Source organism: Streptomyces griseosporeus (assembly GCF_014656055.1).
Classification (GTDB): Bacteria; Actinomycetota; Actinomycetes; order Streptomycetales; family Streptomycetaceae; genus Streptomyces; species Streptomyces griseosporeus.
Genome location: NZ_BNBR01000002.1, coordinates 991,640 through 1,102,484, shown reverse-complemented (window position 1 = coordinate 1,102,484; position 110,845 = coordinate 991,640). Strand labels below are relative to the sequence as shown.

The following is a 110,845-nucleotide window of genomic DNA, read 5'->3' as shown; positions in this document are numbered from 1 at the left end:
GACCGTGCCCGAGGTGCAGCGGTTCATCGGAGGTATCGAGCGGGACCGCCTGTATGCCCCGCTGCTGCTGTCCCTGATGGGCCTGCGGCCGGCCGAGGTGGTAGGCCTGCGCTGGTCGGATATCGACTTCAAGCTCGCCACGCTGGAGATGACCAACACCCGCACGATGATCGGCAACGTGAAGGTGCTGGAGAAGGACGCCAAGACCGCGGCCGGCGAGCGCGTTCTGCCGCTGCCGTCCCGGGCCTTGGACGCGCTGAAGAAGTTCAGGGCTCTCCAGGCCCGCGAGAAGCTGGCAGCTGGCGAGGGCTATACGGACTCGCCGTACGTCGTCGTGGATCAGCTTGGCATCCCACGGAACACCCGCCACCTGCGCGAGCACGCGTACCGGCTGATGCGGGAGCTTGAGATGCGGCAGGTTCGCCTGTACGACGCGCGGCACTCCTGCCTGACGTACCTCGCGAACGCGGGGGTGCCGGACCACATCCTCGCGGCTTGGGCCGGTCACACGAACGCGAGCTTCACGAAGCGGAAGTACGTCCGCCCGGACGTCGAGGATCTGAGGGCCGCGGCGACCGCGTGGGACAGCTTCCACGGCGGAGATCAAAAAGCCCCTGTGTGAGAAATTGTGAGACAGGGACTGTCGTCGACCATGCAATACGGCCACTGACCAGCACAAACGAGATTGGCAGTAGAACAGTGACCAGATTCTACTGGCGATTCGTGCAGGCCAGCGCCACGGCCCGGTTCGGCGGAAGCTACGAGACGGCCGTCACTCGGTGGTGTCCATGAGGTACGGCAGCAGCTCCGGGCGCTTGGCGGGGCGGCCGTCGCCCGAGGAGCGGCCGGTCAGCCGGCGGCCTATCCACGGCAGGAGGTGCTGGCGGGTGAAGCGGACGTCGGCGACGCGGCGGGCGACCCAGCCCGGCGGCAGCGCCGGGGGCGGCGCGACGTGCCAGTCGGGGTCCTCCGCCTCGTACCCGAGGGCCTGCCACACCGCCTCCGCGACCCGGCGGTGGCCCTCCGCGGTCAGGTGCAGCCGGTCGACGTCCCACAGCCGCGGGTCGCTGAGCGCGGGCGCGCCGTACAGGTCGACGACCAGGGCGTCGTGCCGGGCGGCCAGCTCCTCCACGCAGGCGAACAGCTCCTCCATGCGCGGCCGGAACCGCTCCAGGACCGGGCCCTGGCGGCCCGGGCTGCGCATCAGCACCAGCTGCTTGCACGCCGGCGCCAGCTGCTCCACGGCCTCCGTCAGCAGGCCCTTCACCCGGCCCATGTCGCACTTGGGCCGCAGGGTGTCGTTCAGGCCGCCGACCAGCGTGATCACGTCGGCGCCCATGGCGGCGGCCACGCCGACCTGCTCCTCCACGATCTGCCCGATGAGCTTGCCGCGCACGGCCAGGTTGGCGTACCGGAAGCCCGGGGTGCGGGCGGCCATCCGGGCCGCGAGGAGATCGGCCCAGCCGCGGTAGGAACCGTCGGGCAGCAGGTCCGACATGCCCTCGGTGAAGGAGTCACCGACGGCGACGAGGCTGGTGTGGGCGGGGTTCGTCTGCATGGCGCCCCCGATGCTATCCGACCCGCCATACCCAGCGGTCGGTCACCCCGGGACGCCCTTGCCGACCACCCCGGCCTCCGGTCCGCCGGGCGGCGATACGACGCCGCCCGGCCGGACGGCTACGGCCCCGGCCCGCTGGACGGCCGGGGCTCCGGCCTGCCGACCGGCACCGGCTCGCCGGACGGCCAAGGCCACGGCACCGCCGACCGGCATCGGCACCGACCCGCGCGACGGCCCTGGCACAGTCACGGCTCCGGCCCGGCCGACCGACTTTGGCACCGGCCCGCCGACCGGCATCGGCCCAGGCCCGCCGGACGGCCCTGGCCAGGTCACGGCCCGGGGCCCGCCGAACGCCCATGCCACCGGCCCGTCGGCCGACCACGGCACCGATCCGCCGGACAGCTCGGCCACGCCCAAGGGTCGGGCCCAGCCGGCCCTCCTACAACGCCGGCTGTCCGAACAGCTCCCGCAGGACGTCCTCCATTGTCACCAGCCCGGCCAGCCGTCCGTCCTCGCCCAGCACGGCCGCCACATGGGTGCGGCTGCCGCGCATCGCGGTGAGGACGTCGTCCAGGGGCGTCGTCTCCCTCACGCGTGCGATGGGGCGCATGTCCCGCAGCCGGAACGGCACGTCCCGCGGGGCGGCGTCCAGCGCGTCCTTCACGTGCAGGTAGCCGACGATCCGGCGGCCCTCGTCGACCACCGGGAAGCGGGAGAACCCGGAGTCGGCCGACAGCCCCTCCAGCTCCTCCGGCGTGACGCCCACACGCGCGTACACCACTCGCTCCAGCGGGAGCACGACGTCCCGCACGGGCCTGCTGCCCAGCTCCAGCGCGTCGTGCAGCCGCTCTCGGGCCCGCTCGTCGATGAGCCCCGCCTCGCCCGCGTCCTTGACGATCTGCGCCAGCTCGGCGTCCGAGAAGGTCGCCGTCACCTCGTCCTTGGTCTCGATCCGCATCAGCTTCAGCAGCGCGTTCGCGAACGCGTTGATCGCGAAGATCACCGGCTTCAGCGCCCGCGACAGCGTCACCAGCGGCGGACCCAGCAGCAGCGCGCTGCGCACCGGCTCGGCGAGGGCGATGTTCTTCGGCACCATCTCGCCCAGCAGCATGTGCAGATAGGTGGCGAGGGTCAGCGCGATCACGAAGGACACCGCGTGCCCGGCGCTCTCCGGCACGCCGACCGCGTGGAACACCGGTTCCAGCAGGTGGGCGATGGCCGGCTCGGCGACCACACCGAGGACCAGCGTGCACAGGGTGATGCCGAGCTGGGCGGCGGCCATCAGCGCGGAGACGTGCTCCAGCCCCCACAGCACGCTCCTGGCGCGCCGGTCGCCCGCCTCCGCGTGCGGCTCGATCTGCGAGCGCCGCACCGAGATCAGCGCGAACTCGGCGCCGACGAAGAAGGCGTTGACGACCAGGGTCGCCAGGCCGATCAGCAGCTGTACGGCGGTCATCGGCCGGCCTCCTTCATGTCCTCGCCCCGCTTCTCGTCGTCCAGCGGCGCGTGCAGCAGCACCCGGGCCGCCCGGCGCCCGGAGGCGTCGACGACGTCCATGCGCCAGCCGGCGACCTGCACGCGGTCACCGACGGCCGGTATACGGCCCAGCTCGGCGGCGACCAGGCCGGCCAGCGTCTCGTACGGCCCCTCGGGCGGCCTGAGGCCGACCCGGGCGAGCTGGTCGACGCGGGCGGCGCCGTCCGCGGAGAACACGGCGCGGCCGTCCTCGTCGGTGCCGGCCGGGGCGAGGTCGGGTGTCTCGTGCGGGTCGTGCTCGTCGCGGACCTCGCCGACGACCTCCTCGACGATGTCCTCCAGCGTGGCCACGCCCGCCGTGCCGCCGTACTCGTCGATGACGACGGCCATGGTGCGCCGGCCGGACAGCCGGTCCAGCAGCCGGTCGACCGTGAGGGACTCGGGGACGAGCAGCGGCTCGCGCATCAGCTCGCCGACCGGCACCCGCGGGCGCTGCTCGGCGGGCAGGGTGAGCACGTCCTTGATGTGCGCGGTGCCGACGACGGTGTCGAGGTTCCCGCGGTAGACCGGGAAGCGGGACAGCCCCGTCGCGCGCGTCGCGTTCGCCACGTCCTCACAGGTCGCCTGCTCGTCCAGGGCGATGACCTGCACGCGCGGGGTCATCACGTTCTCCGCGGTCAGGTCGGCGAGGTTGAGCGTCCGGACGAACAGCTCGGCGGTGTCCGCCTCCAGCGCGCCCTCCTTCGCGGAGTGCCGGGCGAGTGCCGCCAGCTCCTGCGGGCCGCGCGCGGAGGCCAGTTCCTCGGCGGGTTCGATGCCGAGACGCCGTACGAAACGGTTGGCGGTGTTGTTCAGGTGGGTGATGAACGGGCGGAAGACGGCGCTGAACCAGCGCTGGGCGTTGCCCACGGTCCGGGCCACCGCCAGCGGCGAGGAGATCGCCCAGTTCTTCGGCACCAGCTCGCCGACGACCATCAGGAACACCGTCGACAGCGCCGTGCCCAGCACCAGCGCCAGCGAGCTCGCGGTCGACCGGGAGATGCCCAGCGCCTCCAGGGGCCCGGCGATGAGCTTGGCGATCGACGGCTCGGCGAGCATGCCGACCACCAGGTTGGTCACCGTGATGCCGAGCTGGGCGCCGGAGAGCTGGAAGGTCAGGTTCCGTACGGCCTTCAGGGCGCCCGAGGCGCCGCGCTCGCCGCGCTCCGCGGCCCGTTCCAGCTCGCTTCGTTCGACCGTGGTCAGCGAGAACTCGGCGGCCACGAAGGCGCCGCAGGCGAGCGACAGCAGGATCGCCACCAGCAGGAGCAGCACTTCGGTCATGGGGTCACCTCCGTCCCATGATCGGGCAGGACAGAATGGACCGCGCGGTGTCGCGGACTGGGAGGCTCGCCCATGGGCGGACGCTCACAACCTTTCATCGGAGGGTCGAGTGTCCCTCCGATGGTAAAGGATCGGCAAAGAGATCGTGCAGGGGGGGTCGGCCGGTTCAGCCGAGCGGCTTCACCCAGCGCCGCCAATGCTCCTCGGGCGCGTACCCGGCCGCCCGCCAGGCGTGGTGCGCCCGCTCGTTGTCCACCAGCACCATCGCGTCCCCGCGCCGCCCGCCGAGCCGTACGAACCGCTCTTCGGCGGCGGCCAGCAGCGCCGTGCCGATGCCCCGGCGGCGGTGGTCCGGACGCACGGCCAGCCGGTAGAGGTGGCAGCGCCAGCCGTCGAAGCCCGCGATCACCGTGCCGAGAAGCTCCCCGTCCCGCTCGGCCAGGATCAGCGCCTCGGCGTCGCGCTCGACCAGCCGCTCCACCCCGGCCCGGTCGTCGCTGATGCTCGTGCCCTCGGCCGCGGTCCTCCAGAAGGCCAGCACGGTGTCGAGGTCGTCGGGCGTCGCGGCCCGTATCCGCAGATCAGACATGTAGTGATCACATCACCTCCGCCGGGCCGGGACGCCGAATTCCACGATCCGGACGGTCACCGTCCGCGCAGCGCGGCCATGACCGGGGCGAACGCCTCCATCGACGGCTCCAGCACCGTCAGATAGGTGAACCCGTAGCGCTTCCGCTGCGCCAGCACCTGCTCGACGATCTCCTCCTCGGTGCCGACCAGGAAGATCGGCAGCTCCAGCGCCTGCTCCAGGGTGAGATCCGGCTGCCGCTCCAGCAGCGGACGCAGCGCCGCCTCGCGGTCACCGGTCACCGTGACCTGCTGGACCAGCAGGTTCAGCTCCGCGGGCCGGGCGCGCCCGGCGGCCAGCTGCCGGTAGCGGGCCATGCGCTCCTCCAGCCGGTCGGCGGGGACCGGCGCCAGCTTTCCCGTCGTACTGCCCGGCACGGGATACGCCCCCGCGAACGCGGCGATGTCGGCGTGCTCGGCCGTCAGACGCAGCATCCGGTCACCGTTGCCGCCGATCAGCAGCGGCACCCGCGGCTGCTGGGCCGGACGCGGGCGGAACTCCGGCGAGCCCAGCAGCCGCTCCAGTTCCCCGACGGTGCGCCGCAGATGGTCGACGCGTTCGCCCGGCGAGCCGAACGGCAGCCCGGCGCTGTCGTGCTCGGCCCGCACGTACCCGGCGCCCAGGCCCAGTTCGAGGCGCCCGCCGGTCAGCGCGTCCGTCGTCGCCACCTCGCGGGCCAGCAGCGCCGGGTTCCAGAAGCCCGCGTTCAGGACGAAGGTGCCCAGCCGCGGGCGCTCGGTGACGGCCGCCGCCGCGACGAGCGCCGGGAACGGCGCGGCCATCCCCAGATGGTCGGGGACCAGGATCACGTCGTAGCCGAGCTCCTCGGCCCGGCGGCACTTGGCGCGCCACGCGTCACCGGGGGCGGGGTCGAGCAGGTTGACGCCGAAGCGGAACGGAAACGACACGAACTCTCCTCACAGCCAGGGGACTTCGCGATTCCATCACTCGTGCGCGATCGCCGCCAGCACGTTCATCCGGGACGCGCGCAACGCCGGCAGCAGCGCCGCCGCCACCCCGACCACCGCCGAGCCGATCACCACCGCGACGATCGTGCCCCACGGGACCGCCAGCGCCTTCATGCCCTGCAGCGCCAGCACCTGCTGGGTGCACACCCCCCACACCAGGCCCAGCGCAAGGCCCAGCACCGCGCCGAACACCGCGATCACCACCGACTCCAGCCGGATCATCCGGCGCAACTGCCGTCGCGCCAGCCCGATCGCGCGCAGCAGCCCGATCTCACGGGTGCGCTCGACGACCGACAGGGCGAGCGTGTTGACCACGCCGAGCACCGCGATGACGATCGCCAGCCCGAGCAGCGCGTACACGAGGTAGAGCAGGACCGCGATCTGGTCGTGCACCAGCTCCTTGTAGTCCGCGAGGTTCCGCACCTGCACCTGCGGATACGGCTCCAGGGTGCGCTCCAGCCGGGCCCGCAGCGGGTCGGCGCCGGTGCCGGGCGCGGCGTTGACGTACAGCGCGGAGTCCTGGCCGCCGGGGATGTACTTCTCCACGGTGGCGAGGCCCAGGAACATCCCTCCCCGCGTGCCGAACCCCTCGGCCTGGTCCTGGTCGGTGAGCGCGCCGACCGTCAGCCGCGCCGTCCGGCCGCCCGGGAACTCGACCGGGAGCACGCTGCCCGGCCGTACGCCGTGGTCGCGGGCGAACCCGGCGTCCATGGCCAGGTGCCCGGCGGCGAGCGCGGCGGCGGAGTCGCCCGCGGTGTAGGTGACATGGGCGACCTCGTCGAGCCGCGGGTCGTACCCGGTCGCGGTGGTCTCCAGGCGCTCGCCGTCGGGCAGCCGTACCGCCAGCGGCGCGAACCGCTGCCGTACGACAAGGCCGACGCCGTCCGTGCCGCGGACCCGGTCGGTGATCTCCTGGGAGAACGGCACGAAGTTGGCGTTCTGCACGACGAAGTCGGCGCCCAGCGTCCGGTCGATCTGCTGATCGAAGGACTCCGACATGGAGGCACTGGCCACCGACATGCCGCCGACCAGGGCGAGGCCCACCATCAGCGCGGCGGCCGTGGCGCCGGTGCGGCGCGGATTGCGCAGGGCGTTGCGCTGACTCATCCGCCCGACGGAGCCGAACAGGGCCGGGAAGGCCGCGCCCAGCACCCGGATCACGGGCCGCACCAGCAGCGGACCCGCGATCACCGTGGCGATCAGCGTCAGGACCACGCCCAGCCCGAGCAGCGAGGCCGCCGACGCCGTCCGGGTCGCGACGGCACAGCCCGCCAGCGCGGCCGCCCCCACCGCCCCCACGACGCCGCCCACCACCGCACGCGTCCGCAACGGCCGCCCCACGCCCGCGATCTCCGCGTCCTGGAGGGCCGCCATCGGCGACACCGCCGCCGCGCGCCGGGCGGGCAGGTACGCCGCGACGAAGGTGACGCCGACCCCGACGACATACGCCGTCACGGGCGTCCCCCAGCCGACGACCATCTCCGTGGTCTTCAGGTTCATCCCGAACACGCTCATCAGCCGGATCAGCCCGATCGCGAGCCCGATCCCGGCCGCGAGCCCCACCGTGGAGCCGACCACGCCCAGCAGCACCGCCTCGGTCAGCACCGACCGGCGCACCTGCCGCCGGTCGGCACCCAGGGCGCGCAGCAGCCCCAGTTCCCGGGTGCGCTGCGCGATGAGCATCGCGAAGGTGTTGACGATCAGGAACACGCCCACCAGCACGGCGATCCCGGCGAAGCCCAGCATCACGTACTTGATCACGTCGAGGAAGGTGCCGAGCTGCTCGGCGGCCGACTTGGCCCGTTCGCCGGCGGTCTTCAGCACGTGGTCGCCGTCGCCGAGCGCGGCCGCGATCCGGTGCTTCAGCTCGGTGTCGGTGACGCCCGGCTCGGCGGTCGCCGAGATGCTCGTCGCCCGTTCCGCGGCACCCAGCACCTTCCGCGCCGCGACCGAGGAGTCGAGGTAGACGAGCGCCGCGCCCGGGTTGGTGGTCCTGAAGGTGGCGATGCCGACGATCCGGACCCGGAAGGAGCCGGGCTGGGCCAGCACGGTGAGCGTGTCGCCGATCCCCAGGTGCTTCCGGCCGGCGGTGTCGGCGTCCAGCAGCGCCTCGCCGGGGCCGTGCGGGGCGTGGCCCGAGCTGAGCCGCACAGGGCTGCGGTCGGTGACGTGCCAGTCCCGGGCGATGGTGGGACCGCCGGTGGTCGAGCCGACCAGGCGGTTGCGGGCGTCGACGACCGTGATGTTGTCCACGGACACGTCCGCGTGCGCCGACGCGACCCCCTCGACGGACGCCACCCGCGCGGCCAGGGCGGCGGGCACCGTGCGCACCGCGCCCGACGGCAGCTGCGACTCCAGGTCGTCCTTCGGCTCGACCGTCACATCGGCGGCCGTGGAGGCGAAGAGCCGGTCGAAGGTGCGCGCGACCGTGTCGGAGAAGATCAGGCTGCCCGCGACGAACGCCACGGACAGGACGACGGCCAGCGCGGACAGCGCCAGCCGGCCCTTGTGGGCGAGGAAGCTGCGGAGGGTCGCCTTCAGCACCGGATCAGTCTTCCGCCACCTGGCCGCGTACGCCGTCCGCCGGGCCCCGTGCGCCGTCCTCCCGGCTCCGTAGATCGTCCTCCCGGATCTGTGCGTCGTCCTCCCGGATCTGTGCGTCGTCCACCTGGCCGCGGACGACGTCGAACCGTTTCATCCGCTCCAGCACCGCCTCCGCCGTCGGCCGCGGCATCTCGTCGACGATCCGGCCGTCGGCGAGGAAGAGCACCAGGTCGGAGTGGGCGGCGGCGCCCGGGTCATGGGTGACCATCACCACCGTCTGCCCCAGGTCGTCGACGGCCTCGCGCAGGAAGCCGAGCACCTCCAGACCCGCCCGGGAGTCGAGATTGCCGGTCGGCTCGTCGGCGAAGATCAGCTCGGGGCGGGAGGCCAGCGCCCGCGCGCAGGCGACGCGCTGCTGCTGACCGCCGGACAGCTGCGCGGGCCGGTGCGTGAGCCGGTCGCGCAGCCCCAGCGTGTCGATGACCTGCTCCAGCCACGCCGGGTCCGGCTTCCGGCCGGCGATGTCCATGGGCAGGGTGATGTTCTCCAGCGCGTTCAGCGTCGGGATGAGGTTGAACGACTGGAACATGAACCCGATCCGGTCCCGCCGCAGCCGGGTCAGCTCCCGCTCCCTCAGCCCCGTGATCTCCGTGTCGCCGAGCCACACCCGGCCGGCCGAGACCGAGTCCAGGCCCGCCAGGCAGTGCATCAGCGTGGACTTGCCGGAGCCCGACGGCCCCATCACCGCGGTGAACCGGCCGCGCGCGATGTCCACGTCCACCGCGTCCAGCGCCAGCACGGTCGTCTCGCCCTGGCCGTAGGCCTTGGTCAGGCCGCGGGCGCGGGCCGCGGTCCCGTCCGCCGGGGGCGGCACGGGGGCGGGCCGCACAGCAGGTGAGGACAAGGCTGCCTCCTCGCTCGGACGGACGTCGTGACCGTCGGGACTGCGTCTCCCGCCCGAGCGTAGTGTGACCGCGCCCACACCCGGTATCCGTCCCGGGGACGACACCCCGCACGGCCGCGCCGCGAGGCGTCCGTCTACGGCAGCGCCGAGGAGCCGCGCCGGTGGACCCTGTGCGTCACGCCTCGTCCGGGGGCCGCCAGGCCGTGCCCAGCACGCAGTAGGAGCTGGGCAGCGCCGGTCCCGTCTCCGGCATCATGACCCGCCGGTACGGGCCCAGCTCGAAACCGGCCGCGCGTACGGCGGCGACCGGGTCCCGGGCCACATGGCAGCCGCCGGTCAGCCGCGGCCACACGGTCGCGTCCAGCGCCTGCTGCGTGGCCCGCATCGCCCGGCCCCCGCCGCGGCCGTGCTCGAAGAACCGCACGACCCCGCCCGGCCGCAGCACCCTCCGCACCTCGGCCAGCGCCCGCGGCACGTCCCGCACGCTGCACAGCACCAGCGAGACCACCGCCGCGTCGAAGGCCTCGCTCTTGACCGGCAGCGCCTCCGCGGCGCCCGGGGCCACATCGACGGGCACGTCGGAGCGCAGAGCCGCCTCCACCGCCAACTGCCGCAGGTGCCGCTCGGGTTCGATCGCGACGACCTCCGAGACGGTGGGCGGGTAGTGGGCGAAGTTCAGCCCGTTGCCCGCGCCGATCTCGATCACCCGCCCGGCCAGCCCGGCGAGCAGCCGCTCGCGGATCCCGGCCATGCCCGCGCGGGTCTCGGCCTTCACGCTGACGCGGGCGTAGAAGCGAGCGAACAGCGGATGATGTACGGCATCCCGCGCCGCCTTACCGGAACCGGTGGACCGAATCGGCATGGGGACCTCCTCAGCGGGACGGGTCTTACGCCGATTCTCCCCCGGACGGGCCGCACGCACCCCCCCGCTGTCGCGGACCGGGCGGCCCACACCCGTCCCGCAGGCCGTCTCCGGTACCGAAGCCCCGTAGCGCAGGTCACTCCGGTACCGGAATCCCGTCCCTCAGCCCGTCTCCCGCGTCCGGAACGCCTCCGCGTCCCAGCTGCCGTCCAGGCGGGGCGAGAGCCAACCCGGTGCCGCCGTGCGGAAGGCGGCGGGGGCGAGGGCGCCGGCGCCGGACGGCAGGGCGCCCAGCAGGGGAGCGCCGGCCACCTCCGGCAGATCGGCGAGGTTGCAGCGGCAGGCCAGGTCCGGCTCGTCCGGCCAGCTGCCGATCACCACGCCCAGCAACTCCAGCTCCCGGCGCCGCAGTTCACGGGCGGTCAGCTCGGTGGTGTTGAGGGTGCCGAGGCCCGCCGTGGCCACGACCAGCACGGGCGCGCCGAGCAGCCGGGCCGCGTCGGCGAGCGTGCCGCCCGCCTCGTCGAAGCGGACCAGGAGCCCGCCCGCGCCCTCCACCAGCACCAGGTCGTGGTCGGTGGCCAGCTTGGCCGCGGCCTCGGCGACCTCCTGCGGGTGCACCGGCTTCATCCCGGCCCGCCGCGCGGCGGTGTTCGGCGCCAACGGCTCGGGGAACCGGGCCAGTTCGGCCGTCGTGACGGCCCCGGCCAGCCGCGCCACCTCGTCGGCGTCCCCGCGTTCGTCCGGCCGTACACCGGTCTGCGCGGCCTTCAGCACCGCCACCGAACGGCCCGCGGCCAGCGCGGCGGCGGCCACCGCGGCCGTCGTGACCGTCTTGCCGACCTCGGTGCCCGTGCCCGTGATCACCAGTACCGACATGTCATCCCTCCAGTGCCGCCGCGCACACCGCGCGCGCGATCCGCGCCACGTCCTCGTCGCCGGTGACGTACGGCGGCATCGTGTACACCAGGTCGCGGAACGGCCGCAGCCACACGCCCTCGCGCACGGCCGCCCGGGTCGCCGCCCGCATGTCCACGGGGTGGTCGAGCTGGACGACCCCGATCGCGCCGAGCACCCGGACGTCCTTCACGCCCGGCAGCGATGCCGCCTCCGCCAGCCCCGCCCGCAGGCCGGACTCGATGCGCGCCACCTCGCCCCGCCAGTCCTGGGCGAGCAGCAGCCCGATGGACGCGCAGGCCACCGACGCGGCGAGCGGGTTGCCCATGAAGGTCGGCCCGTGCGCCAGCACCGGCACCTCACCCTGCGAGATGCCGTCCGCCACCCGCGGGGTGCACAGCGTCGCCGCCATCGTCAGATAGCCGCCGGTGAGCGCCTTGCCCAGGCACATCACGTCCGGGGTGACGCCCGCGTGCCCGGCGGCGAACAGCTCGCCGGTGCGGCCGAAGCCGGTGGCGATCTCGTCGAACACCAGCAGTACGTCGTGCGCGTCGCACGCCTCGCGCAGCACCCGCAGATACGCGGGGGAGTGGAACCGCATCCCGCCCGCGCCCTGCACCACCGGCTCGACGATCACCGCGGCCAGCTCGTGCGCGTGCCGCGCCAGCGTGTCGCGCATGTGGCCGGCGTACGCCTCCTCGTACTCCGCGGGCGGCGCCTCGGCGAACACCTGCCGGGGCAGCACCCCGGACCACAGTTCGTGCATGCCGCCGTCGGGGTCGCACACCGCCATCGGCTGCCAGGTGTCGCCGTGGTAGCCGCCCCGCCACGTCATCATGCGGCGCTTCTCGGGGCGGCCCAGCGAACGCCAGTACTGCAGGCACATCTTGACCGCGACCTCGACCGACACCGAGCCGGAGTCGGCGAGGAAGACGTGCTCCAGGCCGTCGGGCGTGAGGTCGACGAGCAGTTTCGCCAGCCGCACGGCGGGCTCGTGGGTGAGCCCGCCGAACATCACGTGGCTCATCCGCCCGAGCTGGTCGGTCGCGGCCTCGTTCAGCACCGGGTGGTTGTAGCCGTGGATGGCCGACCACCACGAGGACATCCCGTCGACCAGCTCGCCCGAGCCGTCGGCGAGCCGCAGCCGCACCCCGCTCGCCGACTCCACGACGAGCGGTTCGGCCTGCCCGGGCATCGGGCCGTACGGGTGCCACACGTGCCGCCGGTCCAGCTCCAGCAGCTCGGACACGTCAAACTCAGGCATTGGGCGCGAGGTCGGTGCCGGCACCACGGCGGCGTACGGCGACCAGGTCGGTGCGCGGCTCGGCGGCCGACGGCGCGGCAGCGGCCGTACCGCAGATCCCGCCGCCCTCGTGCGAGCCGCAGCCCGCGCCCTCGTGGGAGCCGCAGCCGGCGCCCTCGTGCGCGCCGCACCCGGCGTCGGCGTGCGAGCCGCAGCCGCCGCCCGCGTGCGCCCGGTGCTCCGGCAGGGTCACCTCGCCGGCGCCCTCCACCTCGAACCCGGCGTCCGCGATCATCTCCAGGTCGGCCTTGCCGGCCTGGCCCTCGGAGGTCAGGTAGTCGCCGAGGAAGATGGAGTTGGCCAGGTGCAGCGCGAGCGGCTGCATCGAGCGCAGGTGCACCTCACGGCCGCCGGCGATCCGCACCTCCACGTCCGGGCAGACGAACCGGACCATCGCGAGGATGCGCAGGCAGCGCTGCGGGGTGAGGTTCCACTCCTTGGCCAGCGGCGTGCCCTCGAACGGGATGAGGAAGTTGACCGGGACGGAGTCCGGGTCCAGCTCGCGCAGCGAGAACACCACGTCGACCAGGTCCTCGTCGCTCTCGCCCATGCCGGCGATCAGCCCGGAGCACGCCGACAGACCGGCCGCGTGCGCCTTCTGCACGGTGTCGACGCGGTCGGCGTAGGTGTGGGTGGTGGTGATGTCCCCGTACGTCGACTCGGACGTGTTGAGGTTGTGGTTGTAGGCGTCCGCGCCGGCCTCGCGCAGCCGTTCGGCCTGGCCGTCGGAGAGCAGGCCGAGGCAGGCGCACACCTCGACGTCCTCATTCTGCTCCTTGATCGCCTTGATGGTCTCCGAGACGCGGTCCACGTCCCGGTCCGTCGGTCCGCGCCCGGACGCCACCAGGCACACCCGCTTGGCACCGCCGGCCAGCCCCGCGGCCGCGGCCTTGGAGGCCTCGTCGGGCTTGAGCCAGGTGTACTTGAGGATGTCGGCCTTGGAGCCCAGCCGCTGGGAGCAGTAGGAGCAGTCCTCGGGACACAGCCCGGACTTCAGGTTGACGAGGTAGTTGAGTTTCACCCGCCGGCCGAACCAGTGACGGCGCACCTTTCCGGCCGCGGCCACCACGTCGAGCAGTTCGTCGTCGGAGGTCGCGAGGACGGCGAGCGCCTCCTCACGGGTCGGCTGCTCGCGCCGCAGCCCTTTGTCCACCAGCGTGTTCAGCAGGTCCATGGGATCCGATCCTGTCCTACGCGAGGGCCCCCGGCCAAGGAGGGACCGGACAACTCTGCCCGGTTCGCCGTGTGGGTATTGCCACACGGTGGGTGGCTTGTCGGGCCGCTAGGGTCTGTGAGCTGCCTACAAAACAGACAGACGGAGGGGCTCATGGCGTTCGGCTGGATCGACGAGCAGGCGGCGCTGCGCCGGCGCGCCGGACTCGTACGGACCCTCAGGCCCCGTCCCGCCGACAGTCCGCTGCTCGATCTCGCGAGCAACGACTACCTGGGGCTGGCCCACCACCCGGAGGTCACCGAGGGCGCCGCGCGGGCCGCGCGGGAGTGGGGCGGCGGCGCCACCGGCTCCCGGCTCGTCACGGGCAGCACGGAGCTGCACGCGGAACTCGAACGCGAACTGGCCGATTTCTGCGGTGTCGAGGCGGCCCTGGTCTTCTCCTCCGGGTACGCGGCCAACCTCGCCGCGGTGACCGCGCTCGCCCCGCACGGCTCGCTGATCGTCTCCGACGCGGGCAACCACGCCTCCCTCATCGACGGTTGCCGGCTGGCCCGCGGCACCACGCAGGTGGTGGCCCACGCCGACCCGGAGGCCGTGCGCAAGGCGCTGACCACGCACGACGGACCGGCCGTCGCCGTCTCCGACACGGTGTTCTCCGTCGACGGGGACGCGGCCCCGCTGGCGGAGCTGGCCGCGGTGTGCCGCACGCGCGGCGCCGGGCTGGTGGTGGACGACGCGCACGGGTTCGGCGTCCTCGGCGCCGGCGGCCGCGGCGCCGCGCACGCGGCGGGCCTCGCGGGCGCCGACGACGTGGTGGTGACGCTCACGCTGTCCAAGTCGCTGGGCAGCCAGGGCGGAGCCGTACTCGGCCCGGCCCGGGTCATCGACCATCTGGTGAACGCGGCCCGGACGTTCATCTTCGACACGGGCCTCGCTCCCGCCGCGGTGGGCGCGGCCCTCGCCGCGCTGCGGCTGCTGCGCCGCGAGCCGGAGCGGGCGGCAAGGGCGCGCACGGTGGCGGGCGAACTGCACGCCCGCCTGACGGCCGAGGGCCACGAGGCGGTGCGCCCCGACGCCGCGGTCGTCTCCGTGCGCGCGCCGTCCCCGGAGCAGGCGGTGCGGTGGGCGGCGGACTGCCGCACCGCGGGACTGGCCGTCGGGTGTTTCCGGCCTCCTTCCGTTCCCGACGGCGTCTCCCGGCTGCGGCTGACCGCCCGCGCGGACCTCACCGAGGGTCAGATCGAACGCGCTGTACAGGTCATCGGCGAGACGCGGCCATGAGTCGGCGAACCACGGCCGAGCGTCGCCCGGCGGACAGGGGGGAAGGGGTCAGAGCCCGCGCACCGCGGCCGTGAACTCCGCCCAGCTCCCGGGGGAGAAGAGCAGCGCGGGCCCGGCCGGGTCCTTGGAGTCGCGTACGGCGAGCAGCCCGGCGTACGGCCCCGTTGCCGGCCGGCCCGTCTCGACGCAGTTGTTGGCTCCCGTGCTGTAGCTGCTGCGCAGCCAGCGCACGTCGGGCAGATCGATGCCGGAAGGTACGTTCCGAGGCATTGCGGTCATGGTGCCTCCTTACGCGCCGTCTTTTATCGCGGCGATGTAATCCAACGAGTCCTCGGGGGAAAGGGCGTGGATCCGGAGGGAGTCGAAGGCCTCCGTGTAGGCCTGGAGGTCTTCTTTCCGTTCCAGATAGAGGCTACTCGTCAAGTGGTCGAGAACAACCACGTCCAGATCAGAAGTGCTCGGAAATGAGAAAATAACGAAAGGCCCGGTGATGCCGATATGCGCCCCCGCGGAGAACGGCAGCACCTGGAGCCGGACCTGCGGCAGCCGCGCCGCCTCCACCAACCGCTCCAGCTGACGGGACATCACCTCCGGGCCACCCACCTCACGGCGCAGCACCGCCTCGTCCAGCACCGCGCTCAGCGTGAGCGGCGGATCCGAGCGCAACACGTCCTGCCTGGCCAGGCGCACCTCCACCAGCGTGTCCAGCCGCTCCTCGTCGACCGCCCCCACCGCGGCCCGGGTCACCGCGCGGGCGTACTCGGGGGTCTGGAGCAGCCCCGGCACCACGGAGGTCTCCAGCGTGCGCATCGCGCTGGCCTGGGACTCCAGACTGATGAAGTCCCGGTAGGTGGGCGGCAGAACACCCCGGTAGGCCTGCCACCAGTGGTCCCGGCCGCCGTCCCGGGCCCCGGACAGCACCAGCAGCAGTTCCCTGAGCTGCCGGTCCTCGACGCCGTAGGCGTCCAGGAGTAACCGCACATCGGACGGTTTCACGCCGCTCGTGCCCGTCTCGATTCGGCTGACCTTCGACTGGTGCCAGCCCACGAGCCGGGCGGCCTCGCCGCTGGTGAGCCCCGCGCCGGCGCGCAGGGCGCGTAGTTCGGCGCCCAGCTTCCGGCGACGCACCGCGGGACCGTGCTGCATGGGGCCTCCTTACTCTGTCCGAGCCGCCCGAATACGGTCCGCCGTGGCAGAGTTCACCGCTTCGAGCGACAGATATATGCATATCTTGGTGGATCCCCACCCGTGACCGGCCCGGTGATGGCAGTCTGGCGGGCGAAGCACCAGTCCGGGACCGTACTCGAACCAGCCGCCTCGTGCCGGACCGCGGTCCCGTGGGAAAGGGACGACGTCGCCATGGCAGACCACCTGGAAGCATCCGTCACTCTGCCGAGCGATCCCGCCTCGGTGTCCGCGGCCCGCGCCTTCGTGATCGGCACCCTCGGCGAGTGGGGCCTGCCGGCGGACACCGAGGTCGCCGACACCGTCCGGCTGATCGTCTCCGAACTCGCCACCAACTCCGTCCAGCACACCTTCGGGCAGTCCCCCACCTTCACGGTGGACATGGCGCTCGACCGCGACGAACAGCTGCGCATCGGGGTCACCGACAGCCACCCCCGTTTCCCCAAGCGGCTGCCCGCGGCCGTCCAGCAGGACAACGGCCGCGGCATGGTGATCATCCGCTGGCTGACCGCCGAGTGCGGCGGCAAGCTCAGCGTCCGCCGCACCCGTGAGGGCGGCAAGACGGTCTGCATCGTCCTGCCCTGGACGGTCCCGGCCGAGCCGGTGCCGACGGCGGCCCAGCAGCCGGAGCCGTGACCGTCAGGTCTGCCCGGCGCGTCCGAACGCGCCCCGCAGCAGAGCCCGGAAGGCGTCCGCGGCCGGCGCCGTCTCCTCCGCCCGGTACACCACCGCGATCGTGCGGCGCAGCTCTCCCGGCTCCAGACGCCGCATCCCCACGGGCGTCGCCGCGGTCCGCGCCACCATCTCCGGTACGACGGCCACCCCGAGGCCGGCGCTGACCAGCGCGCACACCAGGGCGTACCCGGGGGTCGGCACCCGCACCGACGGTGTCGCCCCGGCCCGCGCCAGCGCCGACTCCACGCCCCGCCGCGCGGGCAGGTGCGGCGCCATGCTGATCAGCGGCTGCCCGGCCAGCTCCGCCAGCGGCAGCCGGGCGGAGTCCCCGGCGAGGGCGTGCCCCGGCGCGGTCACCAGCACCAACTCCTCCACCAGCACCGGTTCGGCGCGCACCGACGAGGGCAGCGGCACCGGGTCGGCCGGCTGGTAACTGTGCGTCAGAGCGAGATCGACGTCCCCGGCGGCCACGGCGGCGACACCGGCCGGCGGCTCGTGGTCGGCGACGGTCAGCTCGACGTCCGGATGGGCCCGGCGGAACGCGCTGAGCACCGGCGGCAGCAGATGGATGCCGGCGGTCTGGAAGGTGCCGACGCGCAGGATCCCGCCGGACAGGCCGGTCAGCCGCGCCAGTTCGTGCCGGGCCTGCGCCAGCTCGTCCAGCACCCGGCGCGCCCGCGCCACCAGCAGTTCGCCCGCGCCGGTCAGCCGGGCCCCGCGGTGGTGCCGTACCAGCAGGGCGGTGCCCGCCTCGCGCTCCAGCTTGGCCAGCTGCTGGGAGAGCGCCGGGGTGGTGTAGCCGAGCCGCTCGGCCGCGCGCGTGATGGACCCCGCCTCCGCCACCGCGACCAGTGCGGCCAGACGCGTCGGGTCGTACACGGGAGCCTGCCTTAACGAATGCTTCAGTCGAACCCAGCATATTCGACATACCTGCTGAAGGCCGGGCCGCGGCAGGCTGGGCGCATGGACGGACAGCTCATCGCTTTCACCGGGGTGGCCGCGGGCATGGTCGCGCTGCCGGGGGCCGACTTCACCGTGGTCGTGCGCAGCGCGCTCGCCTCCCGGCGGGCCGGCCTGGCGTGCGCGCTCGGCGTCGCCTGCGGGCTGCTGCTGCACACCGCGCTGGCGGTGGCCGGCGTCGCCGCGGTGCTCGCCGCCGTACCCGCGCTGTTCCGGGCCGTGCAGCTGGCGGGCGGCGCCTATGTGCTGTACCTCGGGGTGCGCACCCTGCGCACCCTGCGGGCGCGGAGCGCCGGCGTGACCGACCGGGCCGAGGCCGCCCCGCGCCCGCTGCGGCAGGGCTTTCTGACCAACGCCCTCAACCCCAAGGCGCCCCTGACCTTCCTCAGCCTGCTGCCGCAGTTCGTCCCCGCGGGCAGCGCGGCGGTGCCGCGGACCCTGCTGCTCGCCTTGATCGTCGTCGCGCTCGCCCTGGTGTGGTTCCCGGCGGTGGCGCTGCTCGTGGACCGCCTCGGCCGGTGGCTGCGCCGGCCGAAGGCCGCACGGGCCGTCACGCTCGCCACCGGCACCGCCCTGACGCTCCTGGGGTCCGGGCTCCTCCTGGAGCCTCTGTGGGCCGCCTAGGGGGCGTCTCGCGGGAGTTTCAGGGCGGCCGTGCGGTCCCGGGGCGGTGACGGCACGTCAGGATGCCGTCACCGCCCCGAGAGGCTCAGCTCACGCGCCCGTACCAGACACTCTTGGTCCAGATCTTCTGCAGCCTGACCACGTCCCCGGTCTTCGGGGCGTGCCAGATCTTGCCCTTACCGGCGTAGATGCCCACGTGGTAGACGTTGCTCCCGGAGTGGAAGAACACCAGGTCACCGGCCTTGCGGTTCTTGGCGGAGATGTGCCGGGTGGTGTTGTACTGCTGGGCCGCGGTGCGCGGCAGCTTCTTGCCGGCCTTCTTGAACGAGTACAGCGTCAGCCCGGAGCAGTCGAACCTCCGCGGGCCGGTGGCGCCCCACTTGTACGGCGCACCCTTCTTCGAGGCGGCCACCTGCAGCGCCTTCGTCGCCGTCGTCGCGGCCGCGGCGTCGGAGGAGAGGCCGGGGACCACGATGGAGCCGCCCACGGCGGCGAGGGTCAGGGCCGAGGCGGTGCCGGCCCGGGCCATCAGGGACGGGACACGATTGAGCGCAGTCATGCGCAACCCTTCGTCAGCCGCCTGTGAAGGATGACCTGTCGGATTCGGGCTGGCGAAGTAGCCCGGCCGCGCGAACGCGGCTTCACCCCAAGGGCCGCTCGGAACTGACGTCCCGTCGACCCGCCTTGCCTGGGTCCTCCACTCCTGCCGATCCACTCCTGTCGACCGGTCATCCGGGCGGCGGCAGGACTCGGCGTCCGCCCGGACCGCCCCGCCGCTTGTGGCGGGGGCTTGTCGTCAGACAGGGATCTTCACTCACGTGTGTCCGAAAATCCCAACGGAACCGGGGATTTGTGTTGTTACTCACCACTCACCCGTTCGGGTGGACAGCCCTGTGTTCGATGGAGTGTCCAGCCGTCCGACGACCCCGCGACCAGCGACGGAACCGACCGCTCCGCCTCTCGGTCCCCCTGCGTGCGCAACCGCGGCACCTCGGAAAAAGGACCCGTCGCTACTCCGCAGGGGGGACCGTCGTTCGGCTCGTTTCGGCCCGGCTCCGGCGGGCGCGTGCGGACGGACCGGAGCGGGCGCGGCTGCCGGGACGTCAACTGTCGGAGCGCGACGGCACCGTGACACGCGCCGTGCGGCGCTCGCCGTCGAGCACTCTGAGCGCCCGTGCGAGCGTGGCCGCGTGCAGCTCCGTCTCGCCCCGCTGATGCATCAGCGCGAGCGCGTCGCGCAACGCGGCCGCCTTTCCCACCAGCGCCTGCGCCGCGCGCAGTCCGCTGTAGGTGTGCCCGTCGCGCGCCGGGTTGATCCGGCCCAGCAGGTCGACCACCTCCAGGTAACGGTCGATCAACTCGCCCTCGGCCCGTGTGAGCGCGGGCAGGGCCGGCAGTTCGGGAGGCAGCACCGGCCGCTCACCGCCCTGCCGGCGTGGCGGGCGTGCCCTTGCGGCTCGGGACGACGCGGTCGGCGAGGCCGTACGCCACCGCGGCCCGCGCGTCGAGGACCGTGTCCCGTTCGGCGTCCTCGCCGATCCGCTCCCGGCTCCGCCCGGTGTGCCGGGCCAGGATCTCCTCGACCACGCGCCGATGGCGGGTCAGTTCACCGGCCCGCACGGCGAGATCGCTCGCCCGCCCCTCGACCGGCCCGTCCGGCTCCGGCTGGCGGATCACCACGCGCGCGCCCGGCAGCACGGCCCGCTTGCCCGGCGTCCCCGCGGCGAGCAGGACCGCGGCGGTGGAACCGGCCTGGCCCAGGCAGACGGTCTCCACGTCGCAACCGACGTACCGCATCGTGTCGTAGATCGCCGTCATGGCGCTGAACGAGCCGCCGGGCGAGTTGATGTACAGCGCGATGTCCCGGTCCGGGGCCAGGTGCTCCAGGTACACGAAGCGCGCCGTCACGTCGTTGGCGACGGTGTCGTCGATCCGCGTGCCGAGGAGGACGATCCGTTCCTCCAGCAGCTTCGCGTACGGGTCCGTCGTCGATGGTTGGGTCATTGCCTACCCCTCTCGTCTGTAAAAAACGTACAGGACGTACAGGCGAGTGGGAGTGTGGATGAGCCCGTTCTCCGACAGGACAGGGAACATGTGCGCACATATCCTGATCTAGTAACGATCACATCCGGGCGGAGCCGGAGGTGGGGCGGGCCGCCCGTCGTCGGAGGGCTCGTATCGTGCGCAGGAACGCCAGAGCCGCAGTCGCCGGCGCCTCGGTCATCGCGATGGTCCTGGGCGGGACGGCCGCGCAGGCGGCCCCGGCGGACGACTCGCCTCAGGAAATCTTCGAGAACGCGGCGCCGGCGACCGTTCAGGTCATCGGGAAGAAGGGCGGTGGCAGCGGCTTCGTCTACGACGCCGACCAGGGGCTCATCGTCACGAACGCGCATGTCGTCGCCGGCGAGGACGCGCTGAAGGTGGCGATTCCGGACAAGGGCGAGGTGCCGGTCCAGGTCCTCGGCAGCGATCCGTGTGAGGACGTCGCTGTGCTCAAGCTCAGCACCCCCCAGGACGACCTCAAGGCGCTGGAGTTCGGCGACAGCGACGACGTCAAGGCCGGCGACGACGTCACGGCCCTCGGCTATCCGGCGTCCTTCGAGAGCGATGCGGAGAAGCAGAAGCCCGTCTACACCTCGGGTGCGGTCCAGTCCCCCAACGTGCCGGCGGACCCGTCGCCCACCGAGCCGCACTTCTCGTCCACCATCCAGCACTCGGCCACCCTCAATCCGGGCAACTCCGGAGGGCCGCTCCTCGACTCGGACAGCAAGGTCGTGGGCCTGAACACCCTCGTCAACCCAAAGGCGCAGGGGCAGTTCTACTCCCTCAGCAGCCGGCATGTCCGCTCGCTGCTGAAGCCCCTGGCCGCCGGGCAGAAGAAGAACGATCCCGGATGGCAGGTCGTGTCGCTGGAGGATCCGGACGCTGCCGCTCTCCTCCAGGATCCCGATGACCAGCAGACCGTGGCGGACATCCAGAAGCGCGTGACGGACGCGGGCAAGACGGGACTGTTGGTGTACAACGTCGTGACCGGCTCGCCGGCGGCCGAGGCTCAGGTGACGGTCGGCGACGTCATCATGGCGGTTAAGGACACTCCTGTGGCCACGATGGCGGACCTCTGCGACGTCCTGCAGTCCGCGCCCGCCGGATCCAAGCTCCCCGTGCATGGCATGTACACCGTTAACGAAGGCTCCACCGACGAGGCCGGCAACGTCGCCAAGTTCGGTGACGAGTGGGACAGCCAGCTCCAGCTGTCGAACAAGTAGGCCCCGCGGGACCGCCCCGTAAGCTGGACGCATGGCCTACGAGATTCCGGTGACGCAAGCCAGGGCCGAGCTGGCCGACCTGATCAACCGGGTGGTGTACGGCGGCGAGCGCGTCGTCGTCACCCGGCACGGCAAGCCCCTCGTCGCCCTCGTCTCCGCCGACGACCTGCGGCGGCTGGAGGAGCTGGACTCCTCCGCGGAGGAGCCGGTGATCCGCTCGGTCTCCGCCGTCCGCGAGACGGGCTCCGGCCCGGCCGCCCGTGAGCGTCACGGCTTCGGCATCGCCGCGGAGCACCGGGGGCACGGCCCCTCCTGATCCGGGCGGCCGGCCCGCGCGCGGTACTGCGTATGGGGGAGACCAGCAGCGGGTCATGAGGTGATCAAGGCCTGGTTAACGTCTTTGAAACTCCGGCGAACTAGCCTGCCCCTCCACGCCACCAGGGGTTTTTCTCTCCCGATCGGTCCCGATCGAGCCATTTGTCTGTGTGTTACACCTATCCCCGTCGCGGTGGCAGCGGCAACCGGACCCCGCACGGTCCGGAGCGAGGATGTGAGGTGGGACGTGCAACTGACCCCGCACGAGCAGGAGAGGCTGCTGATCCATGTGGCGGCCGACGTCGCCGAGAAGCGCCGGGCCCGCGGCCTGAAGCTGAACCATCCCGAGGCGGTCGCCCTGATCACCTCTCACATCCTCGAAGGCGCCCGCGACGGCCGCACCGTCTCCGAGCTGATGGCCTCCGGCCGCAAAGTGCTCACCCGGGACGACGTCATGGACGGCGTCCCCGAGATGATCCACGACGTCCAGGTCGAGGCGACCTTCCCCGACGGCACCAAGCTCGTCACCGTCCACGAGCCGATCGTCTGAGGGGCCCGCCGATGATCCCCGGAGAGATCCTCTTCGCCGACGGCCCGGTCCCCTTCAACGAGGGCCGCGAGGTCACCCGGCTCACCGTCCTCAACACCGCCGACCGGCCCGTCCAGGTCGGCTCCCATTACCACTTCGCCGAGGCCAACCCCGGCCTGGAGTTCGACCGCGCCGCGGCCCACGGCAAGCGGCTCAACGTCGCCGCCGGCACCGCCGTACGCTTCGAGCCCGGCCTCCCCGTCGACGTCGAACTCGTCCCCCTCACCGGCGCCCGGATCGTGCCCGGACTGCGCGGGCGGACCGGAGGTGCCCTCGATGCCTGAGATCTCCCGCGCCGCCTACGCCGACCTGTTCGGCCCGACCACCGGCGACCGCATCCGGCTCGCCGACACCGACCTGCTGATCGAGATCGAGGAGGACCGCTCCGGCGGGCCCGGCCGCGCCGGCGACGAGGCCGTCTTCGGCGGCGGCAAGGTCATCCGCGAGTCCATGGGCCAGTCCCGGGCCACGCGCGCCGAGGGCACCCCGGACACCGTGATCACCGGCGCCGTGATCGTCGACCACTGGGGTGTCGTCAAGGCCGACGTCGGCATCCGCGACGGCCGGATCACCGGCATCGGCAAGGCGGGCAACCCCGACACCATGGACGGCGTCCACCCCGAGCTGGTCATCGGCCCCGAGACCGAGGTCATCTCGGGCAACGGGCGGATCCTGACCGCCGGGGCCATCGACGCCCATGTCCACTTCATCTGCCCGCAGGTCGCCGACGAGGCGCTGGCCTCCGGGATCACGACCCTCGTCGGCGGCGGCACCGGCCCCGCCGAGGGGTCCAAGGCCACGACGGTCACGCCGGGTCCCTGGCACCTCGCCCGCATGTTCGAGGCGATGGAGCAGTACCCGGTCAACATCGGCTTCCTCGGCAAGGGCAACACCGTCTCCCACGAGGCGATGCTCTCCCAGATCCGCGGCGGCGCCCTCGGGCTGAAACTGCACGAGGACTGGGGCTCGACGCCCGCCGTCATCGACGCGGCGCTCACCGTCGCCGACCGCACGGGCATCCAGGTCGCCATCCACACGGACACGCTGAACGAGGCCGGGTTCGTGCAGGACACCCTCGCCGCGATCGCCGGACGGGGCATCCACTCGTACCACACCGAGGGCGCGGGCGGCGGGCACGCGCCGGACATCATGACCGTCGTCTCCCAGTCGAACGTCCTGCCCAGCTCCACCAACCCGACCCGGCCGTTCACCGTCAACACCGCCGAGGAACACCTCGACATGCTGATGGTGTGCCACCACCTCAACCCGGCGGTGCCGGAGGACCTCGCCTTCGCCGAGTCCCGGATCCGGCCGACGACGATCGGCGCGGAGGACATCCTGCACGACCTCGGGGCGATCTCGATCATCTCGAGCGACTCCCAGGCCATGGGGCGGGTCGGTGAGGTGATCCTGCGGACCTGGCAGACCGCCCACGTGATGAAGCGGCGGCGCGGCGCCCTGCCCGGGGACGGGCGGGCGGACAACCGGCGGGTACGGCGCTACGTCGCCAAGTACACGATCAACCCCGCGCTCGCGCAGGGACTCGCCCGGGAGATCGGGTCGGTGGAGAGCGGCAAGCTCGCCGACCTCGTGCTGTGGGAACCGGCGTTCTTCGGCGTCAAGCCGCTCCTCGTGCTCAAGGGCGGGCAGATCGCCTACGCGCAGATGGGCGACGCCAACGCCTCCATCCCGACGCCGCAGCCGGTCCTGCCCCGGCCGATGTACGGGGCGATCGGGCGGGCGCCCGCCTCGAACTCCGTCAACTTCGTCGCCCCGCTCGCCGTCGAGGACGGGCTCGCGGAACGGCTGGCCGTCGGCAAGCGGTTCGTGCCCATCGAGTCGACGCGGCGGGTCACCAAGGCCGACATGCGCGAGAACGACGCGCGGCCCGACGTACGGGTGGACCCCGACAGCTTCGCCGTCCACATCGACGGTGAGCTGGTCGAGGCGACGCCGGCGGCGGAGCTGCCGATGGCGCAGCGGTACTTCCTCTTCTGAGGGTCCCTTTCTGACGGTCTCTTTCTGGCCGTCTCTTTCTGGCGGTCACTTTCTGACGGTGGTGCGGTTTCCTCATGTCACGAGCAGCACTTCTGGTCCTGGCGGACGGTCGGTTCCCCGCCGGCGGCCACGCGCACTCCGGCGGAGCCGAGGAGGCCGTCAAGGCCGGACGGATCACCGGGGCCGCCGACCTGGAGGACTTCTGCCGGGGGCGGCTGCACACGGCCGGACTCGTCGCGGCCTCCCTCGCGGCGGCGGCCGCGCTCGGGGTGCCGGCGCGGGAGCTGGACGCGGCCGCCGACGCCCGGACCCCGTCGCCCGCCCTGCGGGCCGCCGCGCGCAAGCTGGGGCGGCAGCTGACCAGGGCCGCGCGGGCCACCTGGCCCTCGGACGAACTCGACGCCCTCGCCCGGGAGTTCCCCAAGGGCGCCCATCAGCCGGTCGTGCTCGGACTCGCGGCGCGGGCGGCGGGGCTGGGGGCGGAGGACGCGGCGCACTGCGCGGCGTACGAGAGCGTGAGCGGGGCGGCCACGGCGACCGTGCGGTTGCTGAGCCTGGATCCCTTCGCCGCGACGGGCGTGCTGGCCCGGCTGGCGCCGGAGGTGGACCTCGTCGCCGACGCGGCCGTGGAGGCGGCGGGGCGAGTACGGGGGGAGGGGTGCGGGGCGTTGCCGGCGGCGGGGGCGCCGGTGCTGGAGATCGGGGCGGAGGTGCATGCGGGGTGGGCGGTGCGGTTGTTCGCGTCGTAGGGGGGTGCCGGTCCACCCACCCGTCCCGGTCGCCGGAGGAGTCGCAGCGGTAAATCACCCCCAACACGTGCCACACCCACCCCCACCCGAAAGGACCACCCCCATGCACCTCGACCACCCCCACGCCTCCTCCACCGCCCTCAGTGCCGACGCCCGGCGGCCCGACGGGAGGCGGCGGGCCCTTCGGATCGGGCTCGGGGGGCCCGTGGGGTCCGGGAAGACCGCCACCGTTGCCGCCCTGTGCCGCGTGCTGCGGGACGAGTTGTCGCTGGCCGTCGTGACCAACGACATCTACACGCGCGAGGACGCCGAGTTCCTGCTGCGGGAGGCCGTGCTGCCGCCCGAGCGGATCAGTGCCGTCGAGACGGGCGCCTGTCCGCACACCGCGATCCGGGACGACATCTCCGCCAACCTGGAGGCGGTGGAGGACCTGGAGGACGAGGTCGGGCCGCTGGACCTCGTGCTCGTGGAGTCCGGTGGGGACAACCTCACCGCCACCTTCTCCAAGGGGCTCGTCGACGCGCAGATCTTCGTCATCGACGTCGCCGGAGGCGACGACATCCCGCGCAAGGGCGGGCCGGGCGTGACCACGGCCGACCTGCTGGTCGTCAACAAGACCGACCTCGCGCCGTACGTCGGCTCCGACCTCGGCCGGATGGCCGCCGACGCCAAGGCGCAGCGCGACGGACTGCCCGTCGTCTTCCAGTCGTTGCGCAGCGAGCGCGGCGTCACGGACGTCGCCGACTGGGTGCGGGCCCGGCTCGCCGCGTGGACGGCGTGACCACCGCCGGCGGCGGGGTGCGGGCCCGCGCGCGGATCCTCGCCCGGCACCGGGCGCCGGGCGGCACCTTCCTCCCCGTCCTGGAGAGCGACGGGCCGCTCGCGCTGCGGCGGACGCGGGCCGGCGGTGACGAGGCGCGGGTCGTGCTCGTCGGCGCCATGAGCGGCCCGCTCGGCGGAGACCGCTTCGAGGTGGAGGCCGAGGCGGACACCGGGGCCCGGCTGCGGGTGCAGTCCGCCGCCGCCACCCTCGCGCTGCCGGGGCAGAGCAAGAGCGAGGCCCGCTATGACGTGCGGGTGCGCGTCGCCGACCGGGCGGAGTTGTGCTGGCTGCCCGAACCGCTGATCTCCGTCCGCGGGAGCGATCTGCGTGTGCGCACCGACGTCGACGTCGCGCCCGGCGGGCGGCTCGTGCTGCGCGAGGAACAGGTGCTGGGGAGGGCGGGGGAGGAACCCGGGCGGCTGGTCAGTCGTCTCACTGTGCGTACCGGGGGGCTGTGCGTGCTGGATCAGGAAGTGGCCTGCGGGCCGGGCGCGCCGGGCGGCTGGGACGGGCCCGCCGTGCTGGCCGGGCACCGCGCCGTCGGGCAGGTCGTCGTCGTACGGCCCGAGTTCGGTGAGCGGCCGGTCGCCGCCGGGCGGATCGGCGATCTGTGTGTCGTCATGCCGCTCGCCGGACCAGCCGCGCTCGTGAGCGCCGTGGCGGCGGACGGGCTGCGGCTGCGGCGGCTGCTGGACGAGGGACTCGCGGCGATCGGGTGACGGTTCGCTGAGCGCGTCGGATCATCCGGTTATCGGATTGGCAAAGAAGGGCGGCCAGACCTGTTCTCAGCCGCCTCACAGCAGCAAGGATCCCCGTACCTGTCACAACTAGGTATGGGGAGAGCCCACTTGCTTGACAGCAGACCGAAGAGGCGTACGGCGGCGCTCGGCTCGGCCGGCGCGCTCGCCGCCGCGGCGCTCATAGCCGGCGCGGTCGTCGCGCCGACCGCGAGCGCCAGCGGCCGCACCTCGCAGGACCCGCAGGCGCGCGGCGCCGCGATCGCCGCGGCGCGGGCCGCCAAGACCGGCATCACCTGGCAGGACTGTCCTGCCGACTGGGGCCTGGAGAAGCCGATCCAGTGCGGCTGGGTCACCGTCCCGCTCGACTACGCCAAGCCCTACGGCAAGCAGATCAAGCTCGCCGTGGACCGCATCGGCAGCACCGGGACCAAGGACGAGCGCCAGGGCGCCCTCATCTACAACCCGGGCGGACCCGGTGGTTCGGGCCTGCGCTTCCCGCGCCGGGTCACCACCAAGAACCCGCTGTGGGTCAACACCTCCAAGGCGTACGACTTCGTGGGCTTCGACCCGCGCGGCGTCGGCCACTCCACGCCCATCTCCTGCATCGACCCGCAGGAGTTCGTCAAGGCGCCCAAGCTCGACCCGGTGCCCGACTCCGAGGCCGACAAGCTCGCCCAGCGCAAGCTCGCCCGCGAGTACGCCGACGGCTGCTACGAGCGCAGCGGCTGGATGCTGCCGCACATGACGACGGCGAACACCGCGCGCGACCTCGACGTCATCCGCGCCGCCCTCGGCGAGAAGAAGCTCAACTACCTGGGCGTCTCCTACGGCACCTACCTGGGCGCGGTCTACGGCACCCTCTTCCCCGGACACGTGCGGCGCATGATCGTCGACAGCGTCGTCGACCCGTCGCGGGAGAAGATCTGGTACCAGGCCAACCTCGACCAGGACGTCGCCTTCGAGGGCCGCTGGAAGGACTGGCAGGACTGGGTCGCCCAGAACGACGCCACCTTCCACCTGGGCACCACGCGCGACGCCGTCCAGGCCAAGTGGCTGGAGCTGCGCGCCGCCGCGAAGAAGAACCCGATCGGCGGGGTCGTCGGCCCGGCCGAGCTGATCTCCTTCTTCCAGAGCGCCCCGTACTACGACTCCTCGTGGGTGCCGGTCGCCACCGTCTTCAGCAAGTACGTCGCCGGTGACACCCAGGCCCTCGTCGACGCCGCCGCCCCCGACCTGTCGGACACCGCGGGCAACATCGCCAGCGAGAACGGCAACGCCGTCTACACGGCCGTCGAGTGCACCGACGCCAAGTGGCCCACCGGCTGGAAGAAGTGGGACCGCGACAACACCCGGCTGCACAAGGACCACCCGTTCATGACCTGGGCCAACGCCTGGATGAACCTGCCCTGCGCGACCTGGCCGGTCAAGCAGCAGAACCCGGTGGACGTCCGGACGAACAAGGGTCTGCCGCCGGTGCTCATCGTGCAGTCCACGCGCGACGCGGCCACCCCCTACGGCGGTGCCGTCGAGCTGCACCACCGCTTCAAGGGCTCCCGCCTCATCACCGAGAAGGACGCGGGCTCCCACGGCGTCACCGGTCTGGTCAACCCCTGCATCAACAACCGGGTCGAGGCCTACCTGCTCACCGGTGAGCTGGACAACGCGGACGTGACCTGCGCGCCGCACGCCACGCCGAAGCCGTAGACGCTGTTCCGGTCCGTGCCGTGGTCCGCACGGCACGGGCACGACGGGGCGGCCGGGGTTCTCCCCGGCCGCCCTTGGCGTTTTCCTTCCCTGGCGGGCCGTCAGCTCAGCGGCATCCGCGGGAACCTGCGCTCCTTCTGCGCCCGCTCCGCCCGCTCCGCCTGTTCGGCCTTCGCGACGGCCGCGTACTGGTCGACGTACTCCTGCTCGGACAGCGACAGGATCGCGTACATGATCTCGTCCGTGACCGCCCGCAGCACCGCCTTCTCCTGCTCCATGCCCGCGTAGCGGGAGAAGTCCAGCGGCTTGCCGAAGCGGATGACGACCGGGTGGAGACGGGGGACCACCCTGCCGGGCGGCTGCGCCTCGAACGTGCCGATCATCGCGCAGGGAACCACCGGCACCCCGGCCCTCAGCGCCATCACCGCCACCCCGACCTTGCCCTTGTACAGGCGGCCGTCGTGCGAGCGGGTGCCCTCCGGGTAGATGCCGAGCAACTCGCCCTTGCGCAGCACCCCGAGCCCCTCGCGGATCGCCGCCTGCCCGGCCTCCTTGCCCGAGCGGTCGACCGGGATCTGCCCGGCGCTGCGGAAGAACGCCGCGATCAGCCGGCCCTTGATGCCGGGGCCGGTGAAGTACTCGCGCTTGGCGAGGAAGGTGATGCGGCGTCTGAGGACGGCCGGCATCAGGAAGTGGTCCGAGAACGACAGGTGGTTGCCCGCGACGATCGCCGGTCCTGACGCCGGCACATGTTCCAGGCCCTCGATCCGGGGGCGGAAGAGCAGTCTCAGCAGCGGTCCCAACAGCACGTACTTGAGCAGGTAGTAGAACAAGGGGGTCGCTCCTCACTCGGGCGGATCGGCTGAGCCGCCGCGTCCTCGCAGGTCAACCGGCCTGTTGCGGGGGGCCAGTGTAGGTGGAGTCGGCGCGGTCGGGGAGGGCCGCGGCACCAGCCAACCGCTACCCGCGGGCGGGCATCAACCCCGCCCGTCCCCCGTTGGCGTGATCGTTTCCACCCGCGCCGGCCCCGGGCCACCGCCCCGGACCCCGGGGCCGCCGCGACGGCGTCCTCACAGCCGTACGATCACCAGTGCCGTGTCGTCCGTCGCGCCGCCCGACGGCAGCAGCTCCAGCAGGACCTCGTCGGCGAGCGCCTCCGGGCCGGCCGTGCGGTGGCGGCGCAGTGCCTCGGCGAGGCGGTCCAGGCCGGTGTAGATGTCCTCGTGACGGCGTTCGATCAGACCGTCCGTGTACAGCGCGAGGGTCGCGCCCTCGGCGTAGGACGTGGTGGCCTGGACGCGGGGGACCGGGTCGGGAGGGGCGTCCAGAGGTGGGTCGGTGGCGCGGTCGAGGAACTCCACCCGGCCGTCGGCGTGGACGAGGACGGGAGGCGGATGGCCGGCGCTGCTGTAGGTGATGGTGTGCCGGTTGAAGTCGATGAACGTGGTGACCGCGGTGGCCGACTCGGCGCCGTCCACGACATGCGCGTAGCGGCCCAGCACGTCCAGCGCCTGCCCCGGCCCCGCCGCGACCCGGGACGCGGCGCTGAGCGCGCTGCGCAGCTGGCCCATCACGCACGACGCCGCCAGCCCGTGGCCGACCACGTCGCCCACCGACACGCCGATGCGGTGGCCGTCGACCAGGTCGACCAGGTCGTACCAGTCCCCGCAGACGTTGAGCGCGCCGACCGCCGGCCGGTAGCGCACGGCGATCTGCTCGTGGCGCACCTGGGGACGGGCGGGCAGCATCGCCGCCTGCAGGGCGAGGGCGACCTCGCGTTCGCGGGCGTGCGCCTTGCGCAGCCGCTCGTTCAGGTCCTGCAGCTCACGGGCGCGGGTGTACAGCTCCGCCTCCAGCACCCTCGTCCGGCCGCCGGTCGGCCTGCCGCGCGCCCGGATCAGCTCGGTCACGTCCTCGACGCGGTGCACCAGCAGCACCACCTTGCCGTCCGGTCCGAGGACCGGCGCGTTGACCGGGCTCCAGTAGCGCACCTCCCACTCGCCGGGCCGCTCCGCCCGCTCGACGTCGTAGCGCTGGAGCGCCATGGCGTCGCGCTCGCCGGTGTCCAGCACCCGGTTGAGCGAGGCCTGCAGATTGCGCATGCCGTTCGCCGACGGGTCGTTGGGGTTGTCCGGGAAGACCTCGAAAATCGGGCGGCCGACGACCTGTTCCCGGGTGCGCCCGGCGCCTTCCAGGAACTCCGCGTTGGCGTCCGCGAAGACCAGCTCCGGCGTCAGCAGGGCCACCATGCCGGGCAGGCTCTGGAACACCGCCGCGTAGTCGATCGCCGTGTCCTTCATGGCTCACGTCCCGTCCGCCGCCGCTTTTGGGTCATTTTGTCACTGAAGGGGAGGAAGGGGCCCGCGCTGCGGGCCGCCGGTCACACCCCGTCCTCGGTGAGGGGCTGCTCGGCCCAGATGATCTTCCCGTCGGGGACGAACCGGGTGCCCCACCGCTGCGTGAACTGCGAGACCAGCAGCAGCCCGCGCCCGCCCTCGTCGGTGGTGCGCGGATGGCGCAGATGGGGCGCCGTGGCGCCGCCGTCGAAGACCTCGCACACCAGCGCGCGCTCCCGGATCAGCCGCAGCCGGATCGGACCGCCCGCGTACCGGATGGCGTTGGTGACCAGCTCGCTGACGACCAGCTCCGTGGTGAACGCCAGCTCGTCCAGGTCCCACTCCGCCAGCTGCCGCACGGCCGTCTTGCGCGCGTCGGCGACCGCCGCCGGGTCCCGGGGCAGCTCCCAGGTGGCGACCCGGCCGGCGTCCAGACGCCGGGTGCGGGCCATCAGCAGCGCCACGTCGTCGTGCGGGCGGGACGGCACGAGGCCCTCGACGACCGTACGGCAGCGCAGGTCCAGGGAGTCGGCTTGGCGTCGCAGCGCCTGCTCCAGCCGCTCCCGGTCGGCGTCCACCGCCCACTCCTCGCCCCGGGCCAGCAGTCCGTCCGTGTGCAGCGCGAGGGTGCTGCCCTCGGCCAGCTCCAGCTCGACCGACTCGAACGGCGGACCCCCAGCCCCCAGCGCCGGACCCTGCGGCAGCTCCACGAACGCCACCGCGCCGTCGGGCCCGATCACCGCGGGCGCCGGATGTCCCGCCGCGGCCATCGCGCACCGCCCGTCGACCGGGTCGTAGACGACGTACACACAGCCCGAGCCCACGGCCTGCGCGTCCGCGCCCTCGCCGCCCGGCGGCAGGCCCGCCTCCCCGGCCGAACGGGCGACCAGGTCGTCCAGATGGGCCAGCACCTCCTCGGGCGGCAGGTCCAGCGCGGCCAGCGTGCGCACCGCGGTGCGCAGCCGGCCCATCGACGCCGCCGCCGCGATGCCGTGGCCGGGCACCTCGCCCACCACCAGCGCGACCCGCGCACCCGAGAGCGGGATCAGGTCGTACCAGTCGCCGCCCAGCCCGATCAGCTCGTCGGCCGGCCGGTAGCAGGCGGCCACCTCCACCGCCTCCTGCTCCGGCAGCCGGAGCGGGAGCAGATTGCGCTGGAGCACCAGGGCGGCGTCCCGCTCCCGGGTGTAGCGGCGGGCGTTGTCCACGCACACGGCCGCCCTCGCGACCAGGTCCTCCGCCAGGCTCAGGTCCTCGTCGTCGAAGGGCTCCTGACCGTGCCGGCGGAAGAACGTGGTGACGCCGAGGGTGACGCCCCGGGCCCGGACCGGCACGATCATCACACTGTGCAGGCCCAGCTCCAGGAAGGTGGCCTTCCGGCCGTCGGGTATGTCCGCCGCCCACTCCCGGGCCAGCGGGTCCAGCCGCTCCTCCCGCCAGGACCGGCCGGAGGTCAGGACCCGGATGGGCGGGGAGCCCGGCAGGTACGACGCCACGTCCCCCACGCCGACGACCGGCTCCGGCACGTCCTGGTGCGCCCGCTGCTGCCCCGCCCGCCGCAGCGGCACGGCACCCTCCGCGGCGCCGGGCAGCTCGGCCCCGCGCAGGACGTACTCCAGCAGGTCCACGGCGACGAAGTCGGCGAAGTCCGGCACCGCCACCTCGGCCAGTTCCTGCGCCGTGCGCCTGATGTCCAGCGTGCGGCCGATGTGCTCGCCGGCCCGGTCCAGCAGGGCGAGGCGGCGGCGGGCGCGGTGCCGGTCGGAGACGTCGACGACCGTGTAGTACACGCCCATCGGACGGCCGTGGTCGTCGTCGAGCCGGGTGAAGGACATCATGTGGGCGGTCTCGCGATAGGGGGCGGCGCGCACCCGGCCCACGTGCTCGTAGCCGACGACCGGTACGCCCGTCGCCAGCACCCGGCGCATCTGCTCCTCGATGGCCTCCGCGTCCAGGCCCGGCTGCACCTCCGCCAGACGCAGGCCGAGGCGCTGCTCGGGCGGGCCGCCGCCGAACTGCCCCAGCGCCGCGTTCGACCACACGAACCTCAGGTCCGTGTCCACGATCGCTATGCCGACGGGGGAGCCGGCGACCATCTGCTCCAGCACCGCGCGGCTCATGTTCCAGCCGGGCTCGCCGGTCATCTCCGACAGCAGGACCAGCCAGTGGGCGGGGCCGTGGGTGTGCAGCGCGGAGGTTACCCGGGCCATGACCCGCAGGGTGCGGCCGTCGGCCCGGCGGGCCGTGAGCAGCCCGGCCCAGCCGTCGTCCCTCCGGCACCGCTCGATCAGCTCCGGCGCCCGCGCCGCGTCCTCGTCGGCCAGCAGCTCGGCGAGCCCGTGGCCGACCACCTCGTCGGCGGCGTACCCCAGCAGCCGGCGGGCGTCCCGCGTCCATCCGGCCACCGCGCCCCGCGCATCCAGCAGCAGGGGCGCGGCGTCGGCCACGTCGAACCGCCGGCGGACCACGTCCTGCTCCTCGAATGCGCCCACGACCGGCCTCTCTGTCGCTGAGAGTGGTCCATCACCACTTGTCCCATCTTCACCCTGCACGCCCGGACGCGCGGACTGGTTCACCGCCGAGCGCGGGAACGGGCGTACGGACGGGGCAAGGAGGACGCGGCCCGGGCGCCCCCGGAGAACGGACACGCGGGAGCCGGTCGGTGCCCGTCCGGCGCTGCCGACGGCCGGCCCGGGCGACCGGGGCGTGATCGGCGGACGGGGCGGTTGCCGCCCGGGCGGGGCGCGGCAGACGCCGGAAGCGGACAGCCGGGAGGCACAAGGCCTCCCGGCTGTCCGTCACGCCCCGCCCGCAGGCAGGGCCCTACTCAGCCCCCCAGCACCTTCTCCAGCGACGCCAGTGCCGACTCCAGTTCCTCCGCGGTGATCGTCAGCGGCGGGGCCAGGCGGATCGTGGAGCCGTGGGTGTCCTTGACCAGGACGCCCTCGCGCATCAGACGTTCGCTGATCTCGCGGCCGGTGCCGATGGCCGGATCCACGTCCACGCCCGCCCACAGGCCGCGGGCCCGGAAGCCGACGACGCCCCGGCCGACCAGCTGCTCCAGGCCACCGCGCAACACGACGCCCAGCTCGGCGGCCCGGCGCTGGTACTCGCCCGTCTCCAGCAGCTCCACCACGGCCGTACCCACCGCCGCGGCCAGCGGGTTGCCGCCGAAGGTCGAGCCGTGCTCACCCGGGTGGAGGACCGACAGTACCTCCCGGCGCGCCACCACCGCCGACACCGGCACGATGCCGCCGCCCAGGGCCTTGCCGAGCAGCAGGACGTCCGGCACGACGCCGTCGTGCTCGACCGCGAGGGTGCGGCCGGTGCGGCCGAGCCCCGACTGGATCTCGTCCGCGATCAGCAGGCAGCCAGCCCGCTCGGTCAGCGCGCGGACCCCGGCCAGATAGCCCTCGTCCGGGATGATCACGCCCGCCTCGCCCTGGATCGGCTCCAGCAGGACCGCGGCCGTCGTCTCGTCGATCGCCGCCTCGATCGCCGCCAGGTCGTTGTACGGCACGATCCGGAAGCCCGGCGTGAACGGGCCGAAGCCCGTCCGGGCCGTCTCGTCCGTGGAGAACGACACGATCGTCGTCGTACGGCCGTGGAAGTTCTCCGCCGCGACCACGATCGTCGCCCGGTCGGCGGGCACGCCCTTCACGTCGTACGCCCACTTGCGGGCCACCTTGATGCCGCTCTCCACCGCCTCCGCGCCGGTGTTCATCGGCAGCACCATGTCCAGCCCGGTCAGCGCGGTCAGCCGCTCCGCGAACCCGGCGAGCTGGTCGTTGTGGAAGGCACGGGAGGTCAGCGTCAGCCGGTCCAGCTGACGGTGCGCGGCCTCGATCAGCGCCGGGTGGCGGTGGCCGAAGTTCAGCGCCGAGTATCCGGCGAGCATGTCCAGGTAGCGGCGCCCCTCGACGTCCTCCACCCAGGTCCCCTCGGCGCGCGCCACGACCACGGGCAGCGGGTGGTAGTTGTGCGCGAGGACCGGCTCCTCCGCCCGGATCAGGTCGGCGGAGGCACGGGTACGGGCGGGTGCGGTCATCAGCGGATCTCCTGGGTGCAGCACTTGATGCCGCCGCCGGCCTTGCGGAACTCCGACAGGTCGACGGGGACGGGGACGTAGCCATGAGCGTCGAGGCGGGCCGCGAGCGTCTCGGCCTGCGGGGCGATGAAGACGTGCCGGCCGTCGGAGACGGAGTTCAGCCCGAAGGCGAGCGCGTCCTCTCGGGTGGCGAGGACCGCGTTCGGGTACAGCCGCTCCAGCACCTCGCGGCTGCCCGGTGAGAACGCCTCCGGGTAGTACGCGATGTTGCCCTCGCCCTCGTCCTCCAGCACGAACAGGGCCGTGTCCAGATGGTAGAAGCGCGGGTCGACCAGGGTCAGGCTGACGACCGGGTGGCCGAAGAACTCCTGCGCCTCCCGGTGCGCCTCGCGCGTGGTGCGGAAACCGTGGCCGGCCAGCACATACCGGCCCGTCCAGACGAGGTCGCCCTCGCCCTCACAGGTGTTCTCCGGCCGGTACACGTCGTACCCGGCCGACTTGAACCACGTCTCGTAGTGCTGGGACTCCGGGCGTCGCTCGGGCGCGTGGAAGAGGGAGCCGAACACCCGGCCGGCGACGACGAACGCCGAGTTCGCGGCGAAGACCATGTCCGGCAGGCCGGGCGCGGGCTCCACGGCGTCGACCGCGTGCCCGTGCGCCTCGTAGGCGCGGATCAGGGTCTGCCACTGCTCCTGGGCGAGATCGACGTCGACGGGGGTGTCGGGATGCATCCAGGGGTTGATCGCGTACTGCACGGCGAAGTGTCTGGGTTCGCAGACGAGGAAGCGCCGCCGGCGCGGCACACGGCTCTCGGGCACAGAGGGGTTCCTCCGCTTCCTGGTGTCGACTGAGGGTTGACACCAAGGTAGGAAGCGACCGAGACGGGCGACAAGGAACAAGAGCTGCGTGTTCGCGCAGCATTGCTGCGTCTTGAAGCCGCTCAGCGCACGTCCGGTGCGCCCTCGGGTGCGGGCTGGCTCGCACCCGCTTCCGGACTCTCCGGGATGAGATGGGACAGCACCATCACACTGATCGTCTTGCGGATGAACGGCTCGGTACGGATGCGCTCCAGCACCTCCTCGAAGTGCTCCACGTCCCGCGCCCGCACGTGCAGCAGCGCGTCCGCCCCGCCCGTCACCGTCATCGCCGCGGTGATCTCCGGATGGTTGCGCACCACCTCCGCCAGCCGCCGCGGCGGCGCCGCGCCCTCGCAGTACACCTCCACGTACGCCTCGGTACGCCAGCCCAGCGCCGACGGCTTCACCGTCGCCGTGAACCCGGTGATCACGCCCGTGTCCCGCAACCGGTCCACCCGCCGCTTCACGGCCGTCGAGGACAGTCCGATCGCCGCGCCGATCTCATTGAAACTCGTACGGGCGTTCGCCATCAGGGCGGTGATGATCTTCCGGTCGAGCTCGTCGAACGGGGCGGTCCTGCTGTTCATGCGGGCACTGTATCCAGCGGGAATCCGCGGGGACGGCTGCCGCGGGCACATGTCCAGCGCCGCCGAATGCTCCTACACTCACCGTTCATGCTGCGCGCCCTCGCCGTCGACGACGAACGCCCCTCGCTGGAGGAACTGCTCTACCTGCTGAGCGCCGACCCCCGCATCGGCAGCGTGGAGGGCGCCGGCGACGCCACCGAGGCCCTGCGCCGCATCAACCGCGCCCTGGCGTCGGGCCCGGGCGGACCGGACGCCCTCGACGTCGTCTTCCTCGACATCCAGATGCCCGGCCTCGACGGACTCGACCTCGCCCGGCTGCTCACCGGCTTCGCGCACCCCCCGCTCGTCGTCTTCGTCACCGCCCACGAGGACTTCGCCGTACAGGCCTTCGACCTCAAGGCCGTCGACTACGTCCTCAAACCCGTCCGCAAGGAACGCCTGGCCGAGGCCGTCCGCCGCGCCGCCGAACAGCGCGGCGCCACCCCGCGCATCCCGGTCAGCGAACCCGACCCCGACCACATACCCGTCGAACTCGGCGGCGTGACCCGGTTCGTCGCCGTCGACGACATCACGCATGTCGAGGCCCAGGGCGACTACGCCCGCCTGCACACCGGCAGGGGCAGCCACCTCGTCCGCATCCCGCTGTCCACCCTGGAGGAGCGCTGGCGCGCCCGCGGCTTCGTCCGCATCCACCGCCGCCACCTCGTCGCCCTGCGCCACATCGGCGAACTCCGGCTGGACGCCGGCACCGTCAGCGTCCTCGTCGGCGGCGAGGAACTCCAGGTCAGCCGCCGCCACGCGCGCGAGCTGCGGGACCTTCTGATGAGGAGGAGCTGACCGTGCCGGCCGACCCCACCGAACGCCGCGTCCTCGTCACCGGCCCGCCCCGCCGCACCCGCCGCGCCCCGGGACGACCACACCGCCCCCGCACCGAGATCGACGAGCAGACCACGCTCGGCCACACCTACGTCCGCTCCCTGATGCGCGCCCAACTGCGCGCCGCCCTCACCGTCTTCGCCGTCCTCGCCCTGCTGGTCGGCCCGCTGCCGCTGCTGTTCGCCGCCCTGCCCGACGCCCGCCGCCTGGAGTGGGCCGTCCTCGGCTTCTGCCTGTACGCCCCGCTCGTGCTGCTCGCCCGCTGGTACGTCCGCCGCGCCGAACGCAACGAACGGGACCTGGTGCGGCTGGTCGAGGACCGGTGAGCCATGGGTGAACCGCCCCGATGAACCCCAGCTACGCCGTCCCCGCCGTCGCCCTCGTCGTCGTCGCCACCGTCCTCGTCGGCGCCTTCGGCCTGCGCATATCCCGCACCACCTCCGACTTCTACGTCGCCTCCCGCACCGTCGGCCCCCGCCTCAACGCCGCCGCCATCAGCGGCGAGTACCTCTCCGCCGCCTCTTTCCTCGGCATCGCCGGACTGGTCCTCGTGCAGGGCCCCGACATGCTCTGGTACCCGGTCGGCTACACCGCCGGATACCTCGTCCTGCTCCTCTTCGTCGCCGCCCCGCTGCGCCGCTCCGGCGCCTACACCCTGCCCGACTTCGCCGAGGCCCGGCTCGCCTCCCAGGCGGTACGGCGGCTCGCGGGCGCCTTCGTCGTCGGCGTCGGCTGGCTCTACCTGCTGCCCCAGCTGCAGGGCGCCGGACTGACGCTGTCCGTGCTGACCGGGGCGCCCGACTGGCTCGGCGGGGTCATCGTCGCCGCCGTGGTCACCGCGACCGTCGCCGCGGGCGGCATGCGCAGCATCACCTTCGTCCAGGCCTTCCAGTACTGGCTGAAGCTCACCGCCCTGCTCGTCCCCGCGCTCTTCCTGATCGCCGCCTGGCAGGCCGACGGCGCGCCCCGGCACGCCTTCGAGGAACCGGCAGGCTTCCGCGAGCAGCGGATCGTCCGCGTCGACGACCGTGTCGACCTGAAGCTCGGGCGCCCGCTCACCGTCACCGTCGACGGCACGGTGGACGGCCGCCCCCACGACGGCACCCGGCTCACCCTGCCCCCCGGCACCCACCGCATCGAGCGGGGCACCGAGCTGACCTTCGACCGCGGCACCCCCGTCCCCGCCGCCGACCGCGCCCCCGGCGGTGCCCTCGCCCCCTCGCGCGCCGAGAGCCGCGAGGAACGGCCGCTGTACGCCACGTACGGGCTGATCCTCGCCACCTTCCTCGGCACCATGGGCCTGCCGCACGTCGTCGTCCGCTTCTACACCAGCCCGCACGGCGTCGCCGCCCGCCGCACCACCGTCGCCGTGCTCGCCCTGATCGGCGCCTTCTACCTGCTGCCACCCGTCTACGGCGCCCTCGGCCGCCTCTACGCCCCCGAACTCACCCTCAGCGGCGACGCCGACGCCGCCGTCCTCCTCCTGCCCGGCCGCATGCTCGGCGGCACCGGCGGCGACCTCCTCGGCGCGCTGATCGCCGGAGGCGCCTTCGCGGCGTTCCTGTCCACCGCCTCCGGGCTCACCATGGCCGTCGCCGGCGTCCTCACCCAGGACGTGCTGCCCTCGCGCGGCGTCCGGCACTTCCGGCTCGGCACGGTCATCGCCATGGCCGTACCGCTCGCGGCGAGCGCCCTGGTCGGCGGGCTGCCGGTGGCCGACGCCGTCGGGCTCGCCTTCGCGGTGTCGGCGTCGTCGTTCTGCCCGCTGCTCGTCCTCGGCATCTGGTGGCGCCGGCTCACCCCGCCCGGCGCCGCGGCCGGCATGCTCGTCGGCGGCGGCACGGCGTTCGCCGCGGTCGCCGCCACCATGGCCGGCTTCCCCGGCACCGGCGCCGCCCACGCCCTGCTCGCCTGGCCCGCCCTGTGGTCGGTGCCGCTGGGCTTCCTCACCATGATCCTGGTCTCCCTGGCCACGCCGGGCCGCGTCCCGGCCGGCACGGCGGCCATCCTGGCCCGCTTCCACCTGCCGGAAGAGCTGCGCACGGAGGTCCGCACGGAGGTGACGACCCCGTGAGCGACTTCCTCGCCGGACTGTTGGTCGCCGTACTGCCGCTGCTGGGGATCGGCTTCTGGCTCGGCCGGCGCACCGCGCACCCCGAGGCGCCCGGCGAGCTGGGCACCCCGGTCGAACACGCCACCTTCCAGACCCTGCACACCGCCTCCCTCGCCGCGCCGCCGCTGCGGGCCGGGCTGACCGAGGAGACCGCCCGCAAGTCGGCCCGCCGGCTGCGCTCGCTGCTCGGCACGGACGCCCTGTGCCTCACCGACGACCGGCGGGTCCTGGTCTGGGACGGCGTCGGCGCCCACCACCGCGCCGAGGTGCTGGAACGGCTGGCCGGGCCGCTGGAGACCGGCCGCGGCGAGGCGTTCCGCCTCGACTGCGACACACCCGACTGCCCGGTGCGCTGGGCGGTGGTCGCCCCGCTCACCGTCGACGACCGCGTGCACGGCGCGCTCGTCGCGTGCGCGCCCCGGGAGTCCGCGGTGCTGGTGCGGGCCGCGGGGGAGGTCGCCCGCTGGGTGTCCGTGCAGCTGGAGCTGGCCGACCTCGACGACTCCCGCACCCGGCTCATCGAGGCCGAGATCAAGGCGCTGCGGGCGCAGATATCCCCGCACTTCATCTTCAACTCGCTCGCGGTGATCGCGTCCTTCGTCCGCACCGACCCCGAACGCGCCCGGGAGCTGCTGCTGGAGTTCGCCGACTTCACCCGCTACTCGTTCCGCCGGCACGGCGACTTCACCACGCTCGCCGACGAGCTGCACGCCATCGACCACTACCTGGCACTGGTCCGGGCCCGCTTCGGCGACCGCCTGTCCGTCACCCTGCAGATCGCCCCCGAGGTGCTGCCGGTCGCGCTGCCGTTCCTGTGCCTGCAGCCCCTCGTGGAGAACGCCGTCAAGCACGGCCTCGAAGGCAAGACGGACAAGTGCCACATCCAGATCACCGCGCAGGACGCGGGCGCCGAGGCGCTCGTCGTCATCGAGGACGACGGCGCCGGCATGGACCCCGCCCTGCTGCGCCGCATCCTGGCCGGCGAGGTCAGCCCGTCCGGCGGGATCGGCCTGTCCAACGTCGACGACCGGCTCCGCCAGGTGTACGGCGACGACCACGGCCTCGTCATCGAGACCGCCCCCGGCGCAGGCATGAAGATCACCGCCCGGCTGCCGAAATACCAGCCGGGCGTGCACACCGCGGGGCGGATCGACCGCCCCTGAGCCGGACGTGCCTCAGGCGCTGCGCGTGGCGATCATCCCCAGCGTGATCAGGCCGAGCACGACCCAGCCGAACCACAGCCAGCCGTTGCTGCCGAGGGCCACCGTGTAGGCCGTCACGACGACGAGCCCGCCGATGGTGATCGCTCCCATGGTCTTCGTGGAACCGGGCGTGGAACCGGGCATGGATCCGGGCATCGCAACACCCTCCTCAGGGTCGGCACCCCTCCATGGTGCCCCGGCTCCGGGCCGCCCACCTAGGCTTCCGACCGGCCCTGTGCGTTCAGCGAGGCCAGATAGGCGTTGTACGCCTCCAGCTCCTTGTCGCCGTCGCGGTCCGCGGCGCGGTCCTTGCGGCGGGCCTGCCGCTGCTCGGAGCCGTACCACTGGAACAGCAGCGCGATCAGCACCAGCACGGACGGGATCTCGCTGAACGCCCACGCGATGCCGCCGGCCGCGTTCTGGTCGGAGAGCGCGTCGATGCCGAGCGAGGCGGGCGGGTTGCGGAAGGTGTCGACCATCGGCGTGGACGCCATCATCAGCGCGATGCCGAAGAACGCGTGGAACGGCATGCCCGCGAACAGCTCCAGCATCCGCATCAGGTACCCGGGCCGGTGCGGGCCCGGGTCGACGCCGATGATCGGCCAGAAGAACACCACGCCGACGGCGAGGAAGTGCACCATCATCGCCGCGTGCCCCGTCCTGGAGCCCATCAGGAAGTCGAACAGCGGCGTGAAGTACAGGGCGTACAGGCTCGCGATGAACAGCGGGATCGTGAACACGGGGTGCGTGATGATCCGCATGTAGCGGCTGTGCAGCAGGGCGAGCAGCAGCTCCCGGGGGCCCTTGCGGCCCCGCCCCGCCACCGGCAGCGCGCGCAGCGCCAGCGTGATCGGGGCGCCGAGCAGCACGAGGATCGGCGACAGCATGCTGATCACCATGTGCTGGACCATGTGCACGCTGAACATGACCATGCCGTAGTCGTTCAGCCTGGTGCACATCATCAGCCCGACGGTGAGCACACCGACGACGTACGACACCGTCCGGGATACCGGCCAGGCGTCGCCGCGCCGCCTCAGCCGCACGACACCCCACCCGTACAGGGCCAGCCCGAGCAGGCAGGCCACGAGGAAGAACGGGTCCGCGGACCACTGAAGCCCCCGCCCCAGCGTGAACGGCGGCAGATCCATGGTCATGCCGTGCCCGCTGTGATCCATCCGCCGGCTCCTGATTCATGGGGTTGTGCGGTTTCTGTCCGCACTCAGGTTACGGCGCACCCCGGCCACGTCCGTGACCGGGGTGGGGAAGGGGAAGGCGCGGCTAGAGCACGCACTCCGCTTCGGCGTACCGCTCCTCCGGAACGGTCTTGAGCGTCTTGACGGCCTCCGCCAGCGACACCATCACGATGTCGGTGCCCCGCAGCGCCGTCATCATCCCGAACTCGCCCCGCTGCACCGCCTCCACCGCGTGCCAGCCGAACCGCGTCGCGAGGACCCGGTCGTAGGCGGTCGGGGTGCCACCGCGCTGCACATGCCCGAGGATGACCGGCCGGGCCTCCTTGCCGAGCCGCCGCTCCAGTTCGACCGACAGCTGCCGGGCGATCCCGGCGAACCGCTCGTGGCCGTAGATGTCCTTGCCGCCCTCGTCGAACTCCATGGACCCGGGCTTCGGCTTGGCGCCTTCCGCGGCGACGACGATGGCGAACCGCTTGCCCGCCGAGAACCGCTCGCCGACGCGCTCGGCCAGCTCCTCGATGTCGAAGGGCCGCTCGGGGACGACGATGGCGTGCGCGCCGGCCGCCATGCCGGAGTGCAGGGCGATCCAGCCGGTGTGCCGGCCCATGACCTCGACGACCAGGACGCGCTGGTGGGACTCGGCGGTGGTCTTGAGCCGGTCCAGGGCCTCCGTCGCCACACCGACGGCCGTGTCGAAGCCGAAGGTGACGTCGGTGACGGCGATGTCGTTGTCGATGGTCTTCGGCACGCCCACCACCGGCAGACCCGCGTCGGACATCAGCCGGGCCGCCTTGAGCGTGCCCTCGCCGCCGATCGGGATGATCGCGTCCAGGCCGAGGTCACGGACGTGCCCCTTGGCCCGCTCCACGCCGTCCCGCAGATGGGAGGGCTGGACCCGGGACGAACCGAGGATCGTGCCGCCGCGGGCGAGGATGCCGCCGACCGCGTCGAGGTCGAGCTTGAGGTAGTCGCACTCCAGGAGGCCTTTCCAGCCGTCCCGGAAGCCGATGACCTCGTCGCCGTGGTCGGCCACGGCGCGGTGCACGACGGACCGGATGACGGCGTTCAGGCCGGGGCAGTCGCCGCCGGACGTGAGGACACCAATGCGCATAGCCCGAAAAACCTTCTCCACGTGGGCCGGGACCGGACCGCGCTGTCCGGCTCGATCCCCGCCACCCTAGCGGTATCGGGGGGCGGGGGAGCACCACGCGTCCGCCTGCTGGAATGCCCCGCTCACCTGTGCGGACGAGGCATCAGACGGGCCCGTGAACCCCGGCCGAAACCGGGGTTGCGCAAGGGTTGCCCGGGCGGGTCACGCCGGCTGCTGAGCGGCCGCGATGCGCTCGTTGCGCAGCGCCTCGTACCAGCGGTCGTCGGTCGGCGGCAGCGCGTTCACATCGAGGGCCAGCTTCAGCAGCAGGTCCGCGATGAGCGGGTTGCGGGCGAGCACCGGCCCGTGCATGTACGTGCCGAAGACGGTGCCGTTGTACGCGCCCTCCGTGCCGTCCCCGGTGCCGTTGCCGTTGCCGAAGCGGACGTTGGCGAAGGCGCGGGCGGTGGGGCCGAGGTGGGTGACGCCCTGGTGGTTCTCGAAGCCGGTCAGCGGGGGCAGGCCGAGCTGCGGATCGATGTCGCCGAGGACGTCACCGACGCAGCGGGCGCCCTCGCCGCGCACCGAGACGACGTCGAGCAGGCCGAGGCCGGGCTCGCGCTGGCCGAGGTCGTTGATGAACTCGTGGCCGAGGATCTGGTAGCCGGCGCAGACGGAGAAGACGATCGCGCCGTTGTCGACCGCCCGCTGCAGCCCGCCGTCGCGGCGCAGCCGCTCGGCCGCGAGCCGCTGCGGGCGGTCCTCGCCGCCGCCGATCAGGTAGATGTCCCCGGACGTCGGGATCGGCTGGTCGCTGCGCACGTCGAGACGGGCCACGTCCAGGCCGCGCTGCCGCGCGCGGCGCTCGACGACGAGGACGTTGCCCTGGTCGCCGTAGGTGCTGAGCAGGTCGGGGTAGACCCACACGACCCGCAGGCTGTTGTCGCTCACGAAAGTCCCCTGGTGTGTCAGTTGCCGACGCGGCGGCGCAGGTCCTGGAAGGCGGTGTAGTTGGCGATGACCTCGATCCGGCCCGGCGGGCACATCTGGACCGCCTGGTCGAGGTCGTCGCAGACCTGGAAGTGCTGGTCGGCCACCTCCAGACGGACCGCGAGGTCGAGCTTGCGGTCGCCGAGCACGAAGATCGGGTGACCGGTCAGCCGCGTGTAGTCGACGTCCCACAGCCAGGAGGTGTCGGTGCCGTCGGCGCCGCGCGCGTTCACCGAGAGGATCACCGGGCAGGGCGGCGGGTCGATCAGGGAGAAGGTCTCCAGCCAGCCGGCCGGGTTCTTCGCCAGCAGCAGCCTGAGGTCACGGCCCTGGAACTGGACGACGTCGTAGCGGCCGGCGACGGCCTGCACGGAGTACATGCGCTCCAGCGCGACCTGCGGCGGGACGCCGAAGACGGCGGCGACGGCCGCGGAGCTGGCGGCGTTGGCCTTGTTGGCGCGGCCGGGCAGCTGGAGGTGGATCGGCCAGGCCGAGCCGTGCGGGTCGAGGACGTGGTCGCCGTGGAGCACCCAGCTCGGCGCGGGGCGGCGGAAGCCGCACTCGCCGCAGAACCAGTCGTCGCCGGGCCGCTGCATCACGCCGCCGCAGGACGGGCAGGACCAGGCGTCGTCCTTCCACATCTGGCCGGCCGCGACCCAGATCACGTTGGGGGAGGAGGACGCCGCCCACACCACCAGCGGGTCGTCGCAGTTGGCGACGATGACGGCCTTGGAGCCGGCCAGGCCCTCGCGCCAGTTCTCGGCGAGCATGCGGGTCTCGGCGGCGCGGTCCAGCTGGTCGCGGGAGAGGTTGAGCAGCGCGATGCACTTGGGCTCGGTGTCCCGGGCGACCCCGGCCAGGTACTTCTCGTCGACCTCGATGACGGCGAACTTGGCGTCCGAGCCGCCCGCGAGGGCCGAGGTGATGCCGGCCGGCATGTTGGCGCCGAGCGCGTTGGAGACGACGGGGCCGGCGGCGCGCAGCGCCTCGGCGATGAGCCGGGTGGTGGTGGTCTTGCCGTTGGTCGCCGAGACCAGGACGACGTCCAGGTTCTGGGCGAGCTTGGCGAGCAGATCCGGGTCGAGCTTGAGGGCCACCCGGCCACCGATCACCGAACCGCTGCCGCGTCCGGCGGCGCGCGATGCCGCAGCGACCGCCTTGCCCGCGGTCACGGCCAGCTTGGCCCGCGGCGTGAGCGGGTCCGAGTTGCCTGCCATCAGTTCTCGATCCTCCTTGCGTACGCGCCGCGACTAAGCCTGACGGCCACGTGGTGTGGACCTCAGCCTATCGAGATCCATTCGCACTCCCGAACCACGGCCCGCGCGCGGCGGGCGCGGGCCGAGGGCACCGTACCCTTGCCGCCATGCGACACGGCTCGATCCCGGGCGCCCGCGGGCGCGTCCGGCCCCTCACCCTGCTCGGCGACCCGATTCTGCACCAGCCCTGCGAGGACGTCACCGCCTTCGGTCCGGAACTGGCGACGCTGGTGGAGGACTTGTTCGCCACGATGTACGCGTCGCAGGGGGTGGGCCTGGCGGCCAACCAGGTCGGCGAGCCGCTCCGGGTGTTCGTGTACGACTGCCCGGACGACGAGGACGTCCGGCATCTCGGACATGTGGTGAACCCGCGCCTGGTGGAGGCGGACGGCGTGGTGATCCGCGGCCCGGAGGGCTGCCTGTCCCTGCCGGGCCTGGAAGCGGGCACGGAACGCCACGACCACGCGGTGGTCGAGGGCTTCACGGTGACCGGGGATCCGGTCACCGTGCACGGGACGGGGTTCTTTGCCCGTTGTTTGCAGCACGAGATGGACCACCTGGAGGGCAGGGTCTACGCGGACCGGGTCAAGGGCTGGCGCCACCGCAAACTGATGCGACAGGTCGGCCGGGCGTCGTGGTGCCGGGGAAGTGTCCCCACCTAGGGGCGCGGGGAACTGCGCGACAAGCCCCCACCGACCCGCAGGCGAAGAACGACCTTCAGAACCCGGGACCCCCGATTTTGTCCCCCGCCGCCGCCAGGCGACCCCACAGCAGGTCGGCAAGACTGCGCACCAACTCCTGCCGCGAGCAGGGGCGTTCACCCAGCCACCAGTCACCCGCCGCATGCATCATGCCGACGATCCCGTGCCCCCACACCCGGGCCAGCTGCTGCCCCCCGGGCCCGAGGTCGAGCCGCTCCTCGATGACGGTCGCCAGCTCCTCGCCCATCCTGCGGAGCAGCGGCGCGCTGTGCTTGCCGACGTCGAAGCCCTGGTCGCCGCCCTGGTCCCCGCTCTGGCTGCCCTCCGCCGGATGCATCAGGAACCGGTACACCTGAGGGCGCGCCTCGATCGCGGCGAGGTAGGTGTCGAGGGTGGCCTCGACGCGCTCACGTCGGTCGGCCGGCGCGTCCAGCGCCGCCCGCAGCGAATCGAGGAGCGCGTCCGTGTGCCGCTTGGCGAGCGCCGCGTACAGGCCGCCCTTGTCGCCGAAGTGCCGGTAGAGGATCGGCTTGGTGATGCCGGCCTCTGCCGCGATGGCGTTCATCGAGGCCTGCGGCCCGTCGCGCAGCACCACCCGGTCGGCGGCCTCCAGCAGCTCGCGCCGTCGGCGGTCGGCGGACCGCTGCTGCTCGGTCCGCTGCGTGGTGTCCATGTGCTCTCCCCACCCGTGCTGTTTCGGTGACGCCAGCGCAAACTAACACTGACCGCGCCCACCAGCTCGAACGGGCTGCCGACCGGTCGTCGGGAGTTGACTTTCCCTACCCGTCGGTAACAGACTGCGGTTACCGCAAGTAACACGCAGCATGCGTCGCCGCTGGAGGGGACATGGCCGAGTTCACCATGGAGCTCAACGACGAACAGAAGGAAGTCCGGGACTGGCTCCATGGCTTCGCCGCCGATGTGATCCGCCCCGCGGCCGCCGAGTGGGACGAGCGCGAGGAGACCCCCTGGCCGGTCATCCAGGAGGCCGCCAAGGTCGGCATCTACTCCCTCGACTTCTACGCGCAGCAGTACTTCGACCCCACCGGCCTCGGCATCCCCATGGCGATGGAGGAGCTGTTCTGGGGCGACGCGGGCATCGCGCTCTCCATCGTCGGCACCGGCCTCGCCGCCGTCGGCGTCCTCGCCAACGGCACCGAGGAGCAGATCGGCACCTGGATCCCGCAGATGTACGGCGACCAGAACGACGTCAAGGTCGCCGCCTTCTGCTCCTCCGAGCCCGACGCCGGCTCCGACGTCGCCTCCATGCGCACCCGGGCCGTCTACGACGAGGCCAAGGACGAGTGGGTGATCAACGGCACGAAGACCTGGGCGACCAACGGCGGCATCGCCAACGTCCACGTCGTCGTCGCCGTCGTCGACCCGGAGCTGGGTTCCAAGGGGCACGCCTCCTTCATCATCCCGCCGAACACCCCGGGCCTCGCGCAGGGCCAGAAGTTCAAGAAGCACGGCATCCGCGCCTCCCACACCGCCGAGGTCATCCTCGACAACGTGCGCGTCCCCGGCTCCTGCCTGCTCGGCGGCAAGGAGAAGCTGGACGAGCGCCTCGCCCGGGCCCGCGAGAAGGCCAAGCAGGGCGGCGAGCGCGTGAAGAACGCCGCGATGGCCACCTTCGAGGCCTCCCGCCCCGCCGTCGGCGCCATGGCCGTCGGCACCGCCCGCGCCGCCTACGAGGTCGCCCTCGACTACGCCAGGACGCGCGAGCAGTTCGGCCGCCCGATCGTCGACAACCAGGGCGTCGCCTTCCAGCTCGCCGACATGCGCACCCAGATCGACGCCGCCCGCCTGCTGGTGTGGCGCGCCTCCTGGATGGCGATCAACGGCAGGCCGTTCACCGCGGCAGAGGGCTCGATGTCCAAGCTGTTCGCCAGCGAGACCGCCAAGAAGGTCACCGCCCAGGCCATCCAGATCCTCGGCGGCAACGGCTACACCCGCGAGTACCCGGTGGAGCGCATGCACCGCGACGCCGCGATCTACACCATCTTCGAGGGCACGAGCGAGATCCAGCGCCTGGTCATCGCCCGCACCCTGTCCGGGATGCCGATCCGCTAGCGCAGGCCGACCGCGCCCGGCGTGCGAACGCCGGGCGCCGCACCCGGAGGGTGTCCCACCACGCCGGGCGGCCCTACGGCGCTCCGCTGCTGTGTGCGATGCACGCCACGTCGATCCGGTCGGCCAGCTTGGCCAGCTCGATGGTGAGGGCCGCGACGGTGTCCTCGTCGAGGCCCTCCTCGCCGTTCTCCACCAGCCGCAGCCACCGCCCGCCCAGGGTCCGCAGCAGCTTGCTCACGTCGGCGGCGGCCACCTGCAAGGCCCCGCGGTCATCGACGATCAGAGGCAGAGTCACTTCGCGGTTCACACCCGCGATCGTAGCCGCGCGGCCCTCACGCACCGTGCCAAACCGTCGTGATGTTGCAGAACTCGCGGATTCCGTGCCCGGACAGCTCACGCCCGTACCCCGACCGCTTCACCCCGCCGAACGGGAACGCCGGATGGGAGGCGGTCATGCCGTTGACGTACACGCTGCCCGCCTCCAGGTCCCGTACGAACCGGTCGATCTCGCTCTCGTCCCGGGTCCACACGTTGGAACTCAGTCCGAAGGGGGAGTCGTTGGCGATCAGCACCGCCTCGTCCAGGTCGCCCGCCCGGTACAGCGTGGCGACCGGCCCGAAGGCCTCCTCGCGGTGGATGCGCATCTCGCGGGTGATGCCGGACAGCACGGTCGGCGGGAAGTACCAGCCCGGCAGCTCGGGCCGGCGCAGGCGGTGGCCGCCGCACAGCGCGGTGGCGCCGCTGCGCACGGCGTCGTCGACCAGCTCCTCCAGGTCGTCGCGGCCCCGCTCACTGGCGAGCGGGCCGACGTCGGTCTCCTCGTCCATCGGGTCGCCGATCTTCAGCGCCTTCATCCCGGCGACGAACTTCTCGGCGAAGGCGTCGTAGACGTCCGTGTGGACGATGAACCGCTTGGCGGCGATGCAGGACTGCCCGTTGTTCTGCACCCGGGCCGTCACCGCGACCTCGGCGGCCCGGTCGAGGTCGGCGGAGGGCATCACCACGTACGGGTCGCTGCCGCCCAGCTCCAGCACCGTCTTCTTGATCATCTCGCCCGCGGTGGAGGCGACGGCCCGGCCGGCCGGCTCGCTGCCGGTGAGGGTGGCCGCCTTGACGCGCTCGTCGCGCAGGACGTCGTCGACCTGCGCCGAGCCGATCAGCAGGGTCTGGAAGCAGCCCTCGGGGTAGCCCGCCCGGTGGAACAGGTCCTCCAGGTACAGGGCCGTCTGCGGGACGTTGGAGGCGTGCTTGAGCAGGCCGACGTTGCCGGCCATCAGCGCGGGCGCGGCGAAGCGGATCACCTGCCACAGCGGGAAGTTCCACGGCATGACCGCGAGCACCGGGCCGAGCGGGCGGTAGCGGACCCGCACCCGGGAGGCGCCGGAGTCCTTCACGTCCGTCTCGGCGGGCTCCTCGTCGGCGAGCAGTGCCTCGGCGTTCGCCGCGTACCAGCGCATCGCCTTCGCGCACTTGAGGACCTCGGCCCGGGCCTGCTTGACCGGCTTGCCCATCTCGGTGGTCAGCATGCGGCCGGCGTCCCGCTCGTCCTCCTCCAGGAGGTCGGCGGCCCGGTTCAGCAGACGGGCGCGCTCGGCGAAGCCCGTCGTGCGGTACGTGCGGAAGGTGGCCTCGGCGAGCTGGAGCCGGCGCTCGACCTCCTCCTCGCCCATGGCCTCGTACGTCTTGAGCGTCTCGCCGTTCGCCGGGTTCACCGTTGCGATGGGCATGACCGACCTCCCTGGGAGCGGGCTGTGCTTCGACCTTCGCGCGCGGCGCCCCCGACCGCAACGCGGGTGCGCTCTCAGAGCGAGTGCTCCGCCAGTCGGTCCAGAAACGCCGACTGCGCGGTGACGATCACCTCACGCGCCCGCTCCAGACCGAACCACGCCACCCGGTCCAGCTCGGGGAACTCCCGCATCCGCCCCGAGCGCGGCGGCCACTCCATCAGGAACGTGCCGGGGACCACCGTCGCCGGGTCCAGGTCCGCCCGGACCGCCCACGCGGTGACGACCTTGCCGTTCTTCTGCCGGACCTCGCCGAGCGGTACGGCCTCCCCGTCGGGCGGCTCCAGGCCCAGCTCCTCGCGGAACTCGCGGCGGGCCGCCTCCCAGGCCGGCTCGCCGGGGTCGTACTCGCCCTTGATCACGGTCCACGCGCCGGCGTCGCGCCGCGCGAAGAACGGGCCGCCCATGTGGCCGAGCAGCACCTCCAGGCCGTCCCCGGACCGGCGGTACAGCAGCAGGCCCGCGCTCCTGACGGGTCCGGTCACGGCCGCACCTCCGGGTGCGCGGCCAGCAGCGTCTCGACCGTGTCGGCCTCCTCGGGGCGCTTGTCCTCGCGGTAGCGGACCACGCGGGCGAAGCGGAGGGTGACGCCGGCCGGGTAGCGGGTGGAGCGCTGGAGGCCGTCGTAGGCGATCTCGACGACGAGTTCGGGGCGTACCTTCACCACCCAGCCGTTGTCCTCGACGGCCAGCTCCTGCAGGCGTTCGGTCTGCCAGGCGAGCATCGCGTCGGTCATGCCCTTGAAGGTCTTGCCGAGCATGGCGAAGCCGCCTTCGCCGGTGCGGGCGCCCAGGTGCAGGTTGGACAGCTTGCCGGTGCGGCGGCCGTGGCCCCACTCGGCGGCCAGCACCACCAGGTCGAGCGTGTGCACGGGCTTGACCTTCAGCCAGGACGCGCCGCGCCGGCCCGCGCTGTAGGGCGCGTCGAGGGCCTTGACGACGACGCCCTCGTGGCCGCGGGCCAGGGTGTCGGCGAGGAACCGTTCCGCCGCGGGGATGTCCCGCGGCCCCTCGGCGAGGGCGCGGCGCACCCGCATCGGCTCGGGCACCAGCCGGGCGAGGACCGCGTGCCGTTTGGCGAAGGGGAGGTCCAGCAGGTCCTGCCCGTCGACCGACAGCGCGTCGAAGAAGACGGGGGAGACGGGCACCTCGGCCGCTGCCTTGGCCACGTCGGTCCGGGACCCGACCCGCCCGGCCGTCTCCTGGAAGGAGCGGGGCCGCCCGTCCGCGTCGAAGGAGATCACCTCACCGTCGAGGATGAACCGCTCGCCGCTCAATTCCCTCGCGGCAGCGGTCACTTCGGGCAGCCGGTCGGTGATGTCGTCCAGGGTGCGGGTGTGGACGCGCACGGTGTCGCCGTCCCGGTGGACCTGGACGCGGATGCCGTCCAGCTTCTCCTCCACCGCGCAGGCGCCCAGCTTCTCCACGGCCTCGGCGACCGAGGAGGCGGTGTGCGCCAGCATCGGCAGCACCGGGCGGCCGACGGTGAGCCGGAACCGCTCCAGAGCCCCGGGCCCGTCGGCGAGCAGCGCCTGGGCGACCGTCTGGAGCGACCCGGCCAGCATCACCGCTCGCCGCACCTGGGCCGGATCGGCGCCGGTCGCCTGGGCGAGCCCCTCCACGGCGACGGCGTCCAGCGCGCCCTGGCGCACCTCCCCGCTGAGCAGGCCGAGCAGGAACCGCTGCTCGGTCTCGGTGGCGGCGCCCATCAGCTCACCGACGATCCGGATCCGCTCGGCCTGCGAACCGGGGCCGGACACCTTGCCCAGCTCGCCGAGCACGGCGTCGACCTCGCGCACCGTGAGCGAGGGCTCCGCGGCCGGCGGGACCGGCCGGCTCAGCACCTTCCAGCCCACCCCGATCCGCCCCTGCGGCAGCCGTCCGGCCAGGTAGGGGATGACGACCGGAACGTCGTCGGCCTCCGCCTCCCGGAACAGCTCCGCGAGCAGCGCGGTCTTGCGGTTGCGCGCGGCCGTGGCCGCGACCTCCCGGGACACTTCGGCAAGCCGGTGCAGCAGCATGCAGCCATGGTGCCCCGGGGTGGCGGGGGTTACATCCGGGGTGCGCGTGCGGGCGGTGGGGTTGCGGGGTGGGGGGTGGCCGGAGCAGTACCCGTACCCGCCCTCGTACCGCCGCCGGACGGCCCCGCTGCCCCGCGCTACACCCCCGCGGCCACGTCCAGGTCCGCGAACAGCAGCTCGCCGTTGATCGCCGCGCCGGCGCGGTAGCCACGGCTGGCCGCGTTGATCACCTGCTCGGCGAAGCCGGAGGCGTTGCCCGCCGCCCACAGGCCCGGCACGGTGGTCTGGCCCCGTTCGTCGATCACCGGGTACGCCCCGAACGGTGTGTCGCGCAGCTCGGCGCCCAGCCGCTGCAGCAGCTCGTTGCGGGGCACGGCACGCGGCGCCACGAACACTGCCTCGCGCGCGTGCACCGTGCCGTCCGCCAGCCGCACCCCGGCCAGCCGGTCGTCCTCGACGACCAGCCCGGCCACCTCGCCCGGCACGATCCGCACCCCCGCCGTTGCCAGCCGCCGCAGGTCCTCCGCGGTCAGCTCGCTCTCGGCGACGGTGTGCAGGAAGAGGGTCACGTCCTTGGACCACTGGGTGACCATCAGCGCCTGGTGCGCGCTCAGCGGGCTCGTCGCCAGCACCCCGAAGGCCTGGTCGCGCACCTCCCAGCCGTGGCAGTACGGGCAGTGCAGCACGTCCCGCCCGAACCGCTCGGCCACGCCCGGTACGTCCGGCAGCTCGTCCCGCAGGCCGGTGGCGACGACCAGGTGCCGGGCGCGGACCGTCCGCCCGCCCGCCAGCGTCACCAGGAAGCCGTCCGCCCGGCGCGCGTCCACCGCCCGGTCCCGGACCAGCTCCACGCCGTACCGGGCGATCTCCTCGCGCCCCACGGCGAGGAACTCGGCCGGCGCCATCCCGTCCCGCGACAGGAAGCCCTGCATGTGCGCGGACGGCGCGTTGCGCGGCTCGCCCGCGTCCACCACCAGGGTCCGGCGCCGCGCCCGGCCCAGGACGAGCGCGGCGGACAGCCCGGCGGCACCGCCGCCCACGACCATCACTTCGTACGACTCGGTCATGGTGACCACCTCCTGGCGCGAGGGTCACCCCGGTGGCACGGGATTGACAAATCGCGTTGCTGTTTCTGCAATACGACCATGACCACGGACGAAGTACTCGCGAACGTCGGCCCCCGCCTGCGGCGGATCCGCAAGGAACGGGAGGTGACGCTCGCGGCACTGTCCGAGGCGACCGGCATCTCCGTCAGCACGCTCTCGCGGCTGGAGTCCGGCCTGCGCAAGCCCTCGCTGGAGCTGCTGCTGCCGATCGCGCAGGCCCACCAGGTGCCGCTGGACGAGTTGGTCGGCGCGCCGCCGACCGGCGATCCGCGGGTGCGCGCCAAGCCGATCCAGCGGGGCGGCCGCATCCTGTACCCGCTCACCCGGCAGCCCGGCGGCCTCCAGGCCTACAAGATCATCGAGCCGCAGCGCACCGTCACGGAGCCGGAGCCGCGCACCCACGAGGGCTACGAGTGGCTGTACGTGCTGTCCGGGAGGCTGCGGCTGGTGCTGGGGGAGCACGACGTGGTGCTGGGCCCGGGGGAGGCGGCCGAGTTCGACACCCGGGTGCCGCACTGGTTCGGCACGACGGGCGAGGGGCCGGTGGAGTTCCTGAGCCTGTTCGGACCGCAGGGCGAGCGGATGCATGTGCGGGCGCGGCCGGCGCGGCCCGAGCGTGCGTCGGGCGACCGTTCGGAGCGGCCGCCCCGGAAGTGACGTACGCAACCGTGGGCCGGGGGGCCCGCGCCTGTTCCCTGTCGGCAAGCGACCGCTTAGTATGCCCGGGAACCCGGACGGACGACGCAGTCTTGTGGAGGCCCCCCATGCAGGCATGGCAAGTGCACGAGAACGGCGAGCCGAGCGAGGTGATGCGCCTCGCCGACGTCGAGCGCCCCACGCCCGGTGACGGCCAGGTCCTGCTCAGGGTGCGCGCCGCCAACGTCAACTTCCCCGACGCCCTGCTGTGCCGGGGCCACTACCAGATCCGGCCCCCGCTGCCCTTCACGCCGGGCGTGGAGATCTGCGGCGAGACCGAGGACGGCCGCCGGGTGCTCGCCAACCCGGCGCTGCCGTACGGCGGTTTCGCCGAGTACGCCGTCGCGGACGCCGCGGCCCTGCTGCCCGCGCCCGAGTCGCTGGACGACGCCGAGGCCGCCGCCCTGCACATCGGCTACCAGACGGGCTGGTTCGGCCTGCACCGCCGCGCGCACCTGGAGGCCGGCGAGACGCTGCTCGTGCACGCCGCCGCCGGCGGGGTCGGCAGCGCCGCCGTCCAGCTGGGCAAGGCCGCCGGCGCCACGGTCATCGGCGTCGTCGGCGGTGCCGAGAAGGCCGCCGTCGCCCGCGAGCTGGGCTGCGACGTGGTGATCGACCGGCGGGCCGAGGACGTCGTCGCCGCGGTCAAGGAGGCCACCGGCGGACGCGGCGCCGACGTGATCTACGACCCGGTCGGCGGCGAGGCCTACGCGCAGTCCGCCAAGACCGTCGCCTTCGAGGGCCGGATCGTGGTCGTCGGCTTCGCCAGCGGCACCATCCCCAGCCCCGCCCTCAACCACGCGCTGGTGAAGAACTACTCGATCCTGGGCCTGCACTGGGGCCTGTACAACACCAAGAACCCCAAGCTGGTCCAGCACTGCCACGAGCAGCTCACCGAGCTGGCCGCCCGCGGCGCCATCAAGCCGCTGGTGAGCGAGCGCGTGCCGCTGGACGGGGCCGCGACCGCCGTGCAGCGCGTCGCCGACGGCGTGACGACCGGCCGGGTCGCCGTCGTCCTGGAGAAGGGAGCCGCAGCATGACCGACGCCGAGGAACTGCGCAGCCGTACCAGGGAGTTCCTGGCCGCGCACCCGCCCGCGTCCACCGACCGCCTGGACTTCCTCCGGGCCCGCTTCGACGCCGGCCTCGCCTGGGTCCACTACCCGGAGGGCCTCGGCGGCCTCGGCGCGCCGCGCAGCCTGCAGGCCGTCGTGGACGCCGAGCTGGAGGCCGCGGGCGCCCCCGACAACGAGCCGCGCCGCAACGGCATCGGCCTCGGCATGGCCGCGCCGACGATCCTCAAGTACGGCACCGACGAGCAGAAGCAGCGCTTCCTGAGGCCCCTGTGGACCGGCGAGGAGGTGTGGTGCCAGCTGTTCAGCGAGCCCGGGGCCGGCTCCGACCTGGCCGCGCTCGGCACCCGCGCCGTCCGGGAGGGCGACGAGTGGGTCGTCAACGGGCAGAAGGTGTGGACGTCCGGCGCGCACAACGCCCGCTGGGCCATCCTGATCGCCCGCACCGACCCGAGCCTGCCCAAGCACGCCGGCATCACCTACTTCGCCTGCGATATGACCGACCCCGGCGTCGACGTCCGGCCGCTGCGCCAGATCACCGGCGAGGCGGAGTTCAACGAGGTCTTCCTCACCGACGTCCGCATCCCCGACACCGACCGCCTCGGTGAGGTCGGCGACGGCTGGCGGGTCGCGCAGACCACCCTCAACAACGAGCGCGTGGCCATCGGCGGCATGGCCCTGCCCCGCGAGGGCGGCATGATCGGCAAGGTCGCGAAGACCTGGCGCGAGCGCCCCGACCTGCGCACCCACGACCTGCACCAGCGGCTGCTGACCCTGTGGGTCGAGGCCGAGGTCGCCCGCCTCACCGGTGAGCGCCTGCGCCAGCAGCTCGTCGCCGGCCAGCCCGGCCCCGAGGGCGCCGGCATGAAGCTCGGCTTCGCCCGCCTCAACCAGGTGATCAGCGGCCTGGAGGTGGAACTCCTCGGCGAGGAGGGCCTGCTGTATGAGGACTGGACCATGCGCCGCCCCGAGCTGGTCGACTTCACCGGCCGCGACGCCGGCTACCGCTACCTGCGTTCCAAGGGCAACAGCATCGAGGGCGGGACCAGCGAGGTCCTGCTGAACATCGTCGCCGAGCGCGTCCTGGGCCTGCCGGCCGAGCCGCGCACCGACAAGGACGTCGCATGGAAGGACCTCGCCCGATGACGGATCTTCTCTACTCCGAGGAGGAAGAGGCGCTGCGCGCCGCGGTGCGGGACCTGCTGGGCGACCACTGCGACGCGGCGGGTGTGCTCGCCCGCGCCGAGTCGGACGCCCCGCACGACCGCGCGGCCTGGAAGGCGCTCACCGACGGCATGGGCCTCGCCGGCCTGCTGGTGCCCGAGGAACTCGGCGGCCAGGGCGCCTCCCACCGCGAGGCGGCCGTCGTCCTTGAGGAGCTGGGCCGGGCCGTCGCCCCGGTGCCGTACCTGACGAGCGCCGTCGTCGCCACCGAGGCGCTGCTGGCCTGCGGCGCCGACGAACTGCTCGCCGAGCTGGCCTCCGGCCGCACGATCGGCGCCCTCGCCGTCGGCCTGCACCGCGCGCCCGGCGCCGCCTTCCCCGCCGTACGCGTCGAGGACGGGCTGCTGCACGGCGAGCTGACCGGCATCACGGACGCCGCCGTCGCCGACATCCTGCTGGTGCCGGCCGAGGACGGCGGGCTCTACGCGGTGCCGGCGGACGCCGTCACCGTCACCCCGCAGGTGCCCCTGGACCTCACGCGGCCGGTGGCGACGGTACGGCTGGACGGCGCGGCGGGCCGCACGCTCGGCGACGCCGGACCCGCCGTACGCCGTGCCCTGCGCGCCGGAGCCGGACTGCTCGCCTCCGAGCAACTCGGGCTCGCCGACTGGGCGCTGACGGAGACCGTGCGCTACCTGAAGGAGCGCAAGCAGTTCAACCGGCCCGTCGGCTCCTTCCAGGCGCTCAAGCACCGGCTGGCCCAGCTGTGGCTGGAGGTCGTCAACCTGCGCGCGGCGGCGCGCGCGGCGGCGGACGCCCTGGCCACCGGCGAGGACGCGGACGTCACGGTCGCCGTCGCCCAGGCCTACGCCGCGCCCGTCGCCGTACGGGCCGCCGAGGAGGCCCTGCAACTGCACGGCGGCATCGGCATGACGTGGGAGCACCCGGTCCACCTCTACCTGAAGCGGGCCAAGGCCGACTCCATCGCCTACGGCACCGCGGGCGCCCACCGCTCCGCCCTCGCCGCGCTGGTCGACCTCCAGGCCCCCTGACGGGCCCTCCTCGCTGACGCCCGCCCCACCCACCAGGGGCGGGCGTCGTCGTGCGCGCGGTGAACAACCGCCGGCGGTCCGGCCAACTCCTGTCACGCGCATGCCCTTTGGGCGTGCGGGGCCCGCATACTCGCTGAGGCCCCGTACGACCCAAGGGAGGCAGCGCATGGCCCGCACGCCCGGACGCCCGGCCCTCACCACCGACCCGATGGCCCCCGCCACCGGCCCCATGGCCCCCACCACCCGGCGCAGAGCCCTCACCACCCTCGGCGCCGCCCTCGCCGGCACCGCCGCACTGCCCGTGACCCGGGCGTCCGCCGGTGAACGGCACCGCGGCCCCCGCCCGTTGTGGAAGGCCCACGCCCACAACGACTACGAACACCCCCGCCCCCTCCTCGACGCCCTCGACCACCGGTTCGGCAGCGTCGAGGCCGACATCTACCTCGTCGGCGACCAGCTCCTCGTCGCCCACGACCCCGAGGACCTCGACCCGGCCCGCACCCTCGAATCCCTCTACCTCGACCCGCTCGCCGCCCGCGTCCGCGCCCACCACGGCTCGGTCTACCGCGGCTACCGGGAACCGCTCCAGCTGCTCATCGACATCAAGACCGAGGGCGCGTCGACCTACCTCGAACTCGACCGCCATCTCGCCCGCTACCGGCGCCTGTTCACCACCTACGCGCACGGCCGGGTCCGCCCGGGCGCGGTCACCGCCGTCGTCTCCGGCGACCGCGCGGCCCGCGCGCCGATGGAGGCGCAGACCGTGCGACGGGCCTTCTACGACGGCCGGCTGGCCGACCTCGGCGGCCCGGCACCCGCCTCCTTCGCCCCGCTGATCAGCGACAACTGGACGCTGAACTTCACCTGGCAGGGCGTGGGCCCCTTCCCCGCCGGCGAGCGGCAGAAACTACGCGCCATCGTCGGACAGGCGCACGCCCGGGGACAGCGGGTGCGCTTCTGGGCCACCCCGGACACGCCCGGACCCGCCCGCGACGCGCTGTGGGCGGAACTGCTCGCCGCGGACGTCGACCATCTCAACACCGATGACCTGGCAGGCCTCGAGTCCTTCCTGGACGCCCACCGGCCGGCGTAGACACCACACGTTCGGAGGACAGGTCTGCCGCCCGGACGAACCCTCCCCTACGCCACACTTGCGGCCGAACGCCGTGTACCGGACGTCGCGGCGCGGCGGAGGAGGTTGACGATGGCCGTGTCCATTTCCGTGGTACTGCTCCTGCTGATCCTGGCGGTGATCTTCGTGCGCAGCGGAGGGCTGAAGTTCTCCCACGCGCTCGTCTGCCTGCTGCTCGGCTTCTACCTGGCGGGCAGCAGCATCGCCCCCACCATCCACAGCGGGATCACGGCCACGGCGAGCATCGTCTCCAGCCTGCGGCCGTGAACCCCGGGGGTGGTGTGACGGCTTGGCGGTTCACTCTCCCGTGAAGACGCCGATCCCGTTCGGGACGGGCCGTTCGGCCCCGCCGGAGGGGTGGTTGCGGACGGAGACCACGGGCGCGCCCGGCTCTCGGGCGACGAGCGTCGACGATCCGCCGCCGTCGAGGCTGAAGCCGTCCTGGGCGCCCAGATCGCGCAGGACGTCCGCGACTTCGGCGATGGTCAGACCCGTGCGGTACTCGGGCGCCCCGTCCAGCGCGAGCAGCAGCACGCGCCGGCCGCCGTCGGCGAGCCCCACGGCAGTGCGCACGGCGGCCGTCCGGTCGTCCAGGCCGGGCAGCGGCGTCCCGCCGCCGAGGACGGGATAACCGCCCAGCGCGAACCGGTACGGCAGCCCGGACGCCGCCGCCACCAGCCGGTGCCGCACCGTCACCCGCTCGCCCACGGACAGCTTCCGCAACCACTGCGCGCCCGCCTCCCGGCCGACGAGCACGGTCGTGCCGGGCGGTACCGCACCGCTGCCCGGTGTCCCGGCCGCCGCGACCACCCGGCCGTCGCGGACGGTCACCTCGTAGATGTCGGTGCTGCACGGCGCGGCCCGGTCGGTGTCCGTGCCGCAGGTGGCGCGCACCCGGGAGGCGCCGCCCCAGTCCGCGGTGAAGGCGCCGACGGAACCGACCGGCAGCGCGTACTGGTTCAGCCCGCCCAGCGGCAGCCGGCCGTCCGGTGTGCCGACCCAGCCGTCGAGGGTGAGGCGGCCCGTCCGGGCCCGCCGGTCCGCGCCGACGCCGATCACGTCCTCGGTGCCGGTGCCCGGAGGCAGCGCGGGGCCGAACCGCTGCCCGTCCGGCACCGCCGCCTTCAGCGCCCGTCCGTCCGCGATCGCCGGTCCCACGCTCGCCCCGGTCGCCTCCACGCCCGGGTGCTGGGTCTCCGTGATGTTGAAGAAGTCCCCGTTGACGCCCGCGACCGCGCCCTGGGCGTCGGCCAGCCGGGAGACCGGGGCACGCGCGGCCACCGCGCCGGGATACAGCAGACCGAGCCGCACCTTGGGATCGCGCAGGTCCACGCTCAGCACATGGGCGTGGGCGGTGCCCTTGGCGCCCTCGACGTCGAACTGCCCGTACTCCACACCCGGCGCGACCGGCACCCCGCCCGGCAGGGCACTGGCCGGCGCCGCCCCCGCGAGGGCCGCACCAGTCAGCGCGCCGAGTGTCAGGAGAACCGCCAGGACGGATCTGCCGACCGAGCCCGCTCTCCTCCGCCCTGGTTCCCTTCCTCGCCCGCGTGCTCTTCCCGTCCTCCGGCGCCCCTGACGCAGCGTCACGCTTCTCCCCTGAGGTTTCGTCAAGTGTCCAAGGCCTCAGGGGAAGTGCATCAGAAGGTGGCGCGCGGCGGGGTGTCCCTGCGCCGACTGCACCCGAAAGGGCGAGCGAACAGATGCGGTCGCTCAGTCCAAGAGGACCGCGATCGTGCCCTGCGCCACCGCGCAGAGCGTCCAGGGGCCGTCCGCGTCCCGCGTGCTCAGGTCGCAGCGGCAGCTGACCCGGGTCCGCCCGGCCCGCACCACCGTGGCGTGCGCCCGCAGGACGGCGCCGCGCGCGGGCCGCAGGTAGTCGATGCTGAAACCGGCCGTCGCCACCCGGGAGCCGACCGCGCTGCCCGCGGCGAAGGCCAGCGCGTTGTCCGCGGCATAACTGAGCACGCCGCCGTGCACATGGCCGAACTGCTGGAGCAGCTCCTCGCGGATGTCCAGCTCCACCGTCGCCTCGCCCTCGCCGAAGGCGGTCAGACGGGTGCCGAGCAGGACGCTGAACGGCTGCGCCGCCAGCACCTTGCGGGCGATGCCGAGGCCGGGGAGGTCGTGCGCGGGCTCCGGCATGGGGGACCATCCTCACTTCAGTAGTGAAGTGAGGATGGTCGTGACCCGTCGCGTCTGTCAAGATCGGGCCATGTCCGAGCCCGCCGCCGAAGCCGACCTGCGTCTGTACTTCCTCCTCCAACGGGCCGCGCACCAGCTGCGTACCTCCGCCGACCGGCGTCTTGCCGACGCCGCCGGCATCACCACCGCACAGCTCGGTGCCCTGTTCGCGGTCCAGGACCGGCCCGGCATCACCCAGCAGCAGCTTGCCCGCACGCTCGGCCTGCGCGAGTCCGCGGTCACCGGCCTCGTGACCCGGCTCACCACCGCGGGCCTCGTCACCAAGCAGGCCCACCCGAGCGAGCACCGAGCCGTGGTGCTCGACCTGACGGACACGGGCACCGCGGCGCTGCGCGCAGCCCAGCCGGAGATCGACCGCTTCAACGCCGAACTGCGAGCCGTTCTCGGCGACGACGGCTTCGCCCGGACGGCGGTGGCGCTGCGGCGGCTGGTGGAGTGGGGGACGTGACCCACGGCTGAAGCGGGTCACATATCCGCCCGCACAGCGGATGCCGTTCCCCGGTTCCGCGGCCAGACTGGTCGGGACGCCTTCGAGCCGAAGGGGGGAGAGGCCTGTTCGGCACGCACGACCCGGAGGCCTTCCGCGGCGGCCTCCCGGACGCGGCCACGCCATGAGCACGCCCTCCCAGGGAGCCCACGCCATGAGCGACACCACCAGCTTCACCACCAGCACCACGAGTGCCTTCACGGAAACCGCCCTTCCTTCCCAACCGGTCGTGTACGAGGTGAACACCCGCGTGTGGCTGCGGGAGATCGAGCGGCGCACCGGCCGCCCGACGGGCCTGGGCGACGTCCCCGGGGAGGCCTGGGACGAGATCACCCCACACGGGGTGGACGCCGTCTGGCTGATGGGCGTGTGGGAACGCAGCCCCGAGGGCTTGCGCATCGCCCTGGACAACGCCGACCTGCGTGCGTCCTTCACCCGGGCGCTGCCGGACGCGGGCCCCGACGACATCGCCGGATCGCCCTACTGCGTGCGCCGCTACGAGGTCGACGCCGCGCTCGGCGGGACCGCTGGCCTCGCTACCGCCCGCGCCGAACTGGACCGCAAGGGCGTCGGCCTGCTCCTCGACTACGTGCCCAACCATGTCGCCCCTGACAGCCCCTGGCTGACCGAGCACCCCGACTGCTTCGTCCGCGGCACCCCCGGCGACCTCGCCCGAGACCCCTCCGCCTATCTCGCCGCCCACGGATCCGTCTTCGCCCGCGGCCGGGACCCCTTCTTCCCGCCCTGGCCGGACGTCGTGCAACTCGACGCCTTCAGCCCGGCCCTGCGGACCCTGACCGCCGACACCCTCACCGCCATCGGCGCACAGTGCGACGGCGTCCGCTGCGACATGGCCATGCTCCTGATGAACGACGTCTTCTCCCGCACCTGGGCCGCGCACGCCGGCTCGGTCCCCGAGGACGACTTCTGGAGCACCGTCCTGCCCGCCGTCCGCAGCCGCCGCCCCGGCATGCTGTTCATGGCGGAGGCGTACTGGGACCTCGAACGGGCCCTCCAGCAGCAGGGCTTCGACCTCACCTACGACAAGCGGCTCTACGACCGGCTGCTGCACGAGGACGCCGCCTCGGTACGCGGCCATCTGACCGCCGGCCCGGACTACCAGCGCCGCCTCGTCCGCTTCCTGGAGAACCACGACGAACCGCGCGCCGCGAGCACCCTCGCCCCGGACCAGGAGCGAGCGGCCGCCGTCATGATCGCCACCCTGCCCGGAGCGACGCTCTGGCACGAGGGCCAGTTCACCGGCCGCCGCACCCACCTGCCGGTCTTCCTGACCCGGCGCCCCGACGAACCGGCCGACGAGGCCCTGCGCACCTTCCACGCACGCCTGCTGACAGCCGTCGCCGACAGCGGGATGCGCCTCGGGAGGTGGCGGCTGCTGGAGTGCACCGGCTGGCCCGACAACCCCAGCCACCGCGACCTGCTCGCCTGGTGCTGGACCGGCGACACCGGCCGGCGCCATCTGGTGGTCGTCAACCTCTCGGACCGACCCGCCCAGGCCAGGATCCGCCTGCCCTGGGCCGAACTGGCCGTCGGCAGCTGCCGCTTGACGGACCTCCTCGACGACGTGCGCTACGTCCGTGACGGGCGCGAACTGCTCGACGCGGGGCTCTTCGTCGACCTGGGCGGCTGGGGCCACCACGTGTTCACCGTCGAGCCCGAGTCCGAGCCCAGGCACGGCGGCTGAGGCGGACCTGCCGACGCGCCCGGCGGGAGCGGTCAGGCGAAGTTGACCAGTCTTATGTAGCGGACCCAGTCCCAGTTCGGGCCGGGATCGGTGTGGTCGGTGCCCGGCACCTCGTAGTGGCCGATGATGTGCGCGCGGTCCTTCGGGATGCCGTACCGGTCGCACACGGACGCGGTGAGCCGGGCCGACTGTTCGTACAGCGCGTTGGTGAAGTAGGCGGGCTGGTCCACCCAGCCCTCGTGCTCGATGCCGATGCTGCGGGTGTTGTAGTCCCAGTTCCCGGCGTGCCAGGCGATGTCGGCCTCCCGCACGCACTGCGCGACGTGCCCGTCGGAGGAACGCACCACGTAGTGCGCGGACACCTTCTTCTGCGGGTTCTGGAAGATGGACAGGGTCGAGGCGTAGGTCTCCTGTGTCACATGGATGACCACGTAGTTCACCGGGTAGCCGGCGGGCCGGTTCGAGTCCGTGTAGTTGGAGGTGCTCGCGGGCTGCCACTCGGCGAGCGGGTAGTCGACGGCCTGCGCCTGGGCGCCGGCCCGGGCGGCCGGAAGTAAGACGGCGGGAAGCGCGGCGAGCGCGGCGCCCTTCAGCAGTCCTCGCCTGCTGGGAAGCGGTCGGGTCATGGACGCGAGCCCTTTCGACTCTGGGGACGGTGGGGGAGTTGGATGGTGAGAGGTGTGTCGTGGGGGCGCGGGATGAAGCTCAGCGGCGGAGCAGGGTCGCGGTCTCCCGCAGCTGCGCGTGCAGGCCACGGTGAGTCTCGCGCGGAGGCAGCCATTCCTTGCGGAGCTTGGCCACGCACGTGTAGTTGGTGTCACACACGTTGGCCAACGGTGACTCCGCCGCCTGGGTGGCGAACTGGTAGGCGTCGAGTTCGCCGAAGCCGTAGTCGCGGACCAGCCACCGCACCAGATCGAGCTGGGATATCCGGAACGCGTCCTCCAGCGGCCTGGCCGAGCCGGTCGAGATGATGTGCGTGTCCGACTCCAACCGGGGCCACGGCGTGGCGACCCCCTTGAGCAGCTCGACGATCACCGTCGTGTGCATCGCGCACTCCACCGCGACGCCGCAGGTCTCGCCCTCGCCCTGGCGGGCGTGGCCGTCCCCGAGGCTCAGCAGCGCACCCTCGACGTTCACGCCGAGATAGCAGGTGACGCCGGCCCGCATCTCGGGTGTGTCCATGTTGCCGCCGTGGGCGTCCGGCACCAGCGCCGAGCGCACCTCCAGGTTGGCCGGGGCCACGCCCACCGTGCCGTGCATCGGGTCGAGCGGCAGCTCGGCCTCGATGTCGCTCTCCCGTGCCCGGAACAGCGCGGTGCGGCGGGCCAGGTCGAGCTGCCAGATCCACACGGTCTCCGGCAGCGGCGGCTGCAGCGTGGCCGTGGTGTGCGTCGACGTGAGCGCCCCGAAGAGCGGGACCGTCGTCGAGGCGGCCCAGTCGCGGGCCGGCTCGATGGAGACGAAGTGCACCGCGACCGTGTCCCCTGGCTCGGCACCCTCGATGTGGAAGGGGCCTGTCTGAGGGTTCAGGAAGGGGAACTCGCACACCTCGGACACCAGGTCCTTCTCCGAGCGCACGCGTCCGGCGAAGCAGTCCTCCGTGTACAGGTCGAGCACCGTGCCCGGCGCGATGCGGGCCACGGGTGGCACGCCGCCGAACGTCCAGGCGTACTCGCCGGGTTCGGGTCGTACGGTCAGGATCCTGGGATCGCTCATGCTGCACGGCTCCGTTCTGCGGATCGGAAGGGCGCAGGGCGGACCGATGGGAGCCGACGGGAGTGCCCCGGCCGCGCCTCGCGTGAATCACGGTACGGCGCGGGCGGGTTGGGCAGAAGGGCGTGGATCGCTTCCGTGGACGAGCACGCGACTGTGGATAACCCCGCCACCCGTGTGGGTTAACTCCCCGACATAGCAAGGGGGTTGGCGGCCCGGAACGGACGGACCGAGATGACTGCGGACGGGCAAACGGACGGCTTCAGCCCCCTTCCGCCACCGCGGCCGGATCGTCGAGGACCCCCCGCACCACCGCGTGCGCCGCCCCCAGCAGCGGGCCCTCGGAGCCCAGCCGGGACACGGAGACCGGGCAGGCCGGTCCCGCGGTGCGCCGGGCCAGTTCCGCCCGCAGCGACGGCAGGAGCCATGGCCCCACCCCGGCCAGCGCGCCGCCGAGCACGACGCTCTCCGGGTCCAGCAGGTTGACCGCGCCCGTCAGGGCGATGCCGAGCGCCTCGCCCGCCTCGCGCAGGGCCCGCCGTACCGTCTCGTCGCCCTCCGCGGCGTGGTCGGCCAGCACCGCCACCCGGTCCTCGGCCGAGGCGAGGCCGGCCGCGCGCAGCACCGCCTCCTCGCCGGCGTACTGCTCCAGGCAGCCCCGCCCGCCGCAGGCGCACTCCGGCCCGTCGGGGCGGACCGGCACATGGCCCAGCTCGCCCGCGAAGCCGCGGGTGCCGCGCAGCAGCTGCCCGTCCACGACCACCGCCGCACCGATGCCGATCTCGGCGGAGACGTGCAGGAAGTCCCGCGGTGTGCCCTCGCCCAGCCAGAGTTCGGCGAGGCCGCCGAAGTTGGCCTCGTTGTCCACGATGAGCGGCAGATCCGCGGGCAGCAGCGCACCGAGGTCGGTGTCGTGCCAGTCGAGGTTCGGGGCCCGGACGACGGTCCGGGCGTCACGGGCCACCAGGCCGGGCACCGCGACCGCGAGCCCCGCCGGCCACAGCCCCTCCTGCTCGGCCTCGGCGACGACCTGCCGGACCAGATCGGTCAGTTCCCCGGCCACCGGCTCGGGGGAGCGGCCGCGGTTGGTGCCGTGCCGTATCGCGCGGGCCCGTACCTCGCCGCGCAGGTCAACCGCGCACACCGCGAGGTGGTCGACGCCGATCTCGGCCCCGATCCCGGCGGGCCCGCGCCCGCTGACGGCGAGCGCGGAGCCGGGCCGGCCCACGCGTCCGGGCCGCTCCGGGCCCAGCTCCTCCAGCAGCCCGGTCCGTATGAGCTCGTCGACGAGCGTCGAGACCGCCGCCCGGGTCAGCCCGATGCGGGAGGCGACCGCGGCCCGCGAGAGCGGGCCCTCGGCACTGACGGTGTGCATGACCCGGGCGAGGTTGCGCCGGCGCATGCCCTGCTGGGTGTCGGGCAGCGCGCGTCCGGGAGCCGCCGGGCGGGCCTCGTGCAGCGGTGCGGTCATGCCTGAAGTCAGTCCTCGGTCGAAGTCCCTCAGCGGTCTGCCGGGCCCCGCGCGAGCAGCGGGGCCGCGTCGGAGAGTACCCCGGAGATCCTCGCCAGCGCCGCCTCGTCCCGTTCCACCGCCTCCAGCACCGGTCCGCGGGCGGTGTCCCAGCGGCGGGCTACCGCGGCCGGGTCCTCACCGGTCAGCAGGCCGGCGGCCTGCGCCGCGGCGCCGAGCGCCACCAGCTCCTTGGCCTCGGGGACCTGCACCGGGCGGCCCGACAGCCGTCGTACCGTCTGCTGCCAGGCGGTGCCGCGGGCGCCGCCGCCGATCAGCAGCAGCGGCGCCGACGGGTCCGCGTCCGCGTCGAGCACCAGGTCGAGCGCGCCGAGCAGGGCGTGCACGGCACCGTCGTAGGCGGCCTGGAGAAGCTGGCCGCCGGTGGTGTCGTGGCGCAGGCCGAGCAGCAGGCCGGAGGCGTCCGGCAGATTGGGGGTGCGCTCGCCGTCCAGGTACGGCAGGAACGTCACACCGGCGGCCGGCTCGACGGCCTCTCGGTCCAGGCCCAGCAGGGCGGCGACACGGTCCACGGCGAGCGTGCAGTTCAGGGTGCAGGCCAGCGGCAGCCAGTCGCCGTGCGCGTCGGCGAAGCCCGCCACCGTGCCCGTCGGGTCGGTCGGGCGGTGTCGCGAGACGGCGTACACCGTGCCGGACGTGCCGAGGCTCATCACCGGCGTGCCGGGGCGCAGCCCCAGGCCTAGTGCGGCGGCGGCGTTGTCGCCGGTGCCCGGAGCGACCAGCGTGCCCTTCGAGAACGGCAGGTCGTGGTGCTCACGGACGGTGCCCGCCACCTCGCCGGGCCGCACCACACGCGGCAGCAGTGCCGGGTCCAGGCCGACGTGCCCGAGGATCTCCTCGTCGTACGCCTCCGTCGAGGACGCCCACCAGCCGGTGCCCGAGGCGTCGCCGCGGTCGGTGGTGCCCTGCCCGGTGAGCCGCTCGGTGAGGTAGTCGTGGGGCAGGCGCACGGCCTTCGTCGCGCGGACCGCGTCCGGCTCGTGCTCGGCCAGCCACGCCCACTTGGTGACCGTGAAGGACGCCGCCGGGACGCTGCCCGTGCGCTCCGCCCAGAACTTCGCGCCGCCCAGCTCCTCGGTCAGGCGGCGGGCCTGCGGCGCCGAGCGCACGTCGTTCCACAGCAGGGCCGGGCGTACCGGCTCACCCCGCTCGTCGAGCGTGACCAGGCCGTGCTGCTGGCCGCCGATCGACACCGCCGCGGCCTCGCGTGCCGCGTCACCGCACTGGCGCAGCGCCTCGCACAGCGCGTCCCACCACTGGCGCGGGTCGCTCTCGCGGCCCGGCCCGGAGGACACGTCGTGCCGGGCCTGGCCGCTGGCGACCACCTGCCCGGTGGCGGCGTCGACGACCAGCGCCTTGGTGGACTGGGTGGACGAGTCCACGCCGACGACAAGCGGACCCTCGGCCTGTGACATCGGGCTCTCCCTCACATTTTTCCGCGGCTCTGCGGGTTCTGTCTTCCCACGGATGCGGTGGCATACTAATTTGTAAACGGCCATGACGAAATAGCCGGAGCAAGCAAGGAGCCGCGGCATGAGCTACCAGCCCACCCCTGAGGACAGGTTCACCTTCGGTCTGTGGACCGTCGGCTGGCAGGGCAGGGACCCCTTCGGCGACGCCACCCGGCGTGCCCTCGACCCCGTCGAGACGGTGCAGCGGCTGGCCGAGCTGGGCGCCTACGGAGTGACCTTCCACGACGACGACCTCATCCCCTTCGGGTCCTCGGACTCCGAGCGCGAGGCGGTGATCAAGCGGTTCCGGCAGGCCCTGGACGCCACCGGCATGACCGTGCCGATGGCCACCACCAACCTGTTCACCCACCCGGTCTTCAAGGACGGCGCCTTCACGGCGAACGACCGCGACGTGCGCCGCTACGCACTGCGCAAGACCATCCGCAACATCGACCTGGCGGTGGAGCTGGGCGCGAAGACGTACGTCGCCTGGGGCGGCCGTGAGGGCGCCGAGTCCGGCGCCGCCAAGGACGTCCGCGTCGCCCTCGACCGCATGAAGGAGGCCTTCGACCTCCTCGGCGAGTACGTCACCGCCCAGGGCTACGACCTGCGCTTCGCCATCGAGCCCAAGCCGAACGAGCCGCGCGGCGACATCCTGCTGCCGACCGTCGGCCACGCCCTGGCCTTCATCGAGAAGCTGGAGCGCCCCGAGCTGTACGGCGTCAACCCCGAGGTCGGCCACGAGCAGATGGCCGGGCTGAACTTCCCGCACGGCATCGCCCAGGCCCTGTGGGCGGGCAAGCTCTTCCACATCGACCTCAACGGCCAGTCCGGCATCAAGTACGACCAGGACCTGCGCTTCGGCGCCGGCGACCTGCGTGCCGCCTTCTGGCTGGTCGACCTGCTGGAGAGCGCCGGATACGCCGGGCCGAAGCACTTCGACTTCAAGCCGCCGCGGACCGAGGACCTCGACGGCGTGTGGGCCTCCGCGGCCGGCTGCATGCGCAACTACCTCATCCTCAAGGAGCGCGCGCTGGCTTTCCGCAACGACCCCGAGGTGCAGGAGGCCCTGCGTGCGGCCCGCCTGGACCAGCTGGCCGAGCCCACGGCCGCCGACGGGCTCGACGCCCTGCTGGCCGACCGCGGTGCCTTCGAGGACTTCGACGTCGACGCGGCCGCCGCCCGCGGCATGGCCTTCGAGCGCCTCGACCAGCTCGCCATGGACCACCTCCTGGGTGCCCGCGGCTGACGGCGCGTCCACGCGCGCGGAGTGCGGCGGAACCGTACGGTCCGTGACCCGAGTCGGTTTCAGCTTCCGCGCGCCGCTCGCGCACATGAGTGGCCCCCGGCGACTCTGGAGGGTATGAGCCTGCCGCCCGTACCCCCGCAGCCGCCCGGGCCGCCCAGCGACACACCGCCTCCGGGCGGCGGGTTCGGCCCGCCGCCCGGAGGCCCCGTCGGTTCCGGAGGAGGGTACGGCCCTCCGCCCGGAGGCCCAGTCGGTTCTGGCGGAGGGTACGGCCCTCCGCCGGGCGGTGAACCGGGAGCGGGCGGCGGTCCGGGTGGCGGTCCGGGCCGCCGCCGCAACCCCGTGCTGATCATGCTGGCGGTGCTGGTGGCGGCCGGCGCGGTCGCCCTCGTCGTCCTGATGGCGTCATCCGACGACGACTCGCCCGACGAGCAGCCCTCGCGAGGCGGCAGTCCGAGCCGCACCCCGTCGGCGCCCTTCGGCATCCCGACGGAACTGCCCAGCGAACTGCCGACCACGCTGCCCTCCCTGCCCTCGGGGTTCCCGACCGAGCTGCCGAGCGGGCTGCCGAGCGGGCTGCCCAGCGAACTGGAGTCCCTGATCCCGTCCCTGCCCGACGATTGGGGGGACGCGGTGGGGGACGGCGCCCTGCCGTAGCCGGACGCCGGTGTACCGCTCAGATCCCGCGCGGCAGGCGAAGGTACGTCACCGTCGTCTCGACACCGCTGTCCACCAGCCGGCCCTGCGCGTCGAAGGCACCCCTCCCGTCCGTCATCCCGAAGTCGTTGTCGTTGATCAGGGCGAGCGTGTCGTGGTCCACGCGCGCGATGCCCTCGATCTTGCCCGGGATCCCGCCGACCCGGCCCAGGTCGACCACCAGCCGCTTGGCCGGCACCGGGACACCCGCTGCCGCGGGGTCGTCGAGCTGCTCCAGCGACGGCGAGGTGGTGTCGTCGTCCCAGCGGCCACCGAGGACGTTCGACGCCCGGTCCAGCCGCACCAGCTGCAGCCGCGCGGTCCGGTCGGTGCGCTCCTCGACCAGCAGCCGGTCGCCGCCGACCGCGACCACAGAGGAGATCTTCAGCTCGGAGGTGTCGTCCTCGCCCGGGTCGACCACCTCCACCGGGTCGAACCGGTAGACGTACTCGGCCGTCACGGCCTGCTCCTTCGGGGAGAAGCGGAGCAGGCGCGTGTTGCGCGAGGCGTTCCCGGCGTCCGCGTCGGGCAGCGACAGAGGGCTCTGGAGGGCCATCACGAGGTCACCGCCCGGCAGCTGGGCGAGCCCCTCGAAACCGCGGTTGGTCTTCCGGTGCAGCAGTACGGCGGGCAGCGCCTCGACGACGGGGTAGCCGGCGCCCGTCAGGTGCAGCCCCTTCGGCACGTACCGGGTGAGCACCTGCCCGCGCGCGGAGACGTGCACCAGGGAGGGCCCGTACTCGTCGGCCAGCCAGAAGCTGCCGTCCTGAGCCCGCACGATCCCCTCGGTGTCCAGGCCGTCGGGGTCGTAGGACAGCGGTGTCCTCGCGTCGTAGGAGTACGGCGCCTCGTCGCGGCCCGGCTGGTTCGGCAGACCGCTGACCGGCTGCCCGGACGACGTGGTGACCGGGACGGCCTTCACCACCCGCACGGCGTCGCCGGTCACCCGGATCCTCACGATCGCCGGGTCGAAGCCGGGCACCGGGAAGGTGCGGCGCTTGCTCCCGTCCACCTTGATCTGCCCGTTGGGGCCGCGGTCGGTGACCGTCCAGAACTCGCCCTTCGCCCCCGCCGGATAGATGTCGCTGCCGATGCCGCCGAGGTCCACGCCCCGGTCCTCGCCCACCGTGCCCGGCAGCAGCGCATTGCTGAACGCGCCGAGCGGGATGTCGCCGAGCGTCGCCGTCCGGACGACATGCGCCGCCCCGTCCGGCGCGGCTCCGGCCGGTACGGCCGCCCCCAGCGCACCCACCAGGGCGAGAGGGACGGCCGCTGCGACCAAGCGGTGGACACGGCGCCGGCCGGCGGCGTACGGGGACATCGGGCCTCCTGAAGGGCAGTTTCCTGACAGCGGCCAGATTTGGTCCCCGCGCGGAACGCCGTACGACGGCCGGATGAACGGCGCACGTCGGGTGCTCGTCGGCGTGGCGTGCCGCCCGCGCGCGGTGCGTCAGCCGGCGGTGCCCTCCCCCGTCGTGTCCTGCGCCGACGCCAGAGCGGTCGCCGGATTCCGGTCCGGCTCGCCCGCCGGCACCCACCGGCCGTTCTCCGTGCGGTACGGCCACCACCGTCCGGCGCGGTCCAGGCGCAGCTGCCGTGAACCGTCCGCGACCGTCCAGTGGTTGCCCCGCTGCCGCAGCTCGGGCCGCTCGTCCTCCTCCCAGGCCGTCGCGAGCGCGGCACGCGCGCGTGCGAGCACTTCCCCGCCCGGCGTCCACTCCTCCTCCAGGACGGACAGCGCGGCGGGGCCGCCGTACCGCCACGCGCGGACGGCGACCGCCGACTCGTCCCCGCTGCGGCCGGCGGAGAGCCGTTCCGCCACGGCACCCTGGGGATCGCCCGCCAGCAGGCGCACGCGGTCCTGTTCCGCCGTCAGATCCCCTTCCAGCGGTCGGCGTTCGTGTCCGGGATGCAGTGCGTCCGCCAGCAGGCGGTACGCCTCCTCGGCCGCCCGGGCGGCCAGGAACTCCAGGGCGGCCGGGTCGAGACCGGGTGGCGGCGCGGCGCCGGTGTCCAGGGACGGCGGCACACCGGGGCCTTCGGGCAACTCCGGCGGCGCGGGCAGCGGCGGCAGGATCACACCCGTCGCGTACGCCTCCTCGGCGTCGACACCGTCGTACGCCGGGGACGGCCCGGAATCCGCGGACGGCACCGTACCGCGGGTGCTGCGGGCCTGGAGGTCTTCCAGTACGGCGTTCTCGGCCCGCCCGCGCATCAGCAGCAGGACGAACGGGTTCTCGTCCAGCAGCCGCGCCACCTGATAGCACAGCGCGGCCGTGTGCCCGCACTGGTCCCAGGCGCCGCACTCGCACACCGGCTCCAGATCCCCCATGCCGGGCAGCAGGTCGACGCCCGCGCCCGCGGCGTCCTCGACCAGGTGCGGCGGCATCTCGTGGTCGAGCAGGGCCGCCACGTGCCCGGCCCGCTCCACGGCCATGGCGAGGAAGCGGTCCCACTGCTCCTCGGGCAGCTCCGCCAGCAGCACGTCCGCGCGGTAGCCGGTGCCGTCGCGGTCCTTCACGACGGCCGTGACCCGGCCCGGGCGCACCGACACCGTGCCGACGGCCCCCGCGCGGGCCAGCCTGCGGCCCGTCTTCACCTGCGAGCCGTCGAGTGCCGCCTCCTCCAGTGCCCTCAGCCAGGCCTGCCCCCACCAGGTCTGCGCGAAGCCGCGTCCGTGCGCGGGCGGATACGCCGCGAACACAAGCTCGGTGCCGTCGTCGTGCCGGGTCATCGGGATCCCCCTCGCAGCTCCACCAGGTCGGCCAGTTCCGCGTCGCTCAGCTCGGTCAGCGCGGCCTCGCCCGAGGCGAGCACCGACTCCGCCAGAGCGCGCTTGCGCTGCAGCATCTCCGCGATGCGGTCTTCGACGGTGCCCTCCGCGATCAGCCGGTGCACCTGCACCGGACGGGTCTGGCCCAGCCGGTGGGCGCGGTCGGTGGCCTGCGCCTCGACGGCCGGGTTCCACCAGCGGTCGTAGTGCACGACGTGCTCGGCCCGGGTCAGGTTCAGGCCCGTCCCCGCGGCCTTCAACGACAGCAGGAAGACCGGGACCTCGCCGTCCTGGAAGCGGCGCACCATGGCCTCCCTGGCCGCGACGGGGGTGCCGCCGTGCAGGAAGAGGGTGGGCACTCCGCGGGCCGCGAGATGGCGTTCTAGGAGCCGCGCCATGCCCACGTACTGCGTGAAGACCAGCACGCCCGCCTCCTCGGCCAGGATCGTGTCGAGCAGTTCGTCCAGCAGCTCCAGCTTTCCGGAGCGCCCGGCGATCCTCGGCCGCTCCTCCTTGAGGAACTGCGCCGGGTGGTTGCAGATCTGCTTCAGCCCCGTCAGCAGCTTCACGACCAGGCCCCGGCGCGCCATGTCGTCCGCGGCGGCGATCTCCGCGAGCGTCTCCCGCACCAGGGCCTCGTACAGGCCCGCCTGTTCGTCGGTGAGGGACACCGCGCGGTCGGTCTCCGTCTTGGGCGGCAGCTCCGGCGCGATGCCCGGGTCCGACTTGCGGCGACGCAACAGGAAGGGGCCCACCAGCCGGGCGAGCCGCTGTGCGGCCGCCGGGTCACGGCCGCTCTCCACGGCCTGCGCGTAGCGGGTGCGGAACGTGCCGAGCCGGCCCAGCAGCCCGGGAGTCGTCCAGTCCAGGATCGCCCACAGCTCCGACAGATTGTTCTCCACGGGGGTGCCGGTGAGCGCCACGCGCGCGCGTGCGCCGACGGAACGCAGAGCGCGTGCGGTCGCCGAGTAGGGGTTCTTCACATGCTGCGCCTCGTCCGCCACGACCAGCCCCCAGGGCACCGCGGCGAGCCGGACCGCGTCCGTACGGAGCGTGCCGTAGGTGGTGAGGACGAACTCCCCGTCGGCCAGTGCCTCCAGGTCGCGCCGCGGCCCGTGGAAGCGGCGTACGGGCGTGCCGGGCGCGAACCTCTCGATCTCCCGCTGCCAGTTGCCCATCAGCGACGTCGGGCACACCACCAGGGTCGGGCCCGCCGACGACGGGTCGGCCTGGCGGTGCAGATGAAGGGCGATCAGGGTGATCGTCTTGCCCAGGCCCATGTCGTCGGCGAGGCAGCAGCCCAGGCCGAGCGAGGTCATGCGGGCCAGCCAGCCCAGACCGCGCCGCTGGTAGTCCCGCAGGGTCGCGGCGAGCCCGGCGGGCTGAGCGACCGGCTCCTGAGCCCCGGGCCCGGCGATCCGCTCGCGCAGGGCTGCCAGCCAGCCCGTCGCCTCGACGTCGACGCGGCGGCCGTCGACCTCCACCGAACCGGTCAGGGCGGCACCGAGCGCGTCGACGGGTGTGATCTTGCGGTCCTGCCGGACACGAGCCTGCCGCACCTCCTGAGGGTCGATCAGCACCCACTGGTCACGCAGCCGCACGACAGGCCGGCTCGCCTCGGCGAGCCGGTCCAGCTCCTCCCTGGTGAGGCGCTGCCCGCCCAGTGCGGCCGTCCAGTCGAACGCCAGGAGCGCGTCGCCGGACAGGAACGACGGCAGACCGGAGGCGGCCGCACGGCCCGATGCCGCGGCTGCTTCGTCGGCCGTCGCGGCGCCGGCGGGCGGACCGATCGTCGCGCCGGTGGTCAGTCCGCGGTGGAGATCCTTGGGCCAGTGCACCTCGACCCCGGCCGCCGCGAGCGCACGCGCGCCGTCCCGCAGCAGGACGGTGACCTCCTCGTCGTCGAGGTCGACGGCGTCCGGTACGGCGGCCGAGAGCAGCGGCTCCAGCGCGGGCCAGACACCGGCCGCGCGCCGCAGCGCCAGCAACGCGTCCGTCCTCGCGCGCGTGCCGAGGCGCTCGGCCGCGGGGCTTCCGCCGGTCCACACCTCGGCGGCGTCCGCGACGAGAGCCGGGTCGCTGACGCTGTGCAGCTGCGGCACGGCACGGAACCACGGGGTTGCCGTTTCCGACGTCAGGCCCGGCACCTCGATCCGCACCGACAGCCGCACCCCGGCGTCGTGGCCGGCGGCGATGTCCGCGGCCCACGCGCTCAGCCCGGGGACGTGCTGCGGAGCCTGAGCCGCGAAGGCGGGACCGCCGGTGGCTACAGGAGCGGCGGGGGAGCGGGGCAGGCCGTTGGCGACGGCGTCCAGGAAGGCGCGCAACAGCCACTCCGGGTCGGGCAGCAGCAGGGGCTCCGTGCCGGGCAGGGGGACGGCGTGCGCCTCCGGGGGCATCGACGCGGCGAGCCGGCGGACCCGCTCGGTGTCCTCCGGCCCGAGGGGGCCCGCCCTCCAGGCGTCGTGATCGGTGTCGGACAGCCCGGGAAGCAGCAGGCCCCGGGCGGCGCAGTGCAGCGCGAGCAGAGCCGCCGCGCCCCAGAACACACCGGCCGGGTGGCCGTGCGCGGCGGCATGCGCGCGGGTCAGGATCGGCAGTGCAGCGCCCACCGGCAGCAGCAGGGCGGGCACGGTCACCGGCTCGACGCCCTCTTCGCCAGGCAGGGCCACGGTCAGCTCCGCGGCCGTGCCCGGCGGGACGGACGGGGGAGCGGCGCCGTCGGGCCGCCAGAAGGCGATGCTGCCGGTGCGGGCCGGATCGCAGGGCACGAACACGGCGCAGCATTGGGTCAGTTCGGCAATCTGAGAGGGTGTCGCTGGGGGAACGGTCAGCACAGCGGAGCCGCACTCCTCAAATTTGACTAGCAAGTCGGAGTCGCCGAGGGTACAGGAAAGTCCGACCTGACCGGCGCCGTCGAGCAGTGATCTGAGTCACCATGACGTCGGGAGGTGCCGGCGGCCGGTAGCCGGTGGCGGAGCCGGTCCGTCTCAGGGACGCCTAGGGGTCGCACCTCAGGGGTCTGTCAGGGTCGCCGTCCGGAACCGCGGGAAGCGCGGGCCCGTTCTCATCACAGACAGCGGCACAGGCCGCGAAGGAGGCGACGCACATGTCGAAGAACGCGAAGATCGCCGTAGGGGGAGTGGCGGTCGGGCTCCTGCTTCTCATCTGGCTGCCCTGGTGGGCCGCCTTCCTGATAGTCGTCGGCGTACCGGCCGCCGCCTACCTGGCGCTGGACCCGTCGCAGCGGCGCAGGCTGCGCCGGGTCACGCGCAAGGAACTCGGCCGCTGAGGCATCACCGCCCCGGCTCACGCACCCCGTCCACCGCGCAGGTGTCGACCACGTCGCCGTCCGCGGGCCTGGCGACGGTGTGGTCCGCGGGCGGTACGGCACCCCGCTCCACCCAGGCGACCAGTGCGCTGAACGCCGAGCGGTAGCAGGGCAGGAGCGGCCGCAACCGCTCCGGCCAGGTGTCGTACAGCCCGTCGACGTGCGTGCCGCCCTCGATGGTGTAGAAGCGGTGGAGGCGTCCGCGTCCGCTCGCGTCGATCATGCGCGCGTACACGTCCGAGTCGGCCGCCTTCGGCAGCAGCGCGTCCAGATCGCCGTGCAGGGTGATCAGGGGCCGGCCGATCCGCCCGGTCAGGGCCACCCGCGCCACCGCACGGCGCACGGAGGCGGGCCGGGAGGCGTAGTCGTACGACGCGTCCGACGCGCACGGCGCGAGGATCTGCTCCAGGGTGCTCCCGGCGGACGGGCCCGGGCAGGCGGGGTCATAGGAAGGGTCGAACTCGGCACGGTAGATCTTCTGGGTGAGACCCCAGTAGGCCTTCTCGTGGTACGGCCACAGGAACTCCGAGCCCCGCGCGAAGCCGGCGGCATAGAGGTCCTCGTCCCGGGCCGCGCCGAGCTGCCGCGCGACCGCGGTGGGCAGGGAGGTGAGCAGGTTCGGGCCGTCGGCGGTCCACAGCGTCCCTTCCCAGTCCACGCCGCCGTCGTACAGCTCGGGGTGGTTCTCCAGCTGCCAGCGCGTCAGATAACCGCCGTTGGACATGCCGGTGGCGTAGGTCCGGCGGGGTGCCTGCCCGTAGCGCTGCGCCACCACGCGCTTGGCCGCCCGGGCGAGCTGAGTGGTCCGCTCGTTCCACTCGGCGACGGCGTCCCCCGGGCGCCGGCCGTCGCGGTAGATGTCGACGCCGCTGTTGCCCTTGTCGGTGGCCGCGTAGGCGTAACCCAGGGCCAGCACCTGGTCGGAGATCGCCTTGTCGGTGGCGTACTGCTTGCGGGTGCCCGGCGCGCCCGTGACGACGAGACCGCCGTTCCAGTGGTCCGGCAGCCGGATCACGAACTGGGCGTCGTGGTTCCAGCCGTGCGTGGTGTTGAAGTGAGAAGAGTCCGGAAAGTACCCGTCGATCTGCATCCCGGGCACCCCGGACGGCAGCCGGGTGGCTCTCGCCGTCAGCCCGGCCTGGTCGGCCGGGTCGGTGTACGGCGTGCCCGCGAGCCCCGTCGTCGTGAGATCGGCCAGGCAGGCGCTGCGCTGGAAGGCCGCACCCGGCACCCGCACCGGCCCGGCCGCCTCACAGGGAGCGCCCCCGGCGGCCTCGGCTGCGGGTACGGGCCCGGTCAGCGCGGCCGCCACGACGGCGGCGGCGAGAAACGGAACACTCCGGGACAGGCGCATGGCAGCCTCCAGCGAATAGGTAAGGGGAGGGGACGGGCGGCACCATCGTGGTGGGCGCTCGCCCGGCCAGCCATGTGGTGGCACCCCACCTGCAGGCCCGGCGAGGTAGATTCCGGCCCCAGGGTGTTGACCCGAACTGCCGCCCCTCGCCTGTCGTTCGCCCTGCCCTGCCCTGCCCTGCCCTGCCCTGCCCTGCCTGCCACGCCCTGCTCAGCGCTTCCCGCGTCGGCGGGAAGGCGCTGAGGCCGGCGCTCAGTTCGGGCGCACGGCCATCTTGTCGAGAGCATCCAGCAGGGCCGGCAGCTCCCGGCCGCGGCCCACCGGCAGCACTTCCCCGGGCTCCTCGTCGAGCAGCACGAAGGCGATGTCGTCCGTCCTGGCCACCAGCGACCAGCCGGGACCGTCGGCGCGCAGCGTCCGCGCCGCCCCCGGCGCGAACGACGACCGCACCCGGCCCAGGGGCGGCGGTGTCTCCAGATAGGCACGGACTTCGGCGAGGACGCGGCGCACACCGCTGTGCCCGCTCTGTGCCGATGCCGCCGCGTCGGACTCGTCCTCAACGCCGGGGGAATCCGGTTCGCCGGCACCGGGCTGGGCGAAGGAGGCGTCGTCGACCTGCTCCCGCCACGTGGACCACTGCACCGCGATCTCGTCGGCGCCCAGCCTCCGCTGCGCGGGTCCCCACACGGTGGTGTCCGGCGGGGAGAGCAGCGGCCCGTCGCCGGTCTCGGGGTCGGGATCGTGCGGGGCGGGCACGCCGGGCGCCGCGACGGCGACCGCCAGCGGCCAGCCGGGCAGCGCGGCGACCACCGACCGCTCGTCGGGGGACAGCTCGTACTCCATGCCGCAGTCCCAGGACGCGATGGCCACGGCCACCAGCGACACGTCGTCGGTGACCACCGTCCAGCGGGCGCCCTCACCGTCCTGCCCCAGCACCAGGCCGTAGCCGTCGGCGAGGGGCGCCAGGCCGAGCGCCGCACACGCCGCCGGATAGTCGTCACCCAGCACACTCGGGAACTGCGCCGGCGTCAGCAGCACCGCCGTGAGCACATAAAGCGCGTCGTCGGCGGCGACGGCGTCCTCGTCCGTCTCGGCCATCACAGCCTCCCCTTGGGTTCGTCCAACGGCGCGCACCCTAATGCGACTGCAAGCCGCTTGTCACGACTCCCGACCCACCCGGACCTGCAGTTTTCGTCCTGGACGGGGGCGAATCGACCGCATTTGCAACGCCCTCGTGTCCCGAGCGGTACCGATCCGGGCCCGCAGGCGTCACCTGCCCGCCGCGTCTCGGGCCGCGGGCAGCCCGAGGAGCTCCCGCGCCACCGTCGCCGGTGAGGTGCCGCGCTCCCGCGCGAGCGCCACGACGGCCCGGCACGCCAGCTCGCTCACCCCGAACGACAGCGCCTCCGGCGGCACCCACCCGGCCGCCTCCTCGACCCGCTCCTGGTCGTCCTCCGCCCGGGCGGCGACATACACCGCGGCGGCCTCGAAGAGGTTGTGCGGACGGGTGTCCCGCCCGGTGCCCGGCTCCGCCTTCACGGAACCCATGAACTTCGCACAGGCCTCGCGCACCCTGCCGAACATGCTGACCACCTTCCCCCTGCGTGTCTGCTCTGACCGGTCGGTCATCTGGTCCCTCCCAACGTAGAGTTGGAGCTTGGGCGGCAGAAGGGGGACTGCGCGGTGAAGCGCTTCGCACGGCTCGAACAGATCCGGCGGATGGATCCATACCGTGACGCGTCCGAGATCTACCGCCTCACCTCGGCCTACGAGTTCCCCTGGGACCACACCCGAGCCCTCGAGCTCGCCCTGTACCGCACCTACGCGGTGCCCAGCATCGGACGGCTGCTCGCCGAGACGGCCGAGCTGACCGACCGCACCCAGAAGCGGTACGACGACACCTCGCTGCTGCTCGACACCGTCGTCGAGCACGGCTTCGACAGCACCCAGGGCCGCACGGCCATCCGCCGGATCAACCAGATGCACCGCAGCTACGACATCAGCAACGACGACATGCGGTACGTGCTGTGTACCTTCGTCGTGATGCCCAAGCGGTGGATCGACGCCTACGGCTGGCGCAGGCTCTCACGCCACGAGAGGGTCGCGACCTCCGTCCACTACCGAACCCTCGGCCGGCACATGGGGATCAAGGACATCCCCGAAACCTACGAGGAGTTCGAGGCCTGCCTCGACGCCTACGAGGAGACCCACTTCGCCTGGGACGAGGACGCGCGCCGAGTCTCCGACGCCACGCTGGCGCTGATGGCCTCCTGGTACCCCCGCCCGCTCGCCCCCCTTCTGCGCACCGCGACCCTCGCCCTGCTCGACGAGCCGCTCCTGCACGCCTTCCGCTACACCCCGCCCAGCCCCGCCGTACGCACCCTCGTCCGCCGGGCGGTAAGGATGCGGGGGCGGGCCGTCCGCCTGCTCCCGCCCCGGCGCGCTCCGCACTTCGCGCGCCAGAACTGGGAGATCAAGAGCTATCCGGACGGCTACGAGGTGAACGATCTGGGCACCCGCCCGGTTCCCGGCCTGCGCGGCTGCCCCGTACGTCACCCGGGCGGGTCAGCCGCCCAGTGAGTCCAGTGTCGCGCGCAGCCAGGTGAGTTCCGCGCGCGAGGTGGCCCGCGCGATGGTCAGGATGCCCTGCCGGAACGGGTCGTCCAGCTCCTCGGCGGCGAGGGGCCGGTCACCGTCGTAGAAGAAGCTCGCCGGTTCCTGGAGGAAGGCCAGCCGGCGCCGCAGGACCGCCGCCTGGGCCGCCGGGTCCGGCAGGTGGCGCAGGAAGGCGAGCACCGTGAACCAGCGGTTCTCGTCGGTGATGTCGCGCTGCGCGGGCTCCGCCAGCCGGTGCAGCAGCTCCGTCCTGCCCTCCTCGGTGAGAGTGAGGACGTGCCGAGGTGCGGCGACCGCGCCCGGCTCCGTCGTCCGGGCCAGCAGCCCGGCCTTCTCCAGCCGTTTGATCGCGGGATACAGCGTGCTCTCGGCGACCGGCCGCACGTGCCCGGTCAGGGCCGCGATGCGTTTGCGCAGCTCGTAGCCGTGCAGCGGGGCGTCGTAGAGGAATCCGAGGATGGCCAGCTCCAGCATGCCCGCATTCTCCCTCATCCCGGTACACGGCCGGTGTACAACCTGCCCGTCATACATCGACTTTTCAATACCTCGATGACGATGTATCTTCCTGGTGCTCGAAGGCGGCATGAGTGCGAAGGAGTACGTGATGAGGCAGGCAGAGTTCGACGGCAAGGGCAGCTGCATCCGCTGGACCGAGACGCCGGGCGCGCAGCCGGCGCGCGTGTACGTGCACGGACTGGGCGCCACGTCGGCCGTCTACCACGCGCACATCGCGGCCCGCGCCGAACTCGCGGGGCGCCGCAGCCTCTTCCTCGATCTGCCCGGACACGGCATCAGCGACCGTCCCGAGCACTTCGGCTACTCCCTGGAGGAGCACGCCGACGCGGTGGCCTGCGCCCTGGACACGGCGGGGGTGACCGGCGCGGAGCTGATCGCGCACAGCATGGGCGGTTCCGTCGCCCTCGTGCTCGCCCACCGGCGGCCCTACCTCGTCTCCCGGCTGGTCCTCACCGAGGCCAACCTCGACGCCTTCCCGCCGCCCACCGCCGGCAGCAGCGGTATCGCCTCCTTCGGGGAGGAGGAGTTCGTCGACGGCGGCCACACGCACGTGCTGGAGAACGTGGGCGCGGTGTGGGCGGCCACCATGCGGCTGGCCGATCCGCGCGGGCTGCACCGCAGCGCGGTCGGCCTCCGGCGCGGCTCCAAGCCGGTCATGCGGACGATCCTGGAAGGACTGGCGATCGACCGGGTCTACCTGCAGGGCGAACTCAGCGGTCCCCTCGCGGGCGAGAAGGCCCTCCGGGAAGCGGGCGTGCGGGTGGTCACCGTGCCCGGAGCCGGCCACAACGTCATGTTCGACAACCCCGACGCCTTCGTCGCCGCGGTCGCCGGGCAGCTCTGACCGTCAGTCCGCTCGCACCGCCAGCGCCAGGAACCGGTCGTCGCGGTCGACGTACGACGTCATGCGCCACCCCGAAGCGGCCAGCAGCGGACGCAGGTTGGACTCCGCGCGCAGATCGTCCGGGGTGATCTGCCGCCCCTGCCGCGCCGCCAGCGCCGCCCGGCCGATGGGGTGGAACAGGGCCAGCACCCCGCCGGGCCGCACCACGCGCGCCAGCTCCCGCAGGTTCTCCGCCGGGCGCGGCAGATGCGCGATGAGACCGGCGGCGAACACGGCGTCCAGCGCGCCGGACCGCACGGGCAGCGCGGCGACATCGGCGAGGAGCAGCCGCCCGTCCCGGTCCCGGCCCGCCCGCACCGCGGCCTGCAGCATGGCCGGAGTGAGATCGGCGCCCACCACGACGCCCGACGCGCCCACGGCCGCGCGCAACGGCGGCAGCGCGCGGCCGGTACCGCACCCGGCGTCCAGTACGCGGTCCCCCTCGCGCAGCCCGAGTTCGGCGACGGCCGCCGTGTAGGCCGGGCCGTCGTCCGGGAACCGGCTGTCCCAGTCGGCGGCGCGGGCGGCGAAGAACTCCTGGACATGTGTGTGGTCGTCGCTCATGTACCGCATGATTCCTCACCGACACGGATGACGCCTCTGTGCGCATGTTCGACCCTGACGCGATCGTTCCGGCACACCACTGCGTCATATTCCAACAGCTTTCGAAATGCGCCCCCTTCGTGCGCCCTTGCCCCGGCTAGCGTCCCGGGGCCATGGGACACCTGGACCACGCCGCCTTCGGGTGGCTGACCCCCGTGCTGTCGTACGTGATGGCCTGCATCGGCGCGGCTCTCGGGCTGCGCTGCACGATGCGCGCCCTCGGCACCACGGGGCGCTCGCGCCGCAACTGGCTTCTGACGGCCGCCTCCGCGATCGGCACCGGCATCTGGACCATGCACTTCGTGGCCATGCTCGGCTTCGCCGTCAGCGGCACCGACATCCGCTACGACGTACCGCTGACCGTGCTGAGCCTGCTCGTCGCCATGGCCGTCGTGAGCGCGGGCGTCTTCGCCGTCGGCTACGGCCGCGACCGCACGCGCGCGCTGTTCGTCGGCGGCCTCACCACCGGACTGGGCGTCGCCAGCATGCACTACCTCGGCATGGCCGCGGTCCGCCTGCACGGCGACGTCCACTACGAACCGGTGCGCGTCGCCCTGTCCGTGGTGATCGCCGTCGTCGCGGCCACCGCGGCCCTGTGGGCGGCACTCAACATCAAGTCACCCCTCGCGGTCACCGTCGCCTCCCTCGTCATGGGGGCGGCCGTCAGCAGCATGCACTACACCGCCATGTTCGCGGTCAGCGTGCGTGTCACCCCCTCCGGCGCACCGCTGCCCGGGGCCACGGCGATGCAGTTCATCTTCCCCCTCGCCGTCGGCCTCGGGTCCTACCTCTTCCTGACCTCCGCCTTCGTGGCCCTGTCGCCGACGACGGGGGAGCGCGAGGCGTCCGCCTCGGCCCAACGGCAGGTCCACAGCGTGGCCCGCTGACCGGGCCCGCACCGACCGCCGTACCCGACCACTCCCGAGCGAGGAGGCCATGCGCCCACCCCGGAGGAACCCCAAGGCCGACGCCGGCCCGCCGCCCCCCGCGCGCGGGCGCCGCGCCCACGCCGGACCGCCCGCCGACGAGGAACGGGAGGAGACGGCGGAGACCGCGTCCGAGGCGGTGCCCGACAGCACCGCGCGCCGGCGCCTGCGACCGCGCACCGTGCGAGCCAAGGTCGTCTGCCTGCTGATGGTGCCGGTCGTCTCCCTGCTCGCCCTGTGGGCGTACGCCACCGTCAGCACCGCCCAGGACGTCTCCCGGCTACGGCAGGCCCAGCGCGTCGACGCCCAGGTCCGCACCCCCGTCGCCGCAGCCGTCGCCGCACTCCAGGCCGAACGGGCCGCAGCGGTGCGCTACGCGACCGCCCCGTCCGACGCACGCGCCGGCGACCTGAGGACACTGACGGACCGCACCGACCGGGCCGTGGCCGTACTCCGCCTCGGCGACCACCACACCGTCGCCGAGAGCCAGGAACTGCCCGGCGGAGTGTCCCGTCGGCTGGAGACCTTCGTGACCGGCGTCGAACAACTGCGGTCCCTGCGCGCCGAGATCCTCGCCCGGCGCACCGGCTGGGACGACGCGTACGCCCGCTACACGGCCACGATCTCCGCCGCCTTCGGCGTGGGCGGCGCCCTGACCGGCATCCAGGACGCCGACCTCGGCTCCGACGCGCGCGTGCTGCTGGAGTTCTCCCGCGCGGCCGAGGCCCTCGCCCAGGAGGACGCCGTCCTCGGCGGCGCCCGGCTCGCCGGACGACTCGGCGATCAGCGGCTGCGGTTGTTCACCGGCGCCGTGCAGACCCGCCGTACGCTCACCGACGCCGCCGTGCAGGACCTGCGCGGACCCGCACGCGCCGCCTGGCGCGACCTCGCCACCGGCAGCGGCTACACCGAACTGACCGCCACCGAGGACCGGGTCCTCGTAGGCGGGCCGGGCACCCGCGTGGCCGACACGGCGTCCGCCGCCACCTGGGACACGGCCCACGCGCGCGTGCGGGACGCGATGCGGGCGATCGAGACACGGGCGGGAGACGACGTCGCGGACCGCGCCGACCCCGTCACCCGCGGCCTGCTCACCCCCGCGGGCGCCGCCGTGCTGCTGGGCCTGGCCGCCGTCGCCGCCTCCCTCGTCATCTCCGTGCGCATCGGCCGCGGCCTCGTCGTCGAGCTGGTCAGCCTGCGCAACAGCGCGCTGGACATCGCCCGCCGCCAGCTCCCCGAGACCATGCGGCGACTGCGCGCCGGAGAAGAGATCGACATCAGGGCCGAGGCCCCGCCCGGACCGGCCGCGGAGGACGAGACCGGACAGGTCGCCGAGGCGCTCGGCACCGTCCACCGCGCGGCACTGCGGGCCGCCGTGGAGCGCGCCGAACTGGCCAGCGGCATCTCCGGCGTCTTCGTCAACCTCGCCCGCCGCAGCCAGGTCCTCGTCCACCGCCAGCTGAGCCTCCTCGACAGCATGGAACGCCGCTCCGAGGACCCCGACGAACTGAGCGACCTGTTCCGGCTGGACCACCTCACCACCCGCATGCGACGTCACGCCGAGAGCCTGATCATCCTCTCCGGAGCGGCGCCCGGCCGGGCCTGGCGCATGCCGGTCTCGCTGACCAACGTCGTACGAGCGGCCGTCTCCGAGGTCGAGGACTACGCGCGCGTGGAGGTACGGCAACTGCCCGAGGCGTCCGTGATCGGCGCCGCGGTCGCCGACCTCACCCACCTCCTCGCCGAACTCATCGAGAACGCGGCCCAGTTCTCGCCTCCCCACACGCGCGTACGCGTCACCGGGGAGCCCGTCGGCAACGGCTACGCCGTCGAGGTCGAGGACCGCGGACTCGGCATGGGCAAGGAGGCACTGGCCGAGGCCAACCGGCGCATCGCCCAGTCCGAGGCGCTCGACCTCTTCGACAGTGACCGCCTCGGTCTGTTCGTCGTCAGCCGGCTCGCGGCCCGCCACAGCATCCGGGTGCACCTGCGGACCTCGCCCTACGGCGGCACCACCGCCGTCGTCCTGCTGCCCACGGCCCTGCTGCACAGCGGAGCGACGGAACGTTCCGCCGAGCGGACGGACGAGGCACGGCAGCCCACCGAGCGCGCCTACGCGCGCGTGGCCGCGACCCCCGCCCCCCAGGAGCCGGTCACCGCCGCCGACCGCCCCGCACTCGTGGCGCCGCCGCATCCGGCCGAGCCCCCCGTCCCCCCTCCGCCCCCGGGAGTCACCGCCTTGCGCCCGCACCGCACGCCGGACGCCGCCGCGGACACCGGCCGCGCCGACACGACCGACGACCTCCCGCGCCGCATACGGCAGGCCAGCCTCGCCCCCCAGCTGCGCGCACGCCCCGCCGAGCAGCACCCACCGCCCGCCGGACCGCACGCCGACGACCGGCGCACCCCCGAACTCGTGCGCGACCGCATGACCGCCTACCGCGCAGGCTGGGCACGCGGCGGCGGCAGACAACCCGGCCATGGCTTCGCCCCCGACCCCGCGCCCGGGGGCGACGGCACCGAAGGAGACCCCGCATGATCCACAACCCGGGCACCGGTACGGCCCAGCGGTCCGGCGAACTCGACTGGCTGCTGGACGACCTGGTGACACGCGCGCGCGACGTACGGCACGCCGTGGTGCTGTCCAACGACGGGCTCGCCGTCGGCGCCTCCAGCGACCTCAGCCGCGAGGACGCCGAGCACCTGGCCGCCGTGGCCTCCGGCTTCCACAGCCTCGCCAAGGGCGCCGGCCGGCACTTCGGCGCCGGCGGTGTCCGCCAGACGATGGTCGAGATGGACGACGCGTTCCTCTTCGTGGCCGCCGCCGGCGACGGCTCCTGCCTCGCCGTACTGACCGCCGTGACCGCCGACATCGGCCTCGTCGCCTACGAGATGGCACGACTGGTCAAACGCGTCGGTGAACACCTCTACACGCCGGCGCGCGTCACCGCGCGCCCGCCGGCCGCCGGATGACAAGGCGGTACGCCCATGACCGAGCACCCGCACGGTGCCCCACCCGAACCGGGCAGCCAGTGGTACGACGGCGAGGCGGGCCCGCTGGTGCGGCCCTACGCCCTCACCGGCGGCCGTACCCAACCCGGCCCCAGCGGTGTCCGGTTCGATCTGATCGCGCTCGTCACGCTGGACCCCGGCGCACCGCGCCTCGACGACACGGCGCTCGGCCCCGAGCACCGCGCCCTGGTCGACCTGTGTCGCCCGGAGACCCAGTCGGTCGCGGAACTCGCCGCGGACACCGATCTGCCGGTGGGCGTGATCAGGGTGCTCCTCGGCGACCTGCTCGAACTGGGCTGCGTCACCGTCAGCCGCCCGGTGCCGCCCGCCCAGCTTCCCGACGAACGCATCCTGCGTGAGGTGATCGAGGGGCTGCGGGCGCTGTAGAGGCGCGCACTCTCCCTCCCCGCGACGGGACCACCGTCGCCCTCACGCCCCCCCGCCCCCACCCTCTGACGTCGACCGATACCCGCACTCCCGAGAGAAGTGAACGATGGTCTCCGAGCACTCCGACGCCACCGGCGGCGACCCGACCGCCCTGGCGTTGAAGATCCTGGTCGCCGGCGGGTTCGGCGTGGGCAAGACCACCCTGGTGGGCGCGGTCAGCGAGATCAGGCCGCTGCGCACCGAGGAACTGCTCAGCGAGGTCGGCCAGTCGGTGGACGACACCGACGGCGTGGACCAGAAGGTGACGACGACCGTCGCCATGGACTTCGGCCGCATCACCATCCGCGCCGGCCTCTCGCTGTACCTGTTCGGCACCCCCGGCCAGGACCGCTTCTGGTTCCTGTGGGACGAGCTGTCGCAGGGAGCGCTGGGCGCCGTGGTCCTCGCCGACACCCGACGGCTGGAGGACTGCTTCCCGGCGGTCGACTACTTCGAGCACCGGCACATTCCGTTCGTGGTAGCCGTCAACTGCTTCGCCGGAGCCCGCAGCTACGACACCCAGGAGGTCGAGCGCGCCCTCGACCTCGACCACGGCACCCCCGTGGTGCTGTGCGACGCCCGTGACCGCGACTCGGGGAAGGAGGTGCTGATCAGGCTCGTCGAGTACGCCGGGCGGATGCACACCGCCCGGCTGCTCGACTCCGTCGGGTGACGCCGGCGCTCAGTCGGCGACCGCCTTCTGCGCCACCACCTTGTCGATGGTGACCCGCACCAGCAGCTCGCCCGGCACACCGTTGCGCGCACCGAACTCCTCGGCGCGCTCCTCGCCCATGTACCGGGCGCCGATGCGCGCGGCCCAGTGCCGCAGCTCGGCCAGGTCCTCCGAGATCCGGGCCCGCCCCTGCAGCACGACGAAGCCGAAGGGCGGCCGGTCGTCGTCCACGCAGAGCGCGACCCGGTCGTCCCGGGCCAGATTGCGGCCCTTCACGCTGGTGTTGTGGGTGTTGAACACCACCTCGTCCCCGTCGAGCAGGAACCAGATCGGCGTCACATGCGGCCCGCCGTCCGCCCGGACGGTGGACAGCTTGCCGGTCCGGGTGCCGTGCGAGACGAAGGCCCGCCATTCGTCGTCGGTCATCTTCTGTGCCATGCCCCCATCCTGCTTGCCCGGCGCCCGCTCCTGGGGAAGGCTGGCGGGGGGATCCCCCGGCCCCCGGGGGAGACATCACACGGGGAGATGTGAACATGGCGCACAACCAGAGCCTCGGCTGGCTCCTGGACGACCTGACCGAACGCGTCGACCACGTACGCCACGCCCTGGTCCTGTCCAACGACGGACTGGTGACGGGCGCGAGTACGGGGCTGCGGCGCGAGGACGCCGAGCACCTGGCGGCCGTGTCGTCCGGACTGCACAGTCTCGCCAAGGGCTCGGGCCGCCACTTCGGCGCGGGCAACGTCCGCCAGACGATGATCGAGTTCGACGACGCCGTCCTCTTCGTCACCGCCGCGGGCACGGGCAGCTGCCTGTGCGTCCTCAGCGGCGCCGAGGCGGACTTCGGGCAGATCGCCTACGAGATGACCCTGCTCGTCAACCGGGTGGGAGAGCACCTCGACGTGGACGCCCGGCGGCCCGAACACACCCGCTGACAAGGCGCTGACCTGCACATTCGATCTCTCCCGCGGAGTTATCCACAGGCCCGCCACGAGATCCGCGGTCGCGGCTACGGTGGTGTCACGGCGAAGGCACCAGGCCTCGCCGCCGACTCCACGGGGGAGATCGACCATGCCCGGCAGCACTCTGACCACAGCACACCAGACTTCTTGCACGCCCGGCCGCGCCGCCCGGGAACTGGGCCTCAAGCGCAGCGAGTTCGACCTCGCCGTGCACCTCGGGCGGATCCGCACGGTGCCGGACGAAGGAGGCGGGGGACATCGCGTCCCGCTCACCGAGCTTGAACGGCTGCGTGGGCAGGCCGGTTTCCCCGACGCCCTTCGGGAGGCCGTCAGGACCGTCGGCACCACGGAGGGCGCAGCTCTGATGGAGGTGCCGCCCACCAGGTTCACCCGACTGGCCAAGCTGGGCCTGCTGATCCCCGTCCGCTTCTACCTCAACCGCTACCGCACCGTGGTCTGGATGTACCTGGCCGACGAGCTGCGGCAGTTCGCCGCGGACGAGACCAACGCCCCGCTGCTGACCGGCCGCACGCCCCCGCACCTGCGCGCACAACTGGGGGACGGCGCCGATCTGCGGGCCCGCAACTGGCGCGGACGCCATCTGGGCTTCCTGCTACGGCAGGCCGACGGGCCGTGGCAGCGGGCCGGGGCGGTGGCCGCGCTGCTCGACCCCGCACAGATCGCGGAACTCGTCCCCGACCCCTACGAGCGCGCCCACCTCAACCGCTTCCGCCCCGGCCCGCCGGCGCACGGCGCTCCCGGCTCACCCGCGGCGGACCTGGCCGCACGGATCATGACGGCGGACGACCCGGACGAGATCGGCTGGCTCCGGGCCGACCTGGCGCAGGCCATCGTCGAGGCCCGCGAGCACCGTCCGGCACCACGGCCCGCGGCGCACCGCACGGCGGCCACGCCCGAGCCGCCCCACGACAGGCCTATTCCGCACAACGCCGGACCCGTACCGGCACGCCATGAGCCGCAGGAGCCCCAGGAGCGGCACGACCGGCCGGAGCGGTCCCGCGGGCTGCTGGGCTGGCTGCGGCGCAGAGACGTACGGGGCGTCTGACCTACAGAGCCCGGAACAGGCCCTCCTGGACGACGGACACCAGCATCCGCCCCTGAAGGTCGTAGATCCGCCCGCGGGCCAAGCCCCGCCCGCCGGTGGCGATCGGCGACTCCTGGTCGTACAGGAACCACTCGTCGGCACGGAACGGACGGTGGAACCACATGGCATGGTCCAGCGACGCCATGTCGAAGTTCCGCGGACCCCACAGCGGTTCCACCGGCAGACGCACCGCGTCCAGCAGGGTCATGTCACTGGCGTAGGTCAACGCGCAGGTGTGCACCATCGGGTCGTCACCGAGCGGCCCGACGGCGCGCATCCACACCGCGCTGCGCGGCTCGGCGTCCTTGACGTCCTCGTCGGTCCAGCGCAGCCGGTCCACGTAGCGGATGTCGAAGGGCTGACGGCGCGCCATCCGCTCCAACTGCTTGGGCAGCGCGCCCAGGTGTTCCCGGATCTCCTGTGTGACCGTCGGCAGGGACTCCGGGTCGGGGACCTTGCGGGCCGGCGGCAGCTGGTGCTCGAACGGCCCTTCCTCAGGCTTGTGAAAGGAGGCGGTGAGATTGAAGATCGTGCGGCCCTGCTGCACGGCGGTGACCCGGCGCGTGGTGAACGACCGCCCGTCCCGCACGCGCTCCACCTGGTACACGATCGGCACTCCCGGCCGGCCCGGCCGCAGGAAGTACGCGTGCAGCGAGTGCACCGGCCGGTCGCCGTCCGTGGTGCGTCCCGCGGCGACCAGCGCCTGGCCCGCGACCTGGCCGCCGAAGACCCGTTGCAGGGACTCCTCGGGACTGCGGCCCCGGAAGATGTTGACTTCGATCTGCTCCAGGTCCAGCAGGGCGACAAGGCTCTCGGCCGGATTCGTCATGGGTGCGTCTCTCCTGTGCTCACAGCTGGCCGACGGAGGTGACCCGGACGACCGCACGGCCCTCCGCGTCCGAGGCGTCCAGGTCGATCTCCGCGCTGACGCCCCAGTCGTGGTCGCCGTTCGGGTCGTCGAAGATCTGCCGGACCCGCCACAGCCGGTTCTGCGGCTCCTCCTCGATGACCAGCAGCTTGGGGCCACGGGCGTTCGGACCGGTGCCGAGGTCGTCGTACTCGTCCCAGTACTTGTCCATGGCCTCGCCCCAGGCCTCCGCGTCCCAGCCGGACTCGGCGTCCATCGCGCCCAGCTCCTCCACCTGGTCGAGGGCGGCCAATTCGACCCGCCGGAACATCGCGTTGCGCACAAGGACACGGAAGGCGCGCGCGTTGGTGGTGACCGGCTTGACCTCGTCGGCCTTTTCCTGGGCCTCCTCGGCGGTCATCTCCTCCGGGTTGGCCAGCTGCTCCCACTCGTCCAGCAGGCTGGAGTCGACCTGGCGGACCATCTCGCCGAGCCACTCGATCAGGTCCTGCAGGTCCTCGGACTTCAGGTCGTCCGGGATGTTGTGGTCCAGGGCCTTGTAGGCGCTGGCGAGGTAGCGCAGCACGATGCCCTCGGTGCGGGCCAGCTCGTAGTAGGAGACCAGCTCGGTGAAGGACATGGCCCGCTCGTACATGTCGCGGATCACGGACTTCGGGGAGAGCGGATGGTCGCCGACCCAGGGGTGGCTCTTGCGGTACGTGTTGTAGGCGTGGAAGAGCAGCTCCTCCAGCGGCTTCGGGTAGGTGATGTCCTGGAGGCGCTCCATGCGCTCCTCGTACTCGACGCCGTCGGCCTTCATCGCGGCCACGGCCTCACCGCGCGCCTTGTTCTGCTGGGCGGCGAGGATCTGGCGCGGGTCGTCGAGCGTGGACTCGACCACGGACACCATGTCCAGGGCGTAGGAGGGCGACTCCGGGTCGAGCAGTTCGAAGGCGGCCAGCGCGAACGTGGACAGCGGCTGGTTCAGGGCGAAGTCCTGCTGGAGGTCGACGGTGAGGCGGACGATGCGGCCCTCGGCGTCCGGCTTGTCGAGCTTCTCGACGATGCCGCCGTCCAGCAGCGAGCGGTAGATCGCGATGGCCCGGCGGATGTGCCGCAGCTGCTGCTTGCGCGGCTCATGGTTGTCCTCCAGCAGGTGGCGCATCGCCTTGAAGGCGTTGCCGGGCCGGGCGATGACCGACAGCAGCATGGTGTGCGTGACGCGGAAGCGGGAGGTCAGCGGCTCAGGCTCCGACTCGATCAGCTTCTCGAAGGTGTTCTCCGTCCAGCCCACGAAGCCTTCCGGCGCCTTCTTGCGGACCACCTTGCGGCGCTTCTTCGGGTCGTCGCCCGCCTTGGCGAGCGCCTTCTCGTTCTCGATGACGTGTTCCGGCGCCTGCGCGACGACGTAGCCCGCCGTGTCGAACCCGGCCCGGCCCGCGCGGCCCGCGATCTGGTGGAACTCCCGCGCCCGCAGGGTGCGCACCCGGTTCCCGTCGTACTTGGTCAGCGCGGTGAACAGCACGGTGCGGATGGGGACGTTGACGCCGACGCCGAGCGTGTCGGTGCCGCAGATGACCTTCAGCAGACCGGCCTGCGCCAGCTTCTCCACCAGCCGCCGGTACTTGGGCAGCATGCCGGCGTGGTGCACGCCGATTCCGTGGCGGACGTAACGGGAGAGGTTGCGGCCGAACTTGGTGGTGAAGCGGAAGTTGCCGATCAGCTCGGCGATCCGCTCCTTCTCCTCCTTCGAGCACATGTTGATGCTCATCAGCGCCTGCGCCCGCTCGACGGCCTGCGCCTGGGTGAAGTGCACGATGTACACCGGGGCCTGCTTGGTCTCCAGCAGGTCGGTGAGGGTCTCGGTGAGCGGCGTGTACCGGTACGCGTAGGACAGCGGGACGGGACGGGTCGCCGAGCGGACCACCGCGGTCGGCCGCCCCGTGCGGCGGGTGAGGTCCTTCTCGAAGAAGGACACGTCGCCGAGCGTGGCCGACATCAGCACGAACTGCGCCTGCGGCAGCTCCAGCAGCGGGATCTGCCAGGCCCAGCCGCGGTCCGGCTCCGCGTAGAAGTGGAACTCGTCCATGACGACCTGGCCGATGTCCGCGTGCTTGCCGTCCCGCAGCGCGATCGACGCGAGCACCTCGGCGGTGCAGCAGATGACCGGGGCGTCGGCGTTGACGGAGGCGTCGCCCGTCAGCATGCCCACGTTCTCCGTGCCGAACAGCTTGCACAGCTCGAAGAACTTCTCCGACACCAGCGCCTTGATCGGCGCCGTGTAGAAGGTGACCTCGTCCCGGGCCAGCGCCGCGAAGTGCGCACCGGCCGCGATCATGCTCTTGCCGGAGCCCGTCGGGGTGGAGACGATCACGTTCGCACCGGAGACCACCTCGATCAGCGCCTCCTCCTGGTGGGGGTAGAGCGTGAGACCGCGCTCCTGGGCCCAGGACTCGAAGGCTTCGTAGAGGGCGTCGGGGTCGGCGGTCGGCGGCAGCTGATCGATGAGGGTCACGACCCCATCTTGCCTGCCCGCCGGCCCGATGCGGGAATCGGATGCCCGGGCGAAGATCATGGCCGCTACGCTGTGTCGCCGACGGAGCGTCAACGCACCACGTCAACTGGACAGCGGCACACGAGGAACAGGGCGGGCGACGGCCATGATGGGACCAGCACACTCACTGTCGGGGGCCGCGGCCTGGCTGGGCGTCGGCGCCGCGGCCGCCGCGGCCGGTCACCCGATGCCCTGGCCGGTGCTGCTGACGGGCGCGCTGATCTGCGCCGGCGCCGCGCTCGCCCCCGATCTCGACCACAAGGCGGCCACCATCTCCCGGGCCTTCGGCCCCCTGTCACGGTGGCTGTGCGAGATCGTCGACAAGCTGTCGTACGCGGTCTACAAGGCGACGCGGAAGCAGGGCGACGCACGCCGCTCCGGCGGGCACCGCACGCTGACCCACACCTGGCTGTGGGCGGTGCTGATCGGGGCGGGCACCTCGGCGCTGGCGATCACCGGGGGCCGCTGGGCCGTGCTGGCGATCCTGTTCGTGCACATGGTGCTGGCGATCGAAGGCCTGCTGTGGCGTGCGGCTCGCGGCTCCAGCAGCGATGTCCTGGTGTGGCTGCTGGCCGCGACGAGTGCCTGGATCCTCGCGGGGGTGCTGGACAAGCCGGGCAACGGCGCGGACTGGCTGTTCACCGACCCCGGCCAGGAGTACCTGTGGCTGGGCCTGCCGATCGTGCTGGGGGCGCTGGTGCACGACATCGGGGACGCGCTGACCGTCTCCGGCTGCCCGATCCTGTGGCCGATCCCGCTGGGCCGCAAGCGCTGGTACCCGCTGGGCCCGCCGAAGGCGATGCGGTTCCGGGCCGGCAGCTGGGTCGAGCTGAAGGTGCTCATGCCGGCGTTCATGCTGCTCGGCGGGTTCGGCGGAGCGGCGGCGCTCGGCTACATCTGAGCAGCGCCGCCCTGTCCCTGCTCCCCGCCGTAGCGCCGCTCGAACCGGGCGATGCGGCCCTCGGTGTCCACGGTGCGCGCCTTGCCGGTGTAGAAGGGGTGGCTCTCGGAGGAGATCTCCACGTCGACGACCGGGTAGGTCTCGCCGTCGTCCCACTCGATGGTCTCGCTGCTGTCGGCGGTGGAGCGGGTGAGGAAGGCGTAGCCGGCGGCGCGGTCGCGGAAGACGACCGGGTGGTAGTCGGGGTGCTTGTCCTGCTGCATGAGGGCTCCTTGCGCGGGGCGGGGGACAGGCGGGCGACGGGTCCGGCGTCAGCCGGAGAGGGCGTCCTCGTCGACGATGTGCATCGCGGCCTCCTCGGCGGAGGCGGCGGCGCCGTCGATGCCCACGTCCCGGGCGACCAGGGCGGCCTCCTCGTCCTCGTGCGCGCCCTCGTCGGGGGCGACCAGCCGGCCGGAGCGCAGGGCGCCGACCTCGTTGTCCAGCGGCTCGCCGTCGGTGTCCTGGGCGTCGCCGATGCCGTCGCCGTCGGGTCCGAGGGAGTCGGGGGTCTCCTCGGCCAGGCGCTGGTCCAGCGTCTCGCCCCGCAGCCGCTCCGCGGCCGTCACACCGATGTGCTCCACGGCCAGGGCGCGCTCGGGCGGGGACCAGCCGCGGTCCAGGGGATCGTCGACGCCGTCGTACTCCAGGGTGTCCTCCGCGTCGAGCACCCCGGTGTCCTCCCTCTGCTCGGATGCGTCGGGCTGGTAGACGTCGTCTCCCCATCCGGATCCGTCGGCGTTGTTCACGGGTACCTCCAGGGGGTGGGGACGGGCCCGTTGTCACCGCGGACGGCGGCGGGCCGCCGCTGCACGAGGCACAGGCGTCACCTGTCACCGAACCGCGCGGTGCACGGGTGCTCCCCGAGCCGGTGCCTTCCCCCAGACTTCCACCCCGGTTCGGGACCGCGCAACGGCACGGGGACCGGCCGGGGGCGCGGAGCCCCGCCGGGCCACCGGGCCGCTCCGGCCGGCGAGCACGGCCCACCCGTGCACTCACCCGTGCGCCGGCCCCTGCGCTCACCCGTGCCAGGAGCGCCACAGCGCCGCATACGCGCCGTCGGCGGCGACCAGGTCGTCGTGGCTGCCCAGCTCGCTGATCCGGCCGTTCTCCACGACGGCGATGACATCGGCGTCATGGGCGGTGTGCAGCCGGTGGGCGATGGCGACGACCGTGCGGCCGTCCAGGACGCGGGAGAGGGACCGCTCAAGGTGGCGTGCCGCGCGGGGGTCGAGCAGCGAGGTCGCCTCGTCCAGCACCAGCGTGTGCGGGTCGGCGAGCACCAGCCGCGCGAGAGCGATCTGCTGGGCCTGCGCCGGGGTCAGCGCGAGGCCGCCGGAGCCGACCTCGGTGTCCAGGCCGCCGTCCAGCGCACGCGCCCAGCCGTCGGCGTCGACCGCGCCCAGGGCCGCCCACAGCTCGGCGTCCGCCGCGTCGGTGCGGGCCAGCAGCAGGTTGTCGCGCAGGGAGCCCACGAAGACGTGGTGCTCCTGGTTGACCAGGGCCACATGGGAGCGCACCTGCTCGGCGGGCATCCGGGACAGCTCGGCGCCGCCGAGGGTGACCCGGCCGGTGCGCGGCCCGTAGATGCCGGCGAGCAGCCGGCCCAGCGTGGACTTGCCGGCACCGGACGGGCCGACCAGGGCGAGCCGGGTGCCGGGCGCGACCTTCAGGGAGACCTGGCGCAGGACGTCCACGCCCTCGCGGTAGCCGAAGTGCACCTGGTCGGCCAGCACCTCCCGCCCGGCCGGGGCCAGCGAGGCGTCCCCGGTGTCCGGCTCGATGTCGCGGACCCCGACCAGACGGGCCAGCGACACCTGCGCGACCTGCAGCTCGTCGTACCAGCGCAGGATGAGGTTGACCGGGTCGACCAGCATCTGGGCGATCAGCGCCGCCGTCGTCAGCTGGCCGACGCCGATCCAGCCATGCAGTACGAACACCCCGCCGATCATCAGCACCGAGCCGAGCACGATCACGTGCACGGCGTTGATCACCGGGAAGAGCACCGAGCGCAGCCAGAGGGTGTACCTCTCCCACGCGGTCCACTGCCGGATCCGGCGCTCGGACAGCTCGATACGGCGGTCGCCCAGGCGGTGCGCCTCGACGGTGCGCCCGGCGTCCACAGTCTCGGCGAGGGCGGCGGCGACCGCGGCGTACCCCGCGGCCTCCGAGCGGTAGGCGGAGGGCGCCCGGCGGAAGTACCAGCGGTAGCCGATCACCAGCACGGGCAGCGCCAGCAGTACGGCCGGGGCAAGCGGCGGCGCGGTGACGACGAGTCCGCCGAGCAGCAGCAGCGTCCACAGCACGCCGATCGTCAGCTGCGGCACGGCCTCGCGCATCGCGTTGGCCAGCCGGTCGATGTCCGTGGTGATGCGCGAGAGCAGGTCGCCCGTGCCCGCCCGTTCCAGGACGCCCGGCGGCAGCCCGACCGACCGGACGAGGAAGTCCTCCCGCAGGTCGGCCAGCATCCGCTCGCCGAGCATCGCGCCGCGCAGCCGCACCTGCCGCACGAAGACGGCCTGGACGACCAGGGCCAGGACGAACAGCGCGGCGGTGCGGGCCAGCGGCAGCTCGCGGGCGTTGTCCGACACCCGCTCGACGAGGTCGCCCAGCAGCCACGGGCCGACCATCGAGGCGACCACGGCGACCGTGTTGACGGCCAGGAGCAGCAGGAAGGCACGGCGGTGCCGGCGGAGCAGTTCGGTCACGTAGGCGCGTACGGTGGCCGGGGCGCCGACGGGCAGCGTGCTCGCCGCCGTCGGGGCGGCCGGGTCGTACGCCGGTGGCGCCACGCCGATCATGCGGTCTCCTCGATCTCTTCCAGTTCCTCTGCCAGTTCGCCGATCTCCTTGAGGCCGACGAGCTCGTCCCGCGCCTGTTCCGCGTCCGTCTCCCGGGTCACCACCGCCCGGTACCGGGGTTCGGTGTCGAGCAGTTCCCGGTGGACGCCGACCGCCGCGACCTCGCCCTCGTGGACGAGGACCACGCGGTCGGCGCGGTCCAGCAGCAGCGGCGAGGAGGTGAACACGACGGTGGTCCGCCCGTGCCGCAGCCGGCGCAGGCCCTCGGCGATGCGGGCCTCGGTGTGCGAGTCGACCGCCGAGGTCGGTTCGTCGAGGACGAGCACCTCAGGGTCGGTCAGCAGCGACCGGGCGAGCGCGAGGCGCTGGCGCTGGCCGCCGGAGAGGGAGCGCCCGCGCTCGGTGATGTGGGCGTCCAGCGGGTCCGCCGAACCGAGTGAGCCCTGTACGAGCGTCTCCAGGACGTCGTCGCACTGGGCCGCGGCCAGGGCCTCGGCCGCGTCGACGGCACCCGAGGCGGGCACGTCCAGCAGGTCACGCAGCGAACCGGACAGCAGCACCGGGTCCTTGTCCTGCACCAGGACGGCCGTCCGGGCGGCGTCCAGTGGGAGTTCGTCGAGGGCGACACCGCCGAGCAGTACCGACGGGCCGCCTTCCGAGGCGTGGCCGCCGAGCCGTTCCGCGAGCCGCCCCGCCGCGTCGGGGTCACCGCACACCACCGCGGTGAGCAACCCCTCGGGCACGAGCAGACCGGTGGCCGGGTCGTACAGGTCACCGGACGGCACCGCGCCGATCTCCGCGCCCTCGCCCGGCGTCCCGGCCGGGTCGGTCGCCCGTTCCAGCGACAGCACCCGTGCGGCCCGCTTGGCCGACGGGCGGGAGAAGGAGTACGCCATGGCGATCTCCTGGAAGTGCCACAGGGGGTAGTTCAGCACCATGACGGAGCTGTACACGGTGACGAGTTCGCCGACGGTGATCCGGCCCTCGCGGGCCAGATGGACGCCGTACCAGACCACGGCGATGAGCAGCAGCCCCGGCAGCAGGACCTGGAGCGCGGCGATCAGCGCCCACATTCCGGCACTGCGAACGGCGGCCCGGCGGACCTCCTGGGAGGCGTGGCGGTACCGGTCGAGGAAGAGTTCCTCGCCGCCGATGCCGCGCAGCACCCGCAGTCCGGCCACGGTGTCGGAGGCCAGTTCGGTGGCCCGGCCGGCCTTCTCGCGTTGTACGTCGGCGCGTCGGGTGGCGCGCGGCAGCAACGGCAGCGCCGCGAGCGCCACCACGGGCAGGCCGACGGCGACGACCACGCCGAGCGCCGGCTGGTAGACGACGAGGCCGACGCAGACCACGACGACGGTCAGCGCGGCGGCGGTGAACCGGGAGATCGCCTCGACGAACCAGCCGATCTTCTCGACGTCGCCGGTGGAGACGGCGACCACCTCGCCCGCCGCGACCCGCCGGGTCAGCGCGGAGCCCAGCCGGGCCGCCTTGCGGGCGAGGAGTTGCTGGACCCGGGCGGCCGCCGTGATCCAGTTGGTGACCGCGGTCCGGTGCAGGAAGGTGTCGCCGAGGGCGGTCGCCGTTCCGCACAGGGCGAGCAGTCCGCCGGCGACGGCGAGCCGCTGGCCGGAGCGGTCGACGACGGCCTGGACGGCGTAGCCGACGCAGAAGGGCAGCGCGGCGACCGCCACGAAGTGCAGCAGTCCCCAGGCCAGCGCCTTGAGCTGGCCACCCAGCTGGTTCCGGCCGAGCCACCACAGGAATCGGGGCCCCGAGCGCGCGTCGGGCACACCCGGGTCGGGATACGGAAGGTCTTGGATCTGCATGACGTCCCAGTGACTCGTGTCGGGGGTTCGGTCGGGAGGTGCGGTGGGCAGCAGACAGCGGCGGCACGAGGCCGCAAGCGACAACAAACCGTGAAAGGTTGACGCCGGTGCGTGGTCGAAATCAAACGGTTTTCCACGCGGACGCACACCGCGAGCACCGCCCGGCCGGCCCCGCCCCCGGTCGGCCCCGCGCACGCCCCGGCACCCGACCCCGCCCCCGCCCCCGTCGCGGTTGCGCGCCGGTGCCATCATGGACCGATGCGAAACGGCGGTGTACGGCGCGCGATGGGCGCTGCGGCGGCCTGCGGGTTGCTCATGGGCGCCCTGGCGGCGTGCAGTGGTGGGGACACGAAGGGCCAGGGCGGCGACGGAGGAGCGGCCTCGGGCGCTCCGGCTCCGCGGCCCAGGGCCGACGCGAGCGAGGACCCGACCCGGATCCCCGGTGTCGGCGACCGCCTCCAGGGGCGCATCCCCGCCGACTCCGGCCAGGTCGTGGCGGTCTACGGCGAGGGCAGGGACTCCGCGGACGCCACGCTGGTGCTCTACACCAAGCACGGCTCCGCCTGGGAGCGCACGCGCAGTTGGCCGGCCCACAACGGCAAGAAGGGCTGGGCGCTCGACCACCACGAGGGCGACAACCGCAGCCCCGTGGGCGTGTTCACGCTGAGCGACGCGGGCGGGGTGCTCAAGGACCCAGGGGCGAAACTGCCGTACACCGAGTCGGGGTCCTTCGCCGCCCCGCGGTCCTGGGCGCACACGCACTGGCACGACTTCGACTACGTCATCGCCATCGACTACAACCGCGTCAAGGGCACCCCGCCCAACGACCCGACCCGCCCGCAGGGACAGACCAAAGGCGGCAGCATCTGGATCCACATGGACCACGGCAGCGGCACCTCGGCCTGTGTCAGCGTCTCCAAGCCGGCCATGGAGTATTTGCTGCGCACCCTCGACCCGGGCGAGCACCCGGTCGTGGTGATGGGGGACAAGGCCGACCTCCAGGCGTAGACCGGGCGGAGGTGGACGGCCGGTCGGGGGCGGCCGGCCGGAGGCCTCATTGCGGGCGGGGCCGACTCCCCGTAGAACACCGGCCATGAGAAGTCGGATCATCATGTCCATGCTCGCCGGAGCGACCCTCCTGGCGGGCGCCCTCTTCGGCACGGCGACCCCGGCGGCGGCCGAATCCGCCGACGTGCCCGCCGAGTTCGGCAGTGACTGGCACGACCCGCTCACCGCCGCGCCGCCCGTCACCCGGCCGCACAGCAGATCCTGCCAGGTCACCCTGGCCGAGGCGCAGTTCCGCGACTTCACGCCGTACCGCGGGGCGTACGCCCCGCCCGAGGGCTGCGGAGACCGCTGGAGCAAGGTCGTGCTGCGGCTCGACGGCAAGGTCAAGGGACGTCAGTTCGACCGCCTGGGATACGTGCACGTCGGTGGCGTCGAGATCCTGCGCACCTCGACCCCCGAGCCCTCGCCCGACGGCATCGCCTGGTCCGTCGAGAAGGACGTCACGCGCTACAGCGACACCTTCCGTCGGCGCCAGGACGTCGAGATGCTCATCGGCAAGGTCGTCGACGACACCTACACGGGCGTCATCGACGTCAAGGTCACCCTCACCTTCTACACGGGAGCACCGGCGGCCACCCCCGACCGTGTCCTGACCGTCGGCACCGGCACCGACGCCACGCTCACCACGCCCCGCAACAGCGAGCGGATCGTCGCCGAGGTGTACGCCACCGGATCGGGCGGCGGCTGCGAGGAGTACTGGTATCTGACCGTTCCCGACGCGGCGCCGTACTCCTGCAAGGCGAGCGGTGGCCCCTACCGCGAAGTGCAGATCAGCGTGGACGGACAACTGGCCGGAATCGCCGCGCCGTTCCCGACCGTGTGGACGGGAGGCTGGTCCAACCCCTTCCTCTGGTACGTCGTTCCGGGGCCGCGCGCCTTCGACATCCAACCGATCACCTACGACCTGACGCCCTTCGCCGGCATCCTGAACGACGGCCGCCCGCACCGTGTCGAGGTGGCGGTCGTAGGTGTGCCCGCCGGGCAGACCGGATGGAGCACCCCGGTCAACGTGCTGGTCTGGCAGGACGCGCAGAAGGCCCACGTCGGCGGCGGGCTCACCGTCCACCAGGCCGGCGCTCCGGTCAACTCCCCGGTCTACACGCCCGGTTCCGAGCACCGGCTGCGCACCGAGGGCGCTCACCGGCTCACCGTCGCCGGGTACGTCGACACCTCGCACGGCCGGGTCACCACCACCGTGACCCGCAGCCTGGCCCACACCTCCACGCACCGCTGGACCGATGGCGAGAGCGTCGACGGGCTGGACGCGGTGTGGACGGACGACGAGTCGGTCACCGTCGACGGTGCCGGACCGGCCCGGACCACCCGCACCCACCGCACGTACACCATGAACGGCACGACGACCCTCGGCGCGGACGACCGGCTGCGCACCGTCCTGACCCTGGGCGACCGGGCCGCCGTCACCGAGACACGCGGCGGCCGCCGTACGGGATGGTCCCGGCTGGACGACACCTACACGGGGGACGCCGCATACACCGTGAACGTGCCGCGGGACCAGCGTCACGCGGTCGGCACGACGCACGAGCGCTACCGGCTGTACGGCTCCCGCGGCTGCTACGACCGTGCGCTCACCACGGTGCAGGGGGTGCTGACCGAGGACCGCAGCGGCTGCTGAGCGGAGCCGGGACCGCCGTCCTCATTCCTGAGCGGAACCGGCGCCGGAAGGATTCAGCAGCGCTGTTCCGCCACCGGAGTCCCGTCGATCAGCGTGTCCAGCAGGCCGCCGAAGACCTTCCGCTGCTCCTCGGTCAGGGGGGCGAGGATCTCCTCGGCGGCCGAGCGGCGGGCGTCCCGCAGTTCCCGCAGGGTGCTGCGGCCGTCGTCGGTGAGCTCGATCCGGATCACCCGGCGGTTGGTCGGGTCGGGCGCCCGCCGCACCTTTCCGCTCGCCTCCAGCCCGTCCACCAGCGTGGTCACCGCCCTCGGCACGACCTCCAGCCGCTCGGCCAGGTCGGCCATCCGCGGCGGCGCGCTGTAGTGCGCGAGGGTGCGCAGCAGCCGGGACTGCGCCGGGGTGACGCCCAGGTCGCGCTGGAGCAGATGGCGCTTCTGGATGCGGTGGACCCGGCGGGTGAAGCGCAGGAGCTGCTCGGCGAGCAGGCCGTCGGGATCGGGGGTGTTCATGCGGGAACAATATCAGGACGCCGTTCATTGTGAGTATAGGTAACAATGAGCTATGGTCCGTACGCCGGTGGCGCCCCGCGCCCCGCCGGTTCCCGTCTCTCACCTCCCGTAGGAGCCCATGCATCCCGATCGTGAAGCCTCCTGGACCCCGCCCGCCGACGCGGCGGACCAGCCCCGGCAGGTCCGCCGGATCGTCGCCCTCTTCCGTCCCTACCGCGGCCGGCTGGCCGTCGTCGGTCTCCTCGTCGGCGCCTCGTCGCTGGTCTCCGTCGCCACGCCGTTCCTGCTGAAGGAGACCCTGGACGTCGCCATCCCCGAGGGCCGGACCGGGCTGCTCGGCCTGCTCGCCCTCGGCATGATCCTCAGCGCCGTCCTCACCAGCGTCTTCGGCGTGCTGCAGACGCTGATCTCCACCACCGTCGGCCAGCGCGTCATGCACGACCTGCGCACCGCGGTCTACGGCCGCCTCCAGCGCATGTCGCTCGCGTTCTTCACGCGCACGCGTACCGGCGAGGTGCAGTCCCGCATCGCCAACGACATCGGCGGCATGCAGGCCACCGTCACCTCCACCGCCACCTCGCTGGTCTCCAACTTCACCAGCGTCGTCGCCACCGTCGTCGCCATGATCGCCCTGGACTGGCGGCTGACCGTCGTCTCGTTGCTCCTGCTGCCGGTCTTCGTCTGGATCAGCCGCCGGGTGGGCAACGAACGCAAGAAGATCACCACCCAGCGCCAGAAGCAGATGGCCGCCATGGCCGCCACGGTCACCGAGTCGCTGTCGGTCAGCGGCATCCTGCTGGGCCGCACGATGGGCCGCTCCGACTCGCTCACCCGGTCCTTCGCCGACGAGTCCGAGCGCCTGGTCGACCTGGAGGTCCGCGCCAACATGGCGGGCCGCTGGCGCATGGCCGTCATCACGATCGTCATGGCCGCGATGCCCGCCGTCATCTACTGGACGGCCGGCATGGCCCTCCAGCTCGGCGGCCCGGACGTCTCCATCGGCACGATCGTCGCCTTCGTCTCCCTCCAGCAGGGACTGTTCCGCCCGACCGTCAGCCTGCTGTCGACGGGCGTGCAGATCCAGACCTCGCTCGCGCTGTTCCAGCGCATCTTCGAGTATCTCGACCTGCCGATCGACATCACCGAGCGGGAGAACCCGGTCCACCTGGACCAGATCAAGGGCGAGGTCCGCTTCGAGGACGTCACCTTCCACTACGACGCGGCGGCCGACGGCGGCGAGGGTACCGAGGCCGGCGAGGGCGCCGAGGGCAAGGCGGACCGGGGGCGCCCCATCCTCGACGGCGTGGACATCACCGTCCCCGCCGGCAACAGCCTCGCGGTCGTCGGCCCGACCGGCGCGGGCAAGTCCACGCTCGGCTACCTGGTGCCGCGGCTGTACGACGTGACGGGCGGCCGGGTCACCCTGGACGGCGTCGACGTGCGCGACCTGGACTTCGACACGCTGGCCCGCGCGGTGGGCGTCGTCTCGCAGGAGACGTACCTCTTCCACGCCTCGGTCGCCGACAACCTCCGCTTCGCCAAGCCCGACGCCACCGACGAGGAACTGCACGCCGCCGCGCGGGCGGCGCAGATCCACGACCACATCGCCGCCCTGCCCGACGGGTACGACACCGTCGTCGGCGAGCGCGGCCACCGCTTCTCCGGGGGCGAGAAGCAGCGCCTGGCCATCGCCCGCACCATCCTGCGGGACCCGCCCGTGCTCATCCTCGACGAGGCGACCAGCGCCCTGGACACGCGGACCGAGGCCGCCGTGCAGCAGGCCATCGACGCCCTGTCGGCCAACCGGACGACGCTCACCATCGCCCACCGGCTGTCCACCGTCCGCGGTGCCGACCAGATCGTGGTCCTGGACCAGGGGCGGGTGGCCGAGCGTGGCACGCACGAGGAACTGCTGGAGCTCGACGGACGGTACGCGGCTCTGGTCCGCAGGGATGCCCGGCTGGAGCCGACAAGATGAACATATGCCGAGTCATGCCGGGTTTGTGACGTTATGTGAGAAAGGGGCGTTACCGTGCCCGCATGCACACGAACACTCCGCCACGGAGCACGATTCGACTGACGCGCCGGGGCCGTATCGTCCTCATCGCGACCGGAGCGGTCGTGGCCGGCACCGCCGTGGCGGTGCCGCTGCTGACCCTGGACAGCGGTGAGAGCACCAAGCCCGCCTCTCTGGTGATCCCCGAGGGCTGGCGGTCCGGCCAGGTGTACGCGGCCGTGGACAAGGCCCTGGAGCTGCCCGCGGGGACGGCCAGGAAGTCACTGGCCAAGGCCAGGCTGAAGCTGCCGAACGACGCCGAGGGCAACCCGGAGGGGTACCTCTTCCCGGCGACATATCCGCTCACCGACAAGTCGACACCGGAGCAGCTGCTGTCGGCCATGGTCGACACGGCGAACAAGAAGTTCAACGGCGCTCCCATCGCGGCCGGGGCGCAGCGCAACGCCATGAACGTCTACCAGGCCGTCACCATTGCCAGCATCGTCCAGGCCGAGGCCGCGACCAAGGCCGACATGGGCAAGGTGGCCCGGGTCGTCTTCAACCGGCTGGAGCGCGGCATGCCGCTGCAGATGGACTCCACCCTCAACTACGCCCTGAACCGTTCCACACTGCGGACGACGGAGAGCGACACCCGGATCCAGAGTCCCTACAACTCCTACCAGCGGATGGGCCTTCCGCCCACGCCGATCGGCAATCCGGGCGAGGACGCGATGCGCGCCGCGATCAATCCGACGCCGGGCGACTGGCTGTACTTCGTCACCGTCAAACCCGGCGACACCCGCTTCACCGCCGACTACGCCGAACATCAGCGCAATGTCGCCGAGTTCAACAGGGCCCAGCAGTCCCGGCCCGGCGGCAGGCAGACGGCCGGCTGACGGGCGGATGTCCGCAGGCGGGCGTCAGGCGGCGACCGGTTCCGTCAGTTCGCCGGCCAGCAGCCGCCGGATGTCCCGTACGGCCGCGCGGCCGGCCCGGTTGGCGCCGACGGTGCTGGCGGAGGGGCCGTAACCGACGAGGTGGACGCGCGGGTCGGCCACCGCGCGCGTGCCCTCGACGCGGATGCCGCCGCCCGGCTCGCGCAGGCGCAGCGGCGCGAGGTGGTCCAGGGCGGCCCGGAACCCGGTCGCCCACAGGATGACGTCCGCCTCGACGTGCCGTCCGTCGTCCCAGGCGACGCCGTCCGGCGTGATCCGGTCGAACATGGGCTGCCGGTCCAAGACGCCGTCCTGGAGGCCCCGGCGGATCGCGTCGTTGAGCGGCAGCCCGGTCACCGACACGACACTGCGCGGCGGCAGCCCCTGCCGGACCCGTTCCTCCACGAGTGCCACCGCCGACCGTCCCGCGTCCTCGTCGAACGGGCCCTCGCGGAAGACGGGCGGGCGCCGGGTGACCCAGGTGGTGGCGGCCGCGTACGGGGCGATCTCCAGCAGATGCTGGGTGCCGGACGCGCCGCCGCCCACGACGACCACCCGCTGCCCGGCGAACGCCTCGGGCCCGGGGTACTGCGCGGTGTGCAGCTGCCGCCCTTGGAAGGTCTCCTGACCCGGGTAGCGCGGCCAGAAGGGCCGGTCCCAGGTGCCGGTGGCGTTGATCAGCGCGCGCGTCGACCACACGCCGTCCGAGGTCTCCACGAGCAGCCGGGCGTCCGGCCCCTCGCGCACCGCCCGCACGTCCACCGGCCGTCGTACCCGCAGGTCGAAGGTCCGCTCGTACCGGTCGAAGTACGCGCTGATCACCTCCGACGACGGGCGCGAGGGGTCGGCGTCGGTGAGTTCCATGCCCGGCAGCGCGTGCATCCCGTGGACCTTGCCGTACGTCAGCGACGGCCACCGGAACTGCCAGGCGCCGCCCGGCCCGGGGGAGTGGTCGAGGACGACGAAGCCGCTGCCCGGCTCGAACCCGCTGCGCCGCAGGTGATAGGCGCTGGACAGGCCGGCCTGGCCGGCGCCTATGACGACTGCCTCGGTGTTGTTCACGTTTCTACTAACGGCGTGGGGGCGATGGATCTTCCCGCCGTACCGCCCCCCTCCGAGGCGGGCGAGATCAGCGCCCGCCGCCCGCCACCAGCAGCGGGGCCGCGGGTGGTGTCCCGACCGCCGCCCCGGCCCCGGGCGCAGCGGCGGCCGGTGCGAGCAGCCCGCGTGCCGCCAGCTCCGGGATCACCCCCTCCCCGAACCAGTAGGCCTCCTCAAGGTGCGGATAGCCGGACAGGACGAAGTGCTCCACGCCCAGCGCGTGGTACTCCTCGATCCGGTCCGCGACCTCCGCATGGCTTCCCACCAGCGCCGTACCCGCGCCCCCGCGGACCAGCCCGACGCCCGCCCACAGGTTCGGATGGATCTCCAGGTCGGCCCGCGAGCCGCCGTGCAGGGCCAGCATCCGCTGCTGCCCCACCGACTCGCTGCGCCCCAGCGCCGCCTGCGCCGCCGCGACGGTGTCCGCGTCCAGGTCGTCGAGCAGCCGGTGAGCGACCGCCCAGGCCTCGGCGGACGAGTCGCGGGAGATGGTGTGCAGCCGGATCCCGAAGCGGACGGTCCGCCCCTCGCGCTCGGCCAGCCCGCGGATCCAGTCGATCTTCTCCCGCACCTGGGCGGGAGGCTCGCCCCAGGTCAGATAGACGTCCGCGTGCCGCGCCGCGACCGGCCCGGCGGCGGCCGACGAACCGCCGAAGAACAGCGGCGGCAGCGGATCCGGCGGCAGGGCGGTCAGCCCGCCCTCGACCTGGTAGTGGGCGCCGTCGAAGTCGTACGGCGTGCCCCGCCAGACCCCGCGGACGACCGACAGGAACTCGTCGGTACGGGCGTACCGCTGGTCGTGGTCGAGCCGGTCGCCGAAACGCCGCTGCTCGGCGGAGTCGCCGCCGGTGACGACGTTGAGCAGCAGCCGCCCCCGGGTGACCCGCTGGTAGGTGGCCGCCATCTGCGCGGCCAGGGTCGGCGAGAGCAGCCCCGGCCGGAACGCGACGAGGAACTTCAGCCGCTCGGTGTGCTGCGCGAGCGCCACCGTCGTCAGCCAGGCGTCCTCGCACCAGGTGCCGGTCGGCGTGAGCACGGCCTCGAAGCCCAGATGCTCGGCGGCCTTGGCGATCTGGGCCAGGTAGGCGAGGTCGGGCGCGCGGACCCCGCCGACGGTGCGACGGTCGCCGGGGCCGTACGCGTGCCGGTCGACGAGGGTACGGCCGTCCCCGCCCGTCGGCAGGAACCAGTGCAGGCGGACGGTCATCTCAGGACTCCTTCGAGGGCCGGGGCGCGGAGGTGGACGGGGGCAGGCCGCCGTTGAAGCGGGTGTCGACGAAGGACCCGAAGTCGACCTTCCGCGGGATCAGCTTCAGGCCGGCGAAGGTGTCGACGATCTGCTGCTCGGAGGCGATCAGCGCGTCGTCGACGGCGACGGGGACCCGGGTGGCGTTGGTCCGCCGGACGGAGGCGAGCGCCACCTCGTACGGCAGCCCGGTGTCCTTGGCCCAGACCTCGGCCCACTTCTCCGGGTGCGCGTACACCCACTCCTGGGCGCGCCGCAGCCGCTCCAGGTAGTCCTTGATCGCCGCGGCCTTCCGCCCGTCCTTCAGCGCGCTCGGCGCCGCGACCTGGAACGTGAGCCCGTTGGTGACGCCGTCACCCGTGGTCAGCACACGGCCCCGCTTCGCCTGGAGCACCTGCGAGGTGTACGGGTCCCAGACCGCCCACGCCTCCACCTTGCCGCTGGTGAACGCGGCCAGCGCGTCGGCCGGCTGGAGGTACTTGACCTTGACGTCGCCCAGGGTGAGGCCGGCCTTCTTCAGCGAGGCGACGAGCTGGTAGTGGGCGGAGGAGCCCTGGGCGACGGCCACGGACCGGCCCTTGAGCTGCCGGGGCGAGGTCAGCTTGGAGTCGTTCGGGACGAGGATGGTGTCGCCCTTGGAGGTGCCGTGCCAGGCGGCCACGACCGTGATCTTCGAGCCGGCGCCCGCGGCGAAGACGGGCGGGGTGTTGCCGACGCCGCCGATGTCCACGGCCTTGGCGTTGACGGCTTCGAGGAGCGGCGGGCCCGAGGTGAAGGTGGACCACTTGATCGTGTAGTCGAGGTCCTTCAGTTCTCCGGCGGCCCGCAGCACGGCCTCCGAACCGCCCTTCTGGTCACCGACCTGGAGGGTGAGGGAGCCGTGGCCGTCGGTGCCGGTCGAGGTCTGCGCGGCCGAGTTCCCGCCGCACGCCGACAGCAGAAGAGCGAGGGGGAGCAGCAGCGCGGCGGGGACGAGATGTCGTCGCATGGGGTGTCCGTTCATCGGATGGGGCGAGAGAAGAGGGGGAGGGACGGGCGGGAGGAGGGGACGGAAGAGGGGACGGAGGAGGAGTGGAGTCAGGCGGCGGAGGCCTTGACGGCAGGGCTTTCGGCGGCAGGGCTTTCGATGCCAGGGCTTTCGGCGGCGGTGTCCACGCCGAGGCGTTCCAACAGGGAGGCCCGGAGTTCCGCGAAGCGGGGGTCGGCGATGTCGCGCGGCCGGTCGAGATCGACGGTCTGCTCGTGCGCGATGACACCGCCGTCCATCACCAGGACGCGGTCGGCGAGCAGGACGGCCTCCTCAACGTCGTGCGTGACCAGCAGGACGGCGCAGCCACGCCGCTGCCACACCTCGCCCACCAGACGCTGGGCCTTGATGCGGGTGAGCGCGTCGAGGGCCCCGAAGGGTTCGTCGAGCAGCAGCAGATCGGGCTCGCGGACCAGCGCGCGGGCGAGCGAGGCGCGCTGTGCCTCGCCTCCCGACAGCGTCTTCGGCCAGGCCTGCGAGCGGTGACCGAGGCCGACCTCGTCGAGCGCCTGCTCCGCCACCGCCCGCTCCGGCTTGCCGGGCAGGCCGAGCAGCACGTTGCGCCACACCCTCTTCCACGGCATCAGCCGCGGTGCCTGGAAGGCGACGGCCTTGCGGCGCGGCACCAGGACGGTGCCCTCGATCTCGCGGTCCAGTCCGGCGAGGACGCGCAGCAGGGTGGACTTGCCGCAGCCGCTGCGGCCGAGCAGGGCGACGAACTCGCCCGGCCGCACGTCCAGGTCCAGAGCGTCGATGACGGCACGTCCGTCGAAGGAGCGGGTGAGCCCTTCGACATGGACGGCAAAGCGGCTCACCGGCCGGTGAACGTCGGTCGCCATTGCAGCAGCAGCCTTTCCAGGGAGCGGACGATGAAGTCGGCGAGCAGGCCGAGGAAGGCGTAGACGATCAGGCAGACCACGATCACGTCGGTCCGCAGGAAGTCCCGCGCCTGCACCATGAGGAACCCGATGCCGGAGTCGGCGTTGACCTGCTCGGCGAAGACGAGCGCCAGCCAGGCGATGCCGAGCGAGTAGCGCAGCCCCGTCAGCGCGCCGGGCAGCGCGCCCGGCAGGACGACATGCCGCACGAGTCCCCAGCGGGACAGCCCCAGCGACTCGCCCGCCTCGATCAACTGGGCGTCCACGCCACGGATACCGGCGTAGACATTGAGGTAGAGCGGGAACGTCACGCCGAGCGTGATGATGGCGGTCTTCGGGGTTTCGCCGATGCCGAACCAGATGATGAACAGCGGGATCAGCCCGACGAACGGCACCGTCCGCAGCATCTGCAGCGGCGCGTCCACCAGGTCCTCGCCGATCCGGAACAGCCCCGACACCAGGGCGAGTCCGGTGCCGACGACGGTGCCGAACAGCAGTCCGGCCGCGACGCGCCGGAGCGAGGTCGCCATGGCGGAGGGCAGCGATCCGTCGGCCACCAGCTCGCGGCCGACCTCGGCGATCCGGCCCGGCGAGGCGAGCACGTCGGACGGCAACACGCCCGTGGCGCTGAGCAGTTGCCACAGCAGCAGGAGCAGGACGGGGCCGGTGGTACGGCGCAGCCAGCGGGGGACTCGGGCGCGGCGGGCGGAGGCGGGGACGAGGGGCTGAAGGTCGAGCGGGGACTCCTCATCCTTGGATATAGCCGGTATGTCGGATTGATGCGCGGGCGGGGCATGGCTGATGCTCATGAGGACTCCGGGGAGGAGGGCGAGCGGTGGGGAACCGCACCCGCGGACGGGCGGACGCGTGCGGCATCGCGTTCACGGGGAGTGCGGGCAGCGCGTCACGGCCGGCCGGAGGCACGGGAGAGGAGAAAGGGCGAAAGCCGGGAGGGGAAAGGCGTCAGCAGCCGCGGCGACACGCGGCGGAAACCACCCGCAGCAGGTCGATGTGACCGCGCGTGGTGAGCAGGGCTGAACGCAACATGCCGCAGAACGTAGCCAGATGACATGACCCCGGTCAACGGCCGTCTCGGCAGGTGGACCTCCCGTATCGCCGGTCGGGCAGACCCTGCGGCGCCCGCACCGCCGTATGCGCCACGATGGTGGCATGTCAGATGCCTTCACCACCCGAGTCCTCCATGTGGCCTCCGGCACCCGGGAGCGGGTCGTCGACCTCACCCGCGACTGCGAGGCCTTCCTGCGCGAGGCTGCGGCCGGCCGCGACGGCCTGCTCAACATCTTCGTGCCGCACGCCACGGCCGGCATCGCCATCATCGAGACCGGCGCCGGCAGTGACGACGATCTGCTCGCCGCCCTGCACACCCTGCTCCCGGCCGACGACCGCTGGCAGCACCGCCACGGCAGCCCGGGCCACGGCCGGGACCACGTCCTCCCGGCGATCGTCCCGCCGCACGCCACCCTGCCGGTCTTGGAGGGCCGGCTGGAGCTGGGGACCTGGCAGTCGGTGTGCCTGGTCGACACCAACAAGGACAACCCCGACCGGCAGGTCCGGCTGAGCTTCCTGGGCTCCTGAAGCGCCTGAAGCGCCTGAAGCGCCTGCAGGTCCTGCTGGCCCGGGAGGCCGCGGCCCGGCATGACAGCGGCCATCGCGAGCAGAGTTCCCCGGTGATCGAGTGGTCAGTGTCAGAGGGCAGGCGTACGGTCGAACGGTGAGTCGCGTAGTGGACGCCAGCGTTCACTGATCTCTCGCCCCGGGCCCGCGTCCAAGGGTGCACATCATGAGCAGCAGCCCCCAGCCCACCTCCGCACCGCCCGCCGCCGCACAGGACCGCGGCGGGGGCGGGAACGCGATGGCCCTGCTCGTCATCGCCTCGTGCCAGCTGATGGTGGTGCTCGACATCACCATCGTGAACATCGCGTTGCCCCACATCCAGAGCGCGCTGGACTTCTCCACCACCAGCCTCGCCTGGGTGGTCAACGCCTACACGCTCACCTTCGGCGGTCTGCTGCTGCTCGGCGGCCGGGCCGGCGACATCCTCGGCAGACGGCGGGTGTTCATCTTCGGCGTGCTGCTGTTCGTGCTCGCCTCGCTCCTCGGCGGCCTCGCGCACAACTCCGGCCAGCTCCTCGCCGCTCGCGCTCTGCAAGGGGTCGGCGGTGCCATCGCCTCCCCGACCTCCCTCGCCCTGATCAGCACGACCTTCCGCGAGGGGCCGGAACGCAACCGCGCCTTCGGGGTGTTCGCCGCGGTGTCCGCGGGCGGCGGCGCGATCGGGCTGCTCGCCGGCGGCATGCTCGTGGAGTGGCTGAACTGGCGGTGGGTGCTGTTCGTCAACGTCCCCATCGGCGTGCTCATCGCGCTGGCCACGCCCCGCTGGATCCGGGAGTCCGAACGCCACCCCGGCCACTTCGACATCGCCGGCGCGCTGACCTCCACCGTCGGCATGGTGCTGCTGGTGTACGGGTTCATCAGAGCGGCGCAGGAAGGCTGGCGGGACCCGCTGACGCTGGGCTCGTTCGGCGCGGCCGTCGTCGTCCTCGCCGTGTTCGTCCTCGTCGAGCGGCGCTCGCGGCAGCCGATCACGCCGCTGCACATGTTCGCCGACCGCAACCGGGCCGGTACCTACGGCATCATGCTGTGCCTCGCCGCGGCGATCTTCGGCATGTTCTTCTTCCTCACGCTCTTCGTGCAGAACGTGCTGAACTTCAGCCCGCTGCGGGCCGGGCTCGCCTTCCTGCCGGTCAGCGCGGTCATCGCGGTCGGCGCGGGGCTGGCCTCGCGCTTCCTGCCCCGGTTCGGCCCGAAGCCGTTCATGGTGGTCGGCGCGCTGCTCGCGGCATCAGGGCTGGCCTGGCTGACGCTGACGGACGTGCACTCCACGTACGCCGGCAGCATCCTCGGGCCGATGCTCGTCTTCAGCCTCGGCATGGGCATGGAGTTCGTGTCCCTGACCCTGATGGCGCTGTCCAACGTCGAGGTCCGCGAGACCGGCGCCGCCTCCGGGCTGCTCAACGCCACCCAGCAGGTCGGCGGCTCGCTCGGACTGTCCATCCTGGTCACGATGTTCGGCACGGCCAGCCGTGACGAGGCCGCCAAGCAGATACCGCGGTTCCTGGCACAGGCCACGCCGGCCGAGCGGCTGCGCTTCAAGCACACCGGACAGCTGCCGTCGCGCTGGGCGGACGAGATCCTCACCGCCGGCGTCTCCAGCGCGTTCGTCATGGCGGCGATCTTCACCGCTGTCGCCGCCGTCATCGCCCTCTTCGTCATCCAGGTCCGCCCGTCCGACCTGGAACGCCTCCAGGGCGGAGGCGCGGGGGCACCCGGCGCGGTCTGAGCGCTTCCC

General features: G+C 73.0%; 107 protein-coding genes and 1 riboswitch (1 of these 108 only partly in view). Of the genes, 46 read left to right on the top strand and 61 right to left on the bottom strand.

Features of this window, described 5'->3' with window-relative positions; all coding sequences use genetic code 11:
• Window positions 1-622 carry the 3' portion of a site-specific integrase gene (locus IE308_RS14075; protein WP_190218149.1) on the top strand. It extends 566 nt beyond the left edge of the window, so 622 of the gene's 1,188 nt are visible here — the last part of the coding sequence; its start codon lies off the left edge, out of view; its stop codon occupies window positions 620-622.
• Between the two features lie 150 nt (window positions 623-772).
• Here IE308_RS14075 and IE308_RS14070 read toward each other — a convergent pair whose 3' ends face one another.
• The 11 genes from IE308_RS14070 to bioB all read right to left on the bottom strand — a co-directional run bounded on the left by IE308_RS14070 (window position 773) and on the right by bioB (window position 13,637).
• Window positions 773-1,558 carry an SGNH/GDSL hydrolase family protein gene (locus IE308_RS14070; RefSeq protein ID WP_190218148.1) on the bottom strand — a complete coding sequence of 262 codons (786 nt, stop codon included), beginning with the start codon at window positions 1,556-1,558 and terminating at the stop codon, window positions 773-775.
• Between the two features lie 439 nt (window positions 1,559-1,997).
• A complete protein-coding gene (locus tag IE308_RS14065; RefSeq protein WP_110626716.1) occupies window positions 1,998-3,014 on the bottom strand; it encodes a hemolysin family protein in 1,017 nt (338 codons plus the stop codon).
• On the bottom strand, window positions 3,011-4,357 hold the full coding sequence (locus IE308_RS14060; protein WP_110626715.1) for a hemolysin family protein: 1,347 nt from the start codon (window positions 4,355-4,357) through the stop codon (window positions 3,011-3,013). Before IE308_RS14060 ends, IE308_RS14065 begins: the two co-directional genes overlap by 4 nt.
• A 166-nt stretch (window positions 4,358-4,523) precedes the next feature.
• Window positions 4,524-4,946 (bottom strand): GNAT family N-acetyltransferase, encoded by a 423-nt coding sequence (locus tag IE308_RS14055; protein ID WP_190218147.1) that lies wholly within the window; start codon window positions 4,944-4,946, stop codon window positions 4,524-4,526.
• Window positions 4,947-5,002: 56 nt separating this feature from the next.
• On the bottom strand, window positions 5,003-5,893 hold the full coding sequence (locus IE308_RS14050; protein ID WP_190218146.1) for an LLM class F420-dependent oxidoreductase: 891 nt from the start codon (window positions 5,891-5,893) through the stop codon (window positions 5,003-5,005).
• Between the two features lie 36 nt (window positions 5,894-5,929).
• Complete coding sequence (locus IE308_RS14045) at window positions 5,930-8,497, bottom strand: ABC transporter permease (RefSeq protein WP_190218145.1); 2,568 nt, start codon at window positions 8,495-8,497, stop codon at window positions 5,930-5,932.
• A 4-nt stretch (window positions 8,498-8,501) separates the two neighbouring features.
• The gene (locus IE308_RS14040) at window positions 8,502-9,401 is read right to left on the bottom strand and encodes an ABC transporter ATP-binding protein (protein WP_229908861.1); all 900 of its coding nucleotides are present in this window, start codon (window positions 9,399-9,401) and stop codon (window positions 8,502-8,504) included.
• A gap of 175 nt (window positions 9,402-9,576) precedes the next feature.
• Entirely contained in the window at window positions 9,577-10,263 is a 687-nt protein-coding gene (locus IE308_RS14035; RefSeq protein WP_190218144.1) for a class I SAM-dependent methyltransferase, read from the bottom strand.
• A 162-nt stretch (window positions 10,264-10,425) separates the two neighbouring features.
• Window positions 10,426-11,142 (bottom strand): dethiobiotin synthase, encoded by a 717-nt coding sequence (gene bioD / locus IE308_RS14030; protein ID WP_190218143.1) that lies wholly within the window; start codon window positions 11,140-11,142, stop codon window positions 10,426-10,428.
• Between the two features lies 1 nt (window position 11,143).
• Window positions 11,144-12,424: an adenosylmethionine--8-amino-7-oxononanoate transaminase gene (locus tag IE308_RS14025; protein WP_190218142.1), complete on the bottom strand. Its 1,281-nt coding sequence runs from the start codon at window positions 12,422-12,424 to the stop codon at window positions 11,144-11,146.
• Window positions 12,417-13,637, bottom strand: coding sequence for a biotin synthase BioB (bioB, locus tag IE308_RS14020; RefSeq protein ID WP_110626708.1), 1,221 nt, complete (start codon window positions 13,635-13,637; stop codon window positions 12,417-12,419). Before bioB ends, IE308_RS14025 begins: the two co-directional genes overlap by 8 nt.
• 153 nt (window positions 13,638-13,790) lie before the next feature.
• Between bioB and IE308_RS14015 the strand changes: the two genes are divergently transcribed.
• A complete protein-coding gene (locus IE308_RS14015) occupies window positions 13,791-14,918 on the top strand; it encodes an 8-amino-7-oxononanoate synthase (RefSeq protein WP_190218141.1) in 1,128 nt (375 codons plus the stop codon).
• Between the two features lie 48 nt (window positions 14,919-14,966).
• Here IE308_RS14015 and IE308_RS14010 read toward each other — a convergent pair whose 3' ends face one another.
• A complete protein-coding gene (locus IE308_RS14010; protein ID WP_190218140.1) occupies window positions 14,967-15,197 on the bottom strand; it encodes a DUF397 domain-containing protein in 231 nt (76 codons plus the stop codon).
• A 9-nt stretch (window positions 15,198-15,206) separates the two neighbouring features.
• Window positions 15,207-16,064: a helix-turn-helix domain-containing protein gene (locus IE308_RS14005; RefSeq protein WP_110626705.1), complete on the bottom strand. Its 858-nt coding sequence runs from the start codon at window positions 16,062-16,064 to the stop codon at window positions 15,207-15,209.
• Between the two features lie 213 nt (window positions 16,065-16,277).
• Here IE308_RS14005 and IE308_RS14000 point away from each other — a divergent pair, with 213 nt between their 5' ends.
• Window positions 16,278-16,739 (top strand): ATP-binding protein, encoded by a 462-nt coding sequence (locus tag IE308_RS14000; protein ID WP_110636113.1) that lies wholly within the window; start codon window positions 16,278-16,280, stop codon window positions 16,737-16,739.
• 3 nt (window positions 16,740-16,742) lie between these two features.
• On the opposite strand, the gene IE308_RS13995 is transcribed toward IE308_RS14000, so the two are convergent.
• Window positions 16,743-17,657: a LysR family transcriptional regulator gene (locus IE308_RS13995; protein WP_110626704.1), complete on the bottom strand. Its 915-nt coding sequence runs from the start codon at window positions 17,655-17,657 to the stop codon at window positions 16,743-16,745.
• Between the two features lie 84 nt (window positions 17,658-17,741).
• Here IE308_RS13995 and IE308_RS13990 point away from each other — a divergent pair, with 84 nt between their 5' ends.
• On the top strand, window positions 17,742-18,362 hold the full coding sequence (locus IE308_RS13990) for a LysE family translocator (RefSeq protein ID WP_190218139.1): 621 nt from the start codon (window positions 17,742-17,744) through the stop codon (window positions 18,360-18,362).
• Between the two features lie 85 nt (window positions 18,363-18,447).
• Here IE308_RS13990 and IE308_RS13985 read toward each other — a convergent pair whose 3' ends face one another.
• From IE308_RS13985 to IE308_RS13975, 3 genes are all read right to left on the bottom strand, one after another.
• On the bottom strand, window positions 18,448-18,921 hold the full coding sequence (locus IE308_RS13985; protein WP_110626702.1) for a C40 family peptidase: 474 nt from the start codon (window positions 18,919-18,921) through the stop codon (window positions 18,448-18,450).
• 3 nt (window positions 18,922-18,924) lie between these two features.
• Window positions 18,925-19,114: riboswitch (cyclic di-AMP (ydaO/yuaA leader) on the bottom strand.
• A 351-nt stretch (window positions 19,115-19,465) separates the two neighbouring features.
• A complete protein-coding gene (locus tag IE308_RS13980) occupies window positions 19,466-19,774 on the bottom strand; it encodes a hypothetical protein (RefSeq protein WP_110626701.1) in 309 nt (102 codons plus the stop codon).
• Window positions 19,775-19,781: 7 nt separating this feature from the next.
• Window positions 19,782-20,366, bottom strand: a complete 585-nt coding sequence (locus tag IE308_RS13975; RefSeq protein ID WP_190218138.1) for an ATP-dependent Clp protease proteolytic subunit — start codon at window positions 20,364-20,366, stop codon at window positions 19,782-19,784.
• Between the two features lie 140 nt (window positions 20,367-20,506).
• On the opposite strand from IE308_RS13975, the gene IE308_RS13970 reads away from it, so the two are divergent.
• The 9 genes from IE308_RS13970 to IE308_RS13930 all read left to right on the top strand — a co-directional run bounded on the left by IE308_RS13970 (window position 20,507) and on the right by IE308_RS13930 (window position 28,546).
• A complete protein-coding gene (locus IE308_RS13970) occupies window positions 20,507-21,628 on the top strand; it encodes a S1C family serine protease (RefSeq protein ID WP_229908860.1) in 1,122 nt (373 codons plus the stop codon).
• Window positions 21,629-21,659: 31 nt separating this feature from the next.
• Window positions 21,660-21,944 carry a type II toxin-antitoxin system Phd/YefM family antitoxin gene (locus IE308_RS13965; protein ID WP_190218137.1) on the top strand — a complete coding sequence of 95 codons (285 nt, stop codon included), beginning with the start codon at window positions 21,660-21,662 and terminating at the stop codon, window positions 21,942-21,944.
• Between the two features lie 246 nt (window positions 21,945-22,190).
• Window positions 22,191-22,493: an urease subunit gamma gene (locus tag IE308_RS13960; RefSeq protein ID WP_190218136.1), complete on the top strand. Its 303-nt coding sequence runs from the start codon at window positions 22,191-22,193 to the stop codon at window positions 22,491-22,493.
• 11 nt (window positions 22,494-22,504) lie between these two features.
• Complete coding sequence (locus IE308_RS13955) at window positions 22,505-22,816, top strand: urease subunit beta (protein WP_190218135.1); 312 nt, start codon at window positions 22,505-22,507, stop codon at window positions 22,814-22,816.
• Window positions 22,809-24,530 (top strand): urease subunit alpha, encoded by a 1,722-nt coding sequence (locus IE308_RS13950; protein ID WP_190218134.1) that lies wholly within the window; start codon window positions 22,809-22,811, stop codon window positions 24,528-24,530. Before IE308_RS13955 ends, IE308_RS13950 begins: the two co-directional genes overlap by 8 nt.
• Window positions 24,531-24,604: 74 nt before the next feature.
• Window positions 24,605-25,279 carry an urease accessory protein UreF gene (locus IE308_RS13945; protein WP_110626694.1) on the top strand — a complete coding sequence of 225 codons (675 nt, stop codon included), beginning with the start codon at window positions 24,605-24,607 and terminating at the stop codon, window positions 25,277-25,279.
• Between the two features lie 103 nt (window positions 25,280-25,382).
• Window positions 25,383-26,060, top strand: a complete 678-nt coding sequence (gene ureG / locus IE308_RS13940) for an urease accessory protein UreG (RefSeq protein WP_190218133.1) — start codon at window positions 25,383-25,385, stop codon at window positions 26,058-26,060.
• Entirely contained in the window at window positions 26,048-26,821 is a 774-nt protein-coding gene (locus tag IE308_RS13935; protein ID WP_190218132.1) for an urease accessory protein UreD, read from the top strand. The genes ureG and IE308_RS13935 overlap by 13 nt, the downstream gene beginning before the upstream one ends.
• Window positions 26,822-26,950: 129 nt before the next feature.
• On the top strand, window positions 26,951-28,546 hold the full coding sequence (locus tag IE308_RS13930; RefSeq protein ID WP_190218131.1) for an alpha/beta hydrolase: 1,596 nt from the start codon (window positions 26,951-26,953) through the stop codon (window positions 28,544-28,546).
• 101 nt (window positions 28,547-28,647) lie between these two features.
• On the opposite strand, the gene IE308_RS13925 is transcribed toward IE308_RS13930, so the two are convergent.
• The 6 genes from IE308_RS13925 to IE308_RS13900 all read right to left on the bottom strand — a co-directional run bounded on the left by IE308_RS13925 (window position 28,648) and on the right by IE308_RS13900 (window position 36,374).
• Complete coding sequence (locus tag IE308_RS13925; protein ID WP_190218130.1) at window positions 28,648-29,379, bottom strand: lysophospholipid acyltransferase family protein; 732 nt, start codon at window positions 29,377-29,379, stop codon at window positions 28,648-28,650.
• 237 nt (window positions 29,380-29,616) lie between these two features.
• A complete protein-coding gene (locus IE308_RS13920; protein ID WP_190218129.1) occupies window positions 29,617-30,846 on the bottom strand; it encodes a PP2C family protein-serine/threonine phosphatase in 1,230 nt (409 codons plus the stop codon).
• A gap of 80 nt (window positions 30,847-30,926) precedes the next feature.
• Window positions 30,927-33,374 (bottom strand): SpoIIE family protein phosphatase, encoded by a 2,448-nt coding sequence (locus IE308_RS13915; protein WP_190218128.1) that lies wholly within the window; start codon window positions 33,372-33,374, stop codon window positions 30,927-30,929.
• Between the two features lie 335 nt (window positions 33,375-33,709).
• Window positions 33,710-34,930, bottom strand: coding sequence for an ornithine--oxo-acid transaminase (gene rocD / locus IE308_RS13910; RefSeq protein ID WP_190218127.1), 1,221 nt, complete (start codon window positions 34,928-34,930; stop codon window positions 33,710-33,712).
• Window positions 34,930-35,748 (bottom strand): dimethylargininase, encoded by an 819-nt coding sequence (gene ddaH, locus IE308_RS13905; RefSeq protein ID WP_110626686.1) that lies wholly within the window; start codon window positions 35,746-35,748, stop codon window positions 34,930-34,932. Before ddaH ends, rocD begins: the two co-directional genes overlap by 1 nt.
• Window positions 35,749-35,870: 122 nt before the next feature.
• The gene (locus IE308_RS13900) at window positions 35,871-36,374 is read right to left on the bottom strand and encodes an Lrp/AsnC family transcriptional regulator (protein ID WP_110626685.1); all 504 of its coding nucleotides are present in this window, start codon (window positions 36,372-36,374) and stop codon (window positions 35,871-35,873) included.
• A gap of 87 nt (window positions 36,375-36,461) precedes the next feature.
• Between IE308_RS13900 and IE308_RS13895 the strand changes: the two genes are divergently transcribed.
• Genes IE308_RS13895 through IE308_RS13880 form a run of 4 tightly spaced genes read left to right on the top strand, consistent with a single transcriptional unit; the run spans window position 36,462 to window position 40,526 of the window.
• The gene (locus IE308_RS13895) at window positions 36,462-37,211 is read left to right on the top strand and encodes a LytR/AlgR family response regulator transcription factor (protein WP_110626684.1); all 750 of its coding nucleotides are present in this window, start codon (window positions 36,462-36,464) and stop codon (window positions 37,209-37,211) included.
• A 2-nt stretch (window positions 37,212-37,213) separates the two neighbouring features.
• Window positions 37,214-37,576: a hypothetical protein gene (locus IE308_RS13890; RefSeq protein WP_190218126.1), complete on the top strand. Its 363-nt coding sequence runs from the start codon at window positions 37,214-37,216 to the stop codon at window positions 37,574-37,576.
• A 20-nt stretch (window positions 37,577-37,596) separates the two neighbouring features.
• Window positions 37,597-39,324, top strand: a complete 1,728-nt coding sequence (locus IE308_RS13885; protein WP_190218125.1) for a sodium/solute symporter — start codon at window positions 37,597-37,599, stop codon at window positions 39,322-39,324.
• Window positions 39,321-40,526: a sensor histidine kinase gene (locus IE308_RS13880; protein WP_110626681.1), complete on the top strand. Its 1,206-nt coding sequence runs from the start codon at window positions 39,321-39,323 to the stop codon at window positions 40,524-40,526. The genes IE308_RS13885 and IE308_RS13880 overlap by 4 nt, the downstream gene beginning before the upstream one ends.
• A 12-nt stretch (window positions 40,527-40,538) precedes the next feature.
• On the opposite strand, the gene IE308_RS13875 is transcribed toward IE308_RS13880, so the two are convergent.
• From IE308_RS13875 to IE308_RS13855, 5 genes are all read right to left on the bottom strand, one after another.
• Window positions 40,539-40,721, bottom strand: a complete 183-nt coding sequence (locus tag IE308_RS13875; protein ID WP_162655394.1) for a hypothetical protein — start codon at window positions 40,719-40,721, stop codon at window positions 40,539-40,541.
• Between the two features lie 59 nt (window positions 40,722-40,780).
• Complete coding sequence (locus IE308_RS13870; protein WP_190218124.1) at window positions 40,781-41,740, bottom strand: cytochrome c oxidase assembly protein; 960 nt, start codon at window positions 41,738-41,740, stop codon at window positions 40,781-40,783.
• Between the two features lie 103 nt (window positions 41,741-41,843).
• Window positions 41,844-42,869, bottom strand: a complete 1,026-nt coding sequence (locus IE308_RS13865; RefSeq protein ID WP_190218123.1) for a 6-phosphofructokinase — start codon at window positions 42,867-42,869, stop codon at window positions 41,844-41,846.
• A 201-nt stretch (window positions 42,870-43,070) separates the two neighbouring features.
• A complete protein-coding gene (locus tag IE308_RS13860; protein WP_110626678.1) occupies window positions 43,071-43,799 on the bottom strand; it encodes a type 1 glutamine amidotransferase in 729 nt (242 codons plus the stop codon).
• Between the two features lie 17 nt (window positions 43,800-43,816).
• A complete protein-coding gene (locus IE308_RS13855; protein ID WP_110626677.1) occupies window positions 43,817-45,055 on the bottom strand; it encodes a MurT ligase domain-containing protein in 1,239 nt (412 codons plus the stop codon).
• 146 nt (window positions 45,056-45,201) lie between these two features.
• Here IE308_RS13855 and def point away from each other — a divergent pair, with 146 nt between their 5' ends.
• Window positions 45,202-45,756 (top strand): peptide deformylase, encoded by a 555-nt coding sequence (gene def / locus IE308_RS13850; RefSeq protein WP_190218122.1) that lies wholly within the window; start codon window positions 45,202-45,204, stop codon window positions 45,754-45,756.
• Window positions 45,757-45,811: 55 nt separating this feature from the next.
• Here the strand turns inward: def and IE308_RS13845 are convergent, their stop codons facing one another.
• Complete coding sequence (locus tag IE308_RS13845) at window positions 45,812-46,468, bottom strand: TetR/AcrR family transcriptional regulator (RefSeq protein ID WP_110626676.1); 657 nt, start codon at window positions 46,466-46,468, stop codon at window positions 45,812-45,814.
• Window positions 46,469-46,641: 173 nt separating this feature from the next.
• Between IE308_RS13845 and IE308_RS13840 the strand changes: the two genes are divergently transcribed.
• Window positions 46,642-47,868, top strand: a complete 1,227-nt coding sequence (locus IE308_RS13840; RefSeq protein ID WP_190218121.1) for an acyl-CoA dehydrogenase family protein — start codon at window positions 46,642-46,644, stop codon at window positions 47,866-47,868.
• 73 nt (window positions 47,869-47,941) lie between these two features.
• On the opposite strand, the gene IE308_RS13835 is transcribed toward IE308_RS13840, so the two are convergent.
• The 5 genes from IE308_RS13835 to IE308_RS13815 all read right to left on the bottom strand — a co-directional run bounded on the left by IE308_RS13835 (window position 47,942) and on the right by IE308_RS13815 (window position 52,739).
• Window positions 47,942-48,175, bottom strand: coding sequence for a DUF6213 family protein (locus tag IE308_RS13835; protein WP_110626674.1), 234 nt, complete (start codon window positions 48,173-48,175; stop codon window positions 47,942-47,944).
• Window positions 48,176-48,200: 25 nt separating this feature from the next.
• Complete coding sequence (locus IE308_RS13830; protein ID WP_190218120.1) at window positions 48,201-49,595, bottom strand: NADP-dependent succinic semialdehyde dehydrogenase; 1,395 nt, start codon at window positions 49,593-49,595, stop codon at window positions 48,201-48,203.
• A 74-nt stretch (window positions 49,596-49,669) separates the two neighbouring features.
• Window positions 49,670-50,137 carry an NUDIX hydrolase gene (locus IE308_RS13825; RefSeq protein ID WP_190218119.1) on the bottom strand — a complete coding sequence of 156 codons (468 nt, stop codon included), beginning with the start codon at window positions 50,135-50,137 and terminating at the stop codon, window positions 49,670-49,672.
• On the bottom strand, window positions 50,134-51,672 hold the full coding sequence (locus IE308_RS13820; RefSeq protein WP_190218118.1) for an ATP-dependent DNA ligase: 1,539 nt from the start codon (window positions 51,670-51,672) through the stop codon (window positions 50,134-50,136). Before IE308_RS13820 ends, IE308_RS13825 begins: the two co-directional genes overlap by 4 nt.
• Window positions 51,673-51,809: 137 nt before the next feature.
• Window positions 51,810-52,739: an NAD(P)/FAD-dependent oxidoreductase gene (locus IE308_RS13815; RefSeq protein WP_190218117.1), complete on the bottom strand. Its 930-nt coding sequence runs from the start codon at window positions 52,737-52,739 to the stop codon at window positions 51,810-51,812.
• A 78-nt stretch (window positions 52,740-52,817) separates the two neighbouring features.
• Here IE308_RS13815 and IE308_RS13810 point away from each other — a divergent pair, with 78 nt between their 5' ends.
• From IE308_RS13810 to IE308_RS13785, 6 genes are all read left to right on the top strand, one after another.
• Window positions 52,818-53,435 carry a helix-turn-helix domain-containing protein gene (locus IE308_RS13810; RefSeq protein WP_110626670.1) on the top strand — a complete coding sequence of 206 codons (618 nt, stop codon included), beginning with the start codon at window positions 52,818-52,820 and terminating at the stop codon, window positions 53,433-53,435.
• 107 nt (window positions 53,436-53,542) lie between these two features.
• Window positions 53,543-54,514, top strand: coding sequence for an NADPH:quinone oxidoreductase family protein (locus IE308_RS13805; RefSeq protein ID WP_190218116.1), 972 nt, complete (start codon window positions 53,543-53,545; stop codon window positions 54,512-54,514).
• Window positions 54,511-55,692 (top strand): acyl-CoA dehydrogenase family protein, encoded by a 1,182-nt coding sequence (locus IE308_RS13800; protein WP_190218115.1) that lies wholly within the window; start codon window positions 54,511-54,513, stop codon window positions 55,690-55,692. The genes IE308_RS13805 and IE308_RS13800 overlap by 4 nt, the downstream gene beginning before the upstream one ends.
• A complete protein-coding gene (locus tag IE308_RS13795) occupies window positions 55,689-56,762 on the top strand; it encodes an acyl-CoA dehydrogenase family protein (RefSeq protein WP_190218114.1) in 1,074 nt (357 codons plus the stop codon). Before IE308_RS13800 ends, IE308_RS13795 begins: the two co-directional genes overlap by 4 nt.
• Before the next feature lie 229 nt (window positions 56,763-56,991).
• Window positions 56,992-57,855, top strand: coding sequence for a phosphatidylinositol-specific phospholipase C/glycerophosphodiester phosphodiesterase family protein (locus IE308_RS13790; RefSeq protein WP_190218316.1), 864 nt, complete (start codon window positions 56,992-56,994; stop codon window positions 57,853-57,855).
• A gap of 111 nt (window positions 57,856-57,966) precedes the next feature.
• Window positions 57,967-58,161: a hypothetical protein gene (locus IE308_RS13785; protein ID WP_110626666.1), complete on the top strand. Its 195-nt coding sequence runs from the start codon at window positions 57,967-57,969 to the stop codon at window positions 58,159-58,161.
• Between the two features lie 30 nt (window positions 58,162-58,191).
• Here IE308_RS13785 and IE308_RS13780 read toward each other — a convergent pair whose 3' ends face one another.
• Together IE308_RS13780 and IE308_RS13775 are read right to left on the bottom strand one after the other, a co-directional pair.
• A complete protein-coding gene (locus tag IE308_RS13780; protein WP_229908889.1) occupies window positions 58,192-59,388 on the bottom strand; it encodes a phosphodiester glycosidase family protein in 1,197 nt (398 codons plus the stop codon).
• Between the two features lie 219 nt (window positions 59,389-59,607).
• Complete coding sequence (locus IE308_RS13775) at window positions 59,608-60,039, bottom strand: PaaI family thioesterase (RefSeq protein WP_190218113.1); 432 nt, start codon at window positions 60,037-60,039, stop codon at window positions 59,608-59,610.
• A gap of 70 nt (window positions 60,040-60,109) precedes the next feature.
• Here IE308_RS13775 and IE308_RS13770 point away from each other — a divergent pair, with 70 nt between their 5' ends.
• Together IE308_RS13770 and IE308_RS13765 are read left to right on the top strand one after the other, a co-directional pair.
• Entirely contained in the window at window positions 60,110-60,547 is a 438-nt protein-coding gene (locus tag IE308_RS13770) for a MarR family winged helix-turn-helix transcriptional regulator (RefSeq protein ID WP_190218112.1), read from the top strand.
• A 193-nt stretch (window positions 60,548-60,740) separates the two neighbouring features.
• The gene (locus IE308_RS13765) at window positions 60,741-62,291 is read left to right on the top strand and encodes an alpha-amylase family protein (RefSeq protein ID WP_229908859.1); all 1,551 of its coding nucleotides are present in this window, start codon (window positions 60,741-60,743) and stop codon (window positions 62,289-62,291) included.
• 32 nt (window positions 62,292-62,323) lie between these two features.
• Here IE308_RS13765 and IE308_RS13760 read toward each other — a convergent pair whose 3' ends face one another.
• From IE308_RS13760 to xylB, 4 genes are all read right to left on the bottom strand, one after another.
• Window positions 62,324-62,917 carry an N-acetylmuramoyl-L-alanine amidase gene (locus IE308_RS13760; RefSeq protein WP_190218111.1) on the bottom strand — a complete coding sequence of 198 codons (594 nt, stop codon included), beginning with the start codon at window positions 62,915-62,917 and terminating at the stop codon, window positions 62,324-62,326.
• Between the two features lie 79 nt (window positions 62,918-62,996).
• The gene (locus tag IE308_RS13755) at window positions 62,997-64,010 is read right to left on the bottom strand and encodes an acetamidase/formamidase family protein (RefSeq protein ID WP_110626660.1); all 1,014 of its coding nucleotides are present in this window, start codon (window positions 64,008-64,010) and stop codon (window positions 62,997-62,999) included.
• A gap of 259 nt (window positions 64,011-64,269) precedes the next feature.
• Complete coding sequence (locus IE308_RS13750) at window positions 64,270-65,478, bottom strand: ROK family transcriptional regulator (RefSeq protein ID WP_190218110.1); 1,209 nt, start codon at window positions 65,476-65,478, stop codon at window positions 64,270-64,272.
• 29 nt (window positions 65,479-65,507) lie between these two features.
• Window positions 65,508-66,953, bottom strand: coding sequence for a xylulokinase (gene xylB / locus IE308_RS13745; RefSeq protein WP_190218109.1), 1,446 nt, complete (start codon window positions 66,951-66,953; stop codon window positions 65,508-65,510).
• A 118-nt stretch (window positions 66,954-67,071) separates the two neighbouring features.
• On the opposite strand from xylB, the gene xylA reads away from it, so the two are divergent.
• Entirely contained in the window at window positions 67,072-68,238 is a 1,167-nt protein-coding gene (gene xylA, locus IE308_RS13740; RefSeq protein ID WP_110626657.1) for a xylose isomerase, read from the top strand.
• A 351-nt stretch (window positions 68,239-68,589) separates the two neighbouring features.
• Window positions 68,590-68,895, top strand: coding sequence for a hypothetical protein (locus IE308_RS36910; protein WP_229908888.1), 306 nt, complete (start codon window positions 68,590-68,592; stop codon window positions 68,893-68,895).
• Between the two features lie 19 nt (window positions 68,896-68,914).
• Here IE308_RS36910 and IE308_RS13730 read toward each other — a convergent pair whose 3' ends face one another.
• The 3 genes from IE308_RS13730 to IE308_RS13720 form a co-directional block, all read right to left on the bottom strand.
• On the bottom strand, window positions 68,915-70,255 hold the full coding sequence (locus IE308_RS13730) for an esterase-like activity of phytase family protein (protein ID WP_190218107.1): 1,341 nt from the start codon (window positions 70,253-70,255) through the stop codon (window positions 68,915-68,917).
• Window positions 70,256-70,384: 129 nt separating this feature from the next.
• Window positions 70,385-71,668: an SWIM zinc finger family protein gene (locus IE308_RS13725; RefSeq protein WP_190218106.1), complete on the bottom strand. Its 1,284-nt coding sequence runs from the start codon at window positions 71,666-71,668 to the stop codon at window positions 70,385-70,387.
• Window positions 71,665-74,484, bottom strand: a complete 2,820-nt coding sequence (locus tag IE308_RS13720) for an SCO1167/SCO6262 family helicase (RefSeq protein ID WP_373314498.1) — start codon at window positions 74,482-74,484, stop codon at window positions 71,665-71,667. The genes IE308_RS13725 and IE308_RS13720 overlap by 4 nt, the downstream gene beginning before the upstream one ends.
• 332 nt (window positions 74,485-74,816) lie before the next feature.
• Here IE308_RS13720 and IE308_RS13715 point away from each other — a divergent pair, with 332 nt between their 5' ends.
• The gene (locus IE308_RS13715; protein ID WP_110626653.1) at window positions 74,817-74,999 is read left to right on the top strand and encodes a tail-anchor membrane protein; all 183 of its coding nucleotides are present in this window, start codon (window positions 74,817-74,819) and stop codon (window positions 74,997-74,999) included.
• 4 nt (window positions 75,000-75,003) lie between these two features.
• On the opposite strand, the gene IE308_RS13710 is transcribed toward IE308_RS13715, so the two are convergent.
• The 3 genes from IE308_RS13710 to IE308_RS13700 all read right to left on the bottom strand — a co-directional run bounded on the left by IE308_RS13710 (window position 75,004) and on the right by IE308_RS13700 (window position 77,976).
• Entirely contained in the window at window positions 75,004-76,392 is a 1,389-nt protein-coding gene (locus IE308_RS13710; protein ID WP_190218104.1) for a tannase/feruloyl esterase family alpha/beta hydrolase, read from the bottom strand.
• Between the two features lie 252 nt (window positions 76,393-76,644).
• Complete coding sequence (locus IE308_RS13705; protein WP_190218103.1) at window positions 76,645-77,490, bottom strand: hypothetical protein; 846 nt, start codon at window positions 77,488-77,490, stop codon at window positions 76,645-76,647.
• Between the two features lie 171 nt (window positions 77,491-77,661).
• Window positions 77,662-77,976 carry a hypothetical protein gene (locus tag IE308_RS13700; protein WP_110626650.1) on the bottom strand — a complete coding sequence of 105 codons (315 nt, stop codon included), beginning with the start codon at window positions 77,974-77,976 and terminating at the stop codon, window positions 77,662-77,664.
• A 99-nt stretch (window positions 77,977-78,075) separates the two neighbouring features.
• Between IE308_RS13700 and IE308_RS13695 the strand changes: the two genes are divergently transcribed.
• Window positions 78,076-78,972: an oxygenase MpaB family protein gene (locus IE308_RS13695; protein WP_190218102.1), complete on the top strand. Its 897-nt coding sequence runs from the start codon at window positions 78,076-78,078 to the stop codon at window positions 78,970-78,972.
• Here the strand turns inward: IE308_RS13695 and IE308_RS13690 are convergent.
• On the bottom strand, window positions 78,958-79,482 hold the full coding sequence (locus IE308_RS13690; RefSeq protein WP_190218101.1) for a PadR family transcriptional regulator: 525 nt from the start codon (window positions 79,480-79,482) through the stop codon (window positions 78,958-78,960). The two genes, IE308_RS13695 and IE308_RS13690, sit on opposite strands and share 15 nt — an antisense overlap.
• 130 nt (window positions 79,483-79,612) lie before the next feature.
• Between IE308_RS13690 and IE308_RS13685 the strand changes: the two genes are divergently transcribed.
• Window positions 79,613-80,368, top strand: coding sequence for an alpha/beta fold hydrolase (locus tag IE308_RS13685; RefSeq protein ID WP_190218100.1), 756 nt, complete (start codon window positions 79,613-79,615; stop codon window positions 80,366-80,368).
• Between the two features lie 3 nt (window positions 80,369-80,371).
• Here IE308_RS13685 and IE308_RS13680 read toward each other — a convergent pair whose 3' ends face one another.
• Entirely contained in the window at window positions 80,372-80,971 is a 600-nt protein-coding gene (locus tag IE308_RS13680; protein WP_190218099.1) for a class I SAM-dependent methyltransferase, read from the bottom strand.
• Between the two features lie 152 nt (window positions 80,972-81,123).
• On the opposite strand from IE308_RS13680, the gene IE308_RS13675 reads away from it, so the two are divergent.
• From IE308_RS13675 to IE308_RS13655, 5 genes are all read left to right on the top strand, one after another.
• Complete coding sequence (locus IE308_RS13675) at window positions 81,124-81,897, top strand: MHYT domain-containing protein (RefSeq protein WP_110626647.1); 774 nt, start codon at window positions 81,124-81,126, stop codon at window positions 81,895-81,897.
• A gap of 49 nt (window positions 81,898-81,946) precedes the next feature.
• Window positions 81,947-84,475 (top strand): sensor histidine kinase, encoded by a 2,529-nt coding sequence (locus tag IE308_RS13670; protein ID WP_190218098.1) that lies wholly within the window; start codon window positions 81,947-81,949, stop codon window positions 84,473-84,475.
• Window positions 84,472-84,909, top strand: coding sequence for a roadblock/LC7 domain-containing protein (locus tag IE308_RS13665; RefSeq protein ID WP_110626645.1), 438 nt, complete (start codon window positions 84,472-84,474; stop codon window positions 84,907-84,909). The genes IE308_RS13670 and IE308_RS13665 overlap by 4 nt, the downstream gene beginning before the upstream one ends.
• Window positions 84,910-84,924: 15 nt before the next feature.
• Complete coding sequence (locus tag IE308_RS13660) at window positions 84,925-85,335, top strand: DUF742 domain-containing protein (protein WP_190218097.1); 411 nt, start codon at window positions 84,925-84,927, stop codon at window positions 85,333-85,335.
• Window positions 85,336-85,441: 106 nt separating this feature from the next.
• Window positions 85,442-86,047, top strand: coding sequence for a GTP-binding protein (locus IE308_RS13655; RefSeq protein WP_110626643.1), 606 nt, complete (start codon window positions 85,442-85,444; stop codon window positions 86,045-86,047).
• A gap of 9 nt (window positions 86,048-86,056) precedes the next feature.
• Here IE308_RS13655 and IE308_RS13650 read toward each other — a convergent pair whose 3' ends face one another.
• Entirely contained in the window at window positions 86,057-86,485 is a 429-nt protein-coding gene (locus IE308_RS13650) for a PPOX class F420-dependent oxidoreductase (protein WP_190218096.1), read from the bottom strand.
• A 95-nt stretch (window positions 86,486-86,580) separates the two neighbouring features.
• Between IE308_RS13650 and IE308_RS13645 the strand changes: the two genes are divergently transcribed.
• The gene (locus IE308_RS13645; protein ID WP_190218095.1) at window positions 86,581-86,982 is read left to right on the top strand and encodes a roadblock/LC7 domain-containing protein; all 402 of its coding nucleotides are present in this window, start codon (window positions 86,581-86,583) and stop codon (window positions 86,980-86,982) included.
• A gap of 136 nt (window positions 86,983-87,118) precedes the next feature.
• Window positions 87,119-88,075 (top strand): DUF6397 family protein, encoded by a 957-nt coding sequence (locus IE308_RS13640; RefSeq protein WP_190218094.1) that lies wholly within the window; start codon window positions 87,119-87,121, stop codon window positions 88,073-88,075.
• Between the two features lies 1 nt (window position 88,076).
• Here the strand turns inward: IE308_RS13640 and IE308_RS13635 are convergent, their stop codons facing one another.
• Window positions 88,077-88,943 (bottom strand): acyl-CoA thioesterase, encoded by an 867-nt coding sequence (locus tag IE308_RS13635; protein WP_190218093.1) that lies wholly within the window; start codon window positions 88,941-88,943, stop codon window positions 88,077-88,079.
• Window positions 88,944-88,962: 19 nt separating this feature from the next.
• Window positions 88,963-91,476, bottom strand: coding sequence for a DEAD/DEAH box helicase (locus tag IE308_RS13630; RefSeq protein WP_190218092.1), 2,514 nt, complete (start codon window positions 91,474-91,476; stop codon window positions 88,963-88,965).
• Window positions 91,477-91,621: 145 nt separating this feature from the next.
• On the opposite strand from IE308_RS13630, the gene IE308_RS13625 reads away from it, so the two are divergent.
• Window positions 91,622-92,416 (top strand): metal-dependent hydrolase, encoded by a 795-nt coding sequence (locus tag IE308_RS13625; RefSeq protein WP_110626637.1) that lies wholly within the window; start codon window positions 91,622-91,624, stop codon window positions 92,414-92,416.
• Here IE308_RS13625 and IE308_RS13620 read toward each other — a convergent pair.
• The 4 genes from IE308_RS13620 to IE308_RS13605 form a co-directional block, all read right to left on the bottom strand.
• Window positions 92,407-92,679 (bottom strand): type B 50S ribosomal protein L31, encoded by a 273-nt coding sequence (locus IE308_RS13620; protein ID WP_110626636.1) that lies wholly within the window; start codon window positions 92,677-92,679, stop codon window positions 92,407-92,409. The genes IE308_RS13625 and IE308_RS13620 overlap by 10 nt on opposite strands.
• 48 nt (window positions 92,680-92,727) lie before the next feature.
• Window positions 92,728-93,204 carry a DUF5709 domain-containing protein gene (locus IE308_RS13615; protein ID WP_110626635.1) on the bottom strand — a complete coding sequence of 159 codons (477 nt, stop codon included), beginning with the start codon at window positions 93,202-93,204 and terminating at the stop codon, window positions 92,728-92,730.
• A gap of 270 nt (window positions 93,205-93,474) precedes the next feature.
• Window positions 93,475-95,256, bottom strand: a complete 1,782-nt coding sequence (locus IE308_RS13610) for an ABC transporter ATP-binding protein (RefSeq protein WP_190218091.1) — start codon at window positions 95,254-95,256, stop codon at window positions 93,475-93,477.
• The gene (locus IE308_RS13605; protein ID WP_190218090.1) at window positions 95,253-97,082 is read right to left on the bottom strand and encodes an ABC transporter transmembrane domain-containing protein; all 1,830 of its coding nucleotides are present in this window, start codon (window positions 97,080-97,082) and stop codon (window positions 95,253-95,255) included. The genes IE308_RS13610 and IE308_RS13605 overlap by 4 nt, the downstream gene beginning before the upstream one ends.
• A gap of 258 nt (window positions 97,083-97,340) precedes the next feature.
• Between IE308_RS13605 and IE308_RS13600 the strand changes: the two genes are divergently transcribed.
• A complete protein-coding gene (locus IE308_RS13600) occupies window positions 97,341-98,090 on the top strand; it encodes a L,D-transpeptidase family protein (RefSeq protein WP_190218089.1) in 750 nt (249 codons plus the stop codon).
• A gap of 85 nt (window positions 98,091-98,175) precedes the next feature.
• Window positions 98,176-99,783, top strand: a complete 1,608-nt coding sequence (locus IE308_RS13595; RefSeq protein ID WP_308440102.1) for a peptide-N4-asparagine amidase — start codon at window positions 98,176-98,178, stop codon at window positions 99,781-99,783.
• 53 nt (window positions 99,784-99,836) lie between these two features.
• Here the strand turns inward: IE308_RS13595 and IE308_RS13590 are convergent, their stop codons facing one another.
• Window positions 99,837-100,292, bottom strand: a complete 456-nt coding sequence (locus IE308_RS13590) for a MarR family winged helix-turn-helix transcriptional regulator (RefSeq protein ID WP_190218088.1) — start codon at window positions 100,290-100,292, stop codon at window positions 99,837-99,839.
• Between the two features lie 118 nt (window positions 100,293-100,410).
• On the opposite strand from IE308_RS13590, the gene IE308_RS13585 reads away from it, so the two are divergent.
• Together IE308_RS13585 and mltG are read left to right on the top strand one after the other, a co-directional pair.
• Window positions 100,411-102,270: an ABC transporter ATP-binding protein gene (locus IE308_RS13585; protein WP_190218087.1), complete on the top strand. Its 1,860-nt coding sequence runs from the start codon at window positions 100,411-100,413 to the stop codon at window positions 102,268-102,270.
• Between the two features lie 62 nt (window positions 102,271-102,332).
• The gene (gene mltG, locus IE308_RS13580; protein ID WP_110626628.1) at window positions 102,333-103,184 is read left to right on the top strand and encodes an endolytic transglycosylase MltG; all 852 of its coding nucleotides are present in this window, start codon (window positions 102,333-102,335) and stop codon (window positions 103,182-103,184) included.
• A gap of 24 nt (window positions 103,185-103,208) precedes the next feature.
• Here mltG and IE308_RS13575 read toward each other — a convergent pair whose 3' ends face one another.
• The 5 genes from IE308_RS13575 to IE308_RS13555 all read right to left on the bottom strand — a co-directional run bounded on the left by IE308_RS13575 (window position 103,209) and on the right by IE308_RS13555 (window position 108,284).
• Entirely contained in the window at window positions 103,209-104,285 is a 1,077-nt protein-coding gene (locus IE308_RS13575) for an NAD(P)-binding domain-containing protein (protein ID WP_190218086.1), read from the bottom strand.
• A 67-nt stretch (window positions 104,286-104,352) separates the two neighbouring features.
• Window positions 104,353-105,531: an LLM class flavin-dependent oxidoreductase gene (locus tag IE308_RS13570; RefSeq protein WP_190218085.1), complete on the bottom strand. Its 1,179-nt coding sequence runs from the start codon at window positions 105,529-105,531 to the stop codon at window positions 104,353-104,355.
• 1 nt (window position 105,532) lies between these two features.
• Window positions 105,533-106,558, bottom strand: coding sequence for an ABC transporter substrate-binding protein (locus tag IE308_RS13565; RefSeq protein ID WP_190218084.1), 1,026 nt, complete (start codon window positions 106,556-106,558; stop codon window positions 105,533-105,535).
• A gap of 89 nt (window positions 106,559-106,647) precedes the next feature.
• A complete protein-coding gene (locus tag IE308_RS13560; RefSeq protein ID WP_190218083.1) occupies window positions 106,648-107,436 on the bottom strand; it encodes an ABC transporter ATP-binding protein in 789 nt (262 codons plus the stop codon).
• Window positions 107,409-108,284 carry an ABC transporter permease gene (locus IE308_RS13555; protein ID WP_190218082.1) on the bottom strand — a complete coding sequence of 292 codons (876 nt, stop codon included), beginning with the start codon at window positions 108,282-108,284 and terminating at the stop codon, window positions 107,409-107,411. Before IE308_RS13555 ends, IE308_RS13560 begins: the two co-directional genes overlap by 28 nt.
• A 361-nt stretch (window positions 108,285-108,645) precedes the next feature.
• Here IE308_RS13555 and IE308_RS13550 point away from each other — a divergent pair, with 361 nt between their 5' ends.
• Together IE308_RS13550 and IE308_RS13545 are read left to right on the top strand one after the other, a co-directional pair.
• Window positions 108,646-109,071, top strand: coding sequence for a secondary thiamine-phosphate synthase enzyme YjbQ (locus IE308_RS13550; RefSeq protein WP_110626622.1), 426 nt, complete (start codon window positions 108,646-108,648; stop codon window positions 109,069-109,071).
• Between the two features lie 205 nt (window positions 109,072-109,276).
• Window positions 109,277-110,836 (top strand): MFS transporter, encoded by a 1,560-nt coding sequence (locus IE308_RS13545; RefSeq protein ID WP_190218081.1) that lies wholly within the window; start codon window positions 109,277-109,279, stop codon window positions 110,834-110,836.
• Window positions 110,837-110,845 lie beyond the last annotated feature (9 nt).

Excerpts from the sequence above, each read along its gene's own strand:
- IE308_RS14015 (WP_190218141.1), top strand. The coding sequence starts at position 13,791 with ATGGCGTTCGGCTGGATCGACGAGCAGGCGGCGCTGCGCCGGCGCGCC.
- IE308_RS13875 (WP_162655394.1), bottom strand. The coding sequence starts at position 40,721 with ATGCCCGGATCCATGCCCGGTTCCACGCCCGGTTCCACGAAGACCATG.
- IE308_RS13595 (WP_308440102.1), top strand. The coding sequence starts at position 98,176 with ATGAGAAGTCGGATCATCATGTCCATGCTCGCCGGAGCGACCCTCCTG.
- IE308_RS13685 (WP_190218100.1), top strand. The coding sequence starts at position 79,613 with ATGAGGCAGGCAGAGTTCGACGGCAAGGGCAGCTGCATCCGCTGGACC.
- IE308_RS13680 (WP_190218099.1), bottom strand. The coding sequence starts at position 80,971 with ATGAGCGACGACCACACACATGTCCAGGAGTTCTTCGCCGCCCGCGCC.
- IE308_RS14005 (WP_110626705.1), bottom strand. The coding sequence starts at position 16,064 with ATGCAGCACGGTCCCGCGGTGCGTCGCCGGAAGCTGGGCGCCGAACTA.
- IE308_RS14070 (WP_190218148.1), bottom strand. The coding sequence starts at position 1,558 with ATGCAGACGAACCCCGCCCACACCAGCCTCGTCGCCGTCGGTGACTCC.
- IE308_RS13985 (WP_110626702.1), bottom strand. The coding sequence starts at position 18,921 with ATGACTGCGCTCAATCGTGTCCCGTCCCTGATGGCCCGGGCCGGCACC.
- IE308_RS13545 (WP_190218081.1), top strand. The coding sequence starts at position 109,277 with ATGAGCAGCAGCCCCCAGCCCACCTCCGCACCGCCCGCCGCCGCACAG.
- IE308_RS13670 (WP_190218098.1), top strand. The coding sequence starts at position 81,947 with ATGCGCCCACCCCGGAGGAACCCCAAGGCCGACGCCGGCCCGCCGCCC.
- IE308_RS13665 (WP_110626645.1), top strand. The coding sequence starts at position 84,472 with ATGATCCACAACCCGGGCACCGGTACGGCCCAGCGGTCCGGCGAACTC.
- IE308_RS13775 (WP_190218113.1), bottom strand. The coding sequence starts at position 60,039 with ATGCCGGAGCCCGCGCACGACCTCCCCGGCCTCGGCATCGCCCGCAAG.
- IE308_RS13760 (WP_190218111.1), bottom strand. The coding sequence starts at position 62,917 with ATGACCCGACCGCTTCCCAGCAGGCGAGGACTGCTGAAGGGCGCCGCG.
- IE308_RS13785 (WP_110626666.1), top strand. The coding sequence starts at position 57,967 with ATGGCCGTGTCCATTTCCGTGGTACTGCTCCTGCTGATCCTGGCGGTG.
- IE308_RS13690 (WP_190218101.1), bottom strand. The coding sequence starts at position 79,482 with ATGCTGGAGCTGGCCATCCTCGGATTCCTCTACGACGCCCCGCTGCAC.
- IE308_RS13550 (WP_110626622.1), top strand. The coding sequence starts at position 108,646 with ATGTCAGATGCCTTCACCACCCGAGTCCTCCATGTGGCCTCCGGCACC.
- xylB (WP_190218109.1), bottom strand. The coding sequence starts at position 66,953 with ATGTCACAGGCCGAGGGTCCGCTTGTCGTCGGCGTGGACTCGTCCACC.
- IE308_RS13950 (WP_190218134.1), top strand. The coding sequence starts at position 22,809 with ATGCCTGAGATCTCCCGCGCCGCCTACGCCGACCTGTTCGGCCCGACC.
- IE308_RS13715 (WP_110626653.1), top strand. The coding sequence starts at position 74,817 with ATGTCGAAGAACGCGAAGATCGCCGTAGGGGGAGTGGCGGTCGGGCTC.
- IE308_RS13710 (WP_190218104.1), bottom strand. The coding sequence starts at position 76,392 with ATGCGCCTGTCCCGGAGTGTTCCGTTTCTCGCCGCCGCCGTCGTGGCG.
- IE308_RS13570 (WP_190218085.1), bottom strand. The coding sequence starts at position 105,531 with ATGACCGTCCGCCTGCACTGGTTCCTGCCGACGGGCGGGGACGGCCGT.
- IE308_RS13620 (WP_110626636.1), bottom strand. The coding sequence starts at position 92,679 with ATGCAGCAGGACAAGCACCCCGACTACCACCCGGTCGTCTTCCGCGAC.
- IE308_RS13845 (WP_110626676.1), bottom strand. The coding sequence starts at position 46,468 with ATGGACACCACGCAGCGGACCGAGCAGCAGCGGTCCGCCGACCGCCGA.
- IE308_RS13920 (WP_190218129.1), bottom strand. The coding sequence starts at position 30,846 with ATGAAGGACACGGCGATCGACTACGCGGCGGTGTTCCAGAGCCTGCCC.
- IE308_RS13815 (WP_190218117.1), bottom strand. The coding sequence starts at position 52,739 with ATGACCGAGTCGTACGAAGTGATGGTCGTGGGCGGCGGTGCCGCCGGG.
- bioB (WP_110626708.1), bottom strand. The coding sequence starts at position 13,637 with ATGGACCTGCTGAACACGCTGGTGGACAAAGGGCTGCGGCGCGAGCAG.
- IE308_RS13700 (WP_110626650.1), bottom strand. The coding sequence starts at position 77,976 with ATGTTCGGCAGGGTGCGCGAGGCCTGTGCGAAGTTCATGGGTTCCGTG.
- IE308_RS13810 (WP_110626670.1), top strand. The coding sequence starts at position 52,818 with ATGACCACGGACGAAGTACTCGCGAACGTCGGCCCCCGCCTGCGGCGG.
- mltG (WP_110626628.1), top strand. The coding sequence starts at position 102,333 with ATGCACACGAACACTCCGCCACGGAGCACGATTCGACTGACGCGCCGG.
- IE308_RS13805 (WP_190218116.1), top strand. The coding sequence starts at position 53,543 with ATGCAGGCATGGCAAGTGCACGAGAACGGCGAGCCGAGCGAGGTGATG.
- IE308_RS13705 (WP_190218103.1), bottom strand. The coding sequence starts at position 77,490 with ATGGCCGAGACGGACGAGGACGCCGTCGCCGCCGACGACGCGCTTTAT.
- IE308_RS13820 (WP_190218118.1), bottom strand. The coding sequence starts at position 51,672 with ATGCTGCTGCACCGGCTTGCCGAAGTGTCCCGGGAGGTCGCGGCCACG.
- IE308_RS13900 (WP_110626685.1), bottom strand. The coding sequence starts at position 36,374 with ATGAACAGCAGGACCGCCCCGTTCGACGAGCTCGACCGGAAGATCATC.
- IE308_RS13885 (WP_190218125.1), top strand. The coding sequence starts at position 37,597 with ATGAACCCCAGCTACGCCGTCCCCGCCGTCGCCCTCGTCGTCGTCGCC.
- IE308_RS13585 (WP_190218087.1), top strand. The coding sequence starts at position 100,411 with ATGCATCCCGATCGTGAAGCCTCCTGGACCCCGCCCGCCGACGCGGCG.
- IE308_RS13945 (WP_110626694.1), top strand. The coding sequence starts at position 24,605 with ATGTCACGAGCAGCACTTCTGGTCCTGGCGGACGGTCGGTTCCCCGCC.
- IE308_RS13800 (WP_190218115.1), top strand. The coding sequence starts at position 54,511 with ATGACCGACGCCGAGGAACTGCGCAGCCGTACCAGGGAGTTCCTGGCC.
- IE308_RS13790 (WP_190218316.1), top strand. The coding sequence starts at position 56,992 with ATGGCCCCCACCACCCGGCGCAGAGCCCTCACCACCCTCGGCGCCGCC.
- IE308_RS14010 (WP_190218140.1), bottom strand. The coding sequence starts at position 15,197 with ATGACCGCAATGCCTCGGAACGTACCTTCCGGCATCGATCTGCCCGAC.
- IE308_RS13725 (WP_190218106.1), bottom strand. The coding sequence starts at position 71,668 with ATGACCCGGCACGACGACGGCACCGAGCTTGTGTTCGCGGCGTATCCG.
- IE308_RS13795 (WP_190218114.1), top strand. The coding sequence starts at position 55,689 with ATGACGGATCTTCTCTACTCCGAGGAGGAAGAGGCGCTGCGCGCCGCG.
- rocD (WP_190218127.1), bottom strand. The coding sequence starts at position 34,930 with ATGACCGCACCCGCCCGTACCCGTGCCTCCGCCGACCTGATCCGGGCG.
- IE308_RS13965 (WP_190218137.1), top strand. The coding sequence starts at position 21,660 with ATGGCCTACGAGATTCCGGTGACGCAAGCCAGGGCCGAGCTGGCCGAC.
- IE308_RS13605 (WP_190218090.1), bottom strand. The coding sequence starts at position 97,082 with ATGCAGATCCAAGACCTTCCGTATCCCGACCCGGGTGTGCCCGACGCG.
- IE308_RS13955 (WP_190218135.1), top strand. The coding sequence starts at position 22,505 with ATGATCCCCGGAGAGATCCTCTTCGCCGACGGCCCGGTCCCCTTCAAC.
- IE308_RS13830 (WP_190218120.1), bottom strand. The coding sequence starts at position 49,595 with ATGCCCATCGCAACGGTGAACCCGGCGAACGGCGAGACGCTCAAGACG.
- IE308_RS13565 (WP_190218084.1), bottom strand. The coding sequence starts at position 106,558 with ATGCGACGACATCTCGTCCCCGCCGCGCTGCTGCTCCCCCTCGCTCTT.
- IE308_RS13865 (WP_190218123.1), bottom strand. The coding sequence starts at position 42,869 with ATGCGCATTGGTGTCCTCACGTCCGGCGGCGACTGCCCCGGCCTGAAC.
- IE308_RS13770 (WP_190218112.1), top strand. The coding sequence starts at position 60,110 with ATGTCCGAGCCCGCCGCCGAAGCCGACCTGCGTCTGTACTTCCTCCTC.
- IE308_RS13555 (WP_190218082.1), bottom strand. The coding sequence starts at position 108,284 with ATGAGCATCAGCCATGCCCCGCCCGCGCATCAATCCGACATACCGGCT.
- IE308_RS13610 (WP_190218091.1), bottom strand. The coding sequence starts at position 95,256 with ATGATCGGCGTGGCGCCACCGGCGTACGACCCGGCCGCCCCGACGGCG.
- IE308_RS36910 (WP_229908888.1), top strand. The coding sequence starts at position 68,590 with ATGCTGGCGGTGCTGGTGGCGGCCGGCGCGGTCGCCCTCGTCGTCCTG.
- IE308_RS13600 (WP_190218089.1), top strand. The coding sequence starts at position 97,341 with ATGCGAAACGGCGGTGTACGGCGCGCGATGGGCGCTGCGGCGGCCTGC.
- IE308_RS13855 (WP_110626677.1), bottom strand. The coding sequence starts at position 45,055 with ATGGCAGGCAACTCGGACCCGCTCACGCCGCGGGCCAAGCTGGCCGTG.
- IE308_RS13560 (WP_190218083.1), bottom strand. The coding sequence starts at position 107,436 with ATGGCGACCGACGTTCACCGGCCGGTGAGCCGCTTTGCCGTCCATGTC.
- IE308_RS13870 (WP_190218124.1), bottom strand. The coding sequence starts at position 41,740 with ATGGATCACAGCGGGCACGGCATGACCATGGATCTGCCGCCGTTCACG.
- IE308_RS13765 (WP_229908859.1), top strand. The coding sequence starts at position 60,741 with ATGAGCGACACCACCAGCTTCACCACCAGCACCACGAGTGCCTTCACG.
- IE308_RS13675 (WP_110626647.1), top strand. The coding sequence starts at position 81,124 with ATGGGACACCTGGACCACGCCGCCTTCGGGTGGCTGACCCCCGTGCTG.
- IE308_RS13840 (WP_190218121.1), top strand. The coding sequence starts at position 46,642 with ATGGCCGAGTTCACCATGGAGCTCAACGACGAACAGAAGGAAGTCCGG.
- IE308_RS14055 (WP_190218147.1), bottom strand. The coding sequence starts at position 4,946 with ATGTCTGATCTGCGGATACGGGCCGCGACGCCCGACGACCTCGACACC.
- IE308_RS13660 (WP_190218097.1), top strand. The coding sequence starts at position 84,925 with ATGACCGAGCACCCGCACGGTGCCCCACCCGAACCGGGCAGCCAGTGG.
- IE308_RS14065 (WP_110626716.1), bottom strand. The coding sequence starts at position 3,014 with ATGACCGCCGTACAGCTGCTGATCGGCCTGGCGACCCTGGTCGTCAAC.
- IE308_RS13975 (WP_190218138.1), bottom strand. The coding sequence starts at position 20,366 with ATGACCCAACCATCGACGACGGACCCGTACGCGAAGCTGCTGGAGGAA.
- IE308_RS13990 (WP_190218139.1), top strand. The coding sequence starts at position 17,742 with ATGGACGGACAGCTCATCGCTTTCACCGGGGTGGCCGCGGGCATGGTC.
- IE308_RS14035 (WP_190218144.1), bottom strand. The coding sequence starts at position 10,263 with ATGCCGATTCGGTCCACCGGTTCCGGTAAGGCGGCGCGGGATGCCGTA.
- def (WP_190218122.1), top strand. The coding sequence starts at position 45,202 with ATGCGACACGGCTCGATCCCGGGCGCCCGCGGGCGCGTCCGGCCCCTC.
- IE308_RS13640 (WP_190218094.1), top strand. The coding sequence starts at position 87,119 with ATGCCCGGCAGCACTCTGACCACAGCACACCAGACTTCTTGCACGCCC.
- IE308_RS14060 (WP_110626715.1), bottom strand. The coding sequence starts at position 4,357 with ATGACCGAAGTGCTGCTCCTGCTGGTGGCGATCCTGCTGTCGCTCGCC.
- IE308_RS13655 (WP_110626643.1), top strand. The coding sequence starts at position 85,442 with ATGGTCTCCGAGCACTCCGACGCCACCGGCGGCGACCCGACCGCCCTG.
- IE308_RS13750 (WP_190218110.1), bottom strand. The coding sequence starts at position 65,478 with ATGACCGCACCGCTGCACGAGGCCCGCCCGGCGGCTCCCGGACGCGCG.
- IE308_RS14000 (WP_110636113.1), top strand. The coding sequence starts at position 16,278 with ATGGCAGACCACCTGGAAGCATCCGTCACTCTGCCGAGCGATCCCGCC.
- IE308_RS13650 (WP_190218096.1), bottom strand. The coding sequence starts at position 86,485 with ATGGCACAGAAGATGACCGACGACGAATGGCGGGCCTTCGTCTCGCAC.
- IE308_RS13730 (WP_190218107.1), bottom strand. The coding sequence starts at position 70,255 with ATGTCCCCGTACGCCGCCGGCCGGCGCCGTGTCCACCGCTTGGTCGCA.
- IE308_RS14025 (WP_190218142.1), bottom strand. The coding sequence starts at position 12,424 with ATGCCTGAGTTTGACGTGTCCGAGCTGCTGGAGCTGGACCGGCGGCAC.
- IE308_RS13590 (WP_190218088.1), bottom strand. The coding sequence starts at position 100,292 with ATGAACACCCCCGATCCCGACGGCCTGCTCGCCGAGCAGCTCCTGCGC.
- ureG (WP_190218133.1), top strand. The coding sequence starts at position 25,383 with ATGCACCTCGACCACCCCCACGCCTCCTCCACCGCCCTCAGTGCCGAC.
- IE308_RS13625 (WP_110626637.1), top strand. The coding sequence starts at position 91,622 with ATGATGGGACCAGCACACTCACTGTCGGGGGCCGCGGCCTGGCTGGGC.
- IE308_RS13645 (WP_190218095.1), top strand. The coding sequence starts at position 86,581 with ATGGCGCACAACCAGAGCCTCGGCTGGCTCCTGGACGACCTGACCGAA.
- IE308_RS13755 (WP_110626660.1), bottom strand. The coding sequence starts at position 64,010 with ATGAGCGATCCCAGGATCCTGACCGTACGACCCGAACCCGGCGAGTAC.
- xylA (WP_110626657.1), top strand. The coding sequence starts at position 67,072 with ATGAGCTACCAGCCCACCCCTGAGGACAGGTTCACCTTCGGTCTGTGG.
- IE308_RS13635 (WP_190218093.1), bottom strand. The coding sequence starts at position 88,943 with ATGACGAATCCGGCCGAGAGCCTTGTCGCCCTGCTGGACCTGGAGCAG.
- IE308_RS13895 (WP_110626684.1), top strand. The coding sequence starts at position 36,462 with ATGCTGCGCGCCCTCGCCGTCGACGACGAACGCCCCTCGCTGGAGGAA.
- bioD (WP_190218143.1), bottom strand. The coding sequence starts at position 11,142 with ATGTCGGTACTGGTGATCACGGGCACGGGCACCGAGGTCGGCAAGACG.